Below are 115343 nucleotides of genomic sequence, written 5' to 3'. Positions count from 1 at the left end.
AACATAATGATCTTTCTGCTTGACGCTTCCATAATCCCTCCTTTTCCTGCCGGACTGGTTGATGATGGTTTTTCTTATCCTTCAGTAATAGGAAAACATTGTTTTGTCAATGGCTTGATAAATAATATCAGCATATAGCTGTTATTTGATATGTATAAAAAGTTTTACCTGTTGTCGAGGGATGCACTATCTTTGTTTGTCACGGCGCAGAATATTCTGGAGAAAGAGGGCGAACTGCTGTTCCACCGCCGGCAGCACGGTAACCAGCCGGTGGCTGTCGTCAAGGAGATGCAGGGGGAGGGCGTGGCGTCCAGCATAATCAATAATAAGGGCAGGGGGGATGATCTCGTCATGCCAGCCGTGGATAATCGCTGTCTGCCCGGCCGCCGGCACCGGATCCTGGTTGCGGCCGAATCCGGGAATGGCGATTGCTGGAGCCATCAGGAACAGTCCGGCCGGTTTCAGGGTTTCAGCCGCCACGGCGGCAACGTAACCCCCCATGCTTGAGCCTGCCAGAACCAGCAAAGCATCATCCTCCGTGGACCTTTGTTCAAGCAATTTCTCAACCCGCACATCGGGGTCATCCAGGCCGCGGTAATCAATGCTTTCAACCTCAAAGCCAGCCAGCCGGGCAATGGCCGCCAATTGTCTGATCTTTATTCCCCATGGGCCGCTCTCCTTGCCGTGGGAAAAGCAGACAAGGGGGGTTCCCATGTGCGTTGTGTCGTTCATGTCAGCCACCTGATCGTTTTTTCGATGATTGTCTTGAAGACCTCGGCCTCTTCTCTGCCCATTGTTTTCGGCAGATGAAATGAATGATCGCCGCCCTCGATGATCTCCAGTTTCCAGGGAGCCGGCAGCTTGTTCAAGACGGTCTGCATGCTGCCAAGATCACAGAGGCTGTCTCTGGTGCCGGCAAAATAAAGCTGCGGTACGATGATCTCATAGAGGTGGGCAGCGCGCAGCTGTTCTTTACGGCCGGGGGCGTGCAATGGATAGCCGAGAAAAATCAGTTTCTCAAGTCTCATTGCCTTTTTGGCCATCAGCTGGGCCATGACCCGGCCGCCCATCGATTTGCCGGCGCCGACAATTGCTGCCGGCTTGTACTGCGGACTGCGGGCAAAAAAATGGCTGGCTGCCAGCCAGGTTTGCTCCAGGACCATTTGTGGGTCAGGAGATTTTTTCCTCTGGTCGCTGTAGGGAAAGTTAAAACGCAGCGAGGGGTATCCAGCCTTGGCAAGCCCGCGGGTGAAGGCCACCAGCAGGGGCAGTTCCATGGTGTTGGCTGCGCCGTGGGCAATGATGATGCCGGTGCCCGTTCCCGGTTGGAATGCCGTTGGCAGGGTCATAATCCCGGAAACCGGGGGCAGCCCGTGCCCGAGGGGAATGCTGACGCGATCTTCCTGCATGAGAACTCCGGAAAATGAGATGATTTCTTTTTTCGAGTATGGCATACTTATGGTTATCCGGCAAGCCAAGGAATGACGTGTCTTTCCTTCTGACGATAAGGAAAACAATAACCTATGGGGAATTTTCTCGATAGCATCTCCTATCCAGTGCTGGCGCTGATTGCCGTTGTTGCTTTGCTGGCGCCTTTCTATCCCATGCCCCACGTAGTGGAAAAGCTGATCATGCTGAAGCAGGGGACACTGAAGAGGCCGCTTGATATTTTTGACCTTTTCTTTCATCTGACGCCACTTGTACTGCTGATCGCCAAGGCTGTCAGCGATGGTTTCAGCATTGGCTGACAGCTTGCCGGTTATGTGATTAATGTTGTTGTTTTAAGTAAGTTGCAACTTTTTTTAGTTTGGGAACGAGAGATCCATGGCAGGAGAAAATGTAAACAAGAGCGTAGTTGGTAATTTTATTCAGGAGATTATCACTGCTGACCGGCAAAGCGGCAAGCATGACGGCCGGGTGCTGACCAGGTTTCCACCGGAGCCCAACGGTTACTTGCACATCGGCCATGCCAAGTCCATCTGTCTCAATTTTGGCCTGGCGGCCAGAAACGGCGGCCTCTGCAACCTGCGTTTCGATGATACCAACCCCAGTAAAGAAGAGGTTGAGTATGTGGAGTCGATCAAGGAGGATGTCCGCTGGCTTGGCTTTGACTGGGGGGAACGGCAGTTTTTTGCCTCTGACTATTTTGCCGATTTTTACGACTATGCGGTTCAGTTGATCGAGCTTGGGAAAGCCTATGTCTGCGATCTGGGACCTGAGGAGGTAAGAGCCTATCGCGGCACCCTCACCGAGCCGGGGAAAGACAGTCCCTACCGGAACCGGCAGGTGGAGGAAAACCTTGAGCTCTTCGCCCGCATGCGGGCCGGCGAGTTTCCCGACGGTTCCCGGGTGCTGCGGGCGAAGATCGACATGCGTTCAGGGAATCTCAACATGCGGGACCCGGTTATCTACCGCATCCTGCGCGCCGAGCATCACCGGACCGGGAGTCAGTGGTGCATCTATCCCATGTATGATTTCGCCCATTGTCTGTCCGACTCCCTTGAAGGCATTACCCATTCCATCTGTACCCTGGAATTTGAAGATCATCGTCCCCTCTATGATTGGATTCTCGATCAGCTGCCGGTTTCCTGCCATCCCCAGCAGATTGAGTTTGCCCGCCTTAATCTGAGCTATACGGTGATGAGCAAGCGGAAACTTCTGCAGCTGGTGGAACAGGGGCTGGTGAGCGGCTGGGATGATCCCCGGATGCCCACCATTGCCGGTCTTCGCCGGCGTGGTTTTACCCCGGAGGCAATCCGGGATTTCTGCGATCGGATCGGGGTGGCCAAAAAAGACAGTACGGTGGATCTGGCGCTGCTGGAACACTGTCTGCGTGAGGATCTGAACCGCCGAGCGCTGCGGCTGATGGGCGTCCTGAGGCCGCTCAAAGTGGTGATCACCAATTATCCTGAAGGCCGGATGGAGGAGCTGGAAGCGATCAATAATCCCGAGGACCCGGCGGCTGGTACCCGGCTGCTGCCTTTTTCCCGTGAGCTTTATATCGAGCGGGATGACTTCCTGGAAGAGCCGCCGAAGAAATTTTTCCGTCTGACCCCCGGTCGGGAGGTGCGGCTGCGCTATGCCTACTACATCACCTGCGAGCGGGTGGTCAAAGATGAGCAGACCGGGGAGGTGCTGGAAGTTCACTGTACCTATGACCCTGAGACCCGGGGCGGTTCCTCGCCTGACGGCCGCAAGGTCAAAGGGACCATTCACTGGGTATCCGCCAGCCATGCCCGGGATGCCGAGGTGCGTCTCTATGATCGCCTGTTCACCCATCCCAACCCGGGTGGCGAGAGGGATGGCTCCGACTTCACCGCTTTTCTCAATCCCGGCTCCCTGGAAATCCTGGACGGTTGCAAGGTGGAACCAAGCGTGGTGGACCTGCCGACCGGTCAGCCGTTTCAGTTTGAGCGGCTGGGGTATTTCTGTGCCGATGTCCGCAGTTCGACAGCCGAGTCGCCGGTCTTCAACCGGGCGGTCACCCTGCGCGATTCCTGGGCCAAGGTGGCGGCAAAACAGTGAGCTAGTGCATGCAGAAGAAGAGTGTTGATGGCAGCTTCTCTGACCATTGACTGGTATTGAAGATGCTTTTTCCCCTTGGTTGCTTGTCCCGCCTGACAGCAGAGGTAATAAGGTGACCATGTCATGATCCCATCATGTCTCGGGTGGCACAACCAGCGAAAGGCCTATCTATGGCGTCGCCTTGTTGCGGTGCTGCAGCTCTCATTCTTCCTGTTCTTTGCCGGTTGTGCAGCTGTCGGTCCCGATTATGCGCCGCCGGAGCGCAGTGTTCCGGCTGCCTGGCATACGGAACTCAGGCAGGGTTTGTCAGGAGAGGCGGCGGATGTCCACCAGCTGTCCAGCTGGTGGGAGGTTCTTAATGATTCAGTTCTGACCAGTCTTATCGAACAGGCGGTTGACAATAATTTCGATCTGCAGCTGGCTGTGGCCAGGGTGCGGGAGGCCCGTGCCCGCCGGGGCATCAGTCGGGCTGCGCAGCTTCCTGCCATGGATGCCAGCGGGTTGGTCACCAGAAGTCAAAGCAGCGGCGGTGGCCCGACGCGCAACTTCTATGTTGTCGGTCTTGATGCCGGCTGGGAAGTGGATATCTTCGGTGGTGTGCGGCGCACTGTGGAGGCGGCCGAGGCGGAGCTTGCCGCCAGCCATGAGGGTCTGCGCGACGTCCTGGTGTCGTTGACTGCCGAGATCGCCCTGAATTACCTGGATACCCGTACGTTGCAGAGTCGCCTTGCCATTGCTGCAAGCAATCTGGCCATGCAGCAGCAGACCTTTGACTTGGTCAACGCGCGCTGCCAGGCCGGACTCAGTGATCAATTGGCTTTGCAGCAGGCGCGCTATAATCTGGAGAGCACCAGATCCCGGATTCCTACACTGCGCAGCAGCCTGGAAGAGGCAAAAAACCGGTTGGCCGTCCTGGCCGGGGCAGTGCCAGGCAGTGTCCATGAGCTGTTGGCGGAAGCCCGGCCGATTCCGGTCATCCCTCCGATGGTGGCCGTCGGGGTGCCGGCTGAAGCGTTGCGGCAGCGGCCGGATATCCGGCGGGCGGAATACGATCTTGCCGCCCAGACGGCCCGCATCGGGGTAGCTACGGCAGATCTTTACCCAAAATTCCGACTGGCCGGCTCCATTGGCCTGGAATCCCTCTCTTCAACCGAGTTGTTCACCTCCACCAGTAAGAACTGGAGCATCGGTCCCCGTGTGTCATGGAACATCTTCGATGCGGGAGCCATTCGGCAAAACATTGAGGTACAGTCTGCGATCCAAGAGCAGTATGTGTGTGCCTACGAAGCGGCAGTGCTGGGCGCCTTGGAAGAGGTGGAGAACGTCCTTGCCGCCTATGCCGAAGAGCAGCTGCGCCGGGAGCGGCTGGTTGACGCAGTGGATGCCGCCCGCCAGGTTGAAGCGTTGGCGGCGATTCAGTACCATGCCGGTCTAGTGGACTTTGCGGCAGTGCTGGACGCCCAGCGGTCGCTGCTCTCCTTTGAAGATCAGCTGGCCGAAAGTGATGGCATGGTCACCGCAAACCTGGTTCGGCTGTACAAGGTCCTTGGAGGGGGATGGCGTTCATCGTCAACCCTGCAATTTCCGGGAAAAGGATAAAAAAGACCATGAACACAACAGAGATGGCTGGCAGCGCTGACCTGAAAAAAACCCTGGGACTGGAGCCGTCCGCCGGCAGGAACAAACATCTTAATCGCCTGCTGGTTTGGGGCGTGCTGCTGGTGGTGGTCATTGTTGTCTCCCTTCGATGGATTACGGGGCGCAATGACCAGGCAATAGAGTACCAGACCGTGGCGGCGCAGCGCGGTGATTTTACCGTCACCGTCACTGCCACCGGCAACCTGCAGCCGACCAATCAGGTGGATGTGGGCTCCGAGGTTTCCGGCACCATCGCATCCGTGGCAGTGGATTACAACGATGTTGTCAAGGCCGGCCAAGTGCTGGCCAGAATCGATACCACCAAGCTTGAAGCCCAGGCAAACCAGTCGCGGGCCGCCGTGGCATCGTCCCGGGCCAACCTGCACCAGGCCCAGGCCAGCCTGTTTGAAGCCGAAAAGGAGTTGGAGCGGTTAGCCCGGACCCGTGAACTCAGCGGGGGCAGGATACCCTCGGTGCATGATTTCGATGCGGCCGAGGCGGTACTCAAACGTGCCCGGGCAAGTGAAGCTATGATTCGGGCCAATATCGCCGAGGCGGAGGCAAGACTTCGGGTTGACCAGACCAACCTGGAAAAGGCGATCATTGTTTCACCGATCAACGGCGTGGTTCTCAAACGCAGCGTCGAGCCGGGGCAGACGGTGGCCGCGTCCCTGCAGGCTCCAGTGCTTTTCACCCTGGCAGAGGATCTGACCAAGATGGAACTCCATGTGGATGTGGATGAGGCTGATGTGGGGCAGGTAAGGGAGGGACAGCAGGGTACTTTTATGGTGGATGCCTATCCGGATCGCACCTTTCCCGCCCATATTGTTCAGGTGCGCTACGGTTCCCAGTCTTCTGAAGGGGTGGTGACCTATCTGACCGTTCTCAATGTTGACAATTCAGACCTCTCCCTGCGCCCCGGCATGACCGCCACGGCAGATATCGTGGTCAGACAGGTTACTGATGCCCTGCTGGTGCCAAATGCCGCCTTGCGGTATCTTCCGCCTCAGCCGGAAGTAAAATCTGCCGCCAAGGCGGGCGGCAGCCTGCTGAGCAAACTCTTTCCCCGTCCTGCCCGCACCGGGCCTCGGAAAAGTGCTGAAAGTACCGGCCGGAAAACGCAGCGAGTCTGGACCTTGCGCGACAACCAGCCGGTGGCAGTCCCGGTTACCACCGGCGCCACCAACGGCGTTATGACCGAAATTATCAGCGGCGACATCAGCCCAGATATGCCGTTGATCCTTGAATCAGTCAGTAAAAGGAAGTGAGTATGGCTGGCAATTCCCATCCGGAGCATCATTCCTTGGTGGAACTGCAGGGAGTAACCAAGGTGTACGGCAGTGGGACGGCGGCCATGCGGGCTCTGCGGGGGGTCGATCTGCGCATTGACGAGGGTGAATTCGTTGCGGTCATGGGGCCGAGCGGTTCCGGCAAATCAACCTGCATGAACATTCTCGGCTGTCTCGATACGCCGACAGACGGTGCATACCTGTTCAAGGACGTTGCGGTTGGTTCCTTGACCAGAAATCAACGGGCTTTGCTGCGGCGCCATTATCTGGGGTTTGTCTTCCAGGGATTCAACCTGCTGAATCGCACGTCGGCCCTGGAAAATGTTGAACTGCCCCTGCTGTACCGGGGGATCAAAAGCGAGGAGCGTCACCGCCGGGCCACCGGTGCTTTGGCGGCCGTGGGCCTGACCGGCTGGGAAGCTCACACGCCGGGTGAGCTTTCAGGCGGCCAGCAGCAGCGGGTGGCCATTGCCCGGGCCATCGTTACCGAACCGGCCGTACTGCTGGCCGACGAACCGACGGGCAACCTTGATACGGCCCGCAGCCTTGAGATTATGGAACTGCTCACCTCATTCAACCGGGATCGGGGCATCACGATTATCATGGTCACCCACGAGCAGGAAATGGCCCGTTTTGCCAGACGGGTGGTGCAATTTCGGGATGGACTGGTATGGGTTGATAAGAGCAATGGGGAGGTGGGCTGATGCTGACTAATACCTTGCTTCTTGCCCTCCGGGAGATTCGGCGCAACGTCCTGCGCTCGTTTCTGACCATTCTCGGCATTGTTATCGGCGTGGCTGCGGTCATTGTTATGGTTACCATCGGTGCCGGTGCCACGGCCCAGGTTACCGAGCAGATAGCCAGTCTGGGCAGCAACCTGCTGATGATCCGGGTTGGCCAGCACATGGGTGCCGGACAGACATCGGCGGCGCCGCCTTTTGATCTTGCCGATGTTCAAGCTCTTTACCGGGAGATCCCTGCCATCACCGCCGTTGCCCCTTCATCTTCCCAAAAAATCACCGCGGTTTACAGCAATGCCAACTGGTCCACCACGGTTTCTGGTGTTGACAACCAGTTCTTTGCCGTGCGCAACTGGACGATTGAGACCGGCCGCCAATTTCTTGATACGGAATTGCGTTCCGGCAAGGCGGTCTGCGTTATCGGGGCTACGGTGGCCAAAGAGCTTTTCGGCAGGCAGGCCCCGCTTGACAACAAGATTCGTCTAGGCAGTTTCTCCTGTCAGATTATCGGTGTGCTGGAGGCCAAGGGCCAGTCCACGTTCGGTTCTGATCAGGATGATCTCGTCCTAGTGCCGCTGCGCACATTTCAGCGGCGGATTGCCGGTAATCAGGATATCGGTCTGATCCAGGTTTCCGTGGCAGAGGGCCGGTCAACGGACAAAGCCAAAAGCGACATCGAGTACCTGCTGCGCGAACGCCGCCATGTCTCAGGTTCGGAAAATGATAATTTCCAGGTGCGCGACATGAAGGAAATTACCAGAATGCTCACCGGTACCACCCAGATACTCACCAGTCTGCTGGGCGCGGTGGCGGCGGTCAGTCTGCTGGTGGGTGGGATCGGCATCATGAATATCATGCTTGTCTCAGTGACCGAACGAACCAGAGAGATCGGCATTCGGCTGGCAATCGGCGCCCTCGAACGTGAGGTGCTGCTGCAGTTTTTGGTGGAGGCGGTGGTGCTTTCCTCCTTCGGTGGCATCATTGGTATTGTCCTCGCCCTATCGACCTCCATCGGCCTTGCCAGCCTCTTGAACATCCCCTTTGTTTTCAACCTTGGCATCATGGTCATCGCCTTTCTCTTTTCCGCGGCGGTCGGTATTGTTTTTGGCTTTTTCCCGGCCAGAAAGGCAGCCCGTCTTGATCCCATCGATGCCCTGCGCCACGAGTAGAACCTGTCTTTCGTCAATAGAAAACTTTTAGATGTTTAACAGCGGTTTTGGCTCATTGCCAGTCTAATGGGAGCCTGGCCTGCCTGACCGGCAAAAGAAGAGCGTGTACTTGCTGTACAATGACGAAAAGAGCCATTCCTAGGGGAATGGCTCTTTTCGTCTTAACCGGAAATTTAGCCCATCTTAAGAACATCTTGATGTGATGTTACTATAAAAGGTCCCGGTCAAACATCATCTATGCAGCCTGACGCAGCACCTTGCTTGGAGACAGGATTCTTTTGATAAAAAACAAAGCAATTACTTTGGTCGGGAGTCTCATCACCAGTGATGTCGGGGAGTTTGCCGGCTGGTGCCATGACTGCCAGCCTTTCACTCCGGAAGACCTGACCGGAGGTGTGGAGACCGAGCTGCAGACCGCAGTACTTGGTTCCCGCAACGATGTCGATCTGCCTCTGCTCATTGAACAGTCCAACTATTTTGCCAATATTATCAAGCGGTCTACAGCTGGTGATCTGCCACGCCGGGCGCTTACTGACCTGGAACGTTATCTTGATAATAATCGGGATGGAGTGTGGGAAAATAGTTGGGTGCGCTTTCCCCGGCATCTCCTTTCTTCCTGGACAGCAGACATCCTGAACCATGATCTGCTGGCTGACAAGGAAAATCCGGCGGTCGGCAGTCGTCATGACCTCAGCCGCTATACTGTTTGCCGAGACGGTGGTGAAGAGCTTATCCGGGTACCCATGAGCTACCTGCTGAAACTGGCTCTGGTGGAAGCCGCCGGTAACCCGTCCGAGAATTCGGTAGTGGCTGGTTTGTGCCATACGTGGCTGATGCACCATTTTATCAATGATAATACTTCACCGGAGACCACTTCTTTTTACGTCGTATCTTCAGCTGCGGAAGGTGTGGGTGCTCCTCTGGCAAGAGAAAACAGCAGGCGGTATCTGCTCACCCAGCTGCTTTCAGCCTATGCCAACCAACGCTTTGATCTTGTCCGGCGTGGGCAGGAATGTATTGCTTATCTGGCCCCCCACCCACCTCTGCGGCAAAAGATCCTGAACGGCTCTATCAGTGATGCCTTCTATCGGGAACTTTTTATGAGTCCCTGTCTTTCGGGTTGGCGTCGTGGTGAAGAAAAAGCTTCCTATATGTCTCTTTGCCACCAGGCGTTAAGCCGCAGCCAGTTGCACTGTGTTGCCAAGCTGCGGGAGGCCGGCATCATTAACCACAACCTGGTGGTTCTGCCCAATGTTTCCAACACCAGCCTGGCCAACAACGGTACTCATATAAGTCTTGGGAGCCGTTGTCTGAGTACGCGCCTGGCAGCCGGAGGCCATGAGAGCCAGAGGGCGGAAAAAAAGTTCAGCGATCTGGTTGTTAAATTCATTGAACATTTCCTGCCCCTTTTTGTCGGTGCCTATTCCGCAGCGCCCTATCGTCTGGCCTTTGAAGAGTTTCATCCCGAATCTGTTCTTGGTTTTCTGCCGCATGAACTTGACTATACCCATCTGCGGATGTTCTGGCGGCGCTGGAAGAAAAAGGCCGGCCTGAGCTTTCTTGGCCGTCCACTGACCCCGTTCGGTCCATTATGGTTGGATCGTCTGCTGGCTGCCGGTTTGCGGCTCAAGGGCGACTGGGTGGCTGATTACCGCCTCATTGATTACCTGGTATCGCCTCTCAGTACTGATCGGAGTCCGGCGTTCGATGGTTCCCTGGGGAGTCAGGAGCGTTTGAAAAAGGATCTGGCGGCGTTAGGTGTTTTTGACGAATCTATGGCCCTTTATGTCTTATGCCGTCCGCGGACCCTTGCTACCCATGGGTACTGCGGTTTCGAAGGCCGTCATTACAGCCTTTTTGATGATCTAGATGATGATTTGAAGCGATCGGCAAACCTGCAGGCCTTGTTGACGGCGGTGGCCAGCCAGATGATTCTCAACGGTAGTTTTTCCCATCGGCAGGTGCCGGATGATCCGGTCATTGAAAGTGAGCGCCGGCAGATATTTTTTGGGGCTGCCGCTGGTTTGCCGACATTTTATGTCCACCGGAACAGTGGTAATCGCTTCCTTGCCAATCTCCTGGTCCATATACCAGGGGTGCGGAACAGCCGACGATATCCCGGCTACTGGCGGGTTGGCAACCAGGCATATCGTCTGGCGCTGATCGATTATCTGCGCCGGGAGGCCCCTGCACAGGTGGAACAATTTGCTGCCACAGAGCTGCTCGATGATCTGCAGCAGCGGTTGCTGGATAAGGATTATGCGGTTGCCGGCCGCCTCACCAAAAAGATTCTTGGCGGTTGCTGCCGATCACCTCTGCAGATGAAAGCGGCAGAATTCAACGACCAGGCCGAACTCTTTTATCGTCAAGACCTGCGGCAACAGCACTTCAGGAAGGCGTGGCGGCAATGGGAAAATGATTGCCATGCCCTGGAAAAACAGGCGGAGGCACACCGGGAAATCGCCGCTGAACTACAGAAAATTACCGGTCCTGATGGACTTGACGTTGCTTCGTTTCTGCGGCGGGTCGAGCCCCAAATCCGCCAGGAAAATGGAGATGTCAACCTGCTTGAACGCCTGATCAGGTTGTTGATGCTGACTATCTATCTGGATCGAAAGCGCTTCGGGTATAATCATCATGATATTAAGGAGGAGTCCTACCTTGCTGAGCCATCAATACATCGAGCGGCGAACCAGTAGAATCATTGATGAAAAACTCTATGCCGACCGGGTGATCCAATTTCTCTATTCCCAGGTGCGCGAACATGCGGCGCCGTTGTTCAGAGCCTTTACCAGCTGCTGGGCCACCAAAACGCTGGGCAGCTTCAATTTTGACCTGCCCTTGTGCTGCCAGGTGGAGCGATTGAAAAAATTCATGCGGCGGGCAGGGGTCGATTTTTCTGAATGTCTTGTTCCTGAAAGTGAGCTGACGACGGCCAGAAAGATTTTTGAGCGCCAGATTCGCTACTGGGAATGCCGCCCCATGAATAATCTCCCTGCGGCGATTGTTTCACCGGCCGATGCGCTGCTGCTGGTGGGCTCACTGGCTCCCAACTCGACCATTTTTCTTAAAAATAAGTTTTTCACCTATGAAGAACTGCTGGGTCTTGACCGCTCCCGCTGGTTATCGGCTTTCAGGGGGGGGGAGATCGCGATCTTCAGGCTCACCCCGGATAAGTACCACTACAACCATCTTCCAGTCAGCGGGCGCATTATAGACTTTTATGAGTTGCAGGGGGATTACCATTCCTGCAACCCCGGTGCCGTTGTTCGGGAGGTGACTCCTTTTTCAAAAAACCGGCGGGTGGTTACCATCATTGATACCGATTGTGAGGGGGGAAGCCAGGTTGGCCTGGCGGCCATGGTCGAAGTGGTTGCCCTGATGATCGGCGAGATTGTCCAATGTTACAGCAGTGAGGCATACAATAATCCCTGTCAATTGGAGATTGGTATGATGGTCCAGAAAGGTCAGCCAAAGAGTCTCTACCGGCCCGGCAGCAGTACGGACATCCTGCTTTTTCAGAGGGGAAAAGTTCTTTTTTATCCCGATTTACTGGCCAACCGAAAAACCACCGCGGTCCACAGTCGTTTCAGCACCGGATTTTCCACCCCCATGGTGGAGACCGAAGTTGCCGTGCGCTCCTCCATTGCCCTTGGCGTTGGCTCGCTCCATGGAGAGACTTATGGTGATAACCAATGACGGCGATAATGTTCGTGGCGACGCTGGCCGGCCTGCTGACCGTTATTTTCTGGTGGAGCTTTACTCATCTTACCAGGGAACGCTGGCAGATGCTGGCTGTTATTCCTGTCAGAAGACGTCCGGATGGCCAATGGACGGGCGTTAACCTGACCTATTATGGTCTGCTTTCCGCCAATGCCTATCTGCTGGCCGCTGCCCTGGTCCTGGTTATGTTCGGGTCGCTCGGTATCAATCTGCAGCCTGCGGTTATGCTGGTGGCGATCATGCTGGCTGTTTGCATCCCTGCCGCCAGCATTATGGCTCGTCTGGTTGAAAGGAAAGGTGCCACTCTGACGGTAGCCGGGGCCGTTTTTGTTGGCAACCTGGTCCTACCCTTCCTCGTCATGCTTCTCAACCGGTTTTTATGGGCAGGAAGCTGGATGACCCCCTTGGCGGTCATGCCGATTATGGCGGCGGTAGCCGTAGCCTACGCCGTGGGTGAAGGAGCTGGCCGACTTGCCTGTATCAGTTTCGGCTGCTGTTACGGCCGGCCGTTGGTTCACTGTTCCCCCTGGTGTCGCTTTCTTTTTGCAAAATTCAACTTTGTTTTTACTGGTAAGACCAAAAAAGTTGCTTACGAGGCTTGCCTGGATGGCACCTCTCTGATCCCTATCCAGGGGGTTACCGCCATTATCAATTGCGGGGCCGGCCTGGTGGGCTTGTGGTTTTTCCTGATGGGACACTATGGGCTGACATTTCTACTGGTGGTTGTCGTTACCCAGGGGTGGCGATGCTTTTCTGAATTTATGCGGGCCGATTACCGGGGCGGTGGCCGTTGGAGTGCTTACCAGGTCATGGCCATCCTGACGATCTTCTATGATATCGGCATGGCCTGGCTGTTGCCGGCCAGCGTGGCAGGCATTCCTGATCTACCAACTGGTTTGACATCCCTCTGGCAGCCGCTTGCCATTTTCATGCTGCAGGCCATCTGGCTTCTCACCCTTTTTCATACCGGCCTCAGCCGGGTTACCGGCGCATCGCTTTTATTCCACTTAAAGGAAGAAAAAGTGTGATGGAAGGTAGGAGGCCATCGAACTAGGAGTGCTTAGCGGCATATCTTCCCCCCACAATTTAATAAACAATTCACCAGTCTTTTATCGCTACCTTATATTATTCCCCTATTGTCCAAGCTGAGAAGAGCAGTGTGACGCTCATACCTTTACAGCCTAACGGATACCTTCTTTAACAATACGGGAGACTGACTATGATTTCTTTACGGGAAGTAACCATCGGCTATGTGCAGACCCCCATTCTGCAAGCAATTGATCTTCGTATAGAGAAGGGGGAATTTGTCGGCATCATCGGGCTGTCGGGTGCCGGAAAAAGTACCCTGTTGAAATCAATGATCGGCAAGGTGAAAATTTTTTCCGGAGAGTACCAAATAGGTGATCATCGCTTGAACAGTCTGTCAAAAAGCGGGATGAAGGATCTCCGTTCCCGGATCGGCTTTATTTTTCAAGGCTACAACCTGGTCAATCGCCTAAGCGTTCTGCATAACATCATGAGCGGCATGTTGAAAAACATTCCTCTGATGCGCTCGGTCATCAAACTTTATAACGGTACGGAACTTGAGCAGGCTTACGAATATATGAAGGTGGTTGGCATTGAAGGGTTGGCGTTGAAGCGGTGTGATGAATTGTCCGGTGGCGAGCGACAGAGAACCGCCATCGCCCGAGCCTTAGCTCAGGAACCGGAAATGATTCTGGCCGATGAACCAGTGGCTGCACTGGATTTGAAAAGTGCCGCCATGGTGATGGATGTCATGCAGAAAGTCAACCAGTTCTATGGTGTTACCGTGGTGGTCAACCTGCATCATCTTGATATGGCTCGCCACTACTGCTCCCGCATCATTGGAATCAATGACGGGCAGATCGTCTTCGATGGCATGCCAGGGGAGCTCTGCAACCAATCCATTGCCCAGGTGTACCGGACAGGAGCCGCCCTGGCGGCATAAGCCGTGCCGAGCCGGTGAAAGACACCTGAATGGGTTACCGCCAATACAAATAATCAACAACGAAAGCAAACAAACATCAGGAGGAACGAATGAAAACAACGTTACGTAGAGTGAGCATGCCCCATCGATGGATTTTATGCTGCGCATTCATCCTTGTAACCATGGCTGCCATGCTGACAACTGCACAAGCCGACACTTCCCAGTGGCCCGAAAAATTGACCTTTGGCGTTATCCCGGTGGCTTCCTCACGCAACATGAGTGAAACATTCGGTAATTTAACCGCCTACCTGGAAAAACAGCTGGGTTTAAAAATCGAGCTGCAGACGGCCGGAGACTATGCCGGGGTCATTACCGGCATGGAGCATAAGCATATTGACCTGGCTTACCTGGGGCCAAAATCATATGTTGAAGCAGCTAAACGTGCCGGGGCCGAAGCCGTTGGTATTGAAATAGGCTTGAGTGGCATCGCCGGCTATAACGGCTATATTATCACCAAAAAGGACTCAGGGCTTAACAGTATCGCTGATCTGAAAGGTAAAAAATGGGCCTTTACCGACCCCCACTCAACCAGTGGAACCCTGGTGCCTACAATCTATTTTAACCAGCAGGGAATTGACCCCCAGCAATATTTTTCCAAAGTCATCTATTCTGGCAGCCACGAATCATCCATTCTTTCTGTGAAGGCCGGAAAAGTAGACGGTGCATCAACGAACAACCTTGATTTTGACCGTGGGGTCGGCAAGCAATGGACGAAAAATGATTTCAATATTATCTGGCAGTCGGATCTGATTCCCGGTTCGCCCATAGCTGTCCGGGGAGATCTGCCCGTTTCCTTGAAAATGGCCATCAAGGGGGCGTTGGTATCCTATGATGATCCTCAGGGGCTGGAGCAGTTGAAGCTGAAGGGCTACCTGGCTGGTAATGACCAGATGTATGATGGCGTACGCAAACTGATCGCCATGAAAAAAGCCCTAAAAGAACAACAGGCAAAAAAATAGTACCGCACACGTACTCATGGGCCGCGGTTTTCACTTGGGATATGGATAGAGCAATAGTTCCGGCGAAAATCGTGGCTCATTTCCCAGCACTTTCACTAATGGTTATCCATGAACATTGAACAGATCAAAAAAGCTGCCAATCCTTTCAAACTCAAGCCGATGGTTTTGGCCTTGGTTTTTGCCTGTATTCTGGTTCTGAGCTGGAAAAACACGGAAATGAGTTTCAGGGAGCTTTTTATCGATGGATGGCCGCACATGCATTCCTATATTGCCGGAAATCCAGCCATTGAAGGAAGCAGCTTCTTTCCCCCCCGGCTGGTATTTGCTGACCTGAGAGTCTACCTGCTGGCTATGCTCGAAACCTTTGAAATGGCCCTGGTAGCCCTTATCATGTCGGTAATCATCGGTCTGCCCCTCTCTTTTCTTATTTCCCGCAATATTTTAGACATTCTTCTTCCGGGAAGTTCAGCCCTGATTCAGTTCCTGCGCCGAAGTATCTATCTGGGTGCCATGTTAATGGCTAATGTCTGCCGTTCCATCAATGAAATTGTCTGGGCCCTGCTGTTTGTCTCAGCCGTCGGCCTGGGTCCGATGGCCGGCATTCTCGCTCTGGGGGTCCATACCGCCGGCGTCCTGGCCAAATTACTGGCCGAGGGCAACGAAGCCATAGACCCCGGGCCGGTGGAGGCATTGTCAGCTACGGGCGCCGGGGTTGTTAAAATAATCATTTACGCCGTTATGCCCCAGACCATGCCCCATTTTGTTTCCATGGTTCTCTACCGCTTTGAATCGGATGTCCGTAGTGCGTCAATCCTTGGTTTTGTCGGGGCAGGGGGCATTGGTTTTTATCTTTTTGATAAGGTGAGAGCATTTGAAAATGCAGATGTTACCACGATTATCATCATTATCGTTACGGTGGTCTGGGTTATTGATAAATTGAGTGCGGTTGTCAGGAAAAAATTTATTTGACCGCATGAGCATGTGGTCCGGCAAGAAGAACCGGCAGTTCAAGGTGGTGGTTTTTCATGCCTGCCGGTCGACTTGTACGATAGCTGGGAAACGGCTCGGTCCGCTTGCACGGTTTGCTTATGATCAAGAGGTGTGTTGATGGTTACTGCTATTAATCGGGAAGAATTAAACCTTGCGCTGCAAGCCGTGGGGCCTGAGGCATTGGAGCAACTGGTAAAAGCAATAGAAGAAAAGGCCTGTGTCAAAATTGTCAAGCCGCCAACCGTTCAGAGCCTTTTACTGCCGGTCTATGATCCCATTGTCAAAGCAGAGTTCTACGTTGGTGAAGTTCTGGTAACCGCCACTGTGGCCGAAGTCAACGGTGTGCCTGGATGGGCAATGGTTATGGATGACCAACCCGTTTTGTCGCAGATGATGGCTGTTGTTGATGCTGCTTTTGCTGCCGGGATTAAAAAAGCTGATATCATCATGCTGGGTCTTGAAGGTGAACACTGCATTCAGGAAAAACATGCCAAGGAGAAATTGCTTGTGGAGAAAACCAGGATTTCTTTTGACCTGATGTAAACTGAAAAATTTTTTTATCCCCCGTTTGGAGAGGATTGCCATGTTGGAAATAGATACCGATCGATTAAATCGGGTTAATTTCCGTGCCTGTCTTGCAGCCTTGTCACGGCCGGGAAGCAAACATCAGCTGATGCCATTCAGAGATTCGGCACTGCTGGCGATGGCCTCACTGATGCTTTATTCTGAAGTCGGCTACCATTACGACGGTGAACTTGATTTTCGCCTGGTTGAGGCAATTACCGGGGGTTCCCGGCGGTGCTCGACGGATGCCGACTTTCTGTTTGCTGACCATGTATCCGTGCCGTTGCTGAAGGACGCTAAAAAAGGAGATCATGAAAACCCCGAAAGAGGAGCAACCCTTATTTTTTCGGTCAAAAATCTGGTTGACGGCCCGCTCGTTTTACTTGAAGGGCCGGGCATCGACGGCCAGAGATCTGCCATTATGCCGGTTGATGAACACTTTCTAGAAGTTTTTAATCATAAAAATCGCGAGTTCCCCTGTGGCGTTGAAGTTTTTTTTGTCTCTCATCAAGGAGAACTGGTTGCACTATCACGGACCACCAGAATGGGCAAAGCCTCATGAGTTATGTCGCCGTAAAAGGAGGTAGCCAGGCAATCGGGGCAGCAAAAAAGTTTCTCCATGACATGCTCAGTCCGGTCTGGAAGCTTGACGATGGCGACCTCCGGGACGGTCTTACATTTGCCATCGACCGGATTATGGGAGAGGGAGCTCTCTACGCGCCCAAACTGGCTCTGGAAGCCTTGAAGCGGGCCGGCGGTGACGTCCTGGAAGCTTCAATTTATTTGCGGGCACATCGATCATCATGCCAGCGTATTGGCAATGCGGCAATCGTGGAAAGTGCCAAGATGCGGCTCATACGCCGCATTTCAGCTACGTTCAAGGACATCAGTGGTGGGCAGCTGCTAGGCCCATCCAGCGATTATGAGGTCCGCCTGCTAGGGAGAGAAAGTGGCAGCCCGACAACTGATCACCTGCTTGAAGCCAGCGCCATAACGGGTCGGACAGATGATCATACAACCATTGTGCTTGCAAGCGCTTTGCAGCCCTTACGGGATAAAGATATGATCATGGAGTTGCCAAATTTGGAAGAAAAGCCCCATGATGTAACCAGGACTTTTCCGCTACCTCCCTATCCCCGCAGTGCAATCATGCAGATTATGGCCCGGGGTGAAACCGGGGCCATGCTCGCCTTTTCCTACACCTCGATGCGAGGATACGGTGATGTTCATCCGACTATCGGAGATCTCCGTCTAGGCACTTTGAAGATCACGTTTATCCATCCTTTTACCAACCGCTCAGTGGCCATTGGCGAGATCCGGGTAACCGCCTGTGAAACCGTGGGAACCTTTGTCCGGAGTCCGGTTGATGGCGAGATGCGCCTTGCAACCGGCTATGGATTCTGCCTCGGCTACAATGAAACCAAGGCTATTTCCATGTCAATTCTTGATCTTGCCATGAATTATGCGGGGTTTTCTGTTGGCGGAACTTCCTTGGCCACTGAACCGGAAATGATTATTCACCATGTGGATGCCATCGAGTCAATGGGCTTTGCTAACCACTTCAAGCTGCCCCATTATGTCACTTTTCAGGCGGATATCCAGGTCTATGAAAAAGCCCGCCGGCAGGAGGAGGGAAAAAATGGGTAAAAAAATATTTGGCTTTATCGACGAGGATGCCAAGAAAGAAATCCGCCGGGCACTGCTGAAAGCTGTTGCAATTCCAGGCTATACTGTTCCCTTTGCCTCCCGGGAAATGCCGATCACCCGGGGCTGGGGTACCGGTGGTCTGCAGATCACACTCTCCTCTGTCGTTGAGGAAGACATCCTGAAAGTCATTGACCAAGGTTGTGACGGTTCCATCAATGCTGTCACCATCCGCGATTTTATTACGTCGGTTACCGATGTTGCGACCACCACCATAACCGGGGAAGCGACGATAATCCAGACGCGGCACCGGATTCCGGAAACTCCTTTAACCGAAGGACAGATCCTCGTTTTCCAGGTTCCCTACCCGGAAGTCCTGACGACCGTTGAACCCGATACTGCCATCCAGAAAATCATGCACGCCAATCATGATTACAGCAAAATGTGGGTGCTTTTATATGAGGATACCTCGCAATTTGGAGATAGCCGCATCAGCCATCGCTATCCGGTGGAAATCAACGGCGTCTATCTTATGGACCCTTCTCCCATACCTAAATATGATATTCCCCGACTCCATAATAATCCTGCTCTGATGCTCTTTGGCGCCGGCCGGGAAAAGCGCATTTACGCCATTCCCCCCTACACTGCGGTTCGCCCGCTTAAATTTGACGACCGGGAATTCAAGGTTGAATCCTTTCCTGGTGTCAGTTGTGAACGCTGCGGCGCCAGTGCTGTCTTCTTTGACCAGGTGTACCTGGATGATGGCAGCCATTTTTTTTGTAGTGATACGGATTTTTGTGATCGCAACCTGGCAGGAGAATGATGTTGCTGCTCACTATTGAGAAATTAAGCAAGGTGTACGGAAGCGGCTGCCCGGACTGTTTGGTGCTTACCGGGAATCACCATGATCGGGCCATCTGCCCCCGGTGCCAGAGTGTCGTTGCGATTAATCAAGTCAATTTACAGGTTGAAACAGGAATGGTTCTTGGAGTTGTCGGGGAATCAGGCAGTGGCAAATCCACCTTGTTGCAGTTGATCTACCGGGATTTGCAGGCAACGTCAGGCTCGGTTTCTTTTCAGCTTCCTGCCGATGACAAGGAACAACATGTTAACCTGATGGAACTCTCTTATAATGAACTTTCACGCATCCGCAATACACGGATGTCGATGATCTACCAGAATGCCCGCCTTGGGCTTAACTTTCTTTTTTCCGCTGGCGGCAATATTGCCGAGAAGATTATCGCTTCCGGAGAGAGAAAATACGGGGTAATTCGCCAGCAGGTTCTGCAGTATACCAAGAAAATTGAGATTCCGACGGAACGCATTGACGACTACCCGGAATCCTTTTCCGGCGGCCAGCAACAGCGTATCCAGATTGCCAAAGCTCTTTCCAGTTCACCCCAGCTTTTACTTCTCGATGAACCAACTACCGGTCTCGATGTTTCAGTCCAGGCCAAGATTCTTGATCTCATCAAGGCCTTACGCTTGGAAATGGGGTTTACCATGATTGTCGTTTCCCATGACCTGGGGGTTATCAAGCACCTTACCGACCTGACGGTTGTCATGAAAAATGGCTCCATCGTTGAGCAGGGTTTGACCGATCAGATTCTTGAAGATCCACAGCATGCTTATACCCAGCTTCTGGTTTCAAGCATTCTTTAGGGAAACTGCAAGTTCATCGTCGGGAGCGCTCAACCATGAAGAGGATGACATGATTAAACTTGATGTTAAAGGGTTGCACAAATATTTTACGCTGCATAATCGGGGCGGCATCCGGGTGACAGGCTTCAGCAATGTTGCCTTTCAAGTTAAAAAACATCATCTCCTGGCCTTATCCGGCCCCAGCGGTGCCGGCAAATCCTCCATTCTGAAAACTATCTACCGGACTTATCTTCCCGGCGGCGGCAGTATTGATCTTTACCGGGAAGATGGAACCACCATTGATCTGGCAACCTGTTCAGCAACTGAAGTTCTTCGCCAACGCCAGGAAGAGGTTGGCATTGTTACCCAGTTTCTCAAAATGCTGCCCCGGGTCACGGCCCTGAAGGTGGTGGCGGCCCCCTTGATTGAAAAGGGTTGCGAGGTTGAATCAGCCTACCAGGAGGCATCCGGTTTGCTGACATTTCTGGGGATTCGTCAGGATTTGTTTGAGCTTTCTCCCTTGACCTTTTCCGGCGGTGAACAACAGAGGATCAATATAGCCCGGGCAGTGATTGCCCCCCGCCCACTTATTCTGCTGGACGAACCAACCGCATCGCTGGATCCTGAAAGTGCGGAAAAAGTGCTTTTTTTATTGCAGCAATTAAAAAAACAGAACATCGCCCTGGTGGGAATTTTTCATGACCACGCAATGAGAAAAAAAATCGCTGATGACTTCTATGAGGTGCCGTAAACAGCCTGAAAGGGAAGGGAACCATGATGTATAATGTTTTTCGCTCTTACCGCGTACTGGTTGGCGACGATATCATCTCCGCCGACATCATTGTTGATGACCAGAAGATTGTTGCCGTAGCTCCCCATGGAAGTATGATGGAGGCCTGTGATGTGGGTAACCGGCTGGTTGCCCCCGGCTTTGTTGATCTCCACTCCGATGCCATCGAGAAGGAGATCGAACCAAGGCCAGGCGCCAGGTTTCCGGTACAGATGGCCATCACTGAACTGGACAGAAAACTGGGAATGGCCGGCATTACCACCATGTTCCATGCCATCGGTTTCAATGATGCCTCTTTAACCGGCAACCGGGGTACCCGGCAAGCAGCTGAATTGATCAGGCAGATTGTCACTGCCAACGAACAGGAGCTGACCATCGACAACCTGATTCATGCCCGTTATGAACTGACCTCATTCGCTTCGGTGGCGGAGATCAAAAGACTTATCGATGATGATACTATCAACCTGCTATCGGTTATGGACCATACTCCGGGGCAGGGGCAGTTCCAGAGTGTTGAAAGCTGGAAGCGCTTCCATCTCCCTGCCTATGGTATTTCCAGCCGCGAAGCGGATAAGATCATTGCCCAGAAACTTCGTGATAAAAACATCTCTTACGAACTGCTGCGGAAGCTTTTTACCGCTGCCGCCGCCCGCGGCATAATGCTCGCTTCCCACGATGATGATATGGTGGAGAAAGTCGATTTTCTGTCTGACATGGGGGTGACCATATCCGAATTTCCCCTGAGTGTTGGTGTTGCCCGTCATGCCCATCGCCGGGGATTGGCCACCGGTATGGGAGCCCCCAACGTTATTCGGGGGGAGAGCCAGAGCGGCAATATTTCCGCAAGGGAACTGATTTCGGAACAGGTTTGTGATTTTGTCTGTTCAGATTACCATCCCTCCTCCCTGCTCCAGGTGCCGTATGTCCTTGAAAGGGAGTTGGGGATGCCCCTGCCTGCCGGGTTTGCCATGGTTTCGTCAACGCCTGCGCGGATAGCCGGTCTCAAAGACCGCGGGGTAATAGCGCCGGGCAGCCTGGCTGATCTGGTGGTTATTGAAGATGAGCAAATTCCCAGAGTTGTCATGACCATTAAAAACGGCATTATAATTTACAGCGGAATCGGCAGCCATGCAACGGCTTTGCTGAGACAGGAGTTGGTTCGTGCAGTATGTTGAATCCCACAATCCTGAAAGCCCGGCTTCCTTGAGTGAGGAACCTTGTATTTCTCCGGCGGCCAGGGTTATCAAAAGCTCACTGGGGCGTTATACCGAGATCAGGAGGCACAGTGAGTTGACTGAGTCAATCCTTGATGATTACTCCTACATCATGGAAGATTGCAGTATTATTCATGCCCGGATCGGCAAATTCGTCAACATTGCCTCTCGCGTTCGGATCAATCCTGGCAATCATCCCATTGACTATGTCAGTCAGCACCATTTTCTCTATCGGAAAAAGATCTATGGTTTTGCTCCACATGATGATGAAACATTTTTTGCCTGGCGGCGCAGGCAGGAAGTAACCATAGGCCACGATGTCTGGATTGGTCACGGAGCTGTCATTCTGCCGGGGATTACCATAAACGAGGGCGCGGTTATTGGCGCGGGGGCGGTCGTCACTAAAGATGTGCCGGCCTACGGAATTGTAGCCGGGGTTCCCGCGCGGCTGTTGCGCTACCGATTCCCCGTGGGCGTCCGTAAAGCCCTCTCCGCCAGTGAATGGTGGCATTGGGATCATGAAACCCTTGGCAGCCGTTTGCCTGACTTTTGCAATGTGCGGCTTTTTCTCTGTAAATACGGACCCCAGCCATGATCATCATACTGGTGGTTGGCGCCAGCGGTGCCGGCAAAGACACGCTGATTTCCCGGGCAAGAACACGCTTGTCTGGGCGACGCAACTTCCATTTTGCCCGCCGTTATGTTACCCGTCCTCCAGATGACCATGAGCACAACTTTTTTGTTGACCGGCAGGGGTTTGAGATTCTCCGTTCCCACGGATTCTTTGTCGCCGATTGGCAAGCCCATAACCATTGCTATGGAATTCCCTATGCTGAAATTCCCTGTACTGTGGACCCATCGGCAGTGACAATACTTTCCATCTCCAGACAGGTGGCTGCCAACCTGGAAAAGATGTTTCCTGCGGTTGTTACCGTAAACATTACCGCCCAGCCGGAGATTCTTAAGCAGCGGCTTATAGGGCGGGGGAGAGAACATCTCTCTGACATTGAAAAGCGCTTGACCAGGACACCGTTGCTTCAAACCCGCAATCTCATCAATTTTGATAATTCCGGCACTTTGGCTGCCACGTCGGCAGATTTTATCAGCCTGTTGGAAAATATAAGCCTCTCTGCTTCCATGGGCACAAAGGTGGAACATCCCGTTATCCCTCCATTCTGTCAATCAGCATCATGAAACAGTCATCAACCACGTTGCCCCGTTATGCCATCTATTTCACCCCGGCACCCGCATCACCGTTGGCCCTTTTTGGCAGACAATGGCTTGGCCGGGACAACAACTGCCTGGAAGAAACAGAGCAATTCCAGGTTCCCGGTTTGCCTCGTGAACGGTTTCATGCGCTTACCGCCTCTCCCCGCCGCTATGGCTTTCACGCTACTCTCAAAGCGCCATTCTATCTGGCTGCCGGCCGAACTGAAAGCCAAATCCAGGAGGCTTTAGTACTGTTCGCCGCCGATTGCCATTCTATTCTGCTGTCCCCTCTGCAGATCTCGCTCATCAGCAGTTTTTTCTGTCTCATGCCGAGTAGTGCCTCTGCCGAGCTTATGCGGCTGGCAAGAGATGTCGTCCAGAAATTTGATTCCTTTCGTACTCCGCCATCCACTGCCGAGGTGCAGCGTCGCTCAGCCGCCAACTTGTCGCCGATTCAGGAATATTATACTCGTATGTGGGGATATCCTTATGTCCTGGATGAATATCGTTTCCACCTCACCCTGACAGACAAGGTCCGAGACCCACAGGAACGGGAGCTTCTGAGAGCAGCTCTCAAGCGGTTACTATCTACTGATGATCTGCGGGAAACAATGGTCGACTCCCTGACTCTGCTGCGCCAGGATTGTCCTGAAAAACCATTCCTGCTCCTCCAACGCATACCTCTGGGAAGGTAAGGATAAGGCTCGTAGAAAAATTTTCAGTTATTGATAATCGAATTCCATAGGTGATCGGGGAGAATTTTGCCAAGGATTTGTCCCGCCTAAGACCTTGCCGATTCCATGGAATTTTCTTGACGCATGGTAAAACGGTGTGTTAAAAAATTGCAAACAAAGCGGAGTGTGTGCCAGCTGATGGGGGCGGTTTTTGAGCTGCCCCTTTTGCTTGCTGACGGGGCGCACATAATGAGCTGTAGGATTTAACCAGAAAAGAGGACATGATTATGACTGAAAAAGCATTTCAAGACTACTATCCGGATGATTTTTCCCACTGCTATGGTTGTGGCAGGCTGAATAAGGACGGTATGCATTTAAAGAGCTACTGGGATGGCGATGAAACCGTCTGCCGCTATCAGCCGCGGGCCTGTCATACGGGCGGCTTTCCAGGTTTCGGTTATGGGGGACTGGTGGCATCGCTGATCGACTGCCATGGAACCGCCACCGCCTCGGCGGCCAAATATCGGGCCGAAGGCCGGGAGATGGGAACCAATCCTCCCCTGCGTTTTGTCACTGCATCGTTGAAAGTTGATTTCCTTGCGCCGACCCCCATTGACGACGTCCTGGAGGTCCGCGGCAAAATAAAGGAAATTAAAGGCCGCAAAGTCATCGTTACTGCTACCCTGACGGGCAAGGGCAAGGTCTGTGCCACCGGCGAGGTGATTGCGGTGCAGATTCCTGACAGTTATATTCCCGAATAACCTTTCTGTAGCTTGGCTCCAGCGCATGGGGTGCCCCTGCATGGGTGAACAACTGATATGGTGATTAAACGGGCGTTCATTGAAGTCAGCGGCATTCCCATCGAGGTGGTGCGCAAAAAGGTCAAGCACCTGCACCTGGCCGTCTATCCCATTGAGGGGCGGGTGCGGCTCACCGTACCCCTGCGGGTCAGTGATGCCGCCGTGCGCTTGGCGGTGACTGCCAAACTGGACTGGATCAAGCGCAAGCAGGCGGAATTTGCCGAACGGCCGCGGCCCTTGCCGCACAAAATGGCTGCCGGTGAACATCACTATTTTTTCGGCCAGCCTTACCGGCTCAACCTGATTGAACATCACGGTCAGGGCAGGGTGCAGGTCAATGGTAATGTCCTTGATCTTTATGTGCATCCGGGTGCCGACCAGCTGCAGTGTGAGCAGGTTTTGGACCGATGGTACCGGCAGCAGCTTAAAGAACGGATTCCGGATCTGCTGGTGCAATGGGAGCCGGTGGTCGGGGTGCGGGCGGCCGACTGGGGAGTCAAGAAGATGAAAACCCGCTGGGGCAGCTGCAGCATCGGCGCCCGGCGGATATGGCTCAACCTGGAACTGGTCAAAAAGCCCATTGAAGCGTTAGAGTATGTTTTGGTGCACGAACTTGTTCACCTGTTGGAACGGCGGCACAATACCCGTTTTTATGCCCTGATGGACACCTTCATGCCATCATGGCGGCGGCACCGCGACCTCCTGAAAATGCTGCCGCAGGAGCATGGTGGGCAGCCCTGCTGAAAGCCTTTTCACCGTTTGCTCCTGCGGCAGCATTTTATGTACCGTTGTTTTGTCTGTTGTTGTGCTCAGCTAATGGCGTTGGCCAGTTCCAGGGCCATTTTCTTTTTGCCTTCCAGATCGGCGATTCGGTAGAGGGCCACATACTGGCTCTGGTTCGGGCCGGAACCCTGGTAGGTCCCCAGGCCGTGCAGGCCGGCAACCCAGTGCTGGAGAAAACGGGCAATGCGCAGCCGCTGGTCAGCCGGGACGGCGGCTTTGAGATATTTGGCCACATAAGCCATGGTTTCGGGGTTGTCCAGTTCCTTTTCGCTGGGCATGGTGGCCGGTAGGCCGCCGGCAATGTCGCCGGCCAGAGCCATGACTTCCCAGAAACCGTCGTTGGTATTAAGTTTGGCGATGTTGCCCATGGCTTCATCGGGCATGAACACCCCGGAGCCCGCCGGTTCTTCTCTGCCGAAGTAGGCCGCCGCCGTGGCGCAGGCCAGCGAGGTGTCGTTTAGCTGGAGCATACGGGTAATCTTCTGGGCGATGTGGGAGGCATTTTCCAGGCCGTTGTATTCGGCAATCAGCTTAGTGGCGCCGATGATCAGATCCATGAAGCCGACTTTGCAGGCGCCGCCGCAGTTCATCCGGTGGGTTTTGGCAAAGCGGGTGATGAATTTCTGGGTGTATTCCACTTCGCCGCACATGAACACCCGATCCCAGGGAACGAAGACGTGGTCAAAGATGATCAGGCAGGTTTCCCGCTGGCCATAGACAGGGTTGCCCAACGTCTTCTGGTTGTGTTCATATTCCCTTTCCATACTGAAAGCATTGTATTGGCCCACATAGGTGACCCCTTCGGTGCCGTTGGGGATGACAAAGGCCAAGGCGTAATCCTCCTCGCCCTTTTTGCAGGAGATGCCGGGCAGGACCAGTGTTTCGTCGGCGGCGTAGGCGCCGGTGGCATGCTGCTTGGCACCGTTGACGATGATGCCGTCGGCCCTTCTTTCCACCACGTGGACATAGAGATCGGGGTCCTGTTCAAGGGGCCTTTTGCTGCGGTCGCCTTTTGGGTCGGTAACCGAGCCGCTGACCACCAGGTCATGTTCCTGGGCGAAGCGCATATAGTTGTTGAAGCGCTGGTGGTATTCCGTTCCTTTATCGTGGTCGATTTCCCAGGTGGTGGCCGCCAGCGAGGGCAGCATCTCGTTGCCGGGACAGCGGTAGTTGCAGGTTCCCAGCTTCTGGCTGCTCAGGCGGGCCATATCCAGACGCTTGAAGAGGTCCTCCTTGCTCTGGTGAATATGCAGGGCGCGGCTGATGGGCTCGCCGGTCAGATGGGAGGTGGCCGTCATAATGTCGGCGTAGTCGGGGTCCATGGTCAGTTCGTATACCCGCGCGGTGGCATCGACGACCCCCTTGCTGACCGGGTGGTCATTGAGGTTCTCCACCCGTTTACCACCGAAAAAAAGCTTCGGCCGTAGTTTGTCCATCCGTTCGCGATATTCTTTTGCCGTCTTGATTGCCATTGTACCCTCCTGTTTTCCTGTTTAATAAGAATTGTTGTCCCATGCAGCCAGCTGCTCCAGCACGTCCCGCATTGTTGTTCGTCGACTGTGGTCGGGGAGTGCAGAATCAATCCCGAGACAACACCGTGCTGCCTGGTTATGGCAATGTGGCCGCGCCATAGGATTATTTGCTGATATCTGATTAGTATGACAGGAGTATCAGGGAGCGCAATGCTTAAACATCACATAGATAATACTTGTATTATATACGTAACTATCGGTGCGATGGATGGTCATGGACAGCGCGTGTGCTGATGATTGGGGAGAGGTATTGGCTGGTTACGAATGGGAAAGCAGGGTCGAACGGAGATTGGTGTGCTTTGCTTTCAATCCGAGTTTCTGCCTGATATGCAAGCGATGGAGGTCGATGGTCCTGGGTGACAAGTTCAGGAGCAGGGCTATCTCCTTGCTGGTTTTGCCTGCCTTGATAAGGGCGGCTATCTCTATCTCCCTGGGGGTCAGGTTGAAGTTTTTCAAGGTGATATTCCGGTAGAAGGGAGATACCATGCTGTTCATGCTTGACTCGAGGATGTCGAGATAGGCATGACGGTCGGCAGCGGTGCTGGTTCTTCTCAGCTTTTCCAGGTAGGGGATGAGGGACTTTTCAACATTGAGGAGAACGTTTTCTTCCAGCTCGCGCTTGTCTTTTTCCCGCTGCTCGAGAAGAACCCGCAAGGCCGTATTGGCCTCTTCAAGGTAACGGGATTTTTCTTCCAGCTGCCGTTCCCGCTTTTTCAGCTGCTTTTCAATCTGAAGCCGCTCCTGCATCTCTTTGACCAGCTGCTGATTGGTTCTGGAAAGTTCCCGGGTCCGGCTGGCCACCAGTTCTTCCAGCTGATCACGGTAGTGCTGCAGTTTCTGTTCCGCCATCTTCCGGTCGGTAATATTCAGTGAAATTTCCATGCCGCCGGTTATGGTACCATCGGCGTCCCGGAGGGGATAGCCATGGATCAGCCAGGCGGTGCCGTCATGATCAGTCACCTCTTTTTCATGGGGTTGCCCGGTTTCCATGGCCAGAATGACCGGACAGTCCGGGCAGGGGGTGGTGCGCCGGGCCCAGACATCGTAGCAGTAGCGGCCGACAATGTCATCGATGGACAGTCCTCCCCGTTCACATGCCACCCGGTTGGCCCAGAGGATTTTCATCTCCCGGCTTTCATGGACCACCAGTTCCTGGATGTTGTTGAGCAGGATCTCCCGGGGAACGGGAATGGCTTTTTCCGTCTTCTTCGACATGTTATTTGACGATGTTCCTGCTGCTGAGCGCAGCCCGCAACCCTTCTACCCGGCGTCGATTGACCCCGAGGTCTGAGTATCCCAAACGTGAAGCTGAGCGGACTGCGATGATCCCTTCGGCGGGGCGCAAGTGGAGTTCAAGGTCATCAACGAAGCCAAGCAGGGTTCGGCATTCTGCGTGCAGGTAATCTGCTGTTTCGTCAACAATCCGGGTCCGGGGCAGCGCCAGGACCAGTTCGCGTACCGCTTGCCAGGCATCAGCAGGCGCTGCCGCAAGCTGAAGCGGCAAAACTTTGTGGTTTTTATCCTGATCGTCGCTGGAGACGCAGTTGGGTGACGACGGACAGGGAGCCAGGCCTGAATCAGAGATCCCGAGGTGTGCAGGATGACTGCCTGCGCAGGCAAGCAGAGCTGAGCAGACAAACAAGAAAACACTAATGACGGCAACAAACCTGAACATTGACACGATCCTTCCATGGTGCGTCCTCAGCTGCAGGATAAACTATCCAGGCTGCCGGGTGCTAAAAATCAGGGGCATGTTCTACTTCAGCTTGTCGATCTCCTCTTCAACTTCCTCGGCCCCTTCGGCATAGAATTTTTCTTCATCCGGGGCCAGTTCCTTGAGCAGTCGGAGAAACTCCCCCGCATGGACGCGCTCTTCATCGGCGATGTCCTTGAGAACCTCGATGGCCAGCTTATTGTCCGTTGATTCGGCCAGCTGCATGTACAGCTGAATTGCTTCGTACTCCGCAGCGATCATGAACCGAATTGCCCGGATGAGCTCCTCATTGGTGAGCTTTCTGCCATGTGCCAATCCTGAAAAGGGTGATCCAAATTCCGGCATGATTCTTCTCCTTTCGTGGGTGTGAATGTATCTGCAGGTTATTCCACCAAAGCCGAATCGTACAGTTTTCTCCTGTCCGGCGGCAAGGATTCAAGATATTTTTTTGCTTCTTCGGGTGTGACCGCCCTGCGGGCGCCGTCAAGTTCCTGGATCACCACGCCGCCCTCCATGAGCATTTTGTATCGTGCTTTGCGGATTTCTTTGTCAGGATGGCAGACGAAATGGCAGTTGGAACAGGTATATTCCATCCGCGAGCCGTCAATCAGGCAGATAAAAAATCCACCTTCAAACTTCGGTCTGCCAAGGTATGCTTCGGTAGCAGCCGGGAGTGCGGCCAGAAAATCTTCATCTTTTTCCGGGATCTCAAAACGGGCGGGAGACCAGGTGGACCATGTGCCGGAGGTGTTCAGGCCTGCAAGTCCGCCGCAGACAAGGAAGCAGCGGCTGTTGCTTCTGCGCTTGCCGTAGCTGAACTCTTTTCCACCGAGGGTTACGGTGACTTTCTCAACCGGGTCCACGTAGCCGGAGGAGCAGACGGCCAGGCAGAGCTTGCAATCATCACAGTAGTTTTCCTCCTCCGGCAGGGGGGCTGTGGGGACCAGTTCCGCGTCCGTAACAATCGAAGCCAGGACAATCGCCGAGCCATATTCTTTGGTGATAATATTGCCTGAGTAGCCTAGATGGCCGATTCCGGAGCGGGCCGCCAGATATCGATGAGAGATAGGCGGGTGCATGTCCATCAGCCAGTTTTCGGTATCCTGCCGGTAAACGAAATTTGCCCCCTGGGGGACCGCCTGGTATCCCTGCTGCTGCAGAAATTCTGCTATTTCCAGGGCAATACCGTTGGCCAGGGTGGTGGTTCGTACTTTATTGGTTTCCAGGGCTTTGTGATCCTCTTTTTTGAAGTACGGCTCGATAAGATTCTGGTCGAAAGCCACGGCAAAACAGACTGCCGATTTTGCCGCCGGCAGAACAGAGGTAAGGTCGGCGGAAGGCGGGCCGCCGGCAAGTGTTTCAGTTGTGGCGATGCCCACTTTGAAAGCGCCGAGGGTCAGAGCCATCTCTTTGAGGTCTTCGGTTAGTTTGTCCACTTTTCACACCTCTAGCATGAACAAATGCTTCCAAAAATTAGACCGCAACCAAGTGCAGGTGCAACAGCCCGTGATCCCGCTGGGCCTGACTGGTCATGGCCGTGGGTCAAGGCCAAGCTGGCAGAGCAAGCCGAGGAAATCCTCCTCACCCTTTTCTGCCGCCACTTTTCCGTCAACGATGTGATAGATCGTGATGCCGGTCCATTGTACTTTCTTGCCCGTTGCGGGGATGTTCAAAAAATCGCCCTGATGGGTGCCGGAAAAACGCCAGCGTATCACAACCTTGTCGTCTTCGGCAATCTCTTCCTCAACGTGGAGCGTGGCGTCAGGAAAGGATGAACGAAAACCATGGAGGAGTTTTTTAAACGTTTTTCCCCCTCGGATGACGTGGGGGAGTATGGGATAGTGTACGGTAAGCGCAGGGGCCGCAAGCTCGTCGATAAGATCCAGCTCACCGCTGCCCCATACTTGGATAAACCTTCTCGCAATGGCCTTGTTTTCTTCTGTGGGCACAATCTTCTCCCTTTTTATTGTGAATTACCGGGTTGACGGCGTTCATCCCCGGGTCTTGGGATTTCTTGCGGCTCCGATTGAGCGCCCTTAGTACCGGATCAGGAACATGGGAGCCAGTGCGAAAACTTCAACCTTAGGTTGTCAGTGAACTAAATATCCAAGCGTACCCAGCGGGTGCAGAAACGGTGTGCAGCTTCAAAAAATTTTCGTAGAGGCAGGTCAGTACAGCTTAAAACGGCCAGGGAGCCATCCGCAGAGCGGCAAATGACCACCCCGTTTGCCAAATGGAAATCCCCGTCCGATGACCGGATGCAGAGGGGAGCGGAACACTGGCGGGGAACGATATCATTATCATCAAACTGCAGCAGGGCTATCTGGCTTAAGGCATGAAATTCGTGTTTGCTTTCGACCTCCTGCCCCGCAGTCAGACAGCGGATGTGCCCGGCTTCAGCCAGACCGATTTCAGGTATGATGATGACGGCAGTGCATGTGAGACATGGCAGATCATTGGCCAAGATTTCAATCAGCATGTTTTTTACCTTATACTCCGGCAACGTTTCGTACAATCGCCAGCCGATTGAGCGTAGGGCATTGTCAATCCGAGACTCATCTGCAGAAGCGGCGCGGTAGCCACCAGCGTTGTGTTTCACCTGCAAACACTTGTTAGGGCTTTTCAGCCCTCTTTTTTCCGTGAAGAAGGGCAAAGCGTACGTAGATGTGCTCTGTTACATGAATGCGTTCAGGTGTGGATTGTGAAACCATTCCAGCTTGCATTGAACGCCTATCGACCTGTGCGTAATCCGTGATTATGGGGTATTCACTTACGATCAACGGACCGCCAACCGATGCCCCCAGTGCAGCAGCTAACTTCTCAGCCTTGGAACGGGCGGCATACGTGGCCTGCAGCTTAAGCCGCTCACGGACCTCGCCCATTGTCGTCAAATTGTAGTTGAGTTGGACGTTCAAATCCCCATCCATCAGCAGCTTATCCAAAAACTCTTCAAAACGGTCAATATCGTGTTGCTCGATTTTTACCTGCCTTGTGAGCTGGAAGTGGCTGAAATTTCCCGGCCGGCCATGATTGTCGGTCTCATACACTCGACGTACCCCAATACGTCCGGAGGTCGTGTGTTGAGTTGGAACATCGAGTGCTCGCGCGACATCCAAGACGCGCTCATATTCGTCGTCGTTCTCCCGTTTGAGGTCCTTGAGTTCCTTCCCATCAGTTTCAATCGAAACCGTCCAAACGGCGACGTCCGGATCAATCCATTCCTCAGCAAACCCAGATACCGTGATATATGGCCCCATCCCGGTTTCCTGGGCCAGCAGAGGCGTCGCGGCGACAGCAAGAACGAGGACCAGAATAGATACACACCTTCGCATTTTTCTATACCTCCACAATGTTTCAAACGACTCAAATCACCGACGGTAAAAAGTAGAGCGAGGAACGAGCCCTCTTTTTGCCGTCCGAGTGCAGTTGTCTTGTTAGGGCATTATTTTTTTAGTTTTGAACAGTTTTTTGAATTTTTAAAAAAGGTGGTATTGTGTGATGTATAATACACCATCTCGTCTGCTGAACGAATGAATAGAGCTCTACCACCGCGAAGAACTTGATCCTTATTGTAAATCCAGACTTCTTCATCGCCGTAATTGTCTTTACAGTAATATTTTTCCATTGGATCCCCTAAATGCTTTATTAGTTCTTCCTTGGACATGCCTCCATATGCAATTAAGGCTTTTTCCTTATCGTCCGCATTTTTTCCTTCATCAAGTCCTGATGCCCTGAGAAAAGGCCACGTAGCAATTGCAATTGGGATAAGCGGTGCGTACGTTAATGCCTCAGCAGCTTCTTCTGCTGCTTCATCGGTTGTTTTTCCTTTGGGCATCACTCTTATCTGCCGTCTGCTTTGGATTTCCGTGATCTGAGCTATTTTTACTCTCACCTCTTGTCCTTGCAAATCTGTTACGATCACATCTTCAGAACCTGCAATCTGTTTTACCTCCGCAATTCCATCAAGGTTCTGTGCTCTTACCAGAATTTGCACCTTCTCACCCGGGTTTACTGATGCCAACGACAGGATTTTGCGCAGAGAAATATCTGGAAGTTTCTTTATCTCTGCACTATTGAATTCCCAAGTCCCATATGAAGTGTTTTTCCAATAAGGAGTCTTTGTTGTTGCACAACCGGACAGCAATATTACTACAGCTAACGCGGATACAATTATCCAATTAGATTGATCTTGCCTAGACATCATTATTTACCCTAATCGCCGCGGCTGCAGTCGGCTACACGAGCCAGACAAGCAAGCTTGTCAACTCGCTCGCGACTGATCCGCGGCGATTATCAGGTCAATTTGCCCTGATAAGTTGATAATTAAGAGCAGGTATGGTATCTTTTCCTCATTGTAATTATCAACAACAATGTCAGTATAATGTCAGGTATGGGTGATGTCAACGCATAAGCAAACCTGACCGCTGCCGTTCCCGGGCATCAACTAGGTTCATCGAAAATTATCCGCTTGCTTCTCAGCTTCCCCCCCCGTTTTCCGGCTATCATTTACTGGCAACTCCTGTCGCAAATAAAAACTGTGCCATCCCGACAACTGGGAAAGATTGACATTTCCCGAAAACAATATTAAAAAAATGAGAATAATGCCATTATGTACTATCTGTTTCGTGTGCAAGTGAGAATTTCGGGGTGTATGATTATGGAAATGACTGGCGTGTTGCTTGGAAGGGTGCTGGCCAGCGAGTTTGAGACTGGCCAGGAGAACGCCGGCTTCGTGCCCCAGCGGGAAGAAACTGCAGTGGAGAATGATGCCGGTCCCGGCCACTCTCTGGAACAAGTTCGACTTCAGTTTCTGGCTGGTTTGCAGACCGGGGGGTGCAAAGATGGAACATAACAAACCTCGGGTACGTTTTGTCAGCCAGCTGCCGGATTTGATGGTGCCCGATGATTACCGGCAGGGAGGCAGTGGTAAAAAGGTTCGCATCCAGATCAATCCCTCCGGGGAAGGGCTGGAAATCCTTGGCGACACAATGCATATCGATGAATTGGAGCGGTTGCTGGCTGCTGTCGGGGCGACGACCGTTGAGAGGGTTCTGTGCGGTTGATTGCCGATCAGATGGAGGCTGAAAAAAGCCTGTTTGTTTTTCTCCGCTCGGTTTGCGATGGAACTCCAGGGGCTGGCAGACCACTGCTGTTATCACCGCAGGTGATGAATGAACTGCTGGTCAATCCCCACCCTGAGCTGGCGGTAATGGTTCATTATTGCCTTGATGAACTGCTGCTTGATATCGAACCCGATGCCGGCCGGCGTGGATTGCTGCAGCCTGCGGTGCCGGTCGTCGCTTTTGCCATTGCCGCCCATAACTGTTTGGCGGCTGCTGAGGGGCCGGAGCAGGAGTCGACGCATTTGTTTACCGGGGCACTGGTGGAAAGTCTGCCGCCGGCCCGGACGCTGGATTCAATGCTGGCCTGTCATGGTGTTCTGCGTGGCCTTGCGGCAAAGATCGATGTTTTGGGAGAGCGTCCCCAGCAGCTGGTGCAGGATTTGTTGGAACGCAGTCCGCTGACCGCGCTCACTGCCCTGGACAGCCATACGCCGGTGGTGCTCGATTCGCCGGCCAGGGAACTGCTGCCCGGCTGGCAGCGACCCGTGAGACAGTGCCGGGAGCCGTGGGCAGATCTGTCGTCATGGCTTGATGCCGTCGGCCTGCTGCTCCTGGATGAACGGCTTTGCCGCTGGCTGCGCCACAGCTGGCTGTCCATGCCGGAAACCCGACTGGCCTGCCGCAATCTTGGCCTGGTGTTGGCGGCGCTGCACCATAAAGGCGGATTTCAGCAGCAGATCCTTGAGTTTTATGAGGCGTATGATTATTTCGGCCGTTTGCTAAGTGAGCGGCAGGAGGATGGTGGTTCCTGCTGGCCGGTGCTGCAGGTGATCAGGAAGCTGCTGCTGGCAGCCGGCGAAGGAGCCGGCGCTGCACAGGCGGTGCACCTGAACCGCCGGGGCAATGAATACTTTTTGAAATTTCGCCCCCTGATCGACATCATTATTGCCGAGGGCGGCATACCGGCAGGGTATGGCCGGTTGAGCCGTGAATTTGTTCAGGAGCATCTGCGACCACTGCTGGATTACGTTGCCGAGAGATCGGGTGAGCGGTTTTCGTTTGGCACGCTGAGCTTCGCCAGCCAGTAGACCGGTTCAAGGGGGAAACAGCCCATGGGGAAAAGTCAATGAGCGCCATAGTTCTGGAACTGGATTTGGGGGAGCGGACTGTGGAAGCCCGGAGATTCAAACGGGAACATCCTGATTTGCCGCTGGCCGCGTTTCTGAAGGTCTACCCGGCCCGGTTTCTTCCGGGAGATGAGCCGTCCCGCTGGCAGCGTGATATGCCGCTGGCCGAATTTATTTTTCAGCCTATTACGGTCGCCGAACCAAGAACCGGCGGTGAAGAGTCAGGGGTGGGGGCGTCATTGCGCGGTGAACTGGATCAGTGCTGGCGGGAGGAGCAGCAGGCCGATGCCGCCTGTACCAGCTATGATGATCCGCTGGCATATCCCGTGACCATCAGCGATAATGAAGCGGTTCGCTATGCCTATCGTTCGGAGATGGACAGCATTGCCGACTATCTGAGCAGCGGCCTGTCGGTGCTTGTCCGCTGTGACAAGATGCTGACCGAATATATTTATGAGTTTGTCTGCCACCAGGCGGGTCGCCAGGTGGTTCTGGATACCGAAGCCGCGTGCCCGGCGGCGCAGACCGGGGTTGGCAGCCGCCTTGACCAGGCAATACAGGGCGGGCACGGCGAGCCGTTGGCTCACCTGCCGGTACTGCTGCATAACCTGAAAAACAACGAGGTGCTGGTCCTCCGCTCGCTGGATATGCTGGAAAGTCCGCCGCTGGTGGAACTGCTCTACCAGCGGACCGGCAAAGGGGAGAAAGCGCAGATCCTGGCTTTCATCGATCCTTCGCTGGAAGTGAAAAAAGTGCTGACTGACCGGTTTGCCGTCCATGTGCCGATTATGGGGTTGCCCCGCTATCCGGGGACCGACACTGGCAATCAGCAGTATACGGTAAGCCGCCTGATAACCCACAAGGAGCGGCAGTGCTTCCAGTGCTATGATCCGGAAGGGCTGTATAAAAACGTTTCCGGGCTTCATGCCATCCAGTTTCGCAATGCCATGCGCTACGTGGGGGCGAAGGTTGCGCCGCAGACGGCGGCTGCCGAGGTGTACCATGTCATCCGCCAGTTCAAAATTTCGTCCAGCGGCGGCATTGAGATTCCGGATACCACCTTTGCCGATATCGGCGGCTATGATCATATCAAGCAGAAGCTGAAGCATACCATTGAGCTGATTGCCGGCCCGATCGCCGGGCTTGATGAAAAACACCGGAAGCAGCTGATCCCAAGGGGCTTTGTTTTTCACGGGCCGCCGGGAACCGGCAAGACGCTCTTTGCCAAGGCTGTAGCCAATGAGCTGAATGCCACCATCCAGATGGTTTCCGGCCCGGAGATCATGGACAAGTATGTCGGCCAGAGTGAAAACAACCTACGGCAGCTGTTTGCCACGGCGCGCCGCAATGCCCCGGCGGTGATCTTTTTCGATGAGTTTGACAGCATTGCCAGTCAGCGCAGCACCTATGCCGACGGCGGCGCCCGGGCCAACAACGCGGTGGTCGCCCAGCTGCTGACCGAGCTGGATGGCTTCCAAACCGATCAGACAGTGCTGGTTATCGGCACCACCAACCGGATTGACATTATCGATGAAGCCCTGCTGCGGCCATCCCGTCTGCAGCCGCTGGAAATCGGCCTTCCGGACCTGCGGGCCCGCCGCCAGGTTGCCGATCTGCACGCCCGTGGTTTCGGCGTCCGGCGGCAGCTGCTCTGGTTGTGTGAACTGATGGTGAAGCATCTCAAGTCTGCCGGCGCTGAAGAGTCCGCCAATGGTGATTCCGAGCGGTTTTCAATCTTTCTGACGGAGCTGCTGTCAGGGGATGAGGCTGCTGCCAGGCGCTTTGCCCGGGAGACGGACAATGCCCGGCTGCTGACGGGTTTGCCGGAATTATTTGCAGCGCTGGGCCGGCTGCTGGAGGATATCCCCGATGGGCAGCAGGCGCCGGTGCTTGACGATCTGTATCAGCGGTTTCTCCGGTTTGGCCGCCGGCATGGACTTGAACTGGAAGATTCTCGTGGCGGCGACCAACAGCCGGCACCGGCTGAACCGGATGCCACCCTGGCGGCGGAAATCAGGGAGTTGTTTTCGATTGTCCGTCATGAAGCGCAGGGCGGCGTCAGCCCGGAGAGTTTTTACCAGAGTTTGATTGACCTGGTGGCCGAGCATACGGAACAGTTCAACAATGATGAACTGCGGGCTGTTTTTCAGGAAGCCAGCCTCGAACAGCATCTGGAGGGGCGGATCATCACACCGCGCTATCTGGGCTGCAAGGTTGCCCAGATCAGGGACCGCCGTCAGCAGCATCAGCGGGTGCACCTGCTCTCTTGAACGATGGTATCGTAAAACACTGCCTTCTTCGTTACCTGCAGCCTTTGTTTTTGCGGTGTCCTGGATAGAAATCATAGAGGAGAACCTATCGTGCGTCAGGAATTGATCAACCACCTTGATGATCTGGAAGACCTTGCCAACCTGCTGAAAAGCTCTTTTGTCGGCAAGGACCAGATTGTTGAGTTGATGATTATCTGTGCCATGGCCCAGGAACACCTGCTCATCGTCGGGCCGCCGGGAACGGCGAAATCGGAACTGGTGAAGCGTTTTGCCCTGCTCTGCAGCCCGCCCCATGCCGGTGGCAGGGAAAGGACTATTCCCTATTTTGAATATCTTCTGACCCGTTTCACCGAGCCCAATGAGCTGTTCGGGCCGGTTGATATCAAAACCTACCAGGAGCAGGGGGAGCACAGGCGGATTACCGCCGGCATGCTGCCCCGGGCCGAAGTTGCTTTTCTCGATGAAATTTTCAAGGCCAACAGTGCCATCCTCAATGCGCTGCTGACCATCCTCAATGAACGAGTGTACTACAACGGCGGTAAGGCGGAGGTGGTGCCACTGCTGTATGCCATCGGAGCCACTAATGAGGTTCCCGATGATTCCTCCCTGGCCGCTCTCTATGACCGGTTTCTGGTTCGTGTATGGTCTGATAATGTGGAGGAGTCCCGTTTCAGTGAACTCTTTCAGCAGGGGTGGCAGCTGGAAAAAGCCCGGATTCGTACCGGCTACAAAATGAGTCTGGGCAATGTGATTACCACGGCGGTTCTCCGGTCGCTGTACCGGTCACTGGACGAGGTGAATCTGGAACCGGTTGCCAGCCATTATCGGGAGGTGGTCCGGCGGATCCGTTCCGAAGGCATAGAACTCAGCGACCGGCGGGTGATCAAGCTGCTCAAGCTGATTGCCGCCTCGGCTTTGCGCCGCAAAAGCCTGGAAGCTCATGCCGGGGACTTCTGGGTGCTCAAGCATGTGTGGAATGACCCGGATCAGATGTCCCATATCGCGGCGATTATTGACCCCTATCTGGAAGAGTCCGGCGTCGATCTGCGGCGGCCCGAACGGCGGCTGGAACTTATTGACAACGACCTGACTGGATTGACAGGCCAGCAGGAATCGCTGCGTACCGATGCCGATTTTGCCGACTTTCTGCACCAGGCGGAAAGCCTGCGCCGGGAGCTTCTGGGACACAGCGACAGCGCCGGCGCCGCGGTCCTGCTGGACCGGGCGCGGGAAGCTATTGAAGAAACCATGACGCTGCTGGAACAGCATGGCTGACCAGGTTTCTGGGTGGGAAAGGGGAAAGCGCAATGTGCAACCCGAGAAAAGTAATGATTCATCTGGCCCGCAGCATTGAAGAGGCCTGGCGGCGGACGATCAGCGAAACAGCGTCCCTCAGCGGCGAGGTGAGTGAACTGGCATCGCTCTCAGCCGAGGTGCGGCTTGACGCGGAGATGGGTGACATGGCCCTTTCCATGCTGGGCCGGGTATTGGCCGGTGAGTTTGACGGTTTTCCCGCCTGGGAGCGGGATGGTCAGGGAAATTTCTGCCGGGAACTGGATGGCGGTGTTGTCCTTGTCTATGATCCGAAAAAAGCGCTGCTGCATGTGCAGACCCAGTTGACCAGCACAGTTTCCGCCACCGCCAGCGGGACCGCTGAAATCTGCGGCACCACGGTGGGGGAGCTGGCAGTGACCGCGGTTTCCCGTTACTACGATGATGGCTGGGGCGGCCGGCGGGAGGAGGACGCCCGTCAGGAGGCGTATCTGCAGGCCGAACGGCGTCTTGCCTCGGCGGTTGCAAGTCTCCATCAACACCAGCAGGCCGAAGCGGTTGCCGCTGCTGAAATCCAGGCCCAGGAGGCCGCCGGAGAAAAAGCGGCCGGCGAGCTGGAAAGGCTGAAGGCGGAAGCCAGAGATGCCCTGCGGGAGCAGCTGCAGAGCAGGCTGGCCCAGGCTGAGGAGCAGGTCCATCAGGTGATGAACCGGGCGGTGGGGGAAGCCTACCGCCAGACCCTGCGGCAGCTGGTGCTGGATAACGGCGGCCGCATTGTGACCGATGAACAGACCGGGTCGGTGATCAGCATGGAGCTGGAGCTGTATTGACGGCGGGGTGATCAGAACATCATCAGACAGCGGTGTCATCCAGCAACAGAATGTTCCCGGATAGACAGTGAGTGCTTACCAGTCATCGTTGCATTTGATGATTGTCCCGTATTTTTTGAAAATTGTAATTATGGAGTTTGAAATGTCCAGCCAGCGGCCGAAAGTGACCATTCAGTTTAAATACAATATGGATACCGGTGAAATCGAGGAGTTTATCGTTGATGACCACGCGTCAGCCGCCAGCGAGCAGTACCATGACCAGGTGGCCAAAGCGGTAGCCGGACGGCTGGGGCGCAACCCTGAGATTGCCGATGCCGGTCTGCGGCACAATCCGGTTTCGGTTTCCGGGGCAGGTACCGCAGCGACCGGCAAACAGCCGGTGGCGCAGAAGGAAAATAATTCCCGGGAGTAGGGGGCAAGGGTGCTGGAATCAGTTGTGAAAACCGATATTGGCGACCGTTTGTATGAGTATGCCAGTCAGATCAGGCCGGTGCGGGTTTCCAGAGGACGGGGAAACAAGGTGTACAGCGTCTGCTTTTCCCCCGATGGCCGACTCTTCGCAACTGGTACGGTGAACAAGCTTGCCTATCTGTGGGAGGTGGCCGAAGAAAAATTGGTCCATCCCCTGGAAGGCCACGGCATGTTTGTCTGGAGTGTCTGCTTCTCCGCCGACGGTCGCACGGTGGCCACCGGTTCTGGTGATATGACCATCTTTTTCTGGGATGTGGCTACCGGGCGTCCCTTTCGGCGGCTGGAAGCCCATAATTCCCTCTATGATACCTGTTTTTCCCCTGATGGCCGTTATGTTGCCGCCGGCAGTCATGACCGGATGGTCTATCTGTGGGATTTGAGAACCTACAAGACGCCTAAGCTGTTGGCCGGCCATACGGACGATGTCTACAGCGTCTGTTTTTCCCCTGACAGCCGCTTGCTGGCTTCTGGCTCATACGACCATACGGTTATTCTGTGGGAGGTGGCCACTGCCCGCCGCCTCGCTGTCCTGACCGGGGGGTTCTCCCGGATCTGCAGTGTCAGTTTCTCTCCCGACGGCCGTCTGCTGGCCTTTGGTTCTTCCGATCATACCGTTCGCCTGTGGGAGGTGGCCAGCGGCCGGGAACTGCTGGTGTTTGCCGGCCACCGGGATCTGGTCTGGAGTGTCAGTTTTTCTCCCGACGGCCGTCTGCTGGCTTCCGGGTCAGGCGACCGAACGGTTCGTTTGTGGGAGGTGAACACCGGTCGGGAGCTTCGGGTTCTCGAGGGTCATGAGGGGGAGGTGAACAGTGTCAGTTTTTCTCCTGACGGCCGCCTGCTGGCTTCCGGGTCTGATGATAAGACTGTCCGTTTCTGGGATGTATCGGTCATGGAGATCAGGCCCAGCGATGTTTTTCATGCCGTTTTTCGGGACCGTATTCAAGATGAGGGGCATCTTGCGGCGGTTGTCCGTCGGCACCTGCTGTCACTGCCTTTCACCCATGTGGAGCTGGCATCCCCGGGACGGGCGGTGGCCTGGCTGCGTGGCACTGCCTCTCTGGGGCTGGCAGCGCCAATTTGTCTGGTGCATGATCTCGGGGCTTTGCTGGTTTCTTCTTCCGGGAAACCTGTCGTCAGACGGCCTTCCTGGTTGCCGGCCGATTTGATGCCGGTTCTTTGGGAAGCGTTTCTTCAGCGTCTTGCCGACCATCCAAAAATGCGCCAGCTGCGTCGGATGAACCTGGCGGACAATGTTATTGGTGTGGTGCTGGGCAAAATCCTGGCCGGCTTGTCATTCCCCCATGAGTTTCGGGTGTCGCCGGGGGCCGAAACCGTTCTGTTTGCCCGCCGGCTCGGCGATGCACACCAGCAGACCTCCCCCGGTCAGCTCTGGGAAACCATGACGCCGGCTGAACGTTTCGGTATGGCAGCCTTGCTGACCGGCGATCTGCTGGTGCATATCGAAACCCGGCTGGCGCAGCTGGATGTTGGTGAACTGCGTTTTCTTCACCTCTACGGAATCGGCCTGACGGCCTTTGCCGATCCCCGGCAGCTGGTGGATCTTTTTTCCCTGTTGGAGCTGCCGCCGCCGGCTCGTCTGGCCTTGATCAGCATGCTGCGGCTGCTGCCGAACATCAGCGAGGCCGCTGCGGCCAGGGGGGGGATGCAGATGTATGCCATGGGCGGCTACCAGGGATTGAGCCGCAAGGGCAGCCTGGACAGCCTGGTGCCGGTTGAACTTGCCTACCCCCAGCGGTTGTTCTGCCATCGCCTGTTGAATCGCGACGCTCTCTATTACGGCCGTGAATCAGCTCCCCGCCGCCGCCGGCAACTGGCCTATATTATTACCCAGCTGGGGCTTGAGGTGAGGGGTGATGATGACGCTACCGCCCGGGGTCTGACGCTGGCACTGGCCCGGACCATGAAACACCGGGGCTATGATGTCTATCATAGTTTTGTCGGCAGCCGCTGGCGCAAGCCGGAAAAGCTCGACCGGCCTGAGGATGTCCAGCGGGTTCTTTACTACCGGGATGACGGCTGGCTCGCCGCCGGCGATATGCTGGCAGCCGTTCTGCGCCAGCTTCGCACCTGGGAAGAGCAGTATCAGCAGCTACAGGTTTTCTGGGTGGTTAATGAATTCTGGGATAGGGATGACTGGCAGGATCATCACGGATTGTATGCGGGCCTGAAACAGCGGGCTGGCCAGCAGGGGTGGGTGATCGGCAGGGGGGATGAGCGCCCGCCGGTCTGGCACAATCCGGCGTTGACGGAGCATTTTCACTGCTGCCGGCGGCTTGCGCCCCTGACGCTCATGGAGGAGGTTGTCTGATATGGGCCGTATGACCTTGTCAGCTGTAGCTGCGCCCTTGTTGTGGCAGCGGGCCGCCGCATTGTTTGAACGGCAGGAAGAATGGTCGGCTGCCGCATCCTGCTGGCTGAAAGCGGGATCTGGAGAGCGGGCGGCGGCGTCCTGCCGGCAGGGAGGCAGGCTCCTTGCCGCGGCATTCCTCCTGGTAGATGCCGGTCGGATCAGTGAAGCGTTGCGCTGTTTTGAATCGGTGCTGGAACCGCCTGAGCGTGATGATCCGGAAAGTCGGATAGCTTCCCGGCTGGGGACGGCCGCCTGCCTGATCCTGCAGGAAACGGCCGCCAAACGGTGCAGGTTGCTATATCGTGAAGCGCGGGCAATGCTCGCTGAACTTGATCCTCAGTGGCCGCCGTTGAAAACCGGCCGCTGCTGGGAGCTGCTGGGTTGGTTTGGCAAAACCGTCAACCGTTACGACCTGCTCCAGGTTGGCTATGAACAGGCCCTGGCCTGCTACGGTGCCCGGCTGAACAGTGAACGGCGGCGGGCGGTCCGGGATTATCTGGCGGCGGTGCGGGATAATCAGCAACTGATTGCCGCTTTGGAAATCCGTAGTGCCGAGTGGGAACTGCTGGGTGAGTAGATCGATGAATCAATGCACATACATGCTGTCGGATGACCGGCGGTGCAGCAATCCCTCGGTGCCGGGAACGGATTACTGTACTGTCCATCAGCTGTATGCCGGGATGTCTGCCGGCAATGCCGGGGGAGGGGCGCTGGCCCATTTTCGGCAGTCTTCCGCGGTGACCGCCCGGCCGAGCAGCATCGGCACCGAGCCGACCTATCCGGGACTTTTTGTCGATCAGCGGCATATCCTGGTGGGGCATGAGGGACTCATCACGCTGTGCAGTCCCGAGGCTGGGGGAGATGAGGTGGTGGACCCGCGACTCCTCAGCCTGCTGACCACCATCAGTGAGGAAGTACCGCTGGCCGGCCGGGTGACAGTGATGAGGTTGTTGCACCGGCGGGGATACCTGGTCAGGGTCAGCACCCCGGATCGGGAATGGTCCGGCTTCTCCCGGTTTTTTGACTGGCTGGCGGCTGCTGCGGCACACAGCAACGGTCGTCTTTATGTGGGCCAGGAGCAGCATTTTATCTGCTACCGTGACCGGCAGGCTCCCCGGGGGTATGATACAGTTGCCGGTCCGGTTGCCCTTGAAACACTGATGCTGGCTGATGAAACCGGGCAGTACCACATTCCGGCCCGCGAACTTGCACCGCTGCCGTTGGATGAACTGCTCCTGCATTGCGTACCGGTTGCCGATTCGCAGCCGGTGGCCCTGGGTGAATCATTCGTGCTGGCTCCTCAGGCTTACTATCGTCTGCTGGCCCGTTACTGCCGCCGCCACCGGCTTGCGTACCGTCTGGCCCGCTTCACTGACCAGCAGGGCGCCAGGCAGGTTGTTTTTCACCTTGAGGATGGCCGACAGGAGGATGAAACAAAGATTCTGCCGGCAAATGTCATCGCTTATCTGAGCAGCCTGCCTTTCTGCCAGGTGTTGCGTCTGGCAGCTGGCGGCGGCAGCCGGAAGCTGTTGGTGCCCTGGAACCAGGCACTTCCTGGCAATGCCGAGCATCTGCTGGGTGTTTTTCCCGCCGACTGCCTGGTGATCGTACCGGGCGGCCAGGAGGCTGCCAGTCGATGCATTGTGCCGGCACCGCCATTTTTTGCCGGCGACGATCTGCTTGTCCGAGGTCTGTCTGCCGCCGTCACGGACGCCGCTTTACCCATAACTGCACAGGATCTGCAACTGGAGATTCCTTTGCTCCTGGTGCCTGATTTAGGTACGCACCACAGCCCGGCGGCCATAGTGCTGGACGCCGAGGAGATGGCGTGGGTACGGCGACTGCTCTACCGCCTGCCGCCGATGGTTTTTGATGATTTGCGGCTGTTTTACGGCGTGGACCATGGGGTGTTGCTGGGCGATGGCAGATCTCTTGTTGCGGTACCGTTCGGCATCCCTCTGCGTCGGGTCCGGGAGAGCAACCTCTATATTCCTTTGGCTGAAAAGCTGGTGCCTGAGCTTTCCTGGTCGGTGCTGGCTGAGGTTCTCGATCTTAAGGATCAGGTAGTCACCCTGTTGACTGGTGCGCAATGTTTTGAAGTTCCCGAAGATGCTTTCTTTCCTCTTTCCCGGTTTCTGGTGGCCGATATCGGCCGGCCGTCGGTGAGGCTCGCCCTGCGGCCAGCGGCGGCCCTGCCGCCATTGACCTGGACAATGCCGCCGGGTGAGGGACCGGTCCCCAAAGTTGACGAGGAGACCCTGGTGCAGCAGGAGTTGCTTGCCGGCCAGTCGGCACTGTCAACGGAGCGCCAGCCGGAAGAGACAGCCGGCGTTCCGGCTGGAGGTGAAGATCGGGAGAAGGAAATCTTTGGTCTGCGGGCCGAAAAGCTGCTGCGGGAAGGGGACTACCTCAGTGCGGCAGTCTGTTTTTCCCTGGCGGACGATCTTTCGCAGGCCGCCCTCTGCTACCAGCAGGCGGCCTTGGCCCTGGAAGCGCGAACGGATGGTGATGAAGATTGCAAATTATAACAGAAGAGAGGTAACTGATATGGGAAAGTTCCCCGCAATGGTTGAAGTGCTGCAGAAAGTGATTCTGTCCCTGATCGTGAAGAAGAATGAGGATGATGAGGGTCTGCCGGTGACGGTGCCGCTGGAATTCATTGTCAGCCTGGGCTCCAAAGGGTTGACTCCCTTTGAGCAGGATCTGATGGGTAAAGTGGTGGGCGACACCTTTATGATCCGGCTTTCAAGGGAGCGGCTGGCACCCTATTTTCAACATCTCATGTTACCGCGGCTGCCCTTGCCTGCCAGCCAGGAGATCTTTTATCTACAGGTCCATGTTGATGCCGTCGGACCCGCCAGCCAGCGGGAAATCATCAAGGGCATGGCGATGATGGCCGGCTGCGGTCACCATGGCGATGATGGCGACTGTGGCTGCGGCAGCCATTAGCATTCTCAGCGGTCTCCAGATTGGCAGAAGTCATGAGGGGTTCCTCCCCTTTGTTCCAGGGAGCGACGCTTGCGCCAGGATAAAAGTTTCTTTGGCTGTCTTCGGTGAACAGGATGTCCTGGTGGTTGACAATCAGCCTGTGGGTCAATGATTGCCGGCACAAGAACCATCGATGACGTAGTAGGGGAGACCATGTTGGGCTCCCCTCTTTTTTTACAGCTCGGAACGGGATAATGGAGAAACGGTTGGCGCCGTCACCTCCCGGGGTCTCCTGTTTTCCAGGGTGCCGGGTTTTATTTGAAAACTCCCTTGAAAAGACCGCGGACACCTTCACGTACCTCATCAATGGTGGATTGTTTGGCTTCATCTCTGGCAGCCTTGCCCACATCCTTGGCATCTTCTGCAAGAATGCTTGTATCTGCCGCCGGCTCCTGACGAGCAGTTTGCCGGGTCGGCTGTTGAGACGTCCGGTTTGTTTCCGATGAATCACAATCTCCGATTCTCCGTCCACGGAAGATGTTTTTTACCCGCATGCCCGTGCCGCTGATTTCCATATCCATGGTGCCGGACATGGTATCACCGCGGTAGGTGGCTTGCCCGGTTCCGATCATTTGGCCACCTTGTCCTGAGCAGGTAATTTTCCAGGACACCGTATCGCCGTGTTGTTGGATGTCGGATACCTGGCATTCATTGGATGCTTCTTTGTTCTGGGGAACAAGATCCTCCTCGGTCAGACACTGAACATGGGTTTGCGGCTGCATCTTCATATTGCCCATGCCGGTCATCTCCGTTTCAGTTGAAATCTCCCATTTGCCGGGATTGAGATTCGGTTGTGCCAACGCCGAGCCGGCACCGAGTGAAAATGACAGGATAAAAACCACCGCGACCATTCGGATACTCATTGTTACCTCCATTACGATTGTTGTAAAAGTAAAAGTGGATAGTTACATGCCACAAAGGTCTGTTAGTGACCCCAGGGCCGGCAGATTAGAGCCGAAGTCATATTCCTGGAGTGGGATGCTGCCGGCTCTGTAGAGCAAAATGTTTGCGCCGGCTACTCTGTCAGCCGATCAAGCTCTTCCCAGCGTTGGTAGACGCTTTCCAGCTCAACTTCGATTTGCTGCAGTCTTGCCTGAAACCGGCTGATCAGGGCACCGTCTCCCTGCTGATAGAGGGTCGGGTCGGCCAGCTTTCCATGCAGGTCAACCTGTTCGAGTTCCAATGTTTCTATTTTTTTCGGCAGTTCTTCAAGCTCGTGTTTTTCTTTGAAACTGAGCTTGCGAGGTCGTTCTTTCTGCCGTGCCGGTTTGCGCTTCTCCTGCCTCTGGGGTTTTTCCTCTGCCAATTTCACCGTCAGCCAGTCATCATAGCCCCCGATGATCTCTTCAACCCGGCCCTGGCCGCTGAAGATTAGTAAACTGGTGACCACATCGTTGAGAAAACTACGGTCATGACTGACCAGCAGCACCGTGCCGGGATAATCGAGCAGCAATTCCTCAAGCAGGTCAAGGGTTTCCATGTCAAGATCGTTGGTTGGTTCATCGAGGATCAGCAGATTGGCCGGTCGGGTAAACAGCTTGGCCAGCAGCAGGCGGTTTTTTTCGCCGCCGGAGAGCAACTTGACTGGGGTGCGGGCGCGGTCCGGGGTGAAAAGGAAATCCTGCAGGTAGCTGTAGATATGGCGTGACTGGCCGTTGATCAGCACCTGGTCATAATCGCCAGCGATATTCTGCATGACCGTGCGTTCTTCATCCAGCTGATTGCGCAACTGATCGAAGTAGGCAATCTGCAAGTTGGTGCCGTGGCGCAGGCTGCCGGCGGTGGGTTGCAGTTCTTTGGTCAGCAGTCTGATGAGGGTCGTTTTGCCGCTGCCGTTCGGGCCGACCAGGCCGATTCGATCGCCGCGCATAAGCCGCAGGTTCACATCGTTGATGATCGGTTTGTCGGCATAGCTGAAATGGAGGTGTTTGGCCTCCATGACCATCTGGCCGCTGCGCTCACCGGTGCTGATCTGCAGGTGGACCAGACCGGCCCGTTCGCGGCGCTGGCGTCGTTCTTCACGCAATTTCAACAGGTCACGAACCCGACCCATGTTGCGGGTGCGGCGGGCCTTGATTCCTTTCCGAATCCAGACCTCTTCCTCTGCAAGCTTCTGGTCCAGCCGGGCCCAGGCTTTCTCCTCAGCATTGAGGACGTCGTCGCGGCGGGAGAGATAGTGGTCATAGCTGCAGCGATAGTCCTGCAGGCGGCCGCGGTCGACCTCAACAACCCGGGTGGCGAGTTTTCTCACAAAGGTTCGATCGTGACTGATGAAGATCAGGGTTTTCCGCAGCCGCAGGAGGAATTCTTCCAGCCACTGGATGGCGGCAATATCCAGGTGGTTGGTTGGTTCGTCAAGCAGCAGAAGGTCTGGGTCATGGCTCAGGGCTGCAGCCAGCAAAACGCGCCGTTTGATACCACCGGACAGGGTCTGCAGCTGTTCATCAGGGTCCAGCTCGAGCTGGCTGATGACCTGTGCGAGGGTGACGGCATCCGGTGCCGTTCGCTGAAGAAAACTGTGTACCGAACCGGATTGATTACTGGGAAATTCCTGCGGCAGCAGCGCTGTTTTAAGCCCCTGGCGACGGATAATTTCACCGTCATCGACCGGCAGTTCACCATTGATGATGCGCAGCAGGGTTGACTTTCCGGCACCGTTGCGGCCGAGCAGACAGACGCGGTCCCCCGGCTCGATCTGCAAGCTGGCAGCGTTGAGCAACATGGGGCCTCCGAAGGCGATGGAAACAGTATTCAGACTGATAAGGCTCATAGCGGAAAACCCATAGCATATTTTAGTTAATTATGAAAACGTTTGCTTTCAGGGGCAGAATTGTGAGCCGTGTATGGACAATCGGTATTCTGGATCGAGCCAATGCGTTCTGCTGGGATTCAGCAATCCCAGGTTTTTCCGTTATGAGAGGGTGCTGCTTTTTGGCTGCTTGCAATCATCGGTGAATCATGGTAATCCACCGGCACTGGGGAAAAAGAGTTGCCGGGCTTGTTCCTTGACCGCAGCGGCTTTCCCGTTACTTGATAAAAAGAGGATATTGATCATGGATCAGGAAGTACGATTGCGGTTTGCCCCCAGCCCCACCGGTTATCTTCACATTGGTGGTGCCCGGACGGCAATTTACAACTGGCTCTATGCCAAAAAGACCGGCGGCAAGCTGATTCTGCGGATCGAGGATACTGATGCCGAGCGATCGACGGAAGAATCGATCCAGGGCATCCTTGATGGTTTGAACTGGCTGGGGGTCACCTGGGATGAAGGGCCCTATTTCCAGTCCCAGTTCGGCGAGGAGCATCGTCTGGCGGCGCAGAAGCTGCTGACAAGCGGTCATGCCTACAAATGCTTCTGTACCAGGGAGGCGCTGGAGGAGAAACGGGAAGCAGCCCAGGCGCAGAAACTTGATCTGAAATATGACGGCACCTGCCGTGGTTTGAGTCCGGCGGAGGTGGCTGCCAAAGAGGCGGTCGGGCTGCCCTATACCATCCGCCTGAAAGTGCCTCACGGCGAGGGGGCGGTGGTCTTTGATGATCTGGTCTACGGCCGGGTCGAGAAAAAATATGTTGACATTGAGGATTTTGTCATTGTCCGTTCCAATGGCCAGCCGCTCTACGTGCTGTCCAATGCCGTTGACGATGCCCGGGATCGCATCAGCCATGTCCTCCGAGGCCAGGATGGCCTGGCCAATACACCGAAACAGATTCTCATCTACCAGGCCCTTGGACTGCCGGTGCCGAAGTTTGCCCACATGTCCCTGACCCTGGACCCCAAGCGGGCAAAAATCTCCAAGCGCAGCCACGGGGAACTGGTGGCGGTCCATTTCTACCGGGACCACGGTTTCCTGCCCTGGGCGCTGGTCAATTTCCTTGTCCTGCTAGGCTGGTCAAACCCTGAATCGCGGGAGTTTTTCAGTCAGGAAGAATTGATCGAGGCTTTCAGCCTGGAAGGGATAAACCGGGCCAACTCAGTTTTCAACGTCCAGAAGGACGATCCGAAATTTATTACCGACCCCAAGGCGATCAGTATGAACGCCCACTATCTGCGGACCATGCCGGTGGCTGAGCTGGAGCGCCATGTCAGGCAGGAGCTGGAAAAAACCACTCTCTGGCAGCCGGAATTTGCCGGTGAACGTCATGAATGGTTTTTACAGACCCTTGAGCTGATCCGTGACCGTTTCCATTTTCTTACCGATTTTGCCACTCTTGGACGGCCCTATTTTGCCGATGAGTTCACCGTTGAGGAAAAAGCCTTGAGCAAGAATCTGCTGAAGCAGCCGCAGCTGAAAGAGTGGCTGCCGCTGGTGGGTGAGCGGTTTGCTGCATTGACCGATTTTTCAGTGGAAGAGACCGAGCGGGTAGTGCGGGAATTGATTGAGGAGCTGGATGTCAAGGCCGGGGTGCTGATTAACGGCATCAGGACGGTGGTTACCGGTCAGCTTAAAGGTCCGGGGCTTTTTGATATCCTGCAGACCATCGGTCAGCAGCGGGTGGTGGAGCGCCTGCGGCGGACGGCCGAGTTGTTTGCCTGAACATTTTTGTCAGGGATCATCAGGCACGGGCAAACTTTGTTTGCCCGTGCCTTAACCTTCATCAGCAGCGTTCACCCCTATCCCCTTCCTACTTTCCTTTGTTCTTCTTCCTTTTAGTTTTCCGAATAGCTGGTTGCTGTCAGGATTTGCTGTACATTTCCTTGGAGAAATACTGGCGAGTTATGGATTCAAGCTTTTGGTGCAGGGTTTGGTCATTACACCTTGAAACCTCCTCATAAAGGGATTTTGCGATAGTGGTAAATGTATCAAGGAGGGATGGGTCAAAATGGTTGTTGCGTCCATCTGCTAAAATTTCCATTGCATCTTCAAAAGGCATCGGCTCCTTGTAGGGTCTACTGGATGTCAGGGCATCAAAAACATCCGCAATGGCAAAAATTCTAGCAGTGATTGGGATTGAATCACCCGTCAGACCGGCAGGATACCCACCGCCGGCAAATTGTTCGTGATGATGTCTGACTACGTCCGAGGCATCCTTTAGCCATTCGGAATGTCTGATAATATCGATGCCGTAGTTGACATGAAGCTTCATTGTCTCAAACTCATGTGCTGTCAATTTGCCGGGTTTCAGCAATATCTGATCACTGACCCCAATTTTGCCGACATCATGCAGAAAGGCGCCTTTAATCAGTTTTTGAATCACGTTGTGATGCAGACCATGGGCTTCAGCCAGCTTTACCGAATAGATGGTAACTCGGTAGTTATGTATATCAGTATCACTATCCCGTTTGGCAACAGCGCTACCAAGAACCCTCAGGGTTTCGATATTTGCCTGCAGAAGACTGTCTGTGAGTGTTGACAACCGCCTGATGAGTGTTGTGATAATTGGATAAAGAATCAGCGTGGTCAGCATCACAATGCTGATGGCTTCAAAGGCCGTCCGCAAAATTCGCCTCACGACCTCGTCAATGGTTTTACCGGAGACGGCAAAAAGGCCTTCAATAACAGCTGCTTGATTTCCGCTGCTGTTGGTGAGGGGATACGTGAGCTGAATATGGGGTTTCCCGTTAATAGTTCTATATTTGTGATATTTTCGGGGGGTTTTGGGCATCTGGTGGTCTAACGATGACATGATATCATCAACGGTATTTTTATAGGTACAGAGGGCATCCCTTTCGATGACAATTGGATTGCCATCAAGGTCATAAATTCCCGCATAGATGACGTGTCCCATCCCCAGGTTCATTTTGCCGGCGATGGACAATGCCTTGAGTTTATTGCGAAGTGCTCGTTTTGCTCCCAGTTTTTGGTCATCCAGCAGGTGACGAACTTCGGCGTTGAAGCGGGTGGCTATTTTGCTGGCACGGTTGTTGACCATCTGACCAAGCCGTTGCAGCTCAATGAAAAGTACTGTCGATGCAAGGATAATGGAAATGATAGTGCCGGCAACGACAAGTCTTACTAATAATTTTTTCTGGATAGTGACTTTAAACGATGAGCCGGCGTCCCGGCGATTGGATTTGCCCCTGATAGCCAGACCGCTATCCGGATTTATTTTTTGTTGAGAGATAGGTAGGCTGGTGTGCATATTAGGTGTTACTGCGGCAAGGATGATGACTACGTATTAGAAGCAAAATGAGAGATTCCCTTTAATGTCAGAAAAGATATAAATTTATATGTCAATATGACGAATAGGGTGTTAGTGTCTGTAGTTAGCCGCAGAGAGCAGTATAGTGCTCTCTGTTATCTTTATAATGGTGATCGGTTGTGAAAAGTAGGATAATGTAACTGCCACCATGTTATGATATTGCTTCAGCCTCCCTTAACCGGTCTTGTGACGCATCAAATGGTACTGTTTTTTTGTGTTGCTTATCGTTTGCCACGCTTGATTTCCTTTGTCTGTCAGATGTTATTCGATATATATCGGATAACATTTTGAAAACTTAACTGCCGCAAACTTTTTAAGTGGTTGTCGTAATCCTTCAAGTGCCTGTCTTTTCGTTTTTCAAGGCTGATGGAGTGTTGAACTATGGTTTCAGGGTGTTTCCGTGAGGGATGAAAATGCTTGACAGACTTGGATCGTGGGTATGCTGCATCTGTTTATTATGTATGTGGGGTTGCGCCTCACAAGTCCCATTTATTACCGCTCGCACTACGCAGGAGCAACTTTCGAAAAGCGAGATACAATCCTGCAACCTTCAACGGGCCCTTGAACTCTCGAAACAGGAACAGTCTGAACTGCAGCACAAAGCAAATCAGTTGCATGATGAAAACAACTTTCTCTATCAGAAGGTTGAGGAGTTAAATCAAACGATCAGGAAGAAAGAAACGGTTATTTCCCTGCAGGAAACGGTTATTCGATTGTTTGATGACGAGAACCAGACATTGCAGAAGAACATAAAGGAACAGGTTGCCGCGCAAAATTCACAGGTATCCTCAACCCTGCTATTCGATAAGCTTGTTTTCCTGAACAACCTTTTGTTTCAACCCGGAAGTGACATATTGAGTGCAGGAGGGAAAAAGAAGCTGAAAGATCTCGAAGGATTATTGAAGCAGGAAAAATATACTCACATTCAGGTGGAGGGACATGCCGACAATCGTCCACTGAAGTCAAAAGCAAAGTATGCCGACAACTGGGAGTTGTCTGCTCTGCGGGCAACGACGGTGGTACGGTTTCTTCATGATGGCGTTGGTATTGCCCCTGAACGGATGTCAGCTACAGGGTTTGGACATTATCGTCCGGTGGCGTCAAGCGAGACAGTGGAAGGTCGGCAGCAAAACAGTCGGATTGAAATCATTTTGAAATGACAACCCAGCTGAGCTTGCTGTCATTGAGAGAATATCTTCCCGTGATGTCCCATAGTTAGTCTGCCATGGCAGAGCTTTTAGCAGCTACAATGCTTCAATCACCCTTTCCGCTGTTGGCAGAGGACTTTTCCCTGCTGATTTCACGTTGACGTTGTTTGTACAGCGGATCATCCACGTTGATGCTTTCCGGATCAACCAGCCAACGAAATCCGCCGCGTGCAGCAACTTTATCAAGTTCTTTTTTGTAGCGGGCATAATTTTTCGGTGCCATGGCCACCAACGGTTCCCAGTTAGCTTCCACCGAAAGAGTCGGGCAGATGGTTGCGCACCGCCAGCAGTACATGCACGGTTCCTGAATGCGGGGTGGCTCAGCGCTAATATCAATTCCCTGTACCGGGCAGTTCTCCTCGCACGCGTGACATTGGATGCAGGTTTCGGTGTTGATGCTGAACGTTGGCATGAACTGCTTTACGATCTCCTCGGTCAAAGCCTTGCCTTCTTCAATCCATTCCTCGGATGAAACCGGACCGGCTTCAGGGATGAGATCGCTGGCGCCATGGGCGATTTCCAGGCTGCGTTTGATGATTTCTTTGCCGAAGTCTTTGGCCTGCTCAAAATCAATGGCATCCGGATGTCCCGAGGTGTAGCTCGGTCGCGGATAAAAGGGAACGGTGATGTTTGCATAGGTATTGTGAAAGCCGATGACGGTCGCCCCCTTGGTCCGCAATTTTTCCGCTACTGAAGGGAAGTAGTTGCCGATGATGTTGCCGTGGGTGCAGAAAACAAACCAGTGCTGGCCGTTCAGTGGTGACAGCGATTTGATGAAATCCCGGACGTTGCTGGGTTCCTTGTACCAGAATACCGGCGCCCCAATGCCTACGAGATCGTAACCTGATAATGACTTTGTTTCAGCATTTCTCAGGGTTGCCATGTCGCACCGGCTGTCGGCAGCCATGATGCCATCGCGGATATTCTCCGCAATCGTAAGCGTATTGCCCGTTTGGGAAAAATAGATAATCAATGCTTTCATTGTTTTGTGTCCTTGTTGCTCTAACTGTTGAAGTGCATGATTTCTGTTCAGCTATTTTCTGATGCCCGGTAGTTTTTCTTTTCAGCAAGGAGGACGTCCTGATGCTTCATTCCATCATTTTGGGGGAGGCAGGGAACGTTTTTAAACGTTGCAACAATTTTTTGCCGGTACGAACATTACGCCTGCAGCCTTTCCCGGTTGCAAAAAACCAAAAGACCGCCCTCTTTGTCGGAACAGGCAAGGGTCATGGCAAGCTGTTTGGCGGTATCCACCGCTAGCGAGGTTGGCCTGGACAGGCTTAGCAGTATGGGGATTGTTGCCCTGGCAGCTTTTTGCACCAGTTCGTAGCTCAATCGTGAGGAGACTACGGCAATCTTGACCTCCCCAAGGGTCCTCCTCATGAGGGCTGTGCCGATCGCCTTGTCCATGGCGTTGTGCCGGCCCACATCTTCGGCGCTGGCAATCAGGTTCATATCCTGGTCGCACAGGATTGCCGCATGCGATCCTCTGGTGTTGCCGTAGTAGTTCTGGCTTGCCCCCAGCAGGTCAAAGCCGGCGACCACCTTTGTGAATGGGATGCAGGTGTCATCGACAATCGGCTTGAGGTCCTGTAGTATCTCCTTGACCAGTTCCCGGCCGCAGATGCCGCAGCTGGTCTGGCTGATGAATCCCCGCCTTGAGATAATCTCTTTTGCCTGGCCCTCCCGTGCAGGGGAAAGGCGGATTTCCACCACGTTGGGATCCAGGTCAGTGCAGTGCCCGATAGTAGCAACATCAGCCATGCTCTCAATAATGCCATCAGTCAGGCAGAAGCCCGCGGCATGCCCGAGCTCATCCCCCGGCGTCCTCATGATAACCGTGTAGGGGCTGCCATTAAGCCTGATCAGTAGAGGTTCTTCTACAATGAGTTCTCTGCTGATCTGCTCTTTCCCTGTTGCGGCTAAATGAAGCACCTCACAGAGTTCTGTTTTGCTAGTGGTATTCTTCATGGATGCGGCATCCTGGCAGGGCTCATCGTCTTTTGTCAGCCTGTCAGCCAGCCTTGGAGGAGTACGAAAGGCTGCAAGCTGTGGTGGAGGACTTCCAGGGTCGGACCGACCCCTTGGGGTGGCTGAAGGTGCGGCCAGAGAAGGGAAAAAATGTAGATAACCATGGCCAGACCGATAAAGAATTCAAAAAGAAAACTGGCCATTGCCCCGATCACCGCTCCCACTCCGGCTTTGAGGCTTTCGCGTTCGGTCTTCAGGGCGAAGCCCATTTCACAGCAGAAGGCGCCGGCGAAAGCGCCCAGCAGCGATCCGCCGGGCAGGGGGATAAACAACAGACCGATGAAAAAGCCGATAATGGCACCGATGATGCCATACCGGCTGGCCCCCATGCTTTTGGCGCCGAAGCTGGTCAGAGCGTACTGGCCGATGGCGCCGATTAAGGTCATGATCAACAGAATCACCAGGGCTTTCACGCCGATGACCGTAAATCCGCTGAGGATGGCATAAACGAGCGCTCCGGCAAAGATCAGACCGGTGCCGGGAAAAGCCGGTACCAGGGTGCCGATCAGGCCGCCAAAAGCAAGAATGATGAGCAGGGTGAATTTCACTGTTTTCCAGCCGCTGCCTTTTTGGGTTCGTAGGTGCAGTAGGGCTCCTCGGCCATGTAGTTGCCGGTGATCTCATACGCTCTGGCTCGGCAGCCGCCGCAGACCCGCTTGTACTCACAGAGGCCGCATTTGCCTTCGAGGGCGTTGAAGTTTCTCAGGCGGCTAAAGACGGCCGATTTTTCCCAGATGTCGCGAAAATTAGTTTCTCTGATATTGCCGGCCAGTGCTTCCAGGTAGCCGCAGGGCTGGACGTCGCCGGTATGGGAGACGAAACAGAAGCCAACCCCTCCCAGACATCCTCTGGTGACCGCATCGAGGCCGTGGGATTCAAAGGTGACGGTCTTGCCCTCCTCTTTCGAACGCTGCCGAAGAATCCGGTAATAGTGGGGGGCGCAGGTGGCTTTCAATTGCAGGGGAACCTTGTCCCGCTGATCGTAGAACCAGTTCAACGTGCTTTCATACTGCTCCGGTGGAATTTCCTGTTCTTCCAACGCCTTGCCCCGGCCGGTGGGAACCAGGAGAAAGATGTGGTGGGCCACCGCTCCCAGCGAGACAGCCAGGTCGAGAATGGCCGGGATCTCCTCCAGGTTGATCTTGGTAATGGTGGTGTTGATCTGGTATTCCAAACCGGCTTTTTTGGCGATCTCGAGGGCTTTCAGGGAAGCCTCAAAGGCACCTGGAACCTGGCGGAAAGCATCATGGCTGGCGGCCGTGGAGCCGTCAAGGCTGACGCTCATCCGTTGGATGCCGCTATCAATCATTTTTTTGATGCTGCTTTCATCCACCAAGGTGCCGTTGGTGGCCATCACCATCCGCAGACCAAGTTTGGTGCCGTAGGCGGCCAGTTCATAAATATCATGACGCAATAAAGGCTCACCGCCGGTGAGGATGATAACCGGTTTGCTGAACGAGGCCACTGTATCCAGAAAAGCCAAGGCTTCCTTGGTATCCAGTTCACCTTCATAGGGTCCCTTTTCAGCCGAGGCCCGGCAGTGAATACAGGAAAGATTGCAGCTTCTGGTGGTTTCCCAGGCGATCATGCGCAATTCGGGAATGTCTGTATGCGAATGCTTTTTCATTGGTCGATGGTCTCCTTGCAGGCCGTCATGCCATGGATTTGCTTGAATGTATGAACAAATATCCATACCATTTCCCCATGCTTTTCGCAAATGGAAATGCCAATGGTTTGTTCTTGAATGATGGGGGTCGGCATTGATCGGGAAACGGCGGCTGTAGGTTCAACAGCAGTTGCTTTTTCCGCCGAATTTGGGTAGCCTGTAGGAGAACAAAACGGGGGGTAGCAGTGGTGTCGTTAAATAACCATCGGAAAAATTTTGCTGGAGAACGTGCATGAACGGCTGGTCGGCAATGGTTCTGGCAGCCGGATATGGCACCCGACTGCGGCCCCTGACGTTGCAGAGACCTAAACCGCTTGTCCCGGTGGCCAATCAACCCCTGCTGGACATTGTTCTCCGGCACCTTTTTAAGAATGGTGCCGGTCATGCTGTTGTCAATGGCCACCATCTGAGCCCTCAGGTAAGGGATTTCCTTGCCGCTTCCCCTTGGCGGCACCGGACCTCCTTCCTCCATGAGGAAGCTATTCTCGGCACCGGTGGCGGCATCAGGAACGCCGCTTCCCGGCTGGTTGGGGATTTTTTTGTCACGGTCAACAGTGATGTGGTAACCGATCTGGACCTGGCACCGGTGATCGCTTTCCACCGACGGCAAAACCCCCTGGTCACCATGGTTTTCCATGACCATCCGCGCTTTAACAGCGTGTTGATTGATAACCAACAGGTGGTGTCATTCGAACCCGAGAGTGCCAGCGCGGCCGGCAGCCGGCAGCTGTTGGCCTATACCGGTATTCAGATATGTTCCCCGCGCCTTTTCCCTTTTCTTCAGGGGGCTGATTTTCTCTCTCTTGTTGATGCCTATCAATGGGTATTGCGTAATCAGCGGGAGGAAATTGCCGCTTTCATCATGCCTGCCGACAGCTGGTATTGGCGGGATCTCGGCAGTTTTGCCGACTATTTTGAGGTGCATCAAGACCTCAGCCGGCAACCTCAGCTGGCAATTTCCCTGCTGGGTCATCCACCTGTTTTTCCCCTGGTTGATTCTCAGGCAGCCATTGAAGATGCTGTTCTGCAGGGGGCCACAGTGGTGGGTCCCCGCTGCCGGGTGGGGAATCAGACGATGTTGGAGGATGCGATTGTCTGGCCGGAAGTCACCATTGGCCGAGGCTGTCGGGTGGTCCGCTCGATTCTTGGCAGCACAGTCGTTGTTCCTGACGGTACATGTCTGGTTGACCAGGTTGTCGTTCGCAACGGTGATAAAGGGGCTCAGCAGACAGTAAACATCCTGCTTTCGGAGTGCCAGGAATAAAAGTAAGAATTGACATTTTACGAGGGTTACGATAGGTGTTTCACCGTCTTTTGCTAGCTCTCGTCGGGGAAATCTCGGCTGAGATGTGATAGTGCTGAAAGGAATGGAACTAACGATGTCAGGAAAAAGAACGACTTATAAGGATGCCGGCGTTGATGTGGAAGCCGGCAATCAGTTTGTAAAAAATATTGCTCCCATGGTCAAAGCCACGTTCCGTCCGGAAGTCTTGAATGATCTGGGCGGTTTTGGAGCACTCTTTTCTTTGCGCAAGGATAAATACGACAGCCCGGTGCTGGTTTCCTCCACCGATGGGGTTGGTACCAAGCTGAAGATCGCTTTTCAAATGGACAAGCATGACACGATCGGCATCGATCTGGTTGCCATGGTGGTGAATGATATCGTTGTCCAGGGGGCTGAACCCCTCTTTTTTCTTGACTATATGGCCATGGGCACGCTTGATAATGATCAGGCGACCGCCATTGTTGCCGGAATTGCCCGGGGGTGCCAGGAAGCCGGCTGCTCCCTGGTGGGTGGAGAAACGGCGGAGATGCCTGGTTTTTATCCGCCGGGTGACTATGAACTGGTTGGTTTTGGTGTTGGTATTGTTGAAAAGGAGCAGGTCATTGACGGTTCCAGTGTTACCGTGGGCGACTGCATTATCGGTCTGGCAGCCAGCGGCCTGCACAGCAACGGCTACTCCCTGGCCCGCAAGGTTCTTCTGGGTGAAGACGAGCAGGCTATTCATTCGGTGGTTGAAGAGCTGGGCTGTACGCTGGGTGAAGAGCTGCTCAGGCCAACCCGCATTTACGTCAAAACACTGCTGAACCTGATCCGTGATTTTTCCGTCAAGGGGATGGCCCATATCACCGGCGGAGGCCTGCGGGATAACATTGTCCGTATCCTGCCGCAAAGGTGTCAGGCGATTGTCAGAACGACGTCATGGGAAAGGCCGCCGATTTTCTCCCTGATCAGCCGTACTGGCGGTGTTGATGATAAGGAGATGCTGGCCACCTTCAATTGTGGTATTGGCATGGCCGTTATCGTTCCTCCCGGCGAGGTGGAAGAGGTTATCTCCCGGGCCGAGGCTTTGGGGGAAACGTGCTATCTCATCGGTGAAATCGGTAAACGGGAAGCTGACCAGCCGGGCATTGTTTTTATTGACGATCGTCGATCTTCAGGGAGTTGAAGTATGGTTGCCATAGGAATCCTGATTTCCGGCAGCGGCAGCAATATGCAGGCGATCATCGATGCGGTGGCGGCGGGGACGATAGCAGGGAAGCTTGTCCTGGTAATCAGCAATGATCCCGATGCCTATGGCTTGACCCGGGCCGCCAGTCATGGCATCCCGACCGTGGTTCTCCGTCATACTGATTATCCAAGCCGGCAGGCATACGACCGGGCTCTGGTTGCCGCCTTGCAGGCGGCGGGGGTGGATCTGGTTTGTCTGGCCGGTTTCATGCGGGTTATCACCCCGGTGTTGATTGATGCGTTTCCCGGGCGGATACTTAATATCCATCCGGCCCTGCTGCCAGCTTTCCCCGGGACCCACGGCCAGCGGCAGACTTTTGACTACGGAACCAGGTTTGCCGGCTGTACCGTACACTTTGTTGATGCCCAGGTTGATCATGGGCCAATTGTTATCCAGGCCGTGGTTCCGGTATTGCCCGATGACGATGAAGATTCCCTTGCGGCCCGCATCCTCCGTTGCGAGCACCGGATCTATCCCGAAGCTGTCCGTTTATTCTGTGCCGGTCGCCTGCGGATCGACGGTCGCCGGGTAATGATTGCCGACCAGCAAACTGCCGGACTCAACGAGCAGTACCTGATCAACCCTCCCCTCTCCTGATTTGCAGCTTGTCCCAATAGGGGCCGGCTGGAAGTTGCGCCGCATCGCTTTACGCGGTAATATAGTTAAAAATGGTATGCGGTTTGTGGTGGAGGGTAGTCAAAAAGTCCTTAAACCATAAACCGTTTTTGCTTTCCGGCCGGGTTGCGAGGTCTGCCTTCCCTTTCTGCCGGGTGATGATGAAAGGATCTGTCCATGGGTCATGAAGCTGTCTTACCCCCGATGATTACTGATCTTCTGCGTCCCGATCGCTATGATCCGGTTCCGGAAAACATTGAGCTGCTGCAGACCCATATTTCTTGGGTGATTATTGCCGATCAGCTGGTGTACAAAATCAAAAAACCGGTGGATTTTGGTTTTATCGATTATTCCAGTCTGGAGCAGCGGCATCACTTCTGCCAGGAGGAACTGCGCCTGAACCGCCGTCTGAGTCGGGATGTTTACCTGCGGGTGGAACCCATCGTCAAGCGGGAGAATGGTTTTTTCTATGGTGGTTCAGAACAGCCGGTGGAGTATGCGGTGGTGATGCAGCGGCTTCCTGAAGACCGGATGATGAAGCAGCTCCTGGCCAGGGGAGAGCTGCGGCCTGAGCATCTGCAGCAGCTTGCTGAGATGCTGGCGGCCTTCTATCGTCAGGCAAGGGTGATCGGTGACGGTACGTTCGGCACCCTGGAGACGGTGTCTTTTAATATCCGGGAAAATTTTGAGCAGACGGAGAAATATCTCGGAAAAAGTCTGACAGAGGCTGATTACCGGCGGATAATTGATTTCAATGAGCAGTTTTTCCGTGAGCATGAAGACCTTTTCGGTCGGCGGGTGGAACAGGGAATGGTCAAGGAATGCCATGGTGACCTACACATGGAGCATATCTGCTTTGCCGGTGATCATATCGACATCTATGACTGCATCGAGTTCAATGACCGGTTCCGGCTTATTGACGTCATGGCGGATGTGGCTTTTTTAGCCATGGATCTTGACTATCATAACCGCCATGACCTGGCGGCTCTCTTTCTTAAGGAGTTTGGCCGCTGCTTTGGTGATGAGGAGGGGCTGAAGCTGCTGCCGCTCTACAAATGCTACCGGGCCTATGTGCGCGGCAAAGTCATCAGTTTTCTCCTTGACGACCCTTCCCTGTCTGCCGCCGAAAAGGAGTCAGCCGCCAACCGGGCACGGCGCTATTTTCAGCTGGCGGCGGTTTATACATATCAGTTGCCCCCGTCGCTTATCCTGGTGACCGGCATCAGCGGCAGCGGCAAAAGCTACCTGGCGGCCGGCTTGGCGGCTGTGTCAGGTTTTTCCCTGCTGCGGTCGGACCAGGTGCGCAAAGAGCTTAAGGGGGTGGCGCCAGGTGATCATCGACCAGCCGGTTTTGAAGCGGGTCTCTACGACCCGGCGGTAACCAGGGAAACCTATGAATCACTGGTTCGTCTGGCGGGCGAAAATCTACCAGCCACCGGTGTCATTGTTGATGCCACCTGCCTGCAGCACTGGCAGCGGCAGCTTTTTTATGACCTGGCCGCCGAGCGGCAGGTGCCGGTTTCCGTGGTCTCCTGTGACGTTCCCTGGGAGGTGGTGACCAGCCGGCTGGAACAACGGTCGGGTGATGCCGAAAATATCTCTGATGCCGATCTGGCAATTGCCCGTCGGCAGCTTGACAAACGGGAGCTGCCGGACAACGGTGAAAAGGGGCGGGGCCGGTGGCTTGACCACGATGCCACGGCCGACCTGCTGGCTCAACTCTATGCCCTGGTGCCTCGCTTAGCATAGTCCTTTTTAGCTGCAAACCCTACTACGTTTTCAGCCGGTCGGTGGTTTGCCCCTGGAGGGAATGAACTAGGGCCTGTCTCTGGACACTTTATGGCAGATGAAGTCCGGAGACCAGCTTTATAGAAAAGTGGCCGGGATTTGCGGGGCCGTCGTCGCGGCGGCCGTAAACCCCGGGATAACCAGCGGGATGGCCGCCATAACGGTATCCACCCCGGTAAAGGTCATCTGCTCTTTGACATCTGCAGGAATATCCTGCAGATGTTTCAGGTTTTCCGCCGGCAGGACGATGCAGTGGATGCCGGCGCGATGGGCAGCCAGGACCTTTTCCTTGATTCCGCCCACTGGCAAAACCCTGCCTGAAAGAGTGATTTCGCCGGTAATCGCCGTCTGATGATCAGCCGGGTGGTTGCTGAACAGTGACAGCAAGGCAAGGAAAATGGTCAGGCCGGCTGACGGACCGTCCTTGGGGATCGATCCAGCCGGCACATGGATATGGATGTCATGGCTGGCAAACAGTTCAGCGTCCAGCCCTAGGGAGTCTTCAAGGCTCCGTAAGTGACTCAGGGCGGTGATAGCTGACTCCTTCATTACCTCGCCCAGGGAGCCGGTGAGGGTCAGTTTCGGACTGCTGCTTTTCATTTTTGTTGCTTCAATGAAGATAATATCACCGCCGGTTGGCGTCCAGGCCATGCCGGTGACGACACCGATCTTTCCCCGAACCGCCGCCAGTTCCCGGTGAAATTCCCGGGGGCCGAGGAAATTTTCCACACTGCGGCCAGTTACCGCCTTTTCCACTTGCTGGCCCCCGGCCTTCCTGCGGGCCAGTTTACGTAAAATCTTGCCGATGGTTTTTTCCAGATTTCTGACCCCGGCTTCCCGGGTGTAGTTGGTGATGATTGTATCCATCGCTTCATCGGTGAACATGATCCGGTCATCCTGCAAGCCGTTGTTTTCCAGTTGTCGGGGGACCAGATACTGAAAGGCGATGGCTTTCTTTTCTGCTTCACTGTAGCCCGGAATGGTAATGATCTCCATCCGATCCCTGAGGGGGGCCGGGATGGGGTCCAGCTGGTTGGCGGTCGTGATGAATAGCACCTTGCTCAGGTCAAAAGGCAGGTTGAGGTAGTGATCGGTGAAGGAGTTGTTCTGTTCCGGGTCCATGACTTCCAGCAGGGCTGATGACGGGTCGCCGCGAAAGTCTTTGCCAAGTTTGTCGATTTCGTCAAGCATGAACACCGGGTTGCGGTTTTTGACCCGTTTGAGTTCCTGGATAATCTTGCCGGGCATGGCGCCCACATAGGTTCTCCGGTGGCCGCGAATCTCTGCCTCATCACGCATCCCGCCCAGTGACATGCGGATAAAACTGCGCCCCATGGCCCGGGCAATGGACTTGCCCAAAGATGTTTTGCCTACCCCGGGCGGGCCTACCAGGCACAGGATGGGTCCTTTGAGATCTTTTTTCAGGTTGCAGACCGCAAGATATTCCAGGATACGGTCCTTGACCTTCTCAAGGCCAAAATGATCTTCATTGAGAACCTGTTCGGCGTGGGCCACATCCAGGTTGTCAACGGTTTCCCGTCCCCAGGGCATTTCCACCAAATACTCCAGGTAGGTCAGCGTTATGTGGTAGTCAGGTGATGAAGGGTTCATTTTGCCCAGGCGGTTGAACTCCTTCAGGATGATCTCTCTGGTAGAATCCATCATCTCAGCCTGCTCGATCTTTTGCCGCAGGCTTTCCAGGTCATTGGTGTCTTCCCCCAGTTCCTGCTGGATAGCTTTCATCTGCTGTCGCAGCAGTTGCTCCTTCTGGTGTTTACCCAGCTCCTTTTCAACACCGGTGCCAAATCCCCGTTTCACGTGCAGCTGCTGGTGAACCGATGACAAGAGTCGATGGACAAACTTCAGCCGATCCAGGTGATTAGTGAGCGATAAGACCTTCTGCTGGACTGAAAATTCCGGGTTGAGGTAGATAGTAATAAGGTCTGCCAGACGTCCGGGATCGGCAACGCTATCCAGCAGGTTGAGGGCGGCTTCCGGCAGGGGTTTGCCAGCGGCGAAACAGGCTTTCATCAGTGCCAGGGAACTTTCTTTCAACATCTCGAGAACCGTTGTCTCCGCTGATGATGCTTCCTGTAGTGGAGTGATAAGGGCCGTTATGGGTGTGCGGTTGTCCAGCAGCCGGAGATAGGAAATTCTGGCTATCCCTTGCAGGGTGAACTCGGGTTGTTCCACGGCGGCACTGCCGACTATGCTGACCCGGCAGGCGGTGCCGATGGGGTAGATATCTTCAATGGTTACTGGAGCTGAGCCGGAGCCCCGGAGATTGCAGATGCCGACAAGCTGGTGTTGATCGTGTATTTCCGTCAGCAGCTTGATGTCCTGAGGGTTTTTAACCACAATGGTGATGGCCATATGCGGAAAGATGACCATCTCTTTCAGTAACAGGAGTGATAGCCGGTCGGGCAGTTGGACGGTAACCATGATTTCCTCTTTTATTTCCCGTTTGAGTGTCGTATTGTGGTAAGGATAGTTTATCTGGACAACTTTTGTCAAGTATTGGGTGCATTATTCTGTGCCGGCGGGGAACGATTTCTGCAGGCAATGACTCGCGTAAGGATATAATGGCTGCTGATGTTCTGCTGATCAACCCCTGGATTATCGATTTTGCCGCCTATGACCTGTGGGCCAAACCCTTGGGTCTGTTGTATATCGGCGACCTGCTACGACGTTTTGATGGCGTCCAGGTGCAGCTGATTGACTGTCTGGATGCTGGATTGCTGCCAGAGTCGTGCCGGTTGAAAGTCAAGCGCCGGCCAAACGGTAGTGGTCACTACTATGCTGAAGAAATTGCCAAACCGGCAGCGCTCGCTTCCGTGCCCCGGCAATACAGGCGGTTTGGCCTGCCGGAAGAGGTCTTCCGTGCAGCGTTGCGGCAGGTGCCGGTCCCTGATGCGGTGGTGGTCACTTCACAGATGACCTATTGGTATCCCGGCATCCAGCAGACAATCAAGGTGCTCAGGGAGGAATGTCCGCAAGCGGCTATCATTCTGGGGGGCATCTATGCCACCTTGTGTTGCGACCATGCCCGCCGTCATTCAGGGGCCGACCATATTGTGCCTGGCACCAACCTTGGCGATCTTGTTGCCCTGCTGTCTCGTCTGGGGGTGGTGCAGAAAACCTTGCCGTCCGGGCCGGTGGATTTATTCCAGCTTTCTCCGGCCTGGGACTTATATCGGGAGCTTTCCTGTCTGGTGCTGACGACCAGTATTGGCTGTCCTTATCGCTGTCCCTATTGTGCTTCGGCTCGGCTCTATCCTGTCTATCGGCGCCGGCCGCCGGAGGCGGTTTTTGCAGAACTTGACTGCTGGTTGTCCCGCTTTCCTGAGGTTAAGGATATTGCCTTTTATGATGATGCCCTGTTGCTGGCGGCTGAAACCGGTCTGCTTCCTTTGCTGGAGCAGGTGGAGTGGGCGTCGTTGGCAGTTCGTTTCCACACCCCTAATGGTCTGCATGTCAAGGCGATTACCCGGGAGCTGGCCCGTGCCATGAAAAGGGGTGGTTTCACCACCATCAGGCTGAGCTTGGAAACCACCGATGGGGCTTTGCAGCGGCAATGGGGTGGCAAAACGGAGAAACAGCAGTTCGAAGCGGCGGTAGGCCATCTGCTGGCGGCTGGTTTTCCCGCCGGCCAGCTGGACATCTATTTGCTGGTAGGGGTTCCGGGGCAGTGCTGGCAGCAGGTAGAGGAGGACATTGTTTTTGTCCGATCACTGGGTTTGCGCCCGCGGTTGACCGAATATTCTCCTATTCCTGGTACTGCATTGTGGCCGGCGGCCTGCGCCGTTTCTCCTTATGATCTGCAACGTGAACCTTTGTTTCACAACAATACCCTGGTTTCCTGCGGCGGCCGAGAATTTGCCCGGGAACGCCTGGATGAGTTGAAACAGCTGGCCCATGGTCTTTGAGAACATTGAGCTTGCCGCTATCAGGATTGATTGCCGGGGGGGTGCTTCCTGCTCCTCCTCAGGATGATGCGGGAGGCAGGTCTGCTATCAGGTTGTAGCCCTGTGGTGCAGCCCGGCGATAAATGCGTACCGTGCAGGAAAAGGGATGATGGGACAGGGCGGCCATGATCAGCTGCAGGTCGTTTTGGCGAAAGGCGACGCACATGCCGCAGTCGGAGCTGATCTCTTTTGGTACGGGAACCAGATCAGTGTCAATCCCTGCGGTTTTTAGCAGGGATTCAGCTTTCATAACCTGGTGGATGGAGTCGAACAACAGATAGGTGTGCATGGAATTCATGGCAGGAGGCGTCAACGTGAAGATCCGGCGATCTGCCGGATTGCTCTGGCCGTCTTTTCCATCTCCTCCATGGTATTGAAATAGCCAGGAGTCAGGCGGACGGTTCCCCGGGGGAAGGTGCCAATGGTTTTATGCGCCAGCGGGGCGCAGTGCAGGCCGACCCGGACCATCATGTCGTACTGCCGATCCAGGTGAAAGCCGATTTCAGAGGGGGCCAGGTGGTCGATAGTAAAGGAGATGACCGGCAGGCGGTCTTTTCCCACTGGCGGGCCGTGCAGGGTGAGTCCGGGGATGTTTTTCAGTTCTTCACAAAGGTGCCGGGTTAAAGCATATTCGTGGCGATGAATTGCTGCCACCGTACTTTTATTGACGAAGTCCAGCCCGGCCGCCAGCCCTGCCAGGCCAATGGTGTTGGGAGTGCCGCTTTCATAATAATCAGGGAGAAACTCCGGTTGATATTCGGCTTCCGAGCGGCTGCCGGTTCCTCCCCGGATCAGGGGCAGGGGATTGATGCCGCTTTTGAGGTACAGTCCGCCGGTCCCTTGGGGCCCCAAAAGACTTTTGTGGCCGGTAAAACAAAAAATATCAATATCCAGATCATCCATATCGATGGGGATGGCACCGGCTGTCTGGGCGCCGTCAACAATGACCGTGATCTCCTGCTTCCTGAAAAGGGGGATGATCTCTTGCAGAGGACTGATGCTGCCGGTAACGTTGGAGCCGTGATTGATGATGGCCAGCTGATAGGTGTGCTTGTTAAGGAGCTGCTGGAGAACCTCAAACGATACTTCCCCCTCAGGATTGACCGGGATCAGGTCGAGGATTATCTGTCCTTGCTGCTCCAGATAGCGCAACGGGCGGATGACGGAGTTGTGTTCAATGGTCGTGGTCAGTATGCGGCTGCCGCTGCGGGCCAGGCCGAGGATTGCCAGGTTCAAGGCTTCAGTGGCGTTCTTGGTGAAGATGATGCGGCTGGAATCAGGTGCTTTCAGGAGACTGGCAGCCAGTTCACGGGCCTGGAAAACCAGCCGTCCGGCATCGGCTGCCAGGCGGTGGCCGGAACGTCCGGGACTGGCACCGACGGCCGTTGCGTAGCGGGTCATGGCCTCCATGACTGCCGGTGGTTTGGGAAATGAAGTGGCGCCGTTGTCCAGGTAGATCATGGAGTGACTACCTGGGTAGCTTCCAGCAGCAGAGAGGCAATCTCAAACATGTTGGACATCTGCCCCACCTGGAGACGGTCTTTCAGGTGGTAAAAGTCAAGGCAGGTGCCGCAGGAAAGAATGGTGGTGCCTTCCTGTTCCAGGGTTGTAATGGTTGCAAGTTCTTCAGAGCCGGCGCAGGTCAAATACACGGCACTGTTGACAAAGATAAGGTGGCGAGGTTTGATGGAAACTTCAATCAGGGTTTTCAGAAAGGCTTTCATCAGGATTTTTCCCAGCTGGACATCCCCTTTGCCCATATACTGGTCGTTGATATAGATGACCAGGTTGCCAGCTGGTTGCACTGCTGTCGACGTTGGCTGGCTCGCCGGGATCTCACAGCTGAAGCCTTTGATGATTTCCAGCGTGATGCTGCCATCCGCTTCCTCCTTGCGAGTGACCGTACATCCCTGGCTGATGGCAAAACGGCTGACGTTGACGGCCGACGGTTCCGCATTCAGGTGGACAGTGATCATCCCCTCGGCAACCTGATCGAGGGCTTTTTTGGTTTCAACAACCGGCTGCGGGCAGGCCTTGCCCCGTACATCCAGATAGATGTTGCTCATGAACTTATCTCCCTTGAGCTTTTATAGCTAATAACTTGGATGGTTGGATTATACGGTAAAGAGATGTAATTGCAAATAGAATTTAGCAATGCTATTGGTTTTTTCAATTGTTTATATCTATGGAATTGCCATCTAAATACTGATGATCGGCAGTAGCGCAATTCCCTGGATATTATTGACTTGCCTGAGAAATGCTGTTATACGACCAGAGCAGGAAGTGGAGGAAGTGTCTCCGTCACTGGTGGGCGGCCTGGACTTCAAATCCAGTGTTTCTGGCTAGTACCCAGGAAGGTGGGTTCGATTCCCATACACTTCCGCCAGTTTGCTGATTTTTCGAACTGGCTCACCAAATGAAGAGGAGTTGCCCTATGTTTGGTATAGGCATGCCTGAGCTGATCATTATCCTGGTTATTATCCTGATCATTTTCGGGACCGGTAAACTGCCGGAAATCGGCGGCGCCCTGGGCAAAGGGATCCGCAATTTCAGAAAAGCGTCGCATGAAAAACCGGAAGAGATTGATGTGACGCCGGAGAACGGCAGCGGATCAACGGATGCCCGGAAAGAGTCCGATTCGGCCGGCAACGGGTAGTGTGCATTGTCTGTTTACATTGGTTTTGGCACCAACCTTGGTGATCGCCTGGGATATATTAAACAGGCATTGGAGCAGATTGCGGCGCTTCCCGAAACCAGAATAATCCAGGTTTCTTCCATTTACGAAACGGCCCCGGTGGGATTTGCGGATCAGGGAAACTTCCTCAACGGTGTCTGTCGTCTCGCAACGTCCCTATCCCCTGATGCTCTCCTGCAAGCACTCCTCGCGATCGAAGATCATTTAGGCCGGGTTCGTACCGTTCGCTGGGGACCGAGAACCATTGATCTTGATATCCTTTTCTATGGGGATCTGATTATCAGGCAGAGTAAATTAACGATTCCCCATCCGGCGATTGCCGACCGTGGTTTTGTCCTGTATCCTTTACAGGAAATTGCTGCGTCATTCATCCATCCTGAACTCGGAGAGAGTATTGCCTCCCTGGTTTGCCATTTCCAGCAGCGGCACCAGGGGGAAGTTCCACCGGTTGTCGTGTTGCAGAAAGTAATCCTGAATACTGTGTCTTGCGGATAAATTATGGAGGAGATGTATGGAATTTTTTATTGATACTGCCAACTTGGAAGAGATCAGACAGGCTAGTGACTATGGTCTGGTTGATGGGGTGACCACCAATCCATCCCTGGTTGCCAAGGAGGGCGGAGATTTTATCGCGATGCTCGCTGAGATCAGTGCCCTGGTTTCCGGGCCGGTCAGTGCTGAGGTCATTTCCCTTAAGGCCGATGAAATGGTGGCTGAAGCAGAAAAACTGGTCGTGCTTGGTGACAATATTGTAATTAAGATTCCCATGACTGCAGAAGGGCTAAAGGCGGTAAAGATTCTTGCCGATAGGGGCATAAAGACCAATGTTACCTTGATTTTTTCCCCTCTTCAGGCGTTGCTGGCTGCCAAGGCCGGGGCTACCTATGTCAGTCCTTTTGTTGGTCGGCTGGATGATATTGCCGCTGACGGCATGGAACTGGTGCAGCAGATAGCTCTGATTTTTGATAATTACGGCTACCAGACCAAAATTATTGTGGCCAGCATTCGCCACCCCCAGCATGTGCTGGCGGCAGCTGAAATGGGGGCCGACGTGGCAACCATACCGTTCAAAGTGATGATGCAGTTGGCCAAACATCCGCTGACCGATATTGGCATTGAGAAGTTTCTGGCTGATTGGGAGAATGCCTCTTCCCGCTAGCCTGGTCGCATGACTTGTTTCTGGTGAGGTTGAAAAAGATGCAACGTTTTCTGGTTGTTATTGTCTGTGGCTTTCTCTGTTTGTGTGTTTCCTGCAAGGTTCCCCTTGATGAACGTCAGGAGGTACAGAATTTGCAAAGTAAGGTGAGCCAGCTGGAGCAGCAGCTTCAGGATCTGGAGGTGAAGCGGGAGGCGTTGCAAGCCGAACTGCAGGATCTGCGGCTTAAGGTCAATGGTATCCGTGATCTGACTTTAAAGAACAGTCAACGCCTGACATCAGTACCGGCTGCAGCCGTTGCCGAAAAGCAGGTCAAGAAATCCATGCCGGCAGCAAAGCCAGCCGCCGCCGCAAAAATGGAGCCGACGATTGCGGGAGAAGGGCAAACATCTTCCGGGACGACAGCGGAGATGACCTACCAGCAGGCATTTCAATACTATAAAAACGACAATTTTGAAAAATCCATTGAGATGTTCCAAGCTTTCATGCGTTCCTATCCTCAGCATGAAATGGCTGGCAATGCCCTTTACTGGTTGGGGGAAAACTACTACTCATTATCGGGGTTTGCCCAGGCGATAACAGAGTTTAAACGCTTGGTGCAGGATTATCCCGACAGCAAGAAGGTGCCGGGAAGTCTCCTGAAAATCGGCATGTCATTTCAGATGATCGGCATTAACCATAAGGCCAAAGAGTATTTTCAACAAGTGGTTGAAAAATATCCGGACAGCAACAGTGCCGCGATCGCCATTGATAAGTTGAAGGAATTATAGCTCCAAGGCCTGCCGGCAGTGTCAATCGAAGGGAGTTGACGATGAAACGTACCGCCATGCTACTGTTCAGTGTTTTCCTGCTTATGCTGCTTTTTCTGGGTGTTGGGACTGCTAAGGCTGATGATGCCCTGGATGGCGTTGTTACCCAGGCACTCAAATCCGGGAAAAGTGAGGTGTATGTCATCAAAAAGGGTGATACCCTGTGGGATTTGTCAGAACGCTTCTACCTGACCCCCTGGCAATGGCCGACCTTGTGGGGAGCCAACCCCTACATCCTTGATCCCCACTGGATCTACCCGGGCAACAAACTCAACGTCTTTCCCCGGCCCGGCAAAGAAAAGGCGGCAAAACCTGCGGCAGACTCAGCGGCATCCGCTGCCCCACAGCCCTCACCGGCAGAGGAGGGGACGGTCAGTATTCCCCAGAAAAATAATTTTTGTCCGATTCTCTTTGCCGCCATGGCTGATGACTTCCCCCAGGTCAAGGGGGGAGAGGGGATGAATGACTTGTTGATTATTGGTGACCGTTTTTTCTTCGATGACCCCTCCAACTCTTTCAATTCGGGTGAGTTGGTGAAAGTTATCCATTACGTTGATGAAATTTCCCATCGTGGTAAACCTTATCATTTATACCAGGAAGTGGCCGTTGCCAGAATCAGAGGTGCCCGCGAGAAATATGCCTGGCAGGGGGAGCTGCTTGCCGGCAAAGCCCAGGTGGTTCCCGGTGACCGGCTTATTCCTTTCCAGACCTATCCGGCAAGCATAAAGATTCAGCCCGGGCAAACAACCGTGGCAGCTACGGTGCTGGCCATTGATAAAGGACGCCGGCTGGCCGACTCCGGTTCATTTATTGTTATCGATCAGGGTGAGAGCGGCGGAGTGAAAATTGGCGAGGTCTATGCTGCTTATGACCGGGAGAATGCTTTCTGGCGTAATCCGACAACCAAGGTCTACGGGGATAAATATGCTGATATCATCGTCACCCGGGTTTTCCCTGATTACGCTGTTGCTCTGGTTGCCAATTTAAATCTGCCTTTTACTGCTGGGGTTGTCCTGCAGGGGGAAAAGGCAGATTTTCCCTTTCGTCTTGCCCATTAGAGAGGGATAAAATTTCTTGACATCTGCAACGTAATACCATATATACCAGTTCCCCTGTTGGAGGGGCATCCGAAAAATTATGGGTGAGGGGGAAAATCGTTATCCCCGGCTGCGTCGTGATGGGCTGTCAGAGTGTGACCATGCCCCTTTGCAGTGACATTAAAGGAGAGGGTATCTCATGTATGCCGTAGTTAAAACTGGCGGAAAGCAGTACCGTGTGATTCCTGGCCAGATTATCCAGGTGGAAAAACTTGAGGGAAATACCGGTGACACGGTTGAATTTCCCGAGGTGCTGGCCGTTGAAAAAGACGGTGCGTTGACCGTCGGCAATCCTGTTCTCGACAGTGCCAGGGTTGTCGGTGAAATTGTTGACCAGAAGCGGGCCAAGAAAATTCTGGTGTTTAAATCGAAGCGGCGGAAGGGCTATCGTAAGATGCGCGGCCATCGTCAGTATGTGACCGATGTGAAAATCGGAGAAATAACCGTATAACTTGACCTATTCTCTGTAGGGGTAGAGGAGAGAGATAATGGCACATAAAAAGGGCGGTGGCAGTACCAGTAATGGTCGCGACAGTGTCAGTAAGCGCCTGGGTGTAAAGCGTTTTGCCGGCCAGCAGGTTTCGGCGGGCAGTATCCTTGTGCGGCAGCGGGGAACCAAGATTCATCCCGGATCCAATGTGGGGCGTGGCAAGGACGATACCCTGTTCGCTCTGGCTGACGGAGTTGTTGCCTTTGAACGTTTGGATAAAAAGCGGAAGAAAGTAAGCGTTTTTCCTGTTGAGGCGATTGCCTGATGGTTGAGCAGGGAAGATAGTGTGGCTGGATAGTTAATGATGAGCCCCTGCCGGGGCTCATTTTTTTTGGGATGCATGATGAGATTTATTGATGAGGTAACCATTGAGGTCCAGGCTGGCGATGGCGGCAACGGCTGCGTCAGCTTCCGCCGGGAAAAATTTGTTCCCAGGGGAGGTCCTGATGGTGGCAACGGCGGCAAGGGAGGTGATGTTTTCCTGGTCGGTGATCCCCAGAAAGGTTCGCTGTTGGACCTGGTTTATCAGCGTCATTATCGAGTGGCAAAGGGAGGTAACGGTGCCGGAAAGCGACGAGATGGTGCTGCCAGTCCGAACCTGGAGATTATGGTGCCCTTGGGGACAGAGGTATGGGAGCTTGGTGCTGATCCGCAGGAGCAGGTGTTATGCGGTGAGGTGATGGCGCCGGGGCAACGGTTGCAGGTAGCCAGTGGCGGTCGTGGCGGCAAGGGGAATACTCACTTCAGTTCCTCGACGATGCGTACCCCCCGTTTTGCCCAGCCGGGAGAGGCAGGTGAAGAGAAAAAGCTCCGACTGATTTTAAAGGTGATTGCCCAGGTAGGTTTGGTGGGCTTGCCGAATGCCGGCAAATCAACACTCATTTCGGTTCTGTCGGCGGCCAAACCAAAAGTTGCCGACTATCCCTTTACGACCTTGAATCCTAACTTGGGGATTATGTCAGGGAGTGATTATCGCAACGTTGTTATCGCCGATATCCCCGGGCTGATTGAAAATGCTCACCAGGGCAGCGGCCTGGGTATCCGGTTTTTGAAGCATGTAGAGCGAACCCAGGTTCTGGTTCATCTGCTGTCGGTCAGGAACCGAGATGATGCCGGGTTGCTGGCGGATGATTTTACTACCGTGATGGCGGAACTGGCTGCATATCAGCCCCAGCTGGTTGAACGGGTAAAACTGGTGGTGCTGGCGCAGATTGATACGTTGTCCGACGACCGGCTTACCCAGTTGATGGAGAGTTTGGCTCCCCTATTGACCGGTAACGGCGCCCGGCAGCTGCTGGCCGTTTCATCGTTTACCCATACGGGGATTGAAACGTTGAAAGAAACCTTGGAAACGTTGGTCAGCAGCGGTGAAGCAGCTGCCACCGAGCCTAAAAGGATTGTCAGTTTTTATAGCTGATGGGAACTTCCTGGCGAAGCTTTACCAGCATTTCTTCCAGTTCAGCCTGGACTTTCTTGCCAAAAAGGATGTTTTTAATTTTATTTTCCAGCTCAGGATCCAGACCACCAGCCTCTTCCTGGCCATTGGAACGCTGCAATACCATGATCAGGTGGCTGCCATAGTCTGTCTTGATAGTGTGACTCATCTCGTTGAGCGGTAACTTGCCAAAAGCAACGGCTTCAATCTCCGGCAGCAGACTCCCCTTGTTGAAAGTCCCCAGACGGCCGCCTTTTTTGGCCGCCGGGCCGACGGAAAATTCTTCGGCCAGAGCGAAGAATGATTCTCCTGCTGCCAGTCGACTTCTTATTTCAGTAATTTTCCTTTCGAGCTGTGCCTTGCCAGCCGGAGAATCCTCTTCCAGGAGAAGAATCTGAGCCAGGGTGACGTAATCTTTTACGGTGGGCAATAAATTGTTCTCCTTAGCGTAGCGATAGATCTCCTGTTCGGGCAGGATAATATGGGACTTGATTTCCTGGTTGATAAACTTGGTTTGCAGAAGATCTTTGGCGAGTTTCAGCCGGTAATTTTCAAAAGTCATACCCTGCAGTTGCAACGCCTGTTTTAAAGCTGCCAAATCCATGTTGTTCTGCTGCATCACCCGGTCGATGGTATGTTGCAGTTCTTCGTCACTCACCTCAATACCGCTTTTTTTAGCTTTGTATGCCAGCAGCAGCTCATCAACCAGTTTTTGCAGGTGTCGTTTCTGCTCCTCCTGCTGTTTGCCGGAAGGAAAGGTGGCAAACTGCTGTTTGCCGAATTCCAGGTTTACGGCCTGTTGCAGATCATGGCTGGTGATTACCTGATCGCCGACGACCACCAGCAGGCGGTCGACAACCTGAGCCCGGACAACTGCTGCCGGTAGGCCGGTGCCCAAAAGAATGAGTGCTGGAAAAATCCAGAGAAGCAGTTTTTTTCTTGGTGCCATCAGTTGGTTCCTTGGTGATTGATTGTTACATGATAACGGTTCCGGCTGGCTTTCAGCCAGTTTTCATAGTGCAGCCGTAGTTTCAATGCGTAAAGGGTGTCTTTGACCCGGTTTTCCACCGTTGCAAAGGGGAGCGGCCCGGCCGGCAGACTCTGGTCCACGCGCAGCAAATGGTAGCCATATGGCGTATGGATGACCGGGCTGATGGCCCCGGCTCGCAGGCGGGGGATAATTGCGGCAATTTCCGGCAGAAAATCATCAAGGGTCATGGGTTGCAGTTGGCCTTTTCGTTCCGCTTCTTCACCCTGAGAATACTGGCTGGCGGCGTCTTCCATGGATAGCCGACCAGCCTCAATCTCTTCCTTCAGTTCCCAAGCACGGTGCTCGTCGGCAAGCAGAATATGGGTGACCTGATAACGCTTCTGAAGCGTAAACTCCTTCTCGTGGCTGTGGTAATAGTCGAGCGTTTCCTGATGGGAAGGATAACTGACCTCTTTCCCCAGGGCGATCATTGTTTTATGCGCCAGTTCCCCCTGCTCCTCTTCCCCAGTATCGAGACCGCGCTGCTTTCCTTCCAAGGCCAGCAAGGTCTCATCGATGATCTGGTCAAGCAGAAAGGCTTCCAACGCAGCAGCGTCTGCCGGATCCCGGGAGGTGGTGTGGGGGTAATCAGCTTGGTAATCCTGGAGCCGTTTCTCCAGTTCAGTTTGCATGATGCGTTGATCGCCAACGGTGGCGACAACATGGTCACGGCTGTTGCAAGCGCTGCCAATCAGAAGCAGCAGGGAGATCAGCAGCCACTTATAGCGGGAAAGGTGAGGAAAGATCATCGCCGGATAAACGAAAATTCTCTCTGCAGCTGGATTGCCATTATTTATTGATGAGCTCATCGATTAACGGGCTGACAATTCGTCCGGATCCCCGTTCATGTCAGCTGGTCATTCATCGGCCGTCTGGATACGACATTGCTACTGATTCATTAGTTCCGGTGTTTGTCCGGGGACCTGACACTGCGGGGTCCAACGGATAAAAGACCAGTGGCTACTTGTTGTCCTGCAACCGTTCAGGAAACATTTTCACATTGTGCTGTTTTTTCAACGCGGCAACGTAGTTGGCAAAATATTCATTTTTCCGTTCGGCCCGCATTTTTTCAGTGAGCGCTTCCTTGACATCATCGAAGGATTGCTGGGCTGCTGCCTTTTTTTCATCTACCAGGATGATATGATAGCCAAACTGGGTCTTCACCACCGGGCTTATCTCTCCCGGCTCCAGTGAAAAGGCGGCATCGGAAAACTCTTTGACCATCTGATCGCTGGTGAAGAATCCCAGATCACCACCTCGAGCCTTACTGGGGCAGGTGGAATGGGCTTTTGCCAGGCTGGAAAAATCCTCCCCCTGTTGCAGATGAGAAAGAATGGTTTCCGCTTCCTCCCGGTTGGCCACCAGAATGTGTCGGGCTTTGACCTGCTGCGGTTGCTGAAACTGATTGAGATGTTGCTCATAGTAAGTGTGCAGCTCATCACTGCTGATTTCCTGGACTTTTTTATTGACCTCTTGGTCGAGCAGATAAGCAACCACCAGTTTTTTGCTGAAATCTTCAATTTTTTCCCGGATCAAATCCTTTTCCAGCAGCTTTTGCTGTAGCCCTTCCTGGTAGATGACGTACTGGGTAACCAGGGTATCCAGGAATTCCTTTTTGATTGCCGGATCGGTTGCCATCTGCTGATACTGCGGAGGCAACTTGGCCAGTTCCTGATCAAAATCGGCAAGGGTTATCTGTTCGCTGCCAATGGTGGCCAGAATCTGTTCGGCGCCTTCTTCAGCCAACAGGGGGGCTGGCAGCATGAAAACCATGGTCAAAAAAATGAAACCCACGATGGCCCAATGTCTTAAGGTGGAGTGCATAATCACTATTCTCCTGTGCATGCGGTGCATGCGCTGTGTAAATTGCCGTAAAATCAAAAATTCTAGCAGGTTAAAAGATTTTTTGCAACAGGTTTCGGGTCCAGGGAAGGAGCTCCCTGCCTTCGATCTGCTGTTTTACCAGCAGCCCGTCATCAGGGATAAGCTGATAGGTTGTTGCTGCCTCGCTAATCAAGGCCATGATCGCTGCTGTTTCAGGCGGGCGGTCGGGCCCGAAGTGAATAGCAACCCGACTTTTGCCCACTTCAAAAAAGCGGATGCTATAGTCCATGAGCAGCAGTTTTAACCTTCTCTGGTTAAGCAGCTCCTGCACCGCATCCGGCAGTGGACCGAAGCGATCCATAAGCTCATCTTCGAGAAGGTATAATGACTGTTCATCGGTACACAGGGAAATCCGCTTGTAAGTTTGCAGCCGCACGGCAACATCGGCAATGTAAGGGGCTGGCAAATAGGCCGGTATATTGATATGGACCTCCGGTTCAACCCTTTTTTCTCGCAGCTGACCCTGCCGCTCTTCAACCGCCTCGGTCAGGAGCTCCTGGTAGAGCTCATAGCCGATAGCGGCAATGTGACCCGACTGTTTTTTCCCCAGAAGATTCCCGGCTCCACGAATTTCAAGATCCTGCATGGCAATGCGAAATCCTGCTCCCAGTTCACTGGCTTCAGCAAGAGCCGTCAGCCGGCGGCGGGCATCCTGAGGCAATTGATCCAGAGCTGGGACCAGTAGGTAGGCATAGGCTTTTTTCTGTGCTCTGCCAACCCGGCCGCGCAGCTGATAGAGCTGAGCCAGGCCGAACGCATTGGCTTTGTTGATGATAATTGTATTGGCGTTGGGAATATCAAGCCCGGATTCGATAATCGTCGTGCAGAGAAGCAGATCGAAACGGTGACTGGCGAAGGCAACCATGACCTTTTCCAGTTCAGCCGCCGGCATCTGACCGTGGGCAACCGTCAGAGAGATGCTGGGCAGCAGGCTCCTGAGGTGATTGGCCATTGCTTCAATAGTCTGGACTGAATTGTGGACAAAAAAGACCTGGCCACCACGTCCCACCTCCTTGGCAACTGCTTCCTTGACAAGGTCATCATCGTAGGCGGCGACATAGGTGCGGACTGCCAGTCGATCCCGGGGGGCGGTGGTAATGCTGCTCATGGTCCGCATGCCGCTTAAAGACATCTGCAGCGTACGGGGAATAGGCGTTGCACTCATGGCCAGCACGTCGATATTTTTTTTCAGCGAGGTCAGTTTTTCCTTATGACGGACACCGAACTTGTGCTCCTCGTCCAAGACCAGCAGCCCGAGATCCTTGAAGATGATATCTTTTTGCAGTAGCCGGTGGGTGCCGATTACCACATCAACCGTTCCCCGGCGCAGTCCGGCGACAATCTCCTTTTGCTGTTGTGGGCTTCTGAAACGACTGAGCATTTCAACGACAAGAGGATAGGCGGCAAAACGTTCCTTGAAGGTGAGGTAATGCTGCTGTGCCAGAATGGTGGTGGGTACCAGAATCGCGGCCTGCTTGCCGTTGGTGACCGCCAGAAAAACAGCCCGAATAGCGACCTCCGTTTTGCCATAACCGACGTCACCACAAATGAGGCGGTCCATGGGGCCCTCAGCCATCAGATCATCTACCACTTCAGTTATCGCCTGTTGCTGATCGGTGGTTTCCTCGTAGGGAAAGCTGGCGGCAAATTCGTCAAAAACGGCATCCGGAGCTGGATAAGCATAGCCTTTTTCCACCTGCCGGCTGGCATAAAGGTCAATAAGCTCCACCAGCAGATCATCAATTGCCTGCCGGGCTTTGCTTTTTTCCCGATCCCATTGACTGCTTCCCAGCTTGGTGAGTTTTGGTGCGTGCTCCGGGTTGCCGTGATAGGCATGGATGAGGTGAAAACGATCCACCGGAACATACACCAGGTCATCTCCCTGGTACTGCAGTACCAGATAATCATTGGTGATGCCTTCCACCTGCAGGGTTTGCAGCCCCCGGTAAATGCCGATGCCGTGATCAATATGGGTGATGTAACTGCCGGTTTCAAGTGCGGAAAAATCATCTTGAAACGGTTTTAAGGACTTTGTCCGCTGGGTTCGGGCAGCTTTTTTGATGCCGAACAAATCGGTTTCGGTAAGGATGACCAGGCGGTCATCAACCAGCCGGGATCCTTGACTGAGGGGGGCATGCACGAGGTTGATGGTGTCGGTTGCCAACGGTTGTTGCAGGATGCCGGCAATCGAGTTTATGGAGGTAAACGGAAGGTCATATTCAGCCAGCAGTTTTTTTGCCCGTTCAATTCCTGATGGGCTTTTGCCACAAAAAACAACCTGCTGCTGTTGTCTGAGCCAGCCGGCAATAATGTCTGCTGCCGGGGTGAACAACCGTTCCTGCTGGTGGGCGGCAAAACGCAGCACCGCATCCCGCAGATCCTGGTTTGACCGGCTGTCGATGGTGACAAGTTGGTCGTCATTGCCGTCAACAGGCAGGAGGTCTTCAATCATAAGCTGTCCCCGACCGGGGAAAAGCTGTCGTGGTTCCAGACAATTCAGGAGATAGCCGTCGGGTGGAAAGGCAAACTGATGTCTGGCGATGGTTTTTTCATAGGCATCGGTTAACAGCTCCCGCAGGGTAGTGAGCTTTTCCATCAGCAAATGAGGGGTGACAAAGATAGGGATGATGGTGTCAGCCAGATAACTGGTCAGGCCATGGGGAACGGGAGAGATGGCCGGCAGCAGGGTATCGATGCCGGCAAAATGCGTCCCCCGTTCGAGCTTTTCATAGGTGAGAGACAGCTCAATCCGGGGGTCATTGAGGGCAATGAACTGCTCTTTCAGGCGATTTTTAACCTTGTCGCGGTTTTTGGGGAGCAGAATTTCATGGGCTGGGGCAATATCTACCGATTCTTTTTCAATCGCCTGGCTTTTCTGGGAGACCGGGTCAAAGGGTCTGATGGATTCCAGCTCATCACCGAAAAAATCAAGCCTGAAAGGTTGCGCATAAAGCGGGGAAAAGAGGTCAATAATACTGCCCCGGACACTGAAATCTCCCGGTTCATCAACTGTCGGTACCCGGATATAACCGTTGTTTTGCAGCTGTTCGGCAAGCTGCTCACGGTCGATGCTGGCCCCCCAGTGGAGGGTGAAAAAACGATTGTAGAACGATGACGGTTCCGCCATCCGATCAATAAGCGCGGTCAGGGAGGTGAACAGCAGATAGTGCTTTTCATGCCGAAGACGGTGCAGAGCGGCAATCCGTGATTGTTCCACGGTTACCAGGGGGAGAACCTGCTGGTAGGGGAGCCGTTGCAGGGGAGGGAAGCAGATTGTTGCAGGAGGCTGTTCTGTCCCGATCATCTGCTGGTAGGTGATGACATCCCTGCTTAGAGCAAGGCTCTGCTGGTATTCTTCGCTGATGACTACCAGGGGTTGGTGCAGGTGCTTGCCCAGCAGAGCGATAAACAAGGCCAGTGCCGACCCCTGGAATCCGGCTGCCCGGTTGAGCTTGCCCGCCAGGAGACGTTCAATAATAGTGGTCAATTCGTTGGTGAAGAACATGGGGCGGAAATCAGGCTCTGGTAAACAGTAAAATTGCTTTTTCAACCTGTTGTATGGCGACGTGGGTGTTCCAGCAGGGACCATTGGGTCGCTGGTTGAGGATGCCATATACCGGCAGTGGATAAGTATCATTGATGCCGCTGGTCAGGTCACGTTCACAAGCCACGGCAATAATAATCTGCGGCCGGTAGTCTTGAACAATTTTACGGGCCAGGGTGCCACCGGTGGCTACTGCTATCTTGGTGCCATACCTTTTGGCCAGTTTCACCAGGTCCTTGATGTCACACAAGCCACATTGTTGGCAATTATCGATGTTGGTGGTTATTTTTTGCTGGCAATCAGCCTCTTGCAGGCAGTGGGGCAGCAGGATAAGGATGCGATCAGGATTGCAATGCAAACGACGGGAAAGAATGAGCTGGTTGTTGATTTCGATGAACGATTTTTTAATGGTGTCACGGGAAATTCCCAGCAACCTGCCGATGGCCATCATCATTGGCAGGAACACCTTGACCATCAATCCTCTAAGCTTTCGGCCAAAGGGCAGTTCTTTGCCCAGAATGACGGTGAGTATAAGCAGTGCCATGATGCCGGCCAGGAAAATAAACGAGAAACCCACCAGTAGCTGGGCAACGGTCGGCAGCACAGGATGCAGCTGCTGCAAACCTACCGTACCAACCCAGCCAATGATGACCACCGCAATCGACAGAGTCAGAAAGGTAATAATCAGCAGGCCGATAAAAACCCTTTTTTTTGAGGGGAGGTCAGGTGTTGTTGTCATAGGTTATTATGGTAAGGGCTGGCGGGTAAAACGGTCGCCGGTTTTCAGTGTGCTGCCCCGCAGAAATTCACCGGCTGAGCGGCGGGGACGATTTTCCGCCTGTACGCTGGTAATCTGGAGAAAGCCGCTGCCGGTAGCCAGTAAAATCCGACCATCGCCAATCAGCACGGTTCCCGGAGCCTTATGGTCGGCAGCCATGGCCGGCGGGATTTCGGCAGCAAGGATCTTGAACCGTTTTCCCTGCCAAAAGGTAAAAGTTCCTGGCCAGGGGTTGAGAGCCCGTATTTGTCGCTCCAGTTTTTCCGCATCCTGCTGCCAGTCCAGCAGGCCATCCTCCTTTTTCAGCATGGGAGCATAGGATGCCTGCGCCTCATCTTGCTGCCGAGGGGTGATGCGGCCAGCCTGCCATTGCTTCAGAGTTTCCCATAGCAGCTTGGCTCCGAGAATTCTTAACCGGTCTGTCAGGTGCGGCAGCGTTTCACTTTGTTCAACAGCAACCTTTTCCTGCAACAGGATATCGCCACGGTCAACTTGTGGCGCCAGTAACTGGGTGGTGACTCCGGTAACCGGGTCGCCATTAAGCAGGGTCCAGACCATGGGGGCTGGTCCACGATAGGCTGGCAGCAATGATGGATGCAGGTTGACAGCCGCTTGGCTGGGCACAGAGATCAGCGATGCCGGGATAATCTGGCCGTAGTCCACCGCCACCAGAAAATCAGGCGCGAAGGCGGTGCACTGTTCAATAATATCCGAACTGGTGATTTTTTCCGGAGTTATCGTTACCAGCTGCCGTTCCATGGCCAGCTGCTTGACCGGGAATGGCTGGAGATGCCGGCCGCGCCCACGACGACGGTCAGGCTGGCTGATAATCAACAGATTTTCAGGCTGGAGGTGGTCAGCAATGACTTCCAGGGAAGGGACCGCAAATGCGCCGGTGGCCGCCAGAATAATCCTCATTACTCCTGCAAGGTCCCCTTTTTAAACTTTCGGAGGAAAATATCACGTTTTAACGGGCTTATCCGGTCAATGAACAGGATGCCGTTCAAATGGTCGATTTCGTGTTGCAGAACGATGGCCAGAAAACCGGCAGCGGTAAACTCAAGTTCTTTTTCATCCAGGGTGATACCGCGAACCTGAATTTCTCCCTGGCGTTGCACCTCGGCGGTAAATCCGGGAACACTCAGGCACCCTTCTTCCACTGCTGCTGCACCTTCACCCGCGACGATTACCGGGTTGATAAGGGTGATGAGCGCTTTGCCCCGTTCCTCGCCGGCATCAACAACAATCAGCCGTTGGGAAACACCAACCTGCGGCGCTGCCAGGCCGACACCCGGAGCGGCGTACATAGTATCGACCATGGCTGCTGCCAGGTTGACGATCTGATCATCAATACTAAGGATGTCCTGGGCTTTCCTGGCCAGGATTGTCTCGGGATAGACACAGATGTTATGGAATGCCATGATGCCCACCAGCTAGGTGTCAGAACTTGCAGGTCCGCGTGGATAAAAAAATAAAAGGGCAGTTACTGCCCCACCGGTCCCTTTTTTATTTACTATAGTAAGGGAACCCTGAAAAAGTCAATGGTAATTTAGCGGCAGAAGACCCTTTCCGGTCAATCATTCCTTGACATGCCGGTTATCTTTTCGCTATTTTCCTCCCTTGTTGCCACTTCATCTTTCAGCCCTTGACATGGGGAAAATGATGATTACTTTCCCAGGATGAAGATGATTTTTCATTGAACGATGATTATGCTGTCACTTTGCCCCCGGATGGGGTGCTTGTTCCGCCACTTGGCATGACATGACACGGGATGACTCCTGGATGCCGGCCGGCGAATATGCCCTCGGTGGGTAGCCGGGGGTGGGCGGAACATGCTCAAGACAGGGTAAGAGCCTTCAATGCGGGGAAGTGGTGTTTGGAAAATTTTAGTTTGAATCACGTTGGTAAGGAGAAACAGATGACGAAGGAAACCCTGCACTTTCAGACCGAAATCCAGAAGCTGCTGGATCTGATGATTAACTCGCTCTATTCACACAAGGAAATTTTTCTCCGTGAGCTGATTTCCAATGCTTCCGATGCCCTGGACACCCTGCGCTTCAAGGGCCAGACGGAGCAGCATCTGCTGGAGGGAGGCAGTGATTTTAAAATCACGATTGAAGTGGATAAGGATGCCCGGACGTTGTCGATAAGTGACAATGGCATCGGCATGACCCATGACGAGGTGGTAGAGCATATCGGTACCATTGCCAAATCGGGTACCGGCAGTTTGCTGGCTGCCATCGCCGATAAGGAAAAGAATGCCCTGACCCCGGATTTGATCGGTCAGTTCGGGGTGGGTTTTTATTCCAGCTTCATGGTTGCCGAACGGGTTGTCCTGACTACCCGGGCTGCCGGATCCACCGCTGGCGTCAGGTGGGAATCCACCGGTGACGGTACCTACACCATTGAGGAATATGACCGTTCTGAGCGCGGAACAACGGTAACCGTTTATCTGCGTCCCATAGATGGCGATGAACAGGACTTCACCCAGGAGTGGGTGATCCGGTCGACGGTGAAAAAATACTCTGACTTTGTTACCTATCCCATCCGTATGGATATTGAGCGCCAGGAAACCCCTACTGATGAGGAAGGCAAGCCCATCGAAGGGGCTGAACCGGTGAAGAAGGTGACAACCGAAACCTTGAATTCCATGAAGCCGGTCTGGAATAAACGAAAAAGTGAAGTGACCGATGAGGAATACCAGGAGTTTTATCGTCATATCAGCCACGACTGGAGTGAACCCCTGGAAACTCTTCACGTCAATGCCGAGGGGAAAACCGAATACAATGCCCTGATGTATATTCCTTCACAGGCAGGGTTCGACCTGTTTATGCCGGAAAAAAAATCCGGCATGCAGCTGTATGTCAAGCGCGTTTTTATTATGGACAACTGCGAGGACCTGATGCCGTCCTACCTGCGTTTCATCAAGGGGGTGGTTGATTCAGCAGACTTGTCGTTGAATGTTTCCCGGGAGATCCTGCAGCATGATCGGCTGGTTGCCCTGATCAGGAAAAATCTTATCAGGAAGGTGCTGGATTCTCTGAAAAATATGCTCGAACAAGATCGGGAGAAATATCTGACGTTCTGGCAGGCATTTGGTCAGGTGCTCAAGGAGGGAATTCACTATGACTATGAGCATAAGGATGCCCTGCAGGATCTGCTACTGGTTGCCAGTACCCGGGGAGCGGAGTTGACGACCTTGAAAGAGTATGTTTCCCGGATGCCTGAAGGGCAGAAAGAGATCTATTATCTGACCGGTGAAAACCGGGAGATGCTGGCCAGTTCCCCCCATCTTGAGGCGTTGAAGCGCAAGGGGTATGAAGTTCTGCTGATGACCGACCCAGTTGACGAGTGGGTTTTGCAGACCATGACCACCTACCAGGAAAAATCCTTGAAATCGCTGGCCAAGGGAGAGGTGGCATTGTTGAGTGAAGAGGAAAAAAAGGCTTCGGAAGAACAGCTGAAGGCTGATGAAGAACACTATTCCGCGCTGCTCACCTTCCTGAAAAATGTCCTTAAAGAGCAGGTGAAAGAGGCCAAGCTGTCTTCCCGCCTCACTGACAGCCCTGCCTGCCTGGTTGCCGATGAACATGATATGAGTGCCAGCATGCAGCGACTGCTGAAAGCCGCTGGCCAGGAAGTTCCTGAAACCAAAAGGATAATGGAGATTAATCCGCAACACCCGTTGATTGCCGCCATACATGACCTCTATGTGGCCAACCCCAGTGATCCGCGTCTGGTGGAGTATGGTGATCTGCTGTTTGACCAAGCGTTGCTGGCCGAAGGTTCGCCGGTGTCAAATCCGGTGAGGTTCGCCAAACTGGTGACGAAACTGATGGTCCAGGCGGCCACCTAGGCAAGCTGTGCTTATGGTTCTTATGTGCAAGGAGGGGTGCATCGGTAGGTGCACCCCTCCTTTTTTAGGGTATTTCACCGGCGGTCGGGAAGGATGCAGTCCACAACCCTGGCCCAGTGGGGTGCCGGAAGGCTTCATGCAGCAGGGCCAGATAGCGCTGCCTGGGGATTTCCCGTGCTCCCAAGGTGGAGAGATGGGCGGTCGTAAATTGGCAGTCGATGAACAGGTAATGCCAGCTGGCAAGTGTTTCCACCAGTGCGGCCAGTGCGGTTTTGGAGGCGTTGCTGGTGTGTGAAAACATCGATTCGCCGAAAAATCCCCGGCCCAGGGAAACGCCATAGAGGCCGCCGACCAGTTCTTCTCTCTGCCAGGCCTCAATGGAGTGGGCGAAACCGGCCTTGTGAAGCCGGCAATAGGCCGACTGCATCTCCGGGGTAATCCAGGTTCCCTGCTCATGGGCGCGGGGAATGCCGGCGCAGGCTTCAACAACCTCGGCAAAAGCGGTATCGGCGCGGATGGTGTACACCTGCTGGCGGATGAGCCGGCGGAGGCGTCGTGAACAATGAAATTCATCGGGGATGATGATGGTGCGGGGATCCGGCGACCACCAGAGCAGGGGGTCACCGGCTGAATACCAGGGGAAGATTCCGCGGGCATACGCCTGCAACAGCCGCTCGGTACTCAGATCGCCGCCGATGGCCAGCAGTCCTGAGGGCTCAGCCATTTGAGGCGGGGGAAAATTCAATTCATTGGTAAGCTGGTAAACCGGCACGGCACGACGCTCCCGGATAGCTTGATGACAGGTGGCTAGCGTCAGTTCCCAGGGAAGGAGAAGGTGATGCCATCTTTGCCCCGTCGGGCCCTGACAATCCCGCCACCCTGCAGCCGGCCAAAAAGAATTTCTTCGGCCAGCGGGTCTTTGATGGTTTCCTGGATCAGCCGATCAAGGGGGCGGGCGCCGAATTTGGGATCATAACCATGCTCAGCCAGCCAGGATTTGGCAGCATCGGTAATGGAAAACTCGACCTTCTGCTTTATCAGGTGATGATCCAGTTTTGTCAGGAATTTGTCCACCACCCTGATCATGGTTTCCCGGCTCAAGGTCTTGAAGAACAGGATCTCATCAAGCCGGTTGCGAAATTCCGGTGCAAACAGCCGTTCAAGAGCTTTCCGTCCCTGGCCGTCAGCATCGGCATCCAGGTTGCTGAACCCTATGGTATTGCCGGCCATCTCCCGGGCACCGGCGTTGCTGGTCATAATCAGAACAACATGGCGAAAATCGGCCTTGTTGCCGTTGTTGTCCGTCAGAGTGGCGTAATCCATGATCTGCAACAGGATATTGAAAATATCCGGGTGTGCCTTTTCAATTTCATCAAGGAGTACAACGCTGTAGGGATGTTTGCGGACCTGTTCGGTGAGCAGCCCGCCCTGCTCAAAACCGACATAACCCGGCGGGGCGCCAATCAGCCGGGCAACGGCGTGTTTCTCCATATACTCGCTCATGTCAAAACGGATGAATTCGATCCCCTGCAAGGCTGCCAGCTGTCGGCTGATTTCCGTCTTGCCAACCCCGGTGGGGCCGGTAAAAAGAAAACAGCCGACAGGCCGATCAGGGTTGTTGAGCCCGGCCCTAGAGCGTTTCAACGCCTTGCTTAACGTGCTTATGGCCTGGTCCTGGCCGAAAATCAGCCGTTTAAGATTTCCTTCCAGATCGATCAGCTGTTCCTGTGCTTTGGTGGTTGCCTTTTGTACCGGGACTCTGGCGATCAATGAGACCACCTGTTCAATATCCGTCCTGGTTACCCGTTTGCGCTGTCGGTGGGCCGGCAGCAGGTGAATGGCCGCCGCCGCTTCATCAATGACATCAATGGCCTTATCCGGCAGATAGCGGTCGTTGATATAGTGGCTGGTCAATTCAGCTGCTGCCTCCAGGGCTGTTGCAGTGTAGGTTATCTGGTGGTGGTCCTCAAACCGTTTCTTCAGGCCCTGCAGGATGGTGATGGTTTCGCCGACTGTCGGTTCGGGCAGGTGAATCGTTTGAAATCGCCGGGAAAGAGCCCGATCCTTGGCAAAATTCAATTTGTATTCTTCATGGGTGGTGGCACCGATGCAGCGCAGTTCCCCACTGGCCAGAAAAGGCTTGAGAATATTCGAGGCATCCATGGAACTGCCGCTGGTCGCACCAGCACCGACGATAGTATGAATTTCGTCAATAAAGAGGATGACCTGTTTTCTCCGCCGCAATTCACCGATAACCCCCTTGAGCCGTTCTTCAAACTGGCCGCGGAATTTTGTTCCTGCCAGCAGAGCTCCCAAATCAAGGGCATATACCTGGTAGCCGAGGAGGGCGGCCGGTACCTTGCCGGCATGGATCTGAAGCGCCAGTCCTTCGGCCATTGCAGTTTTTCCGACACCGGGTTCGCCGACAAAAAGAGGGTTGTTTTTCTGCCGACGGCAGAGGACCTGCAGAGTCCGCTGCATCTCCTGCTGGCGGCCAATCAGGGGATCAATTCGGCCGGCAGCCGCCTCCTGCAGCAGGTTTACCGTATACTTAGCCAGAAAGCTACCTTGTTCTGCCGGTTTTTCCGCTGCCGTCTTGCTGTCCAGATCTGCCGTTTTTTCCGTTGCAGACATTTCCTCCTGTTTGATTCCGTGAGCCAGGTAGGTGAGGACGGTAAGCCGGGTAATCTCCTGCTCCTGCAGGAAATAACAGGCATGGGATTCTTTTTCTTCGAAGATTGCTGCCAGCAGGTCGCCTAGATCAGCTTCTTTTTTTTCGGCTGCCTGTACATGGAGGATGACTCGCTGGATCAGCCGTTGAAAAGCGATGGTTTCCACCGGTGGCTGTCTTTTGCCGTCCGGCAGGGTTGGCATCCTGGTGCTGAAATAGGTTTCCAGCTTTTCTTTCAGCATTTCGGGTTTGCCGCCACACTGGGAGATCAGTTCTACTCCTGTTTCGTTGTCCAGCAAGGCATAGAGCAGATGTTCGATGCACAGGTATTCATGGGAGCGGCGCTGTGCCTCCCGAAAAGCGGAAAGAATAGTGTATTCAAGATCTTTACTAAGCATGGTGCTATACCTGTTGCATGCTGCACTGCAGGGGAAATCCCTGTTCATGGGCCAGCTTGGTGACCAGTGTTACCTTGGTTTCCGCAATGCTGTGGGGATATTCACCGCAGGCACCAATACCTTGACGGTGAATCTGCAGCATTATCCGGGTGGCTTCAGCTGAATTCTTGTGAAAGATATTTTCCAGAATATCAATGACAAAATCCATTGTCGTATAATCGTCATTATGCAAAAAAACCCGAAAAAGCGGGGGTTCGTCGGTCTGTTGTCGGTCTGCAGAACGAATCTGTTCCTCAAGGTGATGCAGAGGGGGAGTCATCGCTATTTTCCCAAGCTGATCAGATAAATGGTTTCTATCTCAATGGAGCGTTGTCTTTTATCACCAATTTACCATAGTCATGCTGGTAAAATCAAGAAATCTCCCGGTTGCAATGACGGTTTGACCGGCATGTTGATTCATGGTACACACAGAGGATATCGACAGTTTTACAGAAAAGTTAAGGAGTTGCAGGTGCTTAAAGGCAGCAATAAGGTTGGCGACAACGATGATGGTGGCCAGGGCGCCGGAGGAGTATGCAACAGCTAAAACCCTGGTGTCGGTTCTGGTTTTTCCTGGCCGGCTGCCTGCTGCTTGCCGGTCTCCTGGGCATCTGGTCGCTATGGCTCAACCAGCGGTCGGCAACTGACCGGCGTTATGCCATGACCAAGATCCCTGAACAGGCCTGGCCCCATTTTGCCGATGATCTGCCGCTTGGTTCGCTACGGCAGGTTTTGGATCGCAATATTGCTTTTCTCGCTGGCCGCGACCCGGCGGAGCAGGTTTCCTTTGGTCTGCAGATATCTACCGTCGGTCGACTGCTTGCCAGCCAGCAACGGTTTCGTGAACGGATCGATCAGCCAATTTCCGCCGTCCAGTTGGATGGTTATCTGCGGGATAATTTCCAGGTCTTCGAGGCCGCTGCGGATTGGCGCCGGCAGGGAAACGTCCTGGTGACCGGCTACTATGTTCCCCATCTCCAAGGGTCCCGCCAGCCAGATGAGCGGTTTTGCTACCCTTTATACCGGCGGCCAGCCGATCTGGTGCGTATTTCCCTGAATGATTTTGATCTCTGGAGCCGTTTACAGCGAACGTCGTTGGCTATCCGCTGGCTGATGCGCCTGACCGGCCGGAAAGTGCCGCTGCCTTCCCTGGTTGGCCGGTTGACCCCGGAGCGGATTCTTGTCCCCTATTTTTCCCGGGAGGAGATAGACTATGGCCAGGCGCTGGCCGGTCATGGTTTGGAACTGGTCTGGGTTGATGACGATATTGAACGTTTTTTTCTTCATATTCAGGGATCCGGCAGGATCAGCCTGGCTGAAGGGGGAGAGCTGATGGTTGGCTACGCCGGGGCCAATGGCTGGCCATATCGCAGCATTGGTGCCTGGCTGATTCGCCAGGGGTACCTGGAACGGGAGGCGGTGACCATGCCCGCAATTCGGGCATTCCTCCTCGATCATCCGGATTTGGCGGCTGAAATTTTGACCAGTAATCCCAGTTATGTTTTTTTTCGGTCGTTGGCTGGTGCTGATGCCTTGGGGTGCTGGCAGGTACCCCTCACTGCCGGCCGTAGCATTGCCACCGACAAGAATCTTTTCCCGGCCGGCGGTTTGGCGTACCTGCTTGCTGAAAAACCGGAATTTGCCGCAGATGGTACGGTGCGCCAGTGGCAACCGGTCGGCCGGCTGGTGATCAACCAGGATACCGGCGGAGCGATTGCCGGCAATCGGCGGGTGGATCTTTTCTGTGGTTTCGGCCGGGAAGCGGCACAGGTGGCCGGGGTGATGAAACAGTCCGGGAGGCTGTTTTTCCTGGCTCCCAGGTGAGATTGTTATGGGGCACAGAACCACACTGACTCAAAAACAGGAGTTCATTATTTGCAAAACCTGTGTCCGAGTGTGTCTGTGGCTGAAAAAATGAACGGTTAGTCCTTCTTCAGCAACGGAAATCCCATCTCGTCCCGCTGCTTGAGATAGTTTTCTGCCGAAAGCTTGGCCAAGTTGCGAACCCTGCCGATATAACTGGTGCGTTCAGTAACGGAGATGGCTCCCCGGGCATCAAGCATATTAAAGGCATGGGAACATTTCAGGCAGCAGTCATAGAGCGGCAGCACCAGGTTTTTAGCCGCCAGGCGTATCCCTTCAGCTTCGAACATGTCAAACAGTCTGAGCAGCATATCCACATCTGCCTCTTCAAAATTATAGCGTGACCATTCAACCTCACCCTGGTGGTGTACCTGACCATAGGTGATGGTATCATTCCACTTCAGGTCGTAAACGTTGTCAACCCCCTGCAAATACATGGCGATGCGTTCCAACCCGTAAGTGATCTCGCCGGAAATCGGTTTCAGGTCAAAGCCCCCTACCTGCTGAAAATAGGTAAACTGGGTGATTTCCATGCCGTCCAGCCATACTTCCCAGCCCAACCCCCACGCGCCCAGGGTTGGTGATTCCCAATCATCTTCAACAAAACGGATGTCATGGGCCAGAGGGTCGATGCCCAGCGCTTTCAGGCTGTCCAGGTAGAGATCCTGGATGTCAATGGGGGAAGGCTTCAGGATTACCTGATATTGGTAGTAATGCTGCAGCCGGTTGGGGTTTTCACCGTAGCGGCCGTCGGTCGGCCGTCGGGAAGGTTCCACATAGGCGACGTTGTACGGCTCAGGTCCTAATGACCGCAAAAAGGTTGCCGGGTTAAAGGTGCCAGCCCCCACTTCCAGGTCGTAGGGTTGTTGCAGTATGCAGCCTTTGGCGGCCCAATATTTTTCCAGGTTGAGAATAACATCTTGAAAATTCATCTTTGCTCTCCATGGTTGTCCGGTAGTGTTGTTACTTTTTTTAACCGGACTGTTTCAGGGGCGACATCGCCAGATGCCGCTGCCGGGTTATGGGCAGCTTTTTATCTTCCTGTAATGCAGTTTTTTGGTTTTTGCAAGTGCTTCAGCTTTTCGTTGGTTGCCGATGGGGGTCTGACCGCCTGGCATTCCTGTGCCAGCGGATCTGCACGATCAACATATTTAAGACTTTTGAATTGCCGACCGGTATGCCAGTGGAGCAGCGTGCGGCACAGGCGGGCGGTTTCCTCCATAACCTGGGGTGTGAAATTCAATTTTTTTCGCAACGTTCGGTCAACCTCAAGAGACTTATTGAGGATGGCAATGGTGCCGCGGCTGATGGGAAATGCTCCAGGATGCCGGTGCCGGCAGGTGTTGCATAACAGGCCGCCGGCTCCAGGATCGAAAAATGGCTGCGCAGGGGCAGCCAGGCCGCAGTCAAGACATTGGTGCAGTGAGGGGGCAAAACCAAGCAGAGCAACGATCTGCAACTCAAACAGCCGAATTTGACAGGCAAAATTGCGGTTTGCCGGGGTGTTTAAAAAATCAAACAACTCGTGCAAAAGAATAAAAATATCCCGGTTAGCCTGCTGTTCAGGACAGCAGCGGTTAACGATTTCGAGAAAATAGCAGCCAGCAAAGAAGGTGGCTTGCTGGTGTTGGATAGCCCGATAGGGGTTCAGCAGCTCACATTCATCAAGCCGCACCAAGGTCTGATTTGGTTTGGCGAAGCCGTTGAAGCGAATATTTGAGAAGAGCTCCAACCGTCCGGAAAAGCGTTTGCGGCTTCGTTTTGCCCCTTTGCCGATGGCGGTTATCCTGCCCTGCCCCAGGGTGAAAAGGGTGATGAGGAGATCGCTTTCGCCATACGGTGTTTTATGGATAATAAAAGCCTGGTCGCTGATAGTCGGCATAGGGTTTCTGGTTGAAACAGGTGATTATATGGTTCAGGGAACAAAACGCAGGATCATGGTGGCGGTGCCCATATAGACCAGAATACCGATAATGTCATTGCTGGTGGTGACAAAAGGTCCGGAGGCAATGGCCGGATCGATGCGCAATCGATGGAAGACCGTTGGAGCCAGGGCCCCCATCATGGCGGCAATGGTCATGGATGAGGACATGGCCACCGCCACCACCAGACCGAGAATCAATTCCCGATGCCAGAGGTAGGCGACGATGCCCACCACCATCCCGCAGATAATGCCCATAACAATGCCGGTGCGGGCTTCTCGCCAGATTGTCTGTCCCAGATTGTCAAGGGTAATGCGGCCGGTAGCCAGACCGCGAACGATGATCAGTGACGATTGGGTCCCCACATTACCGCCCATCCCGGTGATTACCGGGACAAAAGTTACCAGGGCAAGAATCTGGTGCAGCGTAGCTTTAAACAGCCACATGAAATAGCCGGTTACAACGCCACCCAGGAGGGTGGTCAGCAGCCAGGGAAGCCGGATGCGGGCGATTTTCCAGACATCGTCGGCATAGACGATTTCAGTTGAATCGGTGCCGGCCATGCGGTAGATATCTTCCGTTGCTTCCTGACGGATAACATCAATGATGTCGTCAACCGTGACAATCCCTACCAGCTTGTTTTCATCGTCAACCACGGGAATGGCCAGAATATTGTATTTTTCCACCAGCTGGGCCACCAGTTCCTGGTCAGTGGCAACAGTAACCTTGACAACATTGCTGTTCATGATCTGCTGGAGCTTGATGTCCGGTTGGGAGAGGATCAGTTTGCGCAGAGAGACAATGCCCACCAGGTGTTCCCGCTGGTCCACCACATAGATATAGAAAACCGTTTCCGCCTCATCCCCCCGTTTGCGGATGGCGCCAATTGCTTCGGCAACATTGAGATCCTCAGGAAGGGCGAAGAACTCGGTGGTCATGATGCCGCCGGCAGTGTCATCCCGGTAGCTCAGCAGGGTTTCGATCTCCTGCGATTCTTCAACTCCCAACTTTCCCAGGAGTTGCTGGGATATCTCTTCCGGCAGGTGGGCCAGGATGTCCGCTTTGTCATCGTCGGACATGGCTTTGAGAATGCGGATTGTTTTTTCTTCCGGCAGCCTGGTGAGAATATCGTTGGCTACTGAAATGTCCAATTCGCTGATGGTTTCAGCGGCTTTGTCGGTGTCGGTAATGCGGGTGAACAGCAGGTACTGCTCATCATCACTGAGAAAACGCATGCAATGAGCAATGTCGGCGGGATACAGCTTGCTGATGATCTTATTGACATTATGCCAGGCTTCACGGTGGATCAGCTTCCTGAAGGTGTCAACCATGATGCTGTTTTTTATTTTCGCCTGATCCACGACGCCGGGCTCCCTGGTACGGTCAATAAGTGTGCCTGTCTATAACAGAAAGCGCCTTGAAAAACAACGAAAAATAAGGTGATAAGCGCGGGTGACTGTGGTTGGCCAAGGTTGTTGAGCGGGATTTTGTAGCAGGTGGCAATGTCTTGCGGCCGGATAAAATTAGGTAAAGTTTTTATCTCTGCCTGCCGAATATTGGTTAACTTATATATGTTAATCACTATTGATATACAGCAAGGTTTACGGGGGGAGGTTTATCGTGAGTTTGAAGGTTAAGATTATCGTGCTTGCCATGGTTATGGGGTTTATGACGGCTTTTGCGGTCAGCGGTTTGTCGGTCTACAATACAGTCAGAATGAAGGGCGCCATTTTAGCGAAGTACCATGATGACCTGCTGGCTGAGCGGCAGAACATGCTGGAGGAGATGACCAGAATTGCCTGGGGAACGTTTGACTCCATCGTTTCCGACAGCGAGGATTTTATGATGGTGGAGCAGGGACAGGTCAAGGATATTTTTAAAAATATCCGCTATGGCGAGAATGGCGATGGCTATTTCTGGATTAATGATCTGGGTCCCACGATGGTTATGCACCCCATCAATCCGACGTTGAACGGTAAAGATCTCAGCCAGATGAAAGATCCTCATGGTACCTACCTGTTCAATGAATTTGTCCGGGTTGCCAAACAGGATGGAGCTGGATTTGTCGAGTATTTCTGGCCCAAACCGGGGCATGACGAGCCGGTTAAAAAAATTTCCTATGTCAAACTGTATCCCAAGTGGGGCTGGATTGTCGGTACTGGTCTTTATGTTGACGATATTGATGCCGCAGTGGCCGCCCGGAATCGGGAGATCAATGCTTCGATCAAATCATTCCTGTTGTTGCTGGCCGGTCTTGTCGCTTTGGGAATATTGTTTGGTTTCATTCTGGCCTATGGTTTGGCGCAAAGCATCACCAAGCAGGTGAACGTGGTTACCGGTGGTATCTCTGATGCCGCCGCCCAGATCGCCGGGGCCGCAAACCAGATTGCCGCCGGCAGCCAGAACCTGGCGGACGGGGCATCGAACCAGGCGGCATCGCTGGAGGAGACCTCCTCTTCACTGGAGGAGATTGGCAGCATGACCCGACAGAATGCCGATAACACCAAACAGGCAGACAGTCTTGCCCAGCAGGCTGAGGCGGTTGTTCAAGAGGGCGCCAGCAACATGGAGGAGATGCTCCGGGCGGTGCATGAAATCCGCGATTCCTCCGAGAAAACAGCAAAAATCATTAAAACCATTGATGAAATTGCCTTCCAGACCAATCTCTTGTCGTTGAATGCCGCGGTAGAGGCGGCCCGGGCCGGGGAGGCAGGGGCGGGGTTTGCCGTGGTTGCCGATGAAGTGCGCAACCTGGCCCATCGCAGTGCTGAGGCCGCCAAGAACACCACTGAACTGATCGATCGATCAGTGGCCAGTTCGGTGCGGGGGGTTGAGTTGTCCGAGCGGGTGGCAGCGTCATTCGAGGAGATCAATAGTGCCATTAAAAAGGTGAAAGACCTGGTTGCCGAGGTTGCGGCTGCCTCCGATGAACAGTCCCAGGGACTTGGCCAGATTAGTACCGTTGTCGGGCAGATGGATAAGATAACCCAGGAAAATGCCGCCAATGCCGAAGAGTCGGCGGCATCGATTATGGAGTTGAAAAGTCAGATCGATACCGTTGATGGGATGGTAACGCAGCTGGTTCAGGTTCTCGGGATGGGGAATAGGGGCAATGTCAGCCAAGCGAAAAAAAGTGGCCTGCCAAAACCATCGGCAGCCGGCATTGCAATGGTGTCGGCAAGAAAAAAAACAATGCCGGTCAAAAAAAGTATTCGCCAGGAGGTCAGTCCGGAGGACATCATCCCCCTGGACGATAATGACGATCAGACCTTGAGTGAATTTTAGCTCGTTGTTCCATCTGTAGGTGTTTGGTGCCCAAGGCGCGCCGGAAAGATTTCCGGCGCGCCTTTTTTGTGTATGATTGGCGGGGAAGCATCCTGTCCGACGAACCTGATGTGTCGGCTTGTTTTGGCTTTGTCGATGACTGCAGTTCGGAGTTGTCCTCAAGAGCAGCGAACCCCTGGCGGGAAGTGAAAAAGGAGTGAAAAAACTATTGACAGACGAGTGAAAAAGGACTAATGTTCGCGGCCTATCAGGTATTGTATTGCTAAACTAATTGTTAATAAACATTGTGGCTTCCAGGCGTTGGTTCTGACAGTGAATATCGGCAGTAAAATAAAAAAACTGCGTTTATCCCATTCTTTGACCCAGGAGGAACTGGCTGGTCGATCAGACCTGACCAAAGGTTTTATTTCGCAGCTGGAACGTGATCTTGCATCCCCTTCCATCGCCACTTTGAAAGATATTCTGGATGTTTTTTCGGTCAGCCTGGCGGATTTCTTTCGGGAAGCCGATGATGATGTCCAGCAGGTTGTGTTTGGCAGAACAGATCGGAAAACCATGGGTGATGAAGGGGCTGATATTCAGTTGCTGATGGCCGGCGCCCACGAAAACAAGTTTGATGTTGCCCTGGTCACCTTGGTGCCCGGCCAGTGGATCGAAGATAGTGGTCACGAAGGAGAGGAGTTTGGCTTTATGCTCAAAGGGAGGGTTTGCATTACCCTTGAGCTCGGGCAGACCTATACGGCGGGGAAGGATGAGTGCTTCTTCTTTCCGGCTAATCAACAGCATAAAATCAGTAATAGTTCAACACGGGTGGCTCAGTTTCTCTGGGTAGTGTCACCGCCGACTTTTTTTTAATGGGCTGTCCGTGTAGTAGTAGGAAACATAGCGTTGCGGCTGATGTCATTGGTTGCAATTGTTGACGGTCCTTATACCTCATGTAAGGTCCTGGAAGTTTGGGAGGGTGGAATATGAAAGCTTTAGGAAGACACCTGTTGGTTGAGTTCTTTGATTGTGATCCCAAGCGGCTTGATGATACCGCTCAGGTTGAAAAATGGATGGAAGAAGCGGCCCGGCGGGCTGGGGCGACCATTGTCCAGTCGGTATTTCATCGCTTTCAGCCGCACGGGGTAAGCGGCGTGGTGGTAATCGCCGAGTCCCACCTGGCGATTCACACCTGGCCTGAGTATGGGTATGCGGCAGTTGATCTTTTTACCTGTGGTGCTACGGTTGACCCCTGGATTGCCCATGAGATCCTAAAAGATGCGTTTGCCGCCGGCAACTGGGCGACCAAGGAGCTGATGCGGGGGGAGCTGAAAGGCATTGATGGCGAGTTGCACTATAAACCGGCTACGGCCGTTGCTTGATGAGGGATGTGAAGATGTTGTGTCAGACCCCCAATATCCATTTTCTGGTGCAGGGCAGTTCAGAGGGTTTCAGCCAGTTGAACTCATTCGACGGGGCGCTGCTGGCTGCTGGTATCGGTAATACCAATCTGGTGAAGATGAGCAGTATCGTTCCTCCCCGGTCACTGCAGGTGGAGCCGGTACAACTTCCTTATGGCTCCCTGGTGCCGGTGGCTTACGCGGCCATTTCGTCAATGCTGCCCGGAGAGAAAATCTCGGCAGCGGTGGCTGCCGCTTTCCCCGAGGATGAGAGCAAGCCCGGGCTGATTATGGAGTATTCTTCCCGTGGTCATCGGGAAGAGGTGGAAACTATTGTCCGCAAAATGGCTGAAGAGGGCTTGGCTATGCGCGGTGAGCAGGTTCAAAAGATAGCAAGCGTCTCGGTGCAGCATACGGTGGAGCATATTGGTACTGCCTTTGCCGCTGTGGTATTGTGGTACAGGTAGCAGGTTGTCGCCGTAGAACAAAAATGTTTTGTCCCCGATTGGTATTGTGGGTGTTGACAAACTGCCGGAGTCTGGACTTTCATCTCTTCCTGCCGGGGCTACTACCGGCTGTCCGGCTTTGGTGATCGTTGCCAGGCATTATCACCCAGGTGGTTTAGGGCAGCCAAAACCACTGCCAATCCCTAACCCCTGATGTTTTCAGACAATTACAGCTATTTAACGGAGAAACGTTCTTGGTTGGCGACGGCCAACCGGACTGTTCCAGGTGGTGAATTATGGAATTATGGTACACGGAAGAGCACTCATCCGGGACCCGTTTTTCTCTGCGGGCAACCAGACATGTACATCAGGAAAAAACCCCTTTTCAGCAGCTTGACGTTATTGAAACTGAAGAGTATGGCCGGATCATGCTGCTCGACGGCCTGGTGATGTTGACGGAGAAAGATGAGTTTGTCTACCATGAACTGATTACCCATGTTCCCTCTGCCTGCCTTCCCGATGCCCGCCGTGTCCTGGTTATCGGCGGCGGTGATGGAGGTACGGCCCGGGAGTTGCTCCGTTATCCCCAGCTGACCAGGGTTGATATGGTTGAAATCGATGAGGCGGTTGTCATGGCTTCAAGAAAATTTTTCCCAACCCTCAATGTGAAGCTCGATGACCCGCGGCTGACCATTCATTATCGGGACGGGATGGAGTTCGTCAAAGAGCATGAAAATCAGTATGATCTGATCATTGTGGACTCCACCGATCCCATTGGGCCGGGCGAACACCTGTTTACGGAATCCTTCTACCGGGACTGTTACGCCGCTCTGCGGCCGCAGGGGATCCTGGTTTCTCAGGCGGCAACCTCCTTTTCTGCCTACTACCTGAAGCTCCAGCGGGAACAATGTGCCTTTGTCAAGGCGGCCTTCGACCGGCTTTTTCTTTACCTGGGGCATATCCCCACCTATCCTACCGGGACGTGGAGCTTTTTGTGTGCGGTGAAGGGGGATATCAATCCTGCGGTTGCTTTTGACCGCCGATCAACGACTCCCTTTACTGATCAGCTGGGCTATTATAATGCTGGCATGCATCGCCAGGCTTTTTCCCTGCCGAATTTCATCTACCGTGAACTGGCCGGTCTGATTGACAATCAGCTGGCGGAGTCAGTCTAATGTTGGTTCCCCAAGGCCGCTTCCTGGCCGCCCGGGCGGCCAGCCTGGAAGCTCCCCCGGCACAGGTACTGCTTGGCCTACCCTTTGATGGTACCAGCTCTTACAAGCCTGGCAGCCGTTTTGCCCCGGCTGCCTTGCGGGACGTTTCCCACGGGCTGGAGACCTTCAGCTACGCATTGCAGCGCGATCTTGATGACCTGGAAATCGGTGATCTGGGAGATCTTGACTTGCCCTTTGGTAATACGACGCGTGCCCTTGCCATGATCCGGGACGCTGCGGCCCTGCTGATGAGTCACGAAACGCTGCCCCTGTTTATTGGCGGCGAGCATCTGGTGACCTTGCCGATCATTGAGGCGGTCATGGAGCGGCATCCTGATCTGGCAGTTATTCATTTTGATGCCCATGCCGATTTGCGTGATACTTATATGGGGGAACCCCTTTCCCACGCTACGGTCATGCGTCGGGTGGCTGAGCAGGTTGGTCCCGGGAATCTCTACCAGTTTGGCATTCGCTCGGGCACCCGGGATGAATATGCCTATGGCTTGGCCCATACCAATTTTTATCCTGCTGCTCTTGATCAGGTGTCTGAGGTGGCCGGAAAGCTATCCGGCCGGCCTGTCTATCTGTCGCTTGATCTGGATATCCTGGACCCCGGTTGTTTCCCGGGAACCGGTACGCCCGAACCAGGTGGAGTATCGGTTGCTGAACTGCTGCAGGCACTTTATTCCCTATCGGCCTTGCAGGTTGTTGCCTGTGATGTGGTGGAACTTTCCCCCCCCGCTGATCCTGCCGCCATTGCTGCCATTGTCGCTGCCAAGGTGGTCCGTGAACTGCTCCTGCTTACGGCACACGGTGCTGCCGGATGATGGCTGGCCAGCAGGTTTCACCTACGGTTTGATTCCGGTATGATTGGCCAACCTTTTTCTGTGTAATCTCTCTGCCACTGTGGGCTAGTGCTGTTGTCTGTTTGATACTTCCCAGGTATGTTCCCTAGTCACTCCGGTCGCCATAGCCCTTTCACCCGGCATCGATATCCTCAACTTTTGGTTGATTTGCCTGCTGAATTAGTATAAACTTCGCCATCTTTTTTCCTGGCTGAAAGTTTCCCGGCGTTGGCGTTGGGTGCTGACCTCCGGGGGTCGTCAGCCGGAAGATATGACCGCCGACACTATTGATTGCTGCGGGTGTTGTTTTTACATGTTGGACAGATACCATACCCATGCTGATCCTGGAAAAGGTTAAGGATGGCTATGGTCGTTAAGAAAGGGGTAATCGCATGTTAACGCAAGAGCAACTGGAACATTTCAAGGCGCTGCTGCTGCAGGAAAAAGAGGCTATCCTTGAAAAAGTTGATCAACTGAAACGGGGTGACATCTACACCAACCGAGAAGATCTCATGGATGATGCCGATGCGGCTTCGGTGGAGGTTGATCATAACCTTTTGTTTCGCATCCGGGGGCGGGAAGCTCACCTGATTAAAAAGATTGATGAAGCATTGGCCAAAATAGAAAATGGCACTTATGGTATCTGTGAAGCCTGTGATGATGAGATCTCCCTGGGGCGTTTGGAAGCCCGGCCGGTGGCACCTCTGTGCATTACCTGCAAGGAGGAACAGGAAAAACAGGAGAAACGGCAGGGGCTTTAGACACCCGTCGGATATGCTTCATAATGATTGATAGTTGTCGTGATACGGGAAACGGTAATGGAACAACAGTATAACCCCCAGGCAGTAGAACTCAAGTGGCAGGCCCACTGGGAACAGGAGAAAACCTTTGCTGCTGCCGATGGTGCGGGAGAAAAATACTATCTGCTGGAGATGTTTCCTTATCCTTCCGGCAAAATTCACATGGGGCATGTGCGAAACTATTCCATTGGTGATGTGGTGGCCCGTTACCAGCGGATGAAAGGGCGTAATGTCCTCCATCCCATGGGCTGGGATGCTTTCGGGATGCCGGCTGAAAATGCCGCCATCGAACGCCAGATTCACCCGGCGGTCTGGACCAGGGACAATATCGATGCCATGCGGCAGCAACTGAAGCGCATGGGATTCAGCTATGACTGGAGTCGCGAGCTGGCTACCTGTGACCCCTCCTATTACCGTTGGGAACAGCTTTTTTTCCTGCAGATGTATGCTAAGGGGCTGGCCTATAAGAAAAAATCCCAGGTGAACTGGTGTGAACAGTGCCAGACCGTGCTTGCCAATGAACAGGTGGAGGCTGGCCTCTGCTGGCGTTGTGGTTGTGATGTGGAGTCGCGCGAGTTGAACCAGTGGTTTTACCGGATTACGGACTACGCGCAGGAGTTGCTTGATGGGTGTGATGATCTGCCGGGCTGGCCTGAGCGGGTTACCACCATGCAGAAGAACTGGATTGGCAGAAGCACGGGGGCCAATATTGTTTTTCCCCTCGCCGGCATGGACGGCGATATTACGGTTTTTACCACCCGCCAGGATACCCTGTATGGGGCCACCTTCATGAGCTTGGCGCCGGAACATCCCATGGCCCGGAAACTGGCCGAGGGAACGGGGCAGGCAGCGGTGGTGGAGGAGTTTATTCAGCGCTGCCGCCGGCAGCAGGTGAGTGACCGTGAGCTGGGGTCTTTGGAAAAAGAAGGGGTGTTCACCGGCCGCTACTGCGTCAATCCGGTTACCGGCCAGGAAATGCCCGTGTATCTGGCCAACTTTGTTCTGCTTGGCTATGGAACCGGCGCCGTGATGGCGGTGCCGGCCCACGATCAGCGGGATTTTGAATTTGCCAGGCAATATGAGCTGCCCATTGTGGTTGTGATCCAGCCCGATGGTCCACTGTTGGATCCGGCAGCCATGACTGAAGCCTATACCGGTCCGGGAACGTTGGTTAACTCCGGACCCTTCAACGGGATTGACAACCGGGAAGCCCTGGAAGAGATTGCTGCTCACCTGACAGCTGCCGGCAAAGGGAAGAAAACCGTTACCTATCGGTTGCGCGACTGGGGTATTTCCCGGCAGCGCTATTGGGGAGCGCCCATCCCCATTATCTACTGCGACAGTTGTGGTACGGTTCCGGTTCCCGTAAGCGATCTGCCGGTTATTCTCCCGAAAGAGGTTGCCCTGTCAGGGGCGGGAGGGTCGCCGCTGGCCGCCAGTCAGGATTTCGTGACGACGGTCTGCCCGGTTTGTGGCCGGCCGGCCCGCCGGGAAACGGATACCATGGATACCTTTGTGGAGTCTTCCTGGTACTATATTCGTTATGCCTGTGCTGCTTTTGATCAGGCTCCCTTTGACCGCCAGGCGGTTTCCTACTGGCTGCCGGTTGATCAGTATATCGGCGGTATTGAACACGCCATTCTGCACCTGTTGTACTCGCGGTTTTTCACTCGGGTGCTGCGTGATCTCGGCTATGTCGATTTTGCTGAACCTTTTACCCGCCTGTTGACCCAGGGGATGGTCATCAAGGATGGTTCCAAGATGTCCAAGTCGAAGGGCAACGTTGTCGACCCCGATCTCCTGATTCAAAAATATGGTGCTGATACGGCCAGGATGTTCAGCCTTTTTGCCGCTCCACCGGAACTTGACCTGGAGTGGAGCGACCAGGGGGTGGAAGGTGCCTATCGGTTCCTGCATCGGTTATGGCGGCTGGTGTATGCAGTGCTGCCGGCGATTAACGATGTTGCCGCCTACCAGGGTTCTTTTGCGGCTCTTCCTGAGCAGCTCAAACCACTACGTCGCAAGACCCACCAGACGATAAAAAAAGTTGTTGCTGATATTGAAGACCGGTTTCATTTCAATACGGCCATCAGTGCGGTCATGGAACTGGTCAATGAATTGAAACCTTACGTGGAAACCGTTGGCGAGGCCGATGCTCCGGCCCGACAGGTGATCAGGGAAGCGGTGGAAACGGTGCTTCTGCTACTGGCGCCCATTGTGCCCCATATAGCCGAGGAGTTGTGGCAGCAGCTGGGCCATGATGGGGAGTTGTCGTATGCTCCGGTACCAGCCCATGATCCTGAATCCATAACAACGGTTACGGTGCTGCTGGTGGTCCAGGTGAACGGCAAGCTGCGCGACCGGTTGACCGTTGACGCCCAGATCAGCCGTGAGGATCTTGAGCGGCAGGTGCTGGCGAGTGAGAAGGTGCAACAATATCTGGCCGGGAAGCCGGTGAGAAAATTTATTGTGGTGCCGCAGAAACTGGTTAATATAGTTGTTTGAAAAGGTGGTTATCAGTGTTATGGTGATCTGCAGTTCCAGAAAAGATGGCCGCCAGAAATGTGTTTTTTATGAAGGTGCTGATGAAATCAGTCAAGCATAGTTTCCTCCCCCTCCTGCTGTTTGCCAGTATTTTCCTCTTTTCCGCCTGTCTTGGTTATCATTTTCAGGGTTCAGGCGGCGCACTGCCTGAACACCTTAAAACCGTGGCCATTACCCCTTTTGCCAACCAGACGTATGAAAGCCTGGTGGATACCTATCTCACCAATGCCCTGGTGGGCGAATTTTCCCGCAGTAAACGGTTGCGGATGGTTGATCAGGCTGACGCCGATCTGGTGATCAGCGGCGCCGTTAAGGAGGTCAGCAACACCAGCATCTCCTATTCCGGCAATGACCGGGCCTATGAGTACCGGGTCCGGGTGCGGATTGAGGTGGTGATCCGGGATGTGCGGCAGGACATAGTTGTCTGGCAGAACGGCAACATGCATGAAGTTGAAGAGTACCATACAAGCGGCGAACCGAACGACGTCCAAACCCGCAAGCGGGTGGCAATTGCGCGTGTCTGCAAGGTGTTGGCAGAAAATATTCATGACCGGCTGTTTATCGACTTCTGATGTTATCCTCGCTCCGCAAGTGCCTGCAGCAGGCTGCCGCCCCTGCAGCTGAGTTCGGCTGCTGTCTGCTCTACGGTCAAGAAACCTATCCCGTTGCGTTTCTCCTCTCATCCCTGAAACAGCTGCTGAAAGAACAGGAAGAGGTCACCGTTGAACAGTATGATTATTCACGGATTTCCCTGGTGGAGGAGTTGTCCGCCTGGGATGCCGGATCCCTGTTTGCGGCTAAGAAGATTATTGTCCTGAGCCATCTGGACGGGGTGAAAAAGGACGATGTTGAACTGCTTACCGAGTGGCTTGCCCGGCGCCAGGGTGACCCCAGTGTTTTTCTATTTCTGACTGCCGGGGAGCGCCTTGACGGTCGTTCGCTGCTGGTTCGCTCGGCAAGGAAATATGGCACGGTTATCAAGACCGATGGCTTCAAACCCGAAGACCTTCGCCGCTTGATTGTTCAGTATGGCAGTACCTATGGGGTGACCTTTTCCCCGTCGGTGCTGGATATTCTTATCCATTACCACGATGCCAGGGTCCAGCTCATCCTGCGGGAGGTTGAAAAACTGGCTCTTTTTGTCGGCCCTGGAGGTGTGGTCAACGATGGCGATCTGGAGCTGATGGGCTGCGGTACGGTGGCCGGCAATATTTTTGCCCTGGTTGACGAGTTGGGGGCCGGCAGGACAGCAACCTCTCTGAGGGTGCTGAATCGCCTGTTGCGGGACAAAACCGTTCCCCTGGTTATTGTCAGCATGGTGGTCCGCCATTACCGGCTGCTGGCTTTGGCCGGGGCGCCGGCAAACCGGGGAAAATCTGTCAGTGAGCTGGCGAGAGATTTACGGGTGCCGCCCTTTGTGGTTCAGAAACTGCGGCGACAGACAAGCCATTTCCCCCTGCCACGCCTGGTCCAAAGTTTTCAATTGCTTGCTGAGATTGACCGCCGGTTAAAATCCTCGTCTGTTCCTGAACTGATTGTTATGGAGAATATGGTGCTTTCACTCTGCCGGAGGAATGCCAATGATTCCTGATCTGGAAACCTGTTTTTCCCTGTTGCGGGATTATCGGGTGCCGGTTCATATTGTTGGCCACAGTGTTGTGGTTACTAAGATTGCGGTGGTTCTGGGAGAGGCTTTAAGGGTGCAGGGGCTGGATCAAGATATGTCGTTGCTGGCTGCTGCCGGCCTGCTCCATGATATCGCCAAACTTGAGTCGATCACAACCGGTGTTGACCATGCCTTGTTGGGCGGCCAGTGGCTAGAGGCCCTCGGCTTTTCCGAGGTCGCCATGGTCGTCAGACATCACATTCATCTTGAACCAGCTCCATGGCAACCGGTGGATGAAAAGGAGCTGGTTTTTTATGCTGATAAACGGGTGAAGCACGTAGAGATTGTCTCTCTTGACCATCGGTTTGCCGATCTGCGTGATCGCTATGGCAAAAACGTCAGCTCTTTGGGCAGTCTGGGGAACATGGAAAAGCTTACCAGGGAGTTGGAAAAAAAGATTTTTTCCCCTTTGTCCTGGCGTCCCGATGAGGTTGTCACTGTGGTTGATGCCTCTGCCAATGGTCAACGGCGCCTTCTAGACCGGATCGCCGCATTATACGAAAAATATATTGACATCCATCCCGAGGTTTAGTATATCATTCCCTCTTTTTGTCGCTGGTCGCATTGGGAGCTGCGGTGTAGACGGGCCCCGGGGATTTATAAAGCTATCATATCTAAGGTGTGTTAGGAAGAAGGGAACTCGATGGAAATTAAGGTCATTGATAATGATGTTGAGCGGGCAATTAAGTTGCTGAAAAATAAGCTGAATAAGTCAGGTTTATTTCGTGAGTTGAAAAAACGGCGTCATTATGAAAAACCCAGTGTGCGCAAGAAAAAGAAACATCTTGAAGCGCTGAAACGTCTGGCTAAAAAGAGACGCTTTGGTATCTAGATATACGACGAGTATCCTAACCATAAAAAAACCGGCTGCCTGATATCAGACAGCCGGTTTTTTTATGATTCAAAAAGAGTTGCTATTTTTTAACGATCCTGTTGCGGGCATCCACCAGGATATTGATTGGCCGAAGCCGGGCTATCTCCTCCTCGTTTGCCTGGACATAGGTGGCGATGATAACCATATCTCCCTTGCGGGCCAACCGGGCGGCGGCACCGTTGATGCAGATCTCGCCGCTGTCTGCTTTTCCTTCGATAACATAGGTGGTAAAGCGGGCGCCGTTGGTGAGATTGTAAATGTGGACCAATTCGTGGGGAAGAATATCCGCCGCTTGTAAAAGGCTGTTATCGATGGTGATGCTTCCTTCATAGGCAAGGTTGGCATCGGTGACCGTAGCCCGGTGGATCTTGGATTTAAACATGGTTCGCAACATGGGATGGGTGCTCCTTTATCGCAGGATGATATTGTCAATCAGTCTGGTGGTGCCGACCTGAGCGGCCAGGGCTATCAGGGCCCGATCGCCGGTGTTTTCCAACTCCTCCAGGGTTTCAGGGTTGCAGATGGCCAGATATTCCAGCTGGCACAAAGTGCCAGGAGTTTTATCAATGGTTTTCTCTATGATCTGTTTCAGGGTTGCGGTGTGCCGTTCGCCTTTTTGGAAAGCTTCTTGAGCCCGAAAAAGTCCTTGGGAAAGGGAGAGGGCAGCGTGTCGTTCGGCAGCGGAGAGGTAGGTGTTGCGGGAGCTCATGGCCAGGCCGTCCGCCTCCCGGACAATCGGTACACCAATGATTTCAATGGGGAAATTAAGGTCAGCAACCATCCTCTTGATGGTTACCAACTGCTGGTAATCTTTTTCACCAAAAAAGGCTTTATGCGGCATGGTAAGATTGAAGAGCTTGGCGACTACGGTGGTGACGCCGGTAAAGTGTCCCGGTCGTCGGGCACCGCATAACCCGGTGGTAACTCCGGAAACAGCAACCGAGGTTTGAAAGGCTGGTGGATACATTGCCTCCATCGGCGGGGTGAAAATAACGTCAACGCCCGCCTGCTCACAGGTTTTCTTGTCGCCCTCTAAATTACGGGGATAGGTCGCCAGATCTTCCCGGGGGCCGAACTGCATCGGGTTGACAAAGATGGTGGCAATAACCAGGTCAGTCGCCGCTCTGGCCTTTTCCATCAGTGAAACATGTCCCTGGTGCAGGTAGCCCATGGTCGGGACAACAGCGATGGTTTTTCCGTTGGCCCGTTGCGCGAGTGCATAGCGCTGCATCTGGTCTGGGTGTTCAAAAATCTTCATTTTTCAACTGCATTTCTTGCTGGCCCTTAAACTGGGCGGTTTGTCCTTATTTAAAGCTGTATTCCGCCGAGGGGAAGGTTCCCTCTTTGACCTCCTGATGATACTGCTGTAGGGCTTTGGTGATTGTTGGTCCCAGATTGGCGTACTGTTTAACAAAAGAAGGCCGGAAACGGTCGAAAAGTCCCAGCAGATCATGGAGAACCAGAACCTGCCCGTCACATTCCGGTCCGGCCCCGATGCCAATGGTAGGGATGTCAATGGCCCCGGTAATCTCGGCCGCGATATCGGCAGGTACACATTCAATGACCACGCCAAAGGCGCCGGCATCGGCAACCGCCCTGGCATCGGCAAGCAGACGCTCCTTCTCGCGCTGGACTTTGAAGCCACCCAGTTGGTTGACCGCCTGGGGGGTAAGACCAATATGCCCCAGAACCGGGATGCCGATGCTGACCAGCGCCTCAATGGTGGCGGCCATTGAAACGCCGCCCTCCAGTTTAACCGCTGCCGCTCCTGTTTGCTGCATGATCCGACCGGCTTGACGTTTGGCGTCCTCAATGCTGATCTGATAACTCATGAATGGCATATCAATAACTACCAACGCCCGTTGACTGCCTCGCATGACGGCCCGGCCGTGGTAGATCATTTCATCAACGGTGACCGGCAGGGTGTTGGGGTAGCCGGCCACCACCACGCCGACGGAATCTCCCACCAGAATCATGTCTATGCCGCTTTGGTCAAGCAGTCGGGCGAAGGGGTAATCATAGCCGGTGACCATGGAAATTTTTTCTCCACGGTTTTTCATCTCCTGGATATGGGCGATGGTAACTGGTTTGTCTGTCATCTTTTTACTCCTTGCAATAAAGATGAACCCGTAAAAAGTCCATCAAGTGATGGGACAAAGCTCCAGATGAGCGGTGCACAAAACCTGATGACTGCGGCGTATGTGCCCGTACGCGGCAGTGACGAAGGTTGACGTGCTGAAGTTTGTCCGAAGCCATCAAATAAAAAAGCCTGCCACAGGAGAAAGGGCAGGCTACACGGGATAGGATCGGCTGACGCCATCCGTAATATCGTAGATCGTGTATGACCCCCCGTCTCAGTCCCTTGCACACAGGGATCCAAGCGGCATGTTGCTGGTCAGGCGCTCTCAGGGCGCCAACAGTCTCACAGGTATGCTATTTCGTTCTTGCCTCGATTGCCAGGGTGGAAAGCCATGATACTGCCCTATCCGGGGAAATCCGGCTGGTATTCAGTACGACATTATAGCAGAGCGGGTCAGCCCAGTCTGCCTTGAAGTAATATTTGATATATTCCCGACTCTTTTTATCCATATCTTTGACCAACTTCTCCGCTTTGCTTTTGCTCAGGTTGCCGTTGCCGGCCATAACCCGTTCAACCCGATCAGCGAAATCGGCCACCACCCGGATATGGATGGCATTTGGGTGGTCTCTGAGGATGCACTGGCCGCCTCGACCGACAATCAGGACATGTTGCCGCTGTCCCAAGCTACTGATTGCCCGGACAATCATCTCCCGGTAGATATCACTGTCAATCCAGCCGAAATTACCATATGAAAAGGGGATTTTATCCCGGACATCGTATTCGGTATTTTCATCAAATTCTACCGGTTCCTTCTCCTTCTCCTGCTTCAGGAAGTCAACATCGATAACCCGGGAGAGATAAGCCCGCAAGCTGATATGCCGCTCCTCTTCGTAATCGAGGACGTTTTCCGTACTTACCCTGGTTTGGGCCGCAACCTGCTCGACAATTTCCTTGTCAAAGTAGTCAATGTTCAGCACTTGAGCCAATTTTTCGGCAATTTCCTTGCCTCCGGAGCCATACTCCTTTGAAACGGTAATAACCGGCATCATCATCTCCTCCCTTGCGATCCAAAATGGCCCAGAAAATATCTATGTTTGCCGAACCTGCATGGAGTTTAAAAGTTGCCAATTCATAAACAATTTTTCCGCCATTGTCAAACAAAAATCAGCTAGTTTTTTGTGGACATTTGCAGGAAGTTGCGATATCTCATATCTCTTGTCCGCTTTTGACACATCTGCATGATCTCTGATGACGGGTTGAAAGGCGGCGGCTCGAAACAATTTCTGACATCGTGGCACCGTAACCGCTATCGGTTTCGAGGTGTGCTGGTGTCCTTTGGCGGGCAAAATTTGAGACAGGGTTGTTTCTGCCATACGCCGTACTAACGCTGGTTGCAGCTTAACGAAGATGGAGAGTCATCGCGAAGCCATCATAATAAGGTGATGGCGGCAGGCTTCGTTCTGATTGTCGTTTATCCAAGGATCTATCCGATGATTATTGAACCGTTAATGACGAGATTTTTGCGTCATTTAAATCAGCAGTATCTGACCTTTAAACAGTATGACAGTATCGATGTTCCTGCAGGCCGGCCGGGACAGCAATATCTGCTCTACGTTCATATCCCTTTCTGTGAGCAATTGTGTCCCTATTGCTCATTCAATCGCTACGCGTTCAACGAAAAGACCGCCCGCCGCTATTTTGCTGCTTTGCGTCAGGAAATCCGCTGGTATAAGGATAAAAATTATCATTTTAACGGGGTCTATGTCGGTGGTGGCACGCCCACCGTACTGGTGGATGAACTGGTGGAGACCCTGACTGAAATACGATCATTGTTTCCGGTCAGGGAGATTTCGGTGGAAACCAATCCCAACCACTTGACGGATGATATTGTTTCCACGTTGAAGACAGCCGGCGTCAACCGGCTGTCCGTTGGCGTCCAGAGCTTTGACGATGGTCTGCTGCAGTCTATGGAGCGTTACCACAAATATGGCAGCGGTGCGGAGATTGAAGCGCGGTTGAAAGAGTATACGGGGACTTTTGATACCTTGAATGTCGATATGATTTTCAATTTTCCGACCCAGACGGAGCAGATCATGGAGCGGGATCTGGAGGTCATCAACCGGATCCCTGCTGATCAGGTCACCTTCTATCCGTTGATGGCTTCAACGTCGAACGAAAAGGCGATCAGAAAAACCCTGGGTAAAGTGGATTACGCCCAGGAAAAGCGTTTTTATCAGCTGATTCTGCGCCGCCTGTCGGCCCACTATACGCCTGGCTCGGCCTGGTGCTTCTCCCGTAAAAAATCAATGATTGATGAGTATATTGTTGACTATGATGAATATGTCGGGGTTGGCAGTGGTTCCTTCAGTTATGTCAGTGGTACGATTTTATCCAATACCTTTTCGGTCAGTGAGTATTGCAGTGCTCTGGAAAAAGGGGCTTTGCCGGTGACCGCAAAAAAGGAATTCACCCTGCTGGAACAGATGCGCTACGATTTGTTGATGAAGCTATTTGGTACTCGTTTGGACCGGGCAGCTGTAAGACGGAAGTACGGCAGTCTCTTTGAGCAGCTGCTGTGGAAAGAGATAACCCTTTTCCGTTTGCTTGGTGGCCTGCGGTCGGATAATGACCTGATGGTTCTGACCCCGAAAGGAATGTATTATTGGGTTATCATGATGCGGGAGTTTTTTATCGGGGTCAATAACTTCAGGGATATGTGCAGGAGTGCTATTGCCGATGAAGGAAAGCAGTAAGCTGCAAAGCAACTTGGCCCGCATTCCGGCGGTTGATGATCTTCTGCGTGATGAGCGGATGCAGCCCCTGCTGGCCGTCTACCCCCGCCAAGTAGTGGTTGACCAGGTTCGCCGGCAGCTGCAGGAACTGAAGGAACGGGTGGTCAGGGAGAACCTTTCCGTGGATGAGGTGTTCACCCTCCAGGTTTTCTTCGACCGTCTTGCCGGGGAGTTGACAGACGTTATGGCCCCCAGGCTGAAGCGGGTGATCAATGCAACCGGGGTGGTTATGCATACCAATCTTGGCCGTTCACCGCTGCCGGCGGCAGCGCTGGCCCAGGTCGGCGAAGTGGCCAGTTGCTACTCCAATCTGGAATATGACCTGATCTCCGGCCGCCGGGGCATCCGTTATGATAATGTCGAGGAGCTGCTGTGCCGGTTGACCGGTGCCGAAGCGGCAATGGTGGTCAATAACAATGCCGGTGCTGTCCTGCTGGTGCTTTCCGCCCTGGCGGCGGGTCGTGAGGTTGTTATTTCCCGCGGTGAGCTGATTGAGATCGGCGGCTCGTTCCGTATTCCTGAGGTGATTACCCAGGGGGGGGCTCTGCTGCGGGAAGTGGGGGCAACCAACCGCACCCATCTGCGGGATTATGCCCAGGCGATCAATGAGCGGACGGCCCTGATTCTCAAAGTTCATACCAGCAATTATCGCATTTCTGGCTTTACCAGTGAGGTTGATTCCCGGGCCTTGGTGGCCTTGGCCGCTGAGCATGGACTGCCGGTGGTTGAAGACTTGGGCAGCGGCTGCCTTATCGACTTGAGCCGCTATGGCATCGGTGGCGAACCAACGGTCAGCCAGGTGATAAAAAGCGGTATCGGGGTGGTCACCTTCAGTGGTGACAAGCTAGTCGGCGGCCCCCAGGGGGGGATTATCGTCGGCCGGAGGGATTTGATTGACCAGGTGAAACGCCATCCCTTGAACCGGGCGTTGCGGATTGACAAGCTGACTCTCGCCTTCCTGGAAGCAGTGTTGAAATGTTACCTGGATGAGGAACAGGCGGTTGCTTCGCTGCCCACCCTGGCCATGCTGACCGTACCCCTGGCTGAACTGCGTCGCCGGGCCCGCCGCCTGCAGCGCTGTATCCACCGGCAGGTTGTCGAGCCGCAAGCCATTGTCCTGACGCTCAAACAGGGGATATCCCGGGCCGGGGGTGGTGCCTTGCCGATGGTTGAAATTCCCACTTGGCTGGTGGCCCTGAAGATTGAAGGGCGAACCGCATCAGGCCTGGAACAGTTTTTCCGGCGCTATCAGCCGCCAATTATCACCAGAATTGTTGATGAACAGCTGGTTTTTGATCCCCGGACCCTGATGGCTGATGACTATGAAGCTATTGCCCGGGCCTGCGGAGCACTTGTCAACCCGTGATGCCGGAAGGTTGCGGCACTTTTGTTGCCATGGTGGAGCTTGCCAAACAGTCGCTGTTTGCCGGTTCTCGGTTTCCGGCTGGCTTTGTCCGGCTGTGTTGTCGGCAGCCGTTGGTTGCTGCTTTACCGATCATTTTTGTGCTGTTGTTCTATGCTCCTGATCGGTGCCTGGCACTGGCCGGTTCTGGTCCCACGGTCATGGCCGTGGTAAAAGCTTCAGCGGTGAATGTCAGGAGTGCACCCCAGAAAAATAGCAAGCGGCTGTTCGGCCTGCACACCAACGATGAAGTCGAGGTGGTGGAGGAGCGGGATCTCTGGGTGCAGATTCGCACCGATGCAGGGAAAACCGGCTGGGTTTTCCGGCCGTTGGTTGCCGTTGTCAGACCTGAAAAAAAGCTGCCGGAGATTACCTTGGAACTGAACAACGTTCCCCCTGGCGCAGGTCATTTTTTTACCGAGCTGCTGCCGTCCCTGCAGCGGGATTTACAGACGTATGATCCTCAGAAGCTGACCTTGGTGGTGTCCTATCGTGGGGAAGCCGATGCGGCACGCTGGATGATCGTTCTGGAAATACCGTTCAGCCATGAACGGTATCAGCGTCTCAAAGGACAGGATGTGGGTGATGGTACCATTGATCTGCTTCCCTATGTGCGCTATTTATCGGGGCTTCTGCGCTACCGGCTGGCCATCATGACCTCCTGGGCAGAACAGCAGAGTTCAGCGTTGGCCGCCATGGGGATTGCTGAGGATGAACCTGTTTCCTGTTATCTCACTCTGGTCAAGAAAAATGGCGACCGTCTTTTCCTGACCGGTGAACAGCAGGGACCGTTTGCTCTTTTTTCCAGTTATCTCATTGCCAAGCTGCATGGCTATGCTCCCTTCCAGGTAGGCTCGCTGCTGCCGGGATGCGTCAGGGATTTCAATAAATTCATTTTACCGGAATCCCTTGATTTTGATGGCCGCCGAACAACCGTTGCGGCAGTGTATGATTTTTTTGGTTTTCCCTATTGAAAACGTGATATTTTTAACTTGACAGTCGATGACATAATTTTTACATAGTGTGCAGCTGAAAACCGCCGCCTTTTTATCATTATAACTACGCAGGAGAGTGTCATGAAGAAACAGTACCTTTTGGCTCCGGGACCGACACCCGTTCCCCCGAACGTTTTACAGGTCATGTCTATGCCCATTCTGCACCATCGGGCGCCGGCTTATAAAGCCATTTTTGAAGAAGTCCGGGAGGGGCTGAAGTACCTGTTTCAGACCCAGGAAGAGGTGCTGGTGTTCGCCGCTTCCGGCACCGGGGCGATGGAAGGTTCGATTGCCAACCTGTTTTCACCCGGCGATAAGGTGATTACCGTCAATGGGGGTAAATTTGGTGAACGGTGGGGCCAGATTGCGGCTGGTTACGGGCTTGAGGTGCTTACCATAGCTGTCCCCTGGGGAACAGCGGTAAAGCCGCAGGAGATTGCCGACCTTCTGGCTCGTGAAGGCAATGTCCGCGGTGTGCTGATCCAGGCCAGTGAAACCTCGACCGGGGTGATGCACCCGGTGAAAGAGATTGCCGAGGTCATCAAATCGTATGATCAGACTATTCTGGTTGTTGATGCCATTACCGGCGTGGGGGTTTTTGATCTGCCGATGGACGCATGGGGTCTGGATGTGGTGGTGACCGGATCACAGAAAGCCTTGATGCTGCCTCCCGGTCTGGCGTTTGCTGCCGTGAGTCAGAAAGCCTGGGGCTTTAATAAACAATCGACGCTGCCCCGCTACTATTTTGACTTTGCCAAAGAATTGAAAAATGCCCAGAAGGGCCAGAATGCCTATACCCCGGCGGTATCGCTGATTATCGGTTTGCGGGAAGTCTTGAAGATGATCAGGGAGGAAGGGCTGGAAAACGTGTTTGCCCGTCATGAGCGGCTGGCCAGTGCCACCCGTGCCGGTGTCCAGGCATTGGGACTGGAACTGTATGCCCCCGATGCCCCATCCAATGCGGTTACCGCGGTTATTGCCCCGGAAGGGGTGGATGGCCAGGATGTGGTTAAAGTGCTGCGGACTACCTATGGGGTGACGATAGCCGGTGGCCAGGACCAGGCGAAAGGCAAGATTTTCCGCCTTGCCCATTTAGGCTATGTGGATGATCTCGATGTCCTTACCGGCCTGTCAGCGTTGGAGATGGCGCTCATGGACCTTGGCTATGATTTGAACGAGCGCAGTGCGGTGCGGGCGGCGCAGATGATTTTAAAAGCAAAAAAATAATTGTAAGGATGACTTTATGAAGGTGCTAGTCAGTGACAAAATGTCCCCCAAAGGGATTGCCGTTTTTCAGCAGTTTTCCGAGATTGAGGTTGATGTCAAAGTGGGTATGTCGCCAGCCGAGCTGGCCGCTGTTATCGGCGACTATGATGGTCTGGCTATCCGCAGCGCCACCAAGGTGACGGCGGAGATTTTAGCGGCTGCCAAAAAATTGAAGGTAGTCGGCCGCGCCGGGATCGGGGTCGATAATGTCGATATCCCGGCGGCGACCAAACAGGGGGTGGTGGTCATGAACACCCCCCAGGGGAATACCATTACTACCGCCGAACACACGATTTCCATGATGTTTGCCCTGAGCCGCAATATCCCCCAGGCGACCCAGTCGATGAAAGCGGGCAAGTGGGAAAAAAGCAAATTCATGGGCAAGGAACTGTTTGGTAAAACCCTTGGCATTGTCGGTCTGGGCAATATCGGCAGTATTGTTGCCGATCGGGCATTGGGTCTGAAGATGAAGGTCATTGCCTTTGACCCCTTCATTTCGGAAGAGCGGGCGGTGAAGATGGGTATTGAACGGGTCAGCCTGGATGAACTCTACCAGCGGGCTGATTATATTACTGTCCATACGCCCCTGACCAATGAAACGCGGCATATGATCAACAAGGAAAGCTTTGCCAAGATGAAGAGCGGGGTGCGGATTCTCAACTGTGCTCGGGGCGGTATTATCCATGAAGGCGACCTCTATGAAGCTTTGAAATCCGGGGTTGTCGCCGGGGCGGCTTTTGATGTGTTTGAGGCTGAACCACCGGCCGCTGACCATCCACTGTTCACCCTTGATAATTTTATCTGTACGCCTCATTTGGGTGCTTCCACGGATGAAGCCCAGGAAAACGTTGCCATCACGGTGGCCGAGCAGATCGCTGATTATCTGCTGACCGGAACCATCACCAACGCCCTCAATGTTCCCAGCGTCAGTGCCGAGGTTCTGAAGGTGGTCGGTCCCTATCTGACCCTGGCGGAAAAAATGGGACTCTTTTTCTCCCAGGTTGCCGACGGCGGTTCCAGCGGCCTGAGCGAAGTGCAGGTGGCCTATAAGGGAAAAGTGTCTGAACATGATACTTCTCCGGTTACCACTGCCTTGCTGAAAGGCTTGCTGACCCCGATGGTTGGCGATATGGTGAATTTTGTCAATGCCCCCGAGATTGCTAAAGACCGGGGGATAACGGTGACGGAATCCAAAACTGCCGAAGCTGGCAATTTCTCCAGCATGATTTCTCTCATCGGCCGTAATAATGGTGATTCCTTTACGGTGTCAGGAGCGTTGTTCGGCAAAAGCGAACCGCGGATTGTCGGCATCAATAAATTTGATATTGAAGCCATCCCCCTGGGACATATCCTGGTCATTTATGCCCACGATAAACCCGGAGTGATTGGTAGCATTGGCTCCTTTCTGGGTGAAAATAAAGTGAATATCGGCAAAATGCAGTTTGGTCGGGAGAGCGAGGGTGGCATGTCCATCTCCATGGTCCAGATAGATACACCGGTGAGCCAGGAGATGCTCCAGGGGCTCCTCCAGCTTCCCAATATTGTCTCAGCCAAGGAAATCTACCTCTAATCAGGGAACAGTCCAACTTCTAACCGTGGGCCGTGGCAGGAGAAAGGCCGGGGGCCACATGGGGGAGCATCGTGGTTCCCCCGGCGATATAAGGATATAAAATGGCAAACGTGGTGCTCATTGGGACCCAGTGGGGTGACGAGGGCAAAGGGAAAGTCGTCGATTTATGGACCTCCTCAGCTGATGTGGTGGTACGCTTTCAAGGCGGCAACAATGCCGGGCATACCCTGATTATTGACGGGGAGAAATTTATTTTTCATCTCATTCCGTCAGGCATCCTGCATGCCGGCAAGCAGTGCATTATCGGCAGCGGCGTGGTGGTTGATCCCGGCGTCCTCCTTGACGAATTGCGCCAGCTGCAGTCCAAAGGATATGGCGACACCCTCGCACAGCTGGTGATCAGCGATGAGGCCCACATCATCCTGCCAACCCACCGCCGCATAGATCTGGCGCGGGAGGCAGGCCGGGGCTGCCGGAAGATCGGCACCACCGGCCGGGGGATCGGCCCGACCTATGAGGATAAAATGGTCCGTTGCGGTTTGCGTTTTATTGATCTGCTGGCCGGCGGTGCAGTGCTCAAGGAGCGGGTGGTCGGCATTGTCGAACGCCACAACCTGATGCTTGAGCGGCTCTATGATCAGGAACCTACCTCGCCGCAGGAAGTCCTTGACGAACTGGAGAAGGCCGCGGTGATCCTGCGGCCGATGATCAAAAAAACCGCTTATGTTCTCAATGGCGCGGTGGCGGCCGGGAAAAGCATTCTTTTTGAGGGTGCCCAGGGAACGCTGCTCGATATTGACCATGGGACCTTTCCTTTTGTCACTTCCTCATCGACAGTGGCCGCCAATGCCTGTGCCTCGAGTGGTTTTGGCATGGGCAAGGTGAATCAAGTGGTGGGGGTTGTCAAAGCCTACACCACTCGGGTGGGCAGTGGACCGTTTCCTACTGAACTGGACAACGAACAGGGAGATATGCTGCGCAACAGTGGCGGGGAGTTCGGTTCGACTACCGGCCGACCCCGGCGTTGTGGCTGGCTTGATCTGGTCGGCCTGCGTTACAGTGTTATGGTCAACGGCCTGAATGGCTTTGCCGTGACCAAACTCGATGTCCTTTCCGGCCTGGACCAGATTGGCGTCTGTGAAGCCTATGAGTATCGGGGCGAGCGGCTTGACTATTTTCCTTCATCGGCGGAGATGCTGGAGGAGTGTATGCCTGTCTATCGATATCTGCCGGGCTGGAAAGATGATATTACCGCGATTCGCGATTTTGCCGCCCTGCCGCTCCAGGCAAGGGATTACATTACCTTCCTGGAAGAGCAGTTGGGCATCCCTGCACTGCTGGTTTCGGTAGGTCCGGGCAGGGAAGAGACCATTATCCGTCGCAACCCATTTTCCTCATGAGGATGCATAAAAAGACTTATTTCTCTTGACAAAAAAAGGATAATCGGCTAGTTATGCCATCCTGTTTTTTAGGGGCCGTTAGCTCAGTTGGTAGAGCATCTGACTTTTAATCAGAGGGTCGCAGGTTCGATCCCTGCACGGCTCACCATATAAAATAAAGCACTTACGTTAATTCGTAGGTGCTTTTTTT

General features: G+C 53.9%; 111 protein-coding genes and 2 tRNA genes (1 of these 113 running past the window's edge). 73 read left to right on the top strand and 40 right to left on the bottom strand.

What is annotated here, in order from left to right; translation table 11 throughout:
* The 3 genes from JXO50_05040 to JXO50_05030 all read right to left on the bottom strand — a co-directional run.
* Nucleotides 1–32: the beginning of a hypothetical protein gene (locus tag JXO50_05040; GenBank protein ID MBN2332457.1), read on the bottom strand. Its footprint begins 388 nt before the window's first position; 32 of the gene's 420 nt are visible here — the first part of the coding sequence; its start codon is at nt 30–32; its stop codon lies beyond the left edge, outside the window.
* A gap of 154 nt (nt 33–186) precedes the next feature.
* The gene (locus JXO50_05035) at nt 187–714 is read right to left on the bottom strand and encodes an alpha/beta fold hydrolase (GenBank protein MBN2332456.1); all 528 of its coding nucleotides are present in this window, start codon (nt 712–714) and stop codon (nt 187–189) included.
* Between the two features lie 14 nt (nt 715–728).
* On the bottom strand, nt 729–1409 hold the full coding sequence (locus tag JXO50_05030; protein MBN2332455.1) for a dienelactone hydrolase family protein: 681 nt from the start codon (nt 1407–1409) through the stop codon (nt 729–731).
* A gap of 114 nt (nt 1410–1523) precedes the next feature.
* Here JXO50_05030 and JXO50_05025 point away from each other — a divergent pair, with 114 nt between their 5' ends.
* The 24 genes from JXO50_05025 (at nt 1524) to JXO50_04910 (ending at nt 25321) form a co-directional block, all read left to right on the top strand.
* Complete coding sequence (locus JXO50_05025; GenBank protein MBN2332454.1) at nt 1524–1748, top strand: hypothetical protein; 225 nt, start codon at nt 1524–1526, stop codon at nt 1746–1748.
* Nucleotides 1749–1824: 76 nt separating this feature from the next.
* Entirely contained in the window at nt 1825–3525 is a 1701-nt protein-coding gene (locus JXO50_05020) for a glutamine--tRNA ligase/YqeY domain fusion protein (protein MBN2332453.1), read from the top strand.
* A 123-nt stretch (nt 3526–3648) separates the two neighbouring features.
* Complete coding sequence (locus JXO50_05015; protein MBN2332452.1) at nt 3649–5124, top strand: efflux transporter outer membrane subunit; 1476 nt, start codon at nt 3649–3651, stop codon at nt 5122–5124.
* A gap of 8 nt (nt 5125–5132) precedes the next feature.
* Complete coding sequence (locus JXO50_05010; protein ID MBN2332451.1) at nt 5133–6431, top strand: efflux RND transporter periplasmic adaptor subunit; 1299 nt, start codon at nt 5133–5135, stop codon at nt 6429–6431.
* A gap of 2 nt (nt 6432–6433) precedes the next feature.
* Nucleotides 6434–7156 (top strand): ABC transporter ATP-binding protein, encoded by a 723-nt coding sequence (locus tag JXO50_05005; GenBank protein MBN2332450.1) that lies wholly within the window; start codon nt 6434–6436, stop codon nt 7154–7156.
* The gene (locus JXO50_05000) at nt 7156–8361 is read left to right on the top strand and encodes an ABC transporter permease (protein ID MBN2332449.1); all 1206 of its coding nucleotides are present in this window, start codon (nt 7156–7158) and stop codon (nt 8359–8361) included. Before JXO50_05005 ends, JXO50_05000 begins: the two co-directional genes overlap by 1 nt.
* A 278-nt stretch (nt 8362–8639) precedes the next feature.
* A complete protein-coding gene (locus tag JXO50_04995) occupies nt 8640–11060 on the top strand; it encodes a hypothetical protein (protein ID MBN2332448.1) in 2421 nt (806 codons plus the stop codon).
* Complete coding sequence (locus JXO50_04990) at nt 10999–12060, top strand: phosphatidylserine decarboxylase (GenBank protein ID MBN2332447.1); 1062 nt, start codon at nt 10999–11001, stop codon at nt 12058–12060. Before JXO50_04995 ends, JXO50_04990 begins: the two co-directional genes overlap by 62 nt.
* Entirely contained in the window at nt 12057–13112 is a 1056-nt protein-coding gene (locus tag JXO50_04985) for a prolipoprotein diacylglyceryl transferase (protein ID MBN2332446.1), read from the top strand. Before JXO50_04990 ends, JXO50_04985 begins: the two co-directional genes overlap by 4 nt.
* Nucleotides 13113–13303: 191 nt before the next feature.
* Nucleotides 13304–14053 (top strand): phosphonate ABC transporter ATP-binding protein, encoded by a 750-nt coding sequence (gene phnC, locus JXO50_04980; protein MBN2332445.1) that lies wholly within the window; start codon nt 13304–13306, stop codon nt 14051–14053.
* A 116-nt stretch (nt 14054–14169) separates the two neighbouring features.
* The gene (phnD, locus tag JXO50_04975) at nt 14170–15051 is read left to right on the top strand and encodes a phosphonate ABC transporter substrate-binding protein (protein ID MBN2332444.1); all 882 of its coding nucleotides are present in this window, start codon (nt 14170–14172) and stop codon (nt 15049–15051) included.
* A 108-nt stretch (nt 15052–15159) separates the two neighbouring features.
* Complete coding sequence (gene phnE / locus JXO50_04970; GenBank protein MBN2332443.1) at nt 15160–16020, top strand: phosphonate ABC transporter, permease protein PhnE; 861 nt, start codon at nt 15160–15162, stop codon at nt 16018–16020.
* Nucleotides 16021–16158: 138 nt separating this feature from the next.
* The gene (locus tag JXO50_04965) at nt 16159–16584 is read left to right on the top strand and encodes a phosphonate C-P lyase system protein PhnG (GenBank protein ID MBN2332442.1); all 426 of its coding nucleotides are present in this window, start codon (nt 16159–16161) and stop codon (nt 16582–16584) included.
* A 40-nt stretch (nt 16585–16624) separates the two neighbouring features.
* Nucleotides 16625–17167 (top strand): phosphonate C-P lyase system protein PhnH, encoded by a 543-nt coding sequence (phnH, locus tag JXO50_04960; protein ID MBN2332441.1) that lies wholly within the window; start codon nt 16625–16627, stop codon nt 17165–17167.
* Complete coding sequence (locus tag JXO50_04955) at nt 17164–18252, top strand: carbon-phosphorus lyase complex subunit PhnI (GenBank protein ID MBN2332440.1); 1089 nt, start codon at nt 17164–17166, stop codon at nt 18250–18252. Before phnH ends, JXO50_04955 begins: the two co-directional genes overlap by 4 nt.
* A complete protein-coding gene (locus tag JXO50_04950) occupies nt 18245–19072 on the top strand; it encodes an alpha-D-ribose 1-methylphosphonate 5-phosphate C-P-lyase PhnJ (GenBank protein MBN2332439.1) in 828 nt (275 codons plus the stop codon). Before JXO50_04955 ends, JXO50_04950 begins: the two co-directional genes overlap by 8 nt.
* A complete protein-coding gene (locus JXO50_04945; GenBank protein MBN2332438.1) occupies nt 19072–19911 on the top strand; it encodes an ATP-binding cassette domain-containing protein in 840 nt (279 codons plus the stop codon). Before JXO50_04950 ends, JXO50_04945 begins: the two co-directional genes overlap by 1 nt.
* Nucleotides 19874–20641, top strand: a complete 768-nt coding sequence (locus tag JXO50_04940) for an ATP-binding cassette domain-containing protein (protein ID MBN2332437.1) — start codon at nt 19874–19876, stop codon at nt 20639–20641. Before JXO50_04945 ends, JXO50_04940 begins: the two co-directional genes overlap by 38 nt.
* Nucleotides 20642–20667: 26 nt before the next feature.
* The gene (locus JXO50_04935) at nt 20668–21855 is read left to right on the top strand and encodes an alpha-D-ribose 1-methylphosphonate 5-triphosphate diphosphatase (GenBank protein MBN2332436.1); all 1188 of its coding nucleotides are present in this window, start codon (nt 20668–20670) and stop codon (nt 21853–21855) included.
* Nucleotides 21842–22489 (top strand): acetyltransferase, encoded by a 648-nt coding sequence (locus JXO50_04930; GenBank protein MBN2332435.1) that lies wholly within the window; start codon nt 21842–21844, stop codon nt 22487–22489. The genes JXO50_04935 and JXO50_04930 overlap by 14 nt, the downstream gene beginning before the upstream one ends.
* Nucleotides 22486–23088, top strand: coding sequence for a hypothetical protein (locus tag JXO50_04925; protein ID MBN2332434.1), 603 nt, complete (start codon nt 22486–22488; stop codon nt 23086–23088). The genes JXO50_04930 and JXO50_04925 overlap by 4 nt, the downstream gene beginning before the upstream one ends.
* The gene (locus tag JXO50_04920; GenBank protein MBN2332433.1) at nt 23085–23798 is read left to right on the top strand and encodes a DUF1045 domain-containing protein; all 714 of its coding nucleotides are present in this window, start codon (nt 23085–23087) and stop codon (nt 23796–23798) included. The genes JXO50_04925 and JXO50_04920 overlap by 4 nt, the downstream gene beginning before the upstream one ends.
* Nucleotides 23799–24064: 266 nt before the next feature.
* Nucleotides 24065–24538 carry a PaaI family thioesterase gene (locus tag JXO50_04915; protein ID MBN2332432.1) on the top strand — a complete coding sequence of 158 codons (474 nt, stop codon included), beginning with the start codon at nt 24065–24067 and terminating at the stop codon, nt 24536–24538.
* A gap of 57 nt (nt 24539–24595) precedes the next feature.
* On the top strand, nt 24596–25321 hold the full coding sequence (locus tag JXO50_04910) for a M48 family metallopeptidase (protein MBN2332431.1): 726 nt from the start codon (nt 24596–24598) through the stop codon (nt 25319–25321).
* A gap of 65 nt (nt 25322–25386) precedes the next feature.
* Here the strand turns inward: JXO50_04910 and JXO50_04905 are convergent, their stop codons facing one another.
* From JXO50_04905 to JXO50_04865, 9 genes are all read right to left on the bottom strand, one after another.
* Nucleotides 25387–26832: an aromatic ring hydroxylase gene (locus JXO50_04905; protein MBN2332430.1), complete on the bottom strand. Its 1446-nt coding sequence runs from the start codon at nt 26830–26832 to the stop codon at nt 25387–25389.
* A 318-nt stretch (nt 26833–27150) separates the two neighbouring features.
* The gene (locus tag JXO50_04900; protein MBN2332429.1) at nt 27151–28107 is read right to left on the bottom strand and encodes a PAS domain-containing protein; all 957 of its coding nucleotides are present in this window, start codon (nt 28105–28107) and stop codon (nt 27151–27153) included.
* Between the two features lies 1 nt (nt 28108).
* Entirely contained in the window at nt 28109–28567 is a 459-nt protein-coding gene (locus JXO50_04895) for a DUF1499 domain-containing protein (protein ID MBN2332428.1), read from the bottom strand.
* A gap of 81 nt (nt 28568–28648) precedes the next feature.
* The gene (locus JXO50_04890; GenBank protein MBN2332427.1) at nt 28649–28951 is read right to left on the bottom strand and encodes a rubrerythrin; all 303 of its coding nucleotides are present in this window, start codon (nt 28949–28951) and stop codon (nt 28649–28651) included.
* Nucleotides 28952–28989: 38 nt separating this feature from the next.
* Nucleotides 28990–30012: an epoxyqueuosine reductase gene (locus JXO50_04885; GenBank protein ID MBN2332426.1), complete on the bottom strand. Its 1023-nt coding sequence runs from the start codon at nt 30010–30012 to the stop codon at nt 28990–28992.
* Nucleotides 30013–30135: 123 nt separating this feature from the next.
* Nucleotides 30136–30555, bottom strand: a complete 420-nt coding sequence (locus JXO50_04880) for an ester cyclase (protein ID MBN2332425.1) — start codon at nt 30553–30555, stop codon at nt 30136–30138.
* Between the two features lie 149 nt (nt 30556–30704).
* Nucleotides 30705–31085, bottom strand: coding sequence for a hypothetical protein (locus JXO50_04875; protein ID MBN2332424.1), 381 nt, complete (start codon nt 31083–31085; stop codon nt 30705–30707).
* Between the two features lie 133 nt (nt 31086–31218).
* Nucleotides 31219–31863: an SIMPL domain-containing protein gene (locus tag JXO50_04870; protein ID MBN2332423.1), complete on the bottom strand. Its 645-nt coding sequence runs from the start codon at nt 31861–31863 to the stop codon at nt 31219–31221.
* Nucleotides 31864–32048: 185 nt separating this feature from the next.
* A complete protein-coding gene (locus JXO50_04865; GenBank protein ID MBN2332422.1) occupies nt 32049–32810 on the bottom strand; it encodes a hypothetical protein in 762 nt (253 codons plus the stop codon).
* Between the two features lie 453 nt (nt 32811–33263).
* Between JXO50_04865 and JXO50_04860 the strand changes: the two genes are divergently transcribed.
* From JXO50_04860 to JXO50_04810, 11 genes are all read left to right on the top strand, one after another.
* Entirely contained in the window at nt 33264–33458 is a 195-nt protein-coding gene (locus JXO50_04860; protein ID MBN2332421.1) for a hypothetical protein, read from the top strand.
* Nucleotides 33448–33669, top strand: coding sequence for a hypothetical protein (locus JXO50_04855; protein MBN2332420.1), 222 nt, complete (start codon nt 33448–33450; stop codon nt 33667–33669). Before JXO50_04860 ends, JXO50_04855 begins: the two co-directional genes overlap by 11 nt.
* Nucleotides 33666–34757, top strand: coding sequence for a hypothetical protein (locus tag JXO50_04850; protein MBN2332419.1), 1092 nt, complete (start codon nt 33666–33668; stop codon nt 34755–34757). Before JXO50_04855 ends, JXO50_04850 begins: the two co-directional genes overlap by 4 nt.
* 38 nt (nt 34758–34795) lie before the next feature.
* Nucleotides 34796–37066 carry a 26S protease regulatory subunit gene (locus JXO50_04845; protein ID MBN2332418.1) on the top strand — a complete coding sequence of 757 codons (2271 nt, stop codon included), beginning with the start codon at nt 34796–34798 and terminating at the stop codon, nt 37064–37066.
* Nucleotides 37067–37156: 90 nt separating this feature from the next.
* Complete coding sequence (locus tag JXO50_04840) at nt 37157–38341, top strand: AAA family ATPase (protein MBN2332417.1); 1185 nt, start codon at nt 37157–37159, stop codon at nt 38339–38341.
* Between the two features lie 32 nt (nt 38342–38373).
* Nucleotides 38374–39168 carry a hypothetical protein gene (locus JXO50_04835; GenBank protein ID MBN2332416.1) on the top strand — a complete coding sequence of 265 codons (795 nt, stop codon included), beginning with the start codon at nt 38374–38376 and terminating at the stop codon, nt 39166–39168.
* A gap of 142 nt (nt 39169–39310) precedes the next feature.
* The gene (locus tag JXO50_04830) at nt 39311–39580 is read left to right on the top strand and encodes a hypothetical protein (protein MBN2332415.1); all 270 of its coding nucleotides are present in this window, start codon (nt 39311–39313) and stop codon (nt 39578–39580) included.
* A 9-nt stretch (nt 39581–39589) separates the two neighbouring features.
* Nucleotides 39590–41968, top strand: coding sequence for a WD40 repeat domain-containing protein (locus JXO50_04825; GenBank protein MBN2332414.1), 2379 nt, complete (start codon nt 39590–39592; stop codon nt 41966–41968).
* A 1-nt stretch (nt 41969) separates the two neighbouring features.
* Entirely contained in the window at nt 41970–42587 is a 618-nt protein-coding gene (locus JXO50_04820; protein MBN2332413.1) for a hypothetical protein, read from the top strand.
* Between the two features lie 4 nt (nt 42588–42591).
* Nucleotides 42592–44538, top strand: a complete 1947-nt coding sequence (locus JXO50_04815; protein ID MBN2332412.1) for a hypothetical protein — start codon at nt 42592–42594, stop codon at nt 44536–44538.
* A gap of 19 nt (nt 44539–44557) precedes the next feature.
* The gene (locus JXO50_04810) at nt 44558–44959 is read left to right on the top strand and encodes a hypothetical protein (GenBank protein ID MBN2332411.1); all 402 of its coding nucleotides are present in this window, start codon (nt 44558–44560) and stop codon (nt 44957–44959) included.
* Between the two features lie 293 nt (nt 44960–45252).
* On the opposite strand, the gene JXO50_04805 is transcribed toward JXO50_04810, so the two are convergent.
* On the bottom strand, nt 45253–45861 hold the full coding sequence (locus JXO50_04805) for a DUF3617 family protein (GenBank protein ID MBN2332410.1): 609 nt from the start codon (nt 45859–45861) through the stop codon (nt 45253–45255).
* Between the two features lie 152 nt (nt 45862–46013).
* On the bottom strand, nt 46014–47768 hold the full coding sequence (locus JXO50_04800) for an ATP-binding cassette domain-containing protein (protein ID MBN2332409.1): 1755 nt from the start codon (nt 47766–47768) through the stop codon (nt 46014–46016).
* A 283-nt stretch (nt 47769–48051) separates the two neighbouring features.
* On the opposite strand from JXO50_04800, the gene JXO50_04795 reads away from it, so the two are divergent.
* On the top strand, nt 48052–49533 hold the full coding sequence (locus tag JXO50_04795; protein MBN2332408.1) for a glutamate--tRNA ligase: 1482 nt from the start codon (nt 48052–48054) through the stop codon (nt 49531–49533).
* A gap of 139 nt (nt 49534–49672) precedes the next feature.
* On the opposite strand, the gene JXO50_04790 is transcribed toward JXO50_04795, so the two are convergent.
* The gene (locus JXO50_04790; protein MBN2332407.1) at nt 49673–50737 is read right to left on the bottom strand and encodes an HD-GYP domain-containing protein; all 1065 of its coding nucleotides are present in this window, start codon (nt 50735–50737) and stop codon (nt 49673–49675) included.
* 75 nt (nt 50738–50812) lie between these two features.
* Between JXO50_04790 and JXO50_04785 the strand changes: the two genes are divergently transcribed.
* A complete protein-coding gene (locus JXO50_04785; GenBank protein MBN2332406.1) occupies nt 50813–50956 on the top strand; it encodes a hypothetical protein in 144 nt (47 codons plus the stop codon).
* Nucleotides 50957–51546: 590 nt separating this feature from the next.
* A complete protein-coding gene (locus JXO50_04780) occupies nt 51547–52299 on the top strand; it encodes an OmpA family protein (GenBank protein MBN2332405.1) in 753 nt (250 codons plus the stop codon).
* A gap of 94 nt (nt 52300–52393) precedes the next feature.
* Here the strand turns inward: JXO50_04780 and JXO50_04775 are convergent, their stop codons facing one another.
* The 4 genes from JXO50_04775 to ahbD form a co-directional block, all read right to left on the bottom strand.
* Nucleotides 52394–53329, bottom strand: a complete 936-nt coding sequence (locus tag JXO50_04775) for an EFR1 family ferrodoxin (GenBank protein MBN2332404.1) — start codon at nt 53327–53329, stop codon at nt 52394–52396.
* A gap of 176 nt (nt 53330–53505) precedes the next feature.
* Nucleotides 53506–54318 (bottom strand): formate dehydrogenase accessory sulfurtransferase FdhD, encoded by an 813-nt coding sequence (gene fdhD / locus JXO50_04770; protein ID MBN2332403.1) that lies wholly within the window; start codon nt 54316–54318, stop codon nt 53506–53508.
* 35 nt (nt 54319–54353) lie between these two features.
* Nucleotides 54354–54926, bottom strand: a complete 573-nt coding sequence (locus JXO50_04765; protein MBN2332402.1) for a DUF456 domain-containing protein — start codon at nt 54924–54926, stop codon at nt 54354–54356.
* Nucleotides 54923–56005: a heme b synthase gene (gene ahbD, locus JXO50_04760; protein MBN2332401.1), complete on the bottom strand. Its 1083-nt coding sequence runs from the start codon at nt 56003–56005 to the stop codon at nt 54923–54925. Before ahbD ends, JXO50_04765 begins: the two co-directional genes overlap by 4 nt.
* A gap of 271 nt (nt 56006–56276) precedes the next feature.
* On the opposite strand from ahbD, the gene JXO50_04755 reads away from it, so the two are divergent.
* The 4 genes from JXO50_04755 (at nt 56277) to JXO50_04740 (ending at nt 60921) form a co-directional block, all read left to right on the top strand.
* Nucleotides 56277–57308, top strand: a complete 1032-nt coding sequence (locus JXO50_04755; GenBank protein MBN2332400.1) for an NTP transferase domain-containing protein — start codon at nt 56277–56279, stop codon at nt 57306–57308.
* A 115-nt stretch (nt 57309–57423) separates the two neighbouring features.
* Complete coding sequence (locus tag JXO50_04750; GenBank protein MBN2332399.1) at nt 57424–58494, top strand: phosphoribosylformylglycinamidine cyclo-ligase; 1071 nt, start codon at nt 57424–57426, stop codon at nt 58492–58494.
* 3 nt (nt 58495–58497) lie between these two features.
* Nucleotides 58498–59154, top strand: coding sequence for a phosphoribosylglycinamide formyltransferase (locus JXO50_04745; GenBank protein ID MBN2332398.1), 657 nt, complete (start codon nt 58498–58500; stop codon nt 59152–59154).
* Between the two features lie 195 nt (nt 59155–59349).
* Entirely contained in the window at nt 59350–60921 is a 1572-nt protein-coding gene (locus tag JXO50_04740; protein MBN2332397.1) for an AAA family ATPase, read from the top strand.
* Nucleotides 60922–61038: 117 nt separating this feature from the next.
* On the opposite strand, the gene lon is transcribed toward JXO50_04740, so the two are convergent.
* Nucleotides 61039–63402 carry an endopeptidase La gene (gene lon, locus JXO50_04735; GenBank protein MBN2332396.1) on the bottom strand — a complete coding sequence of 788 codons (2364 nt, stop codon included), beginning with the start codon at nt 63400–63402 and terminating at the stop codon, nt 61039–61041.
* 140 nt (nt 63403–63542) lie between these two features.
* Between lon and JXO50_04730 the strand changes: the two genes are divergently transcribed.
* Complete coding sequence (locus tag JXO50_04730) at nt 63543–64886, top strand: radical SAM protein (protein ID MBN2332395.1); 1344 nt, start codon at nt 63543–63545, stop codon at nt 64884–64886.
* A 58-nt stretch (nt 64887–64944) separates the two neighbouring features.
* Here JXO50_04730 and JXO50_04725 read toward each other — a convergent pair whose 3' ends face one another.
* From JXO50_04725 to yedF, 3 genes are read right to left on the bottom strand one after another with little or no spacing between them, the layout of a single operon-like run.
* Complete coding sequence (locus JXO50_04725; protein MBN2332394.1) at nt 64945–65214, bottom strand: DUF3343 domain-containing protein; 270 nt, start codon at nt 65212–65214, stop codon at nt 64945–64947.
* A gap of 20 nt (nt 65215–65234) precedes the next feature.
* Nucleotides 65235–66386 (bottom strand): aminotransferase class V-fold PLP-dependent enzyme, encoded by a 1152-nt coding sequence (locus JXO50_04720; GenBank protein MBN2332393.1) that lies wholly within the window; start codon nt 66384–66386, stop codon nt 65235–65237.
* Complete coding sequence (yedF, locus tag JXO50_04715) at nt 66383–66991, bottom strand: sulfurtransferase-like selenium metabolism protein YedF (protein ID MBN2332392.1); 609 nt, start codon at nt 66989–66991, stop codon at nt 66383–66385. Before yedF ends, JXO50_04720 begins: the two co-directional genes overlap by 4 nt.
* Nucleotides 66992–67213: 222 nt before the next feature.
* Between yedF and JXO50_04710 the strand changes: the two genes are divergently transcribed.
* The 9 genes from JXO50_04710 (at nt 67214) to obgE (ending at nt 72589) form a co-directional block, all read left to right on the top strand.
* A tRNA-Sec gene (locus tag JXO50_04710) sits at nt 67214–67311 on the top strand.
* A 48-nt stretch (nt 67312–67359) separates the two neighbouring features.
* The gene (locus JXO50_04705; GenBank protein MBN2332391.1) at nt 67360–67581 is read left to right on the top strand and encodes a twin-arginine translocase TatA/TatE family subunit; all 222 of its coding nucleotides are present in this window, start codon (nt 67360–67362) and stop codon (nt 67579–67581) included.
* 6 nt (nt 67582–67587) lie between these two features.
* Nucleotides 67588–68115, top strand: a complete 528-nt coding sequence (gene folK / locus JXO50_04700) for a 2-amino-4-hydroxy-6-hydroxymethyldihydropteridine diphosphokinase (protein MBN2332390.1) — start codon at nt 67588–67590, stop codon at nt 68113–68115.
* Between the two features lie 16 nt (nt 68116–68131).
* On the top strand, nt 68132–68779 hold the full coding sequence (fsa, locus tag JXO50_04695) for a fructose-6-phosphate aldolase (protein ID MBN2332389.1): 648 nt from the start codon (nt 68132–68134) through the stop codon (nt 68777–68779).
* 38 nt (nt 68780–68817) lie between these two features.
* Complete coding sequence (ybgF, locus tag JXO50_04690; protein MBN2332388.1) at nt 68818–69546, top strand: tol-pal system protein YbgF; 729 nt, start codon at nt 68818–68820, stop codon at nt 69544–69546.
* Between the two features lie 41 nt (nt 69547–69587).
* Nucleotides 69588–70643: a LysM peptidoglycan-binding domain-containing protein gene (locus JXO50_04685; GenBank protein ID MBN2332387.1), complete on the top strand. Its 1056-nt coding sequence runs from the start codon at nt 69588–69590 to the stop codon at nt 70641–70643.
* 178 nt (nt 70644–70821) lie between these two features.
* Nucleotides 70822–71133: a 50S ribosomal protein L21 gene (gene rplU, locus JXO50_04680; protein ID MBN2332386.1), complete on the top strand. Its 312-nt coding sequence runs from the start codon at nt 70822–70824 to the stop codon at nt 71131–71133.
* Nucleotides 71134–71170: 37 nt separating this feature from the next.
* Nucleotides 71171–71437, top strand: coding sequence for a 50S ribosomal protein L27 (gene rpmA, locus JXO50_04675; protein MBN2332385.1), 267 nt, complete (start codon nt 71171–71173; stop codon nt 71435–71437).
* A 78-nt stretch (nt 71438–71515) separates the two neighbouring features.
* Nucleotides 71516–72589, top strand: coding sequence for a GTPase ObgE (gene obgE / locus JXO50_04670; GenBank protein MBN2332384.1), 1074 nt, complete (start codon nt 71516–71518; stop codon nt 72587–72589).
* Here obgE and JXO50_04665 read toward each other — a convergent pair.
* The 7 genes from JXO50_04665 to def all read right to left on the bottom strand — a co-directional run bounded on the left by JXO50_04665 (nt 72573) and on the right by def (nt 81264).
* The gene (locus tag JXO50_04665) at nt 72573–73556 is read right to left on the bottom strand and encodes a peptidylprolyl isomerase (protein MBN2332383.1); all 984 of its coding nucleotides are present in this window, start codon (nt 73554–73556) and stop codon (nt 72573–72575) included. The genes obgE and JXO50_04665 overlap by 17 nt on opposite strands.
* Complete coding sequence (locus tag JXO50_04660) at nt 73556–74446, bottom strand: peptidyl-prolyl cis-trans isomerase (GenBank protein ID MBN2332382.1); 891 nt, start codon at nt 74444–74446, stop codon at nt 73556–73558. The genes JXO50_04665 and JXO50_04660 overlap by 1 nt, the downstream gene beginning before the upstream one ends.
* 151 nt (nt 74447–74597) lie before the next feature.
* The gene (locus JXO50_04655) at nt 74598–75461 is read right to left on the bottom strand and encodes a peptidylprolyl isomerase (GenBank protein MBN2332381.1); all 864 of its coding nucleotides are present in this window, start codon (nt 75459–75461) and stop codon (nt 74598–74600) included.
* Between the two features lie 70 nt (nt 75462–75531).
* A complete protein-coding gene (mfd, locus tag JXO50_04650) occupies nt 75532–79026 on the bottom strand; it encodes a transcription-repair coupling factor (protein ID MBN2332380.1) in 3495 nt (1164 codons plus the stop codon).
* 10 nt (nt 79027–79036) lie between these two features.
* Nucleotides 79037–79804 (bottom strand): DUF116 domain-containing protein, encoded by a 768-nt coding sequence (locus JXO50_04645; GenBank protein MBN2332379.1) that lies wholly within the window; start codon nt 79802–79804, stop codon nt 79037–79039.
* 6 nt (nt 79805–79810) lie between these two features.
* Nucleotides 79811–80761, bottom strand: coding sequence for a methionyl-tRNA formyltransferase (locus JXO50_04640; protein MBN2332378.1), 951 nt, complete (start codon nt 80759–80761; stop codon nt 79811–79813).
* A complete protein-coding gene (def, locus tag JXO50_04635; GenBank protein MBN2332377.1) occupies nt 80761–81264 on the bottom strand; it encodes a peptide deformylase in 504 nt (167 codons plus the stop codon). The genes JXO50_04640 and def overlap by 1 nt, the downstream gene beginning before the upstream one ends.
* A gap of 497 nt (nt 81265–81761) precedes the next feature.
* Between def and htpG the strand changes: the two genes are divergently transcribed.
* Nucleotides 81762–83699, top strand: a complete 1938-nt coding sequence (gene htpG / locus JXO50_04630; GenBank protein MBN2332376.1) for a molecular chaperone HtpG — start codon at nt 81762–81764, stop codon at nt 83697–83699.
* Between the two features lie 64 nt (nt 83700–83763).
* On the opposite strand, the gene JXO50_04625 is transcribed toward htpG, so the two are convergent.
* Genes JXO50_04625 through JXO50_04615 form a run of 3 tightly spaced genes read right to left on the bottom strand, consistent with a single transcriptional unit; the run spans nt 83764 to nt 87087 of the window.
* On the bottom strand, nt 83764–84471 hold the full coding sequence (locus tag JXO50_04625; GenBank protein ID MBN2332375.1) for a leucyl/phenylalanyl-tRNA--protein transferase: 708 nt from the start codon (nt 84469–84471) through the stop codon (nt 83764–83766).
* A 41-nt stretch (nt 84472–84512) separates the two neighbouring features.
* Nucleotides 84513–86768, bottom strand: coding sequence for an ATP-dependent Clp protease ATP-binding subunit ClpA (gene clpA / locus JXO50_04620; protein ID MBN2332374.1), 2256 nt, complete (start codon nt 86766–86768; stop codon nt 84513–84515).
* A gap of 4 nt (nt 86769–86772) precedes the next feature.
* Nucleotides 86773–87087, bottom strand: a complete 315-nt coding sequence (locus JXO50_04615) for an ATP-dependent Clp protease adaptor ClpS (GenBank protein ID MBN2332373.1) — start codon at nt 87085–87087, stop codon at nt 86773–86775.
* 254 nt (nt 87088–87341) lie between these two features.
* On the opposite strand from JXO50_04615, the gene JXO50_04610 reads away from it, so the two are divergent.
* The gene (locus tag JXO50_04610) at nt 87342–88631 is read left to right on the top strand and encodes an MltA domain-containing protein (GenBank protein ID MBN2332372.1); all 1290 of its coding nucleotides are present in this window, start codon (nt 87342–87344) and stop codon (nt 88629–88631) included.
* 98 nt (nt 88632–88729) lie between these two features.
* Here the strand turns inward: JXO50_04610 and glyQ are convergent, their stop codons facing one another.
* The 3 genes from glyQ to mgtE form a co-directional block, all read right to left on the bottom strand.
* Nucleotides 88730–89602, bottom strand: coding sequence for a glycine--tRNA ligase subunit alpha (gene glyQ, locus JXO50_04605; protein ID MBN2332371.1), 873 nt, complete (start codon nt 89600–89602; stop codon nt 88730–88732).
* A gap of 101 nt (nt 89603–89703) precedes the next feature.
* Complete coding sequence (gene recO / locus JXO50_04600; GenBank protein ID MBN2332370.1) at nt 89704–90552, bottom strand: DNA repair protein RecO; 849 nt, start codon at nt 90550–90552, stop codon at nt 89704–89706.
* A 33-nt stretch (nt 90553–90585) separates the two neighbouring features.
* Nucleotides 90586–91923 carry a magnesium transporter gene (mgtE, locus tag JXO50_04595; protein MBN2332369.1) on the bottom strand — a complete coding sequence of 446 codons (1338 nt, stop codon included), beginning with the start codon at nt 91921–91923 and terminating at the stop codon, nt 90586–90588.
* Nucleotides 91924–92212: 289 nt separating this feature from the next.
* On the opposite strand from mgtE, the gene JXO50_04590 reads away from it, so the two are divergent.
* From JXO50_04590 to rpsU, 12 genes are all read left to right on the top strand, one after another.
* On the top strand, nt 92213–93877 hold the full coding sequence (locus tag JXO50_04590) for a cache domain-containing protein (GenBank protein ID MBN2332368.1): 1665 nt from the start codon (nt 92213–92215) through the stop codon (nt 93875–93877).
* Between the two features lie 312 nt (nt 93878–94189).
* The gene (locus JXO50_04585; protein MBN2332367.1) at nt 94190–94732 is read left to right on the top strand and encodes a cupin domain-containing protein; all 543 of its coding nucleotides are present in this window, start codon (nt 94190–94192) and stop codon (nt 94730–94732) included.
* A 113-nt stretch (nt 94733–94845) separates the two neighbouring features.
* A complete protein-coding gene (locus tag JXO50_04580; GenBank protein MBN2332366.1) occupies nt 94846–95241 on the top strand; it encodes an S-adenosylmethionine decarboxylase proenzyme in 396 nt (131 codons plus the stop codon).
* Between the two features lie 14 nt (nt 95242–95255).
* Nucleotides 95256–95726, top strand: a complete 471-nt coding sequence (locus tag JXO50_04575; protein MBN2332365.1) for an arginine decarboxylase, pyruvoyl-dependent — start codon at nt 95256–95258, stop codon at nt 95724–95726.
* 275 nt (nt 95727–96001) lie between these two features.
* On the top strand, nt 96002–96880 hold the full coding sequence (speE, locus tag JXO50_04570) for a polyamine aminopropyltransferase (GenBank protein MBN2332364.1): 879 nt from the start codon (nt 96002–96004) through the stop codon (nt 96878–96880).
* The gene (gene speB, locus JXO50_04565; protein ID MBN2332363.1) at nt 96880–97746 is read left to right on the top strand and encodes an agmatinase; all 867 of its coding nucleotides are present in this window, start codon (nt 96880–96882) and stop codon (nt 97744–97746) included. The genes speE and speB overlap by 1 nt, the downstream gene beginning before the upstream one ends.
* 410 nt (nt 97747–98156) lie before the next feature.
* Nucleotides 98157–98525, top strand: a complete 369-nt coding sequence (gene dksA / locus JXO50_04560) for an RNA polymerase-binding protein DksA (GenBank protein MBN2332362.1) — start codon at nt 98157–98159, stop codon at nt 98523–98525.
* A 57-nt stretch (nt 98526–98582) separates the two neighbouring features.
* The gene (locus tag JXO50_04555; GenBank protein ID MBN2332361.1) at nt 98583–101069 is read left to right on the top strand and encodes a leucine--tRNA ligase; all 2487 of its coding nucleotides are present in this window, start codon (nt 98583–98585) and stop codon (nt 101067–101069) included.
* Between the two features lie 80 nt (nt 101070–101149).
* Nucleotides 101150–101680 carry an LptE family protein gene (locus JXO50_04550; protein ID MBN2332360.1) on the top strand — a complete coding sequence of 177 codons (531 nt, stop codon included), beginning with the start codon at nt 101150–101152 and terminating at the stop codon, nt 101678–101680.
* Nucleotides 101680–102699 carry a DNA polymerase III subunit delta gene (gene holA, locus JXO50_04545; protein ID MBN2332359.1) on the top strand — a complete coding sequence of 340 codons (1020 nt, stop codon included), beginning with the start codon at nt 101680–101682 and terminating at the stop codon, nt 102697–102699. Before JXO50_04550 ends, holA begins: the two co-directional genes overlap by 1 nt.
* The gene (locus tag JXO50_04540; protein ID MBN2332358.1) at nt 102689–103306 is read left to right on the top strand and encodes an HD domain-containing protein; all 618 of its coding nucleotides are present in this window, start codon (nt 102689–102691) and stop codon (nt 103304–103306) included. The genes holA and JXO50_04540 overlap by 11 nt, the downstream gene beginning before the upstream one ends.
* A gap of 111 nt (nt 103307–103417) precedes the next feature.
* A complete protein-coding gene (rpsU, locus tag JXO50_04535) occupies nt 103418–103606 on the top strand; it encodes a 30S ribosomal protein S21 (GenBank protein ID MBN2332357.1) in 189 nt (62 codons plus the stop codon).
* 82 nt (nt 103607–103688) lie between these two features.
* Here rpsU and JXO50_04530 read toward each other — a convergent pair whose 3' ends face one another.
* From JXO50_04530 to JXO50_04515, 4 genes are all read right to left on the bottom strand, one after another.
* Nucleotides 103689–104042 (bottom strand): aspartate 1-decarboxylase, encoded by a 354-nt coding sequence (locus tag JXO50_04530; GenBank protein MBN2332356.1) that lies wholly within the window; start codon nt 104040–104042, stop codon nt 103689–103691.
* A gap of 15 nt (nt 104043–104057) precedes the next feature.
* Nucleotides 104058–104906, bottom strand: coding sequence for a pantoate--beta-alanine ligase (locus JXO50_04525; GenBank protein MBN2332355.1), 849 nt, complete (start codon nt 104904–104906; stop codon nt 104058–104060).
* A gap of 46 nt (nt 104907–104952) precedes the next feature.
* On the bottom strand, nt 104953–105747 hold the full coding sequence (panB, locus tag JXO50_04520; protein MBN2332354.1) for a 3-methyl-2-oxobutanoate hydroxymethyltransferase: 795 nt from the start codon (nt 105745–105747) through the stop codon (nt 104953–104955).
* 334 nt (nt 105748–106081) lie between these two features.
* Nucleotides 106082–106780, bottom strand: coding sequence for a cytidylate kinase-like family protein (locus JXO50_04515; GenBank protein ID MBN2332353.1), 699 nt, complete (start codon nt 106778–106780; stop codon nt 106082–106084).
* A gap of 438 nt (nt 106781–107218) precedes the next feature.
* On the opposite strand from JXO50_04515, the gene JXO50_04510 reads away from it, so the two are divergent.
* From JXO50_04510 to JXO50_04480, 7 genes are all read left to right on the top strand, one after another.
* Nucleotides 107219–108481: a coproporphyrinogen III oxidase family protein gene (locus JXO50_04510; protein MBN2332352.1), complete on the top strand. Its 1263-nt coding sequence runs from the start codon at nt 107219–107221 to the stop codon at nt 108479–108481.
* On the top strand, nt 108465–109886 hold the full coding sequence (locus JXO50_04505; protein MBN2332351.1) for an L-seryl-tRNA(Sec) selenium transferase: 1422 nt from the start codon (nt 108465–108467) through the stop codon (nt 109884–109886). Before JXO50_04510 ends, JXO50_04505 begins: the two co-directional genes overlap by 17 nt.
* On the top strand, nt 109883–110896 hold the full coding sequence (locus JXO50_04500; GenBank protein MBN2332350.1) for an SH3 domain-containing protein: 1014 nt from the start codon (nt 109883–109885) through the stop codon (nt 110894–110896). The genes JXO50_04505 and JXO50_04500 overlap by 4 nt, the downstream gene beginning before the upstream one ends.
* Before the next feature lie 102 nt (nt 110897–110998).
* Entirely contained in the window at nt 110999–112144 is a 1146-nt protein-coding gene (locus JXO50_04495) for an alanine--glyoxylate aminotransferase family protein (GenBank protein ID MBN2332349.1), read from the top strand.
* A gap of 16 nt (nt 112145–112160) precedes the next feature.
* The gene (locus JXO50_04490) at nt 112161–113753 is read left to right on the top strand and encodes a phosphoglycerate dehydrogenase (protein MBN2332348.1); all 1593 of its coding nucleotides are present in this window, start codon (nt 112161–112163) and stop codon (nt 113751–113753) included.
* A 101-nt stretch (nt 113754–113854) separates the two neighbouring features.
* A complete protein-coding gene (locus JXO50_04485) occupies nt 113855–115153 on the top strand; it encodes an adenylosuccinate synthase (GenBank protein MBN2332347.1) in 1299 nt (432 codons plus the stop codon).
* A gap of 72 nt (nt 115154–115225) precedes the next feature.
* Nucleotides 115226–115301: transfer RNA gene (locus JXO50_04480), tRNA-Lys, on the top strand.
* The last annotated feature ends 42 nt before the right edge of the window (nt 115302–115343 follow it).

The organism is Candidatus Anaeroferrophillus wilburensis (assembly GCA_016934315.1).
GTDB classification, from domain to species: domain Bacteria; phylum Desulfobacterota; class Anaeroferrophillalia; order Anaeroferrophillales; family Anaeroferrophillaceae; genus Anaeroferrophillus; species Anaeroferrophillus wilburensis.
This window is presented reverse-complemented; position numbering and strand designations above follow the sequence as displayed.

Coding starts and splice junctions, on each gene's coding strand:
- JXO50_04730 (MBN2332395.1), top strand. CDS start 63,543: ATGGCTGCTGATGTTCTGCTGATCAACCCCTGGATTATCGATTTTGCC.
- dksA (MBN2332362.1), top strand. CDS start 98,157: ATGTTAACGCAAGAGCAACTGGAACATTTCAAGGCGCTGCTGCTGCAG.
- JXO50_04810 (MBN2332411.1), top strand. CDS start 44,558: ATGGGAAAGTTCCCCGCAATGGTTGAAGTGCTGCAGAAAGTGATTCTG.
- fsa (MBN2332389.1), top strand. CDS start 68,132: ATGGAATTTTTTATTGATACTGCCAACTTGGAAGAGATCAGACAGGCT.
- JXO50_04950 (MBN2332439.1), top strand. CDS start 18,245: ATGGGTAAAAAAATATTTGGCTTTATCGACGAGGATGCCAAGAAAGAA.
- JXO50_04905 (MBN2332430.1), bottom strand. CDS start 26,832: ATGGCAATCAAGACGGCAAAAGAATATCGCGAACGGATGGACAAACTA.
- JXO50_05015 (MBN2332452.1), top strand. CDS start 3,649: ATGATCCCATCATGTCTCGGGTGGCACAACCAGCGAAAGGCCTATCTA.
- JXO50_04540 (MBN2332358.1), top strand. CDS start 102,689: ATGATTCCTGATCTGGAAACCTGTTTTTCCCTGTTGCGGGATTATCGG.
- JXO50_04615 (MBN2332373.1), bottom strand. CDS start 87,087: ATGACTCCCCCTCTGCATCACCTTGAGGAACAGATTCGTTCTGCAGAC.
- JXO50_05030 (MBN2332455.1), bottom strand. CDS start 1,409: ATGCAGGAAGATCGCGTCAGCATTCCCCTCGGGCACGGGCTGCCCCCG.
- phnC (MBN2332445.1), top strand. CDS start 13,304: ATGATTTCTTTACGGGAAGTAACCATCGGCTATGTGCAGACCCCCATT.
- phnD (MBN2332444.1), top strand. CDS start 14,170: ATGCCCCATCGATGGATTTTATGCTGCGCATTCATCCTTGTAACCATG.
- JXO50_04855 (MBN2332420.1), top strand. CDS start 33,448: ATGGAACATAACAAACCTCGGGTACGTTTTGTCAGCCAGCTGCCGGAT.
- speB (MBN2332363.1), top strand. CDS start 96,880: ATGTTGGTTCCCCAAGGCCGCTTCCTGGCCGCCCGGGCGGCCAGCCTG.
- JXO50_05005 (MBN2332450.1), top strand. CDS start 6,434: ATGGCTGGCAATTCCCATCCGGAGCATCATTCCTTGGTGGAACTGCAG.
- holA (MBN2332359.1), top strand. CDS start 101,680: ATGTTATCCTCGCTCCGCAAGTGCCTGCAGCAGGCTGCCGCCCCTGCA.
- JXO50_04925 (MBN2332434.1), top strand. CDS start 22,486: ATGATCATCATACTGGTGGTTGGCGCCAGCGGTGCCGGCAAAGACACG.
- JXO50_04485 (MBN2332347.1), top strand. CDS start 113,855: ATGGCAAACGTGGTGCTCATTGGGACCCAGTGGGGTGACGAGGGCAAA.
- JXO50_04555 (MBN2332361.1), top strand. CDS start 98,583: ATGGAACAACAGTATAACCCCCAGGCAGTAGAACTCAAGTGGCAGGCC.
- JXO50_04795 (MBN2332408.1), top strand. CDS start 48,052: ATGGATCAGGAAGTACGATTGCGGTTTGCCCCCAGCCCCACCGGTTAT.
- lon (MBN2332396.1), bottom strand. CDS start 63,402: ATGGTTACCGTCCAACTGCCCGACCGGCTATCACTCCTGTTACTGAAA.
- htpG (MBN2332376.1), top strand. CDS start 81,762: ATGACGAAGGAAACCCTGCACTTTCAGACCGAAATCCAGAAGCTGCTG.
- JXO50_04835 (MBN2332416.1), top strand. CDS start 38,374: ATGTGCAACCCGAGAAAAGTAATGATTCATCTGGCCCGCAGCATTGAA.
- JXO50_04915 (MBN2332432.1), top strand. CDS start 24,065: ATGACTGAAAAAGCATTTCAAGACTACTATCCGGATGATTTTTCCCAC.
- JXO50_04790 (MBN2332407.1), bottom strand. CDS start 50,737: ATGAACCTGGGGATGGGACACGTCATCTATGCGGGAATTTATGACCTT.
- JXO50_04875 (MBN2332424.1), bottom strand. CDS start 31,085: ATGCTGATTGAAATCTTGGCCAATGATCTGCCATGTCTCACATGCACT.
- speE (MBN2332364.1), top strand. CDS start 96,002: ATGGAATTATGGTACACGGAAGAGCACTCATCCGGGACCCGTTTTTCT.
- JXO50_04940 (MBN2332437.1), top strand. CDS start 19,874: ATGCTTATACCCAGCTTCTGGTTTCAAGCATTCTTTAGGGAAACTGCA.
- panB (MBN2332354.1), bottom strand. CDS start 105,747: ATGACAGACAAACCAGTTACCATCGCCCATATCCAGGAGATGAAAAAC.
- JXO50_04505 (MBN2332351.1), top strand. CDS start 108,465: ATGAAGGAAAGCAGTAAGCTGCAAAGCAACTTGGCCCGCATTCCGGCG.
- ybgF (MBN2332388.1), top strand. CDS start 68,818: ATGCAACGTTTTCTGGTTGTTATTGTCTGTGGCTTTCTCTGTTTGTGT.
- ahbD (MBN2332401.1), bottom strand. CDS start 56,005: ATGAAAAAGCATTCGCATACAGACATTCCCGAATTGCGCATGATCGCC.
- JXO50_04705 (MBN2332391.1), top strand. CDS start 67,360: ATGTTTGGTATAGGCATGCCTGAGCTGATCATTATCCTGGTTATTATC.
- JXO50_04660 (MBN2332382.1), bottom strand. CDS start 74,446: ATGAGCTCATCAATAAATAATGGCAATCCAGCTGCAGAGAGAATTTTC.
- JXO50_04550 (MBN2332360.1), top strand. CDS start 101,150: ATGAAATCAGTCAAGCATAGTTTCCTCCCCCTCCTGCTGTTTGCCAGT.
- JXO50_04610 (MBN2332372.1), top strand. CDS start 87,342: ATGCAACAGCTAAAACCCTGGTGTCGGTTCTGGTTTTTCCTGGCCGGC.
- JXO50_04920 (MBN2332433.1), top strand. CDS start 23,085: ATGAAACAGTCATCAACCACGTTGCCCCGTTATGCCATCTATTTCACC.
- JXO50_04530 (MBN2332356.1), bottom strand. CDS start 104,042: ATGTTGCGAACCATGTTTAAATCCAAGATCCACCGGGCTACGGTCACC.
- JXO50_04890 (MBN2332427.1), bottom strand. CDS start 28,951: ATGCCGGAATTTGGATCACCCTTTTCAGGATTGGCACATGGCAGAAAG.
- JXO50_04720 (MBN2332393.1), bottom strand. CDS start 66,386: ATGATCTACCTGGACAACGGCGCCACTTCATTTCCCAAACCACCGGCA.
- clpA (MBN2332374.1), bottom strand. CDS start 86,768: ATGCTTAGTAAAGATCTTGAATACACTATTCTTTCCGCTTTTCGGGAG.
- rpmA (MBN2332385.1), top strand. CDS start 71,171: ATGGCACATAAAAAGGGCGGTGGCAGTACCAGTAATGGTCGCGACAGT.
- JXO50_04945 (MBN2332438.1), top strand. CDS start 19,072: ATGTTGCTGCTCACTATTGAGAAATTAAGCAAGGTGTACGGAAGCGGC.
- JXO50_04645 (MBN2332379.1), bottom strand. CDS start 79,804: ATGACAACAACACCTGACCTCCCCTCAAAAAAAAGGGTTTTTATCGGC.
- JXO50_04525 (MBN2332355.1), bottom strand. CDS start 104,906: ATGAAGATTTTTGAACACCCAGACCAGATGCAGCGCTATGCACTCGCG.
- JXO50_04900 (MBN2332429.1), bottom strand. CDS start 28,107: ATGTCGAAGAAGACGGAAAAAGCCATTCCCGTTCCCCGGGAGATCCTG.
- JXO50_04800 (MBN2332409.1), bottom strand. CDS start 47,768: ATGAGCCTTATCAGTCTGAATACTGTTTCCATCGCCTTCGGAGGCCCC.
- rpsU (MBN2332357.1), top strand. CDS start 103,418: ATGGAAATTAAGGTCATTGATAATGATGTTGAGCGGGCAATTAAGTTG.
- JXO50_04910 (MBN2332431.1), top strand. CDS start 24,596: ATGGTGATTAAACGGGCGTTCATTGAAGTCAGCGGCATTCCCATCGAG.
- JXO50_04870 (MBN2332423.1), bottom strand. CDS start 31,863: ATGGGGCCATATATCACGGTATCTGGGTTTGCTGAGGAATGGATTGAT.
- JXO50_04740 (MBN2332397.1), top strand. CDS start 59,350: ATGGGTCATGAAGCTGTCTTACCCCCGATGATTACTGATCTTCTGCGT.
- JXO50_05025 (MBN2332454.1), top strand. CDS start 1,524: ATGGGGAATTTTCTCGATAGCATCTCCTATCCAGTGCTGGCGCTGATT.
- obgE (MBN2332384.1), top strand. CDS start 71,516: ATGAGATTTATTGATGAGGTAACCATTGAGGTCCAGGCTGGCGATGGC.
- mfd (MBN2332380.1), bottom strand. CDS start 79,026: ATGTTCTTCACCAACGAATTGACCACTATTATTGAACGTCTCCTGGCG.
- JXO50_04830 (MBN2332415.1), top strand. CDS start 39,311: ATGTCCAGCCAGCGGCCGAAAGTGACCATTCAGTTTAAATACAATATG.
- JXO50_04575 (MBN2332365.1), top strand. CDS start 95,256: ATGTTGTGTCAGACCCCCAATATCCATTTTCTGGTGCAGGGCAGTTCA.
- JXO50_04655 (MBN2332381.1), bottom strand. CDS start 75,461: ATGCACTCCACCTTAAGACATTGGGCCATCGTGGGTTTCATTTTTTTG.
- phnE (MBN2332443.1), top strand. CDS start 15,160: ATGAACATTGAACAGATCAAAAAAGCTGCCAATCCTTTCAAACTCAAG.
- JXO50_05035 (MBN2332456.1), bottom strand. CDS start 714: ATGGGAACCCCCCTTGTCTGCTTTTCCCACGGCAAGGAGAGCGGCCCA.
- JXO50_04685 (MBN2332387.1), top strand. CDS start 69,588: ATGAAACGTACCGCCATGCTACTGTTCAGTGTTTTCCTGCTTATGCTG.
- JXO50_04985 (MBN2332446.1), top strand. CDS start 12,057: ATGACGGCGATAATGTTCGTGGCGACGCTGGCCGGCCTGCTGACCGTT.
- JXO50_04510 (MBN2332352.1), top strand. CDS start 107,219: ATGATTATTGAACCGTTAATGACGAGATTTTTGCGTCATTTAAATCAG.
- JXO50_04750 (MBN2332399.1), top strand. CDS start 57,424: ATGTCAGGAAAAAGAACGACTTATAAGGATGCCGGCGTTGATGTGGAA.
- JXO50_04755 (MBN2332400.1), top strand. CDS start 56,277: ATGAACGGCTGGTCGGCAATGGTTCTGGCAGCCGGATATGGCACCCGA.
- JXO50_04490 (MBN2332348.1), top strand. CDS start 112,161: ATGAAGGTGCTAGTCAGTGACAAAATGTCCCCCAAAGGGATTGCCGTT.
- JXO50_04745 (MBN2332398.1), top strand. CDS start 58,498: ATGGTTGCCATAGGAATCCTGATTTCCGGCAGCGGCAGCAATATGCAG.
- recO (MBN2332370.1), bottom strand. CDS start 90,552: ATGCCGACTATCAGCGACCAGGCTTTTATTATCCATAAAACACCGTAT.
- JXO50_04640 (MBN2332378.1), bottom strand. CDS start 80,761: ATGAGGATTATTCTGGCGGCCACCGGCGCATTTGCGGTCCCTTCCCTG.
- JXO50_04935 (MBN2332436.1), top strand. CDS start 20,668: ATGTATAATGTTTTTCGCTCTTACCGCGTACTGGTTGGCGACGATATC.
- JXO50_04965 (MBN2332442.1), top strand. CDS start 16,159: ATGGTTACTGCTATTAATCGGGAAGAATTAAACCTTGCGCTGCAAGCC.
- JXO50_04665 (MBN2332383.1), bottom strand. CDS start 73,556: ATGGCACCAAGAAAAAAACTGCTTCTCTGGATTTTTCCAGCACTCATT.
- JXO50_04580 (MBN2332366.1), top strand. CDS start 94,846: ATGAAAGCTTTAGGAAGACACCTGTTGGTTGAGTTCTTTGATTGTGAT.
- JXO50_04775 (MBN2332404.1), bottom strand. CDS start 53,329: ATGAAAGCATTGATTATCTATTTTTCCCAAACGGGCAATACGCTTACG.
- def (MBN2332377.1), bottom strand. CDS start 81,264: ATGGCATTCCATAACATCTGTGTCTATCCCGAGACAATCCTGGCCAGG.
- JXO50_04865 (MBN2332422.1), bottom strand. CDS start 32,810: ATGATGTCTAGGCAAGATCAATCTAATTGGATAATTGTATCCGCGTTA.
- JXO50_04990 (MBN2332447.1), top strand. CDS start 10,999: ATGATATTAAGGAGGAGTCCTACCTTGCTGAGCCATCAATACATCGAG.
- JXO50_04780 (MBN2332405.1), top strand. CDS start 51,547: ATGAAAATGCTTGACAGACTTGGATCGTGGGTATGCTGCATCTGTTTA.
- JXO50_04820 (MBN2332413.1), top strand. CDS start 41,970: ATGGGCCGTATGACCTTGTCAGCTGTAGCTGCGCCCTTGTTGTGGCAG.
- JXO50_05010 (MBN2332451.1), top strand. CDS start 5,133: ATGAACACAACAGAGATGGCTGGCAGCGCTGACCTGAAAAAAACCCTG.
- fdhD (MBN2332403.1), bottom strand. CDS start 54,318: ATGAAGAATACCACTAGCAAAACAGAACTCTGTGAGGTGCTTCATTTA.
- JXO50_04845 (MBN2332418.1), top strand. CDS start 34,796: ATGAGCGCCATAGTTCTGGAACTGGATTTGGGGGAGCGGACTGTGGAA.
- JXO50_04885 (MBN2332426.1), bottom strand. CDS start 30,012: ATGGCTCTGACCCTCGGCGCTTTCAAAGTGGGCATCGCCACAACTGAA.
- yedF (MBN2332392.1), bottom strand. CDS start 66,991: ATGAGCAACATCTATCTGGATGTACGGGGCAAGGCCTGCCCGCAGCCG.
- JXO50_05020 (MBN2332453.1), top strand. CDS start 1,825: ATGGCAGGAGAAAATGTAAACAAGAGCGTAGTTGGTAATTTTATTCAG.
- JXO50_04815 (MBN2332412.1), top strand. CDS start 42,592: ATGAATCAATGCACATACATGCTGTCGGATGACCGGCGGTGCAGCAAT.
- JXO50_04860 (MBN2332421.1), top strand. CDS start 33,264: ATGGAAATGACTGGCGTGTTGCTTGGAAGGGTGCTGGCCAGCGAGTTT.
- JXO50_04515 (MBN2332353.1), bottom strand. CDS start 106,780: ATGATGATGCCGGTTATTACCGTTTCAAAGGAGTATGGCTCCGGAGGC.
- glyQ (MBN2332371.1), bottom strand. CDS start 89,602: ATGAATTTTCAAGATGTTATTCTCAACCTGGAAAAATATTGGGCCGCC.
- rplU (MBN2332386.1), top strand. CDS start 70,822: ATGTATGCCGTAGTTAAAACTGGCGGAAAGCAGTACCGTGTGATTCCT.
- JXO50_04495 (MBN2332349.1), top strand. CDS start 110,999: ATGAAGAAACAGTACCTTTTGGCTCCGGGACCGACACCCGTTCCCCCG.
- JXO50_04955 (MBN2332440.1), top strand. CDS start 17,164: ATGAGTTATGTCGCCGTAAAAGGAGGTAGCCAGGCAATCGGGGCAGCA.
- mgtE (MBN2332369.1), bottom strand. CDS start 91,923: ATGGTTGACACCTTCAGGAAGCTGATCCACCGTGAAGCCTGGCATAAT.
- phnH (MBN2332441.1), top strand. CDS start 16,625: ATGTTGGAAATAGATACCGATCGATTAAATCGGGTTAATTTCCGTGCC.
- JXO50_04805 (MBN2332410.1), bottom strand. CDS start 45,861: ATGAGTATCCGAATGGTCGCGGTGGTTTTTATCCTGTCATTTTCACTC.
- JXO50_05000 (MBN2332449.1), top strand. CDS start 7,156: ATGCTGACTAATACCTTGCTTCTTGCCCTCCGGGAGATTCGGCGCAAC.
- JXO50_04895 (MBN2332428.1), bottom strand. CDS start 28,567: ATGTTCAGGTTTGTTGCCGTCATTAGTGTTTTCTTGTTTGTCTGCTCA.
- JXO50_04725 (MBN2332394.1), bottom strand. CDS start 65,214: ATGCACACCTATCTGTTGTTCGACTCCATCCACCAGGTTATGAAAGCT.